Source organism: Neorhizobium sp. P1_A6 (assembly GCF_056406795.1).
The window spans coordinates 112080-220936 of the sequence record NZ_JBFTZM010000010.1; the positions used below are offsets into that span (position 1 = coordinate 112080).

Consider the following 108857-nt stretch of genomic DNA (forward strand, 5'->3'; position numbering starts at 1 on the left):
CGCTCCTCGAAATCGACGACCCGGACATGCGGATTGAGACGGGCGATCGCCTCGCGGGCGCTCCTCGTCTTCAGCTCGCCGATCGTGCCGGTATCGTGGATGACCTGCCGCTGCAGGTTGGAAAGGGAAACCAGGTCGTCGTCGATGATCCCCAGCGTACCGATGCCGGCCGCCGCCAGATATTCGAGGATCGGCGCGCCGAGCCCGCCGGCGCCGATCACCAGCACGCGGGCATTCTTCATCCTCTGCTGCCCCGTGCCGCCGATTTCCGGCAGCAGGATATGGCGGCGGTACCGCTCGATCTCGTCTTGGCTCAATTTTTCCGGGGTCAGGCTCTCCATCACGCAATCATATCACCGGCTGCCAAGTCGCGTAAGGTGGATTTCAAACGCTGATGCCGCCATGGGCGACGGTAAAGAACTGTGCCCGGTCGGCCAGCGCGGAAAACATTGCCCGATCGGTGCCGGTCATGAACGACTGGCCGCCGAGACCATGGACGAGATCGAAAAGAGCCGCCCGCCGGCCTTCGTCGAGATGGGCGGCGATCTCGTCGAGCAGCAGGATCGGCGCGTAACCGGTCATGTCGGCCGTCAGCCGCGCGTGGGCAAGCACGAGGCCGATCAGCAGCGCCTTCTGTTCGCCGGTCGAACAGCGTGCGGCCTCCATGTCCTTTTCGCGGTGGCGCACCAGCAGATCGGAACGGTGCGGCCCGTCGAGCGTGCGGCCGGCGGCGGCATCGCGGCCGCGGCCGTTGCGCAGCATGTCGAGATAGTCTTCCTCGAGATCGGCTGCCGGGCGGTCCATCGCACCGTCCATGAAGCCTTCGAGTGTCAGAACGGGGGTGGGGAACGGCGTCTCGCCGGAATTGCCGGATAGGGCCCTCAAAAGCCCGAGCATCTCCTGCCTGGCGGCGGCCATGGCGATGCCGAGGCCGGCCATCTGCGCCTCGATGGCCGACAGCCAGGAAGGGTCGAAGCGGCCTTCCGACAGCAGCCTATTGCGGCTCCTCATGGCGCGCTCGAAATCGCTCGCCCGCCGGCCATGGGCGGGATCGAGCGACAGGACGAGGCGATCGAGGAAACGGCGGCGGTCTGAGGAGGCGCCGGTGAAGAGGCCGTCCATCGCCGGAGTCAGCCAGAGGACGCTGAGGTGGTCGGTAAGCTCCTCGGTCGATTTGGCCGGAGTGCCGTTAATCCTGAGCTTGCGGGTAACGCTTTCGCCTTCGCCCGGCTCGATACCGGTGCCGATCGAGACCTCGCCGTCCATGCCGTCGACATCCGCAAAGATGGTGAACCCGGCGGCAGCGCCGACGCGTGTCACGTCGGACAGCACGGCGCGGCGCAGCCCGCGGCCGGGCGACAGGAAGGAGACGGCTTCCAGGAGATTGGTCTTGCCCGCGCCGTTCTCGCCGGTCAGCACCACATGCCGCCCGTCGAGCGACAGCGCCGCTTCCGCATAATTGCGGAAATCGGTGAGCTTCAGCCGGGAGAGGGAAGTTTTCTGCGCCATCGGGAATCTTAAGGTTTCGTGAAACAGGAGCTAAGGGCTCAAGGCCCGGATGGCAAGCGCTTGCTTCGCTGAGGCTTTGCAACTGGCCTTGTGCTGGGCGCCGCCGCTCAGCCTTGCAACCCTTCCGGTTGCTCATAATCGAAGGATCGCATTGATTGAAAAGGCGAATCCCGATCCGTGCCACCCCTGCTAAAAGGTTGTCCCGACGAGAATTTCGCGCCTTGCCGTCGACACCGAAACCTCTCCAATGCAACACCAATTTATGATTACCCAAAAACTAGGGGGTATGGCTAACAGCCCGTTAAAGCTTGGCTCCTAGAGATGCCTGAGCACGCATACGCATCTTATGTCCGGATGGCCGCGTGGATCCTTTTAACTCCGGAGACCTCCCATGAAAGACCAGAACCACAAAGCCGATCTCGCCGAGCGCCTTGACTTCATCGGCCTTGGCCAAGAGCAGCGCCGGTCTCTGGCCGAGATCCGGCCGGCCATCAAGGAAGCGATCGGCGGTGCGCTGGATGCCTTCTACCGCAAGGTCAAGGGCAATCCGCAGACGGCGAAATTCTTCTCCAGCGACAGCCATATCGCCCAGGCCAAGAGCCGCCAGGCCACCCATTGGGATGCCATCGCATCCGGCAAATACGACGACAATTATGTGGACGCGGTTTCCACGATCGGACGCACCCATGCCCGGCTTGGTCTCGAACCGCGCTGGTATATCGGCGGCTACGCGCTGATCCTCGACGGTGTCATTCGCGCCGTTGTGAGCCGGGAGCTGTCTGGCTTCTTCCAGGAGAAGAAGGCGAAGATGCTGTCCGAACATCTCTCCTCGGTCGTCAAAGCGGCCATGCTGGACATGGATTACGCCATCTCGGTCTATCTCGAGGTGCTGGGTGACGAGCGCAGAGAGGTCGAAGCCAAACAGGAAAAAGCCAAGGTCGAGCAGGATGCAGCCCTTGCGGCGCTCGAAGCGGCACTGACAAGCCTTTCCGGCGGCGACCTGACATCCGAACTCTGGCAGGAACTGGCGCCGAGCTTCGCCAAGCTGCAGCAGAACTACAATTCCTCGATTTCCGAGCTTGACGCGGCGATGCGCGGGATCAGCAGCTCGGTCGAACAGGTGCGCGCCGAAGCCGGCGGCATTTCGGCGGCTTCCGAAAATATGGCCAGGCGTAGCGAGCAGCAGGCTTCGGCGATCGAGCAGACGGCGGCGGCACTCGAAGAGATCACCACGATTTCTGGCCAGGCGGCGCAGCGGACCCGCGAAGTGCAGGAGATCGTGCGCGAATCCGCTTCTGAGACGGTTCGGTCCGGCAAGGTGGTCGAGGAGGCGATTGCCGCGATGGGCGACATCGAGCAGTCCTCGCAGAAGATGACCCAGATCATCGGCGCCATCGACGAGATTGCCTTCCAGACCAATCTTCTGGCGCTGAATGCAGGCGTGGAAGCGGCCCGCGCTGGGGAGCAAGGCAAGGGTTTCGCCGTCGTCGCCCAGGAAGTCCGCGAACTGGCGCAGCGCTCTGCCGCTGCCGCCAAGGAAATCAAGGAACTGATCGACCAGTCTTCGACGGACGTCCATCGTGGCGTCGAGCTCGTCAACAAGACCGGCCAGGCTCTGGTCGGCATCGGCGGGCGCGTGAAATCGATCGACGAACATATCTCGTCGATCGCCCGCTCGGCTCAGGAACAGGCTTCCGGCATCGAGGAGATCAATTCCGCGATCCGCAGCATGGACCAGATCACCCAGCAGAACGCGGCGCTGATGGAAGAGACCAATGCCTCGACCCAGAGCCTGGTCGGTATCAGCAGCCGGCTGGCGTCGCTGCTCGGCCGCTTCAAGACAAGGGCTGTCCGCGAAACCCGCACCGAGCGCCCGCGCCTGCGCGCCTGATCCTCGGCTTGAAACATGGACCGGGCGGTTCCGGTCGGCTAGTGTAGCTCCGCTTTCAGAGGAGCAGCACATGACCGACCAGGACCGCCCTTCCTGCATTACCCACTGGAGCGAGGTAGAAAAGCCCCAGGAGAAACACTATCGCGGTGATGACGAGCTGATGGGCTTCGGCGCCGCGCTCGCCCGGCAGTTCGGCCTCACGCGGCTCGGCATTCACCATCATCGCCTGCCACCCGGCCGCCGCACCTCCTTTCCGCATGCGGAGGAACTCGAGGAAGAATTCATCTACGTGATCGAAGGCAATCCGGAGGTCTGGCTGGATGGCGAGGTCTATCCGCTGAAACCGGGCGACTCGGTCGGTTTCCCGGCCGGCACGGGGATTGCTCATACCTTCATCAACAACACGGATGCGGAAGTGCGCCTTTTGGTGATCGGAGAGGCCAACAAGGACGACAACCGGCTGTTCTATCCGAAGAATCTCGAACTGAAGGCGATCCGTTCGGATTGGTGGGACGACGCCCCTCGGCGCCCGCTCGGGGACCATGACGGCATGCCGGACAAGGTGCGGGTCTGGAAAGCCGGTCAGAAAGCAGCAAAGGACACGACAGGTGAGTGACGAGGAAAGACTGGTCAAGCTCGAGGAGCTTGCCGCCCATCAGGCCAAGGTGATCGAGGAATTGTCCGACCAGCTCGCCGAGCAGTGGAAGGTGATGGAACAGACGCGCGCCAAGCTCGACCGGCTGACCGAGCGGTTCCTCTCGCTGGAGGAATCCTCGCTGGACGCGCCGGCCATCACCAGACCGCCGCATTATTGACCGCCCGGTTGCCGCTCAGGCGGCGCGGGGCTTGCGTCGCCTGAGCGCGACATATTTCCTCGGCCGATTGGACACGGGCGGGCGGATGTTCCGGAGACCTACTGTGCCTTTAAGCCGTGCACGAGGTGCCGAACCACCAGGCGCAGCTGTTCAGGTGCAATCTCCAGCCGGTCGGTGAGCAGCCGTTTCCACACGAAACTCGTTATGATCTCCATGGCAAGCTCGGGTACGACCCAATCGGCCACTTCGTTTCGGGCCTTTGCCCGGCGGAATATCTCGCCGCCCTGCTGGTATCGCTCGGCCATGTAGGCCGCGAGTGCCTTGCTGGCCGCCGGGTCGGTCTGGGCCTCGGCGATGACGGAGCGGAAAACCGCGCCTCCATGGCCGGTATTCCAGAACTCGAGCAAGTCGCTCAGGAGTTGGAAGATATCCGTCTCGATCGCCCCGGTATCGGGTGCGATATCGACGAATTTCTGGCGATGGTAGACGTCCAGAAGCAGGATCGTACGCGTCGGCCACCACCGATAAATCGTCGGTTTGCCCGCATGGGCTCGCCGGGCGACGGCCTCGATCGAAAACGATCCGAGCCCGCCCTCGACAAGGATTTCCTCCGCAGCCTGGAGAATGGCGTCCTGGCTGGCGGGATTGCGCTGGGCGCCGATCGAGGTGCGGCGGGCGTCCGCAGCCYTTTTCCCAGTCATGCGGACCCCCCAAGCAAAATTTTATTCGACATCACAAGAGTCCTACTTGAACGAAACGGATCGTTTCGTTATATGAGCTCCATGGAAACGGACCGTTTCTATGGAGCTCATAGTGACCACAGCAACTTTAACCCTCAGTTCCGATAGCAGAAATCAAGCCATGGAGGCGCAATTGCAGACCGTACCCGCTCGCGTCAACCCTTCGAAGGGGCGTCTCGCCCTCGTAATGATCCTCGCCATCTATCCGTTGATCACCGTACTTCTCTATATCCTCGCGCCACTCACCGAAGGTTGGGCCGTGTGGCATCGAACGATCCTGATCGCGCCGATCATGGTGCTGTCGATCGTATTTGTCGTCTCGCCGGCAATCCAGAGATATTTCGGCTGGTTCGTGGCCCGCATGCCTTCGCCGACAAAATAAGCTGGAAGGGCGTCAGTTGCTGGTCCGAAATAGGAGACCCTCGGAACCACGTCGACGAAGGTCCAGCCGTTTCGGATGTGGTTGTTGCTGAACGATCCACGCAGCGGCGGCCGCGACACGTTCTAGGTGCTGAACGAAAAAGCCGCCCGCAACGGCCTGTTGCGAGCGGCTTCAAAGGGGAGTTCTAAAAACTCAGTTCTCGAAGAACTCCTTCATCCGGGCGAAGAAGCCCGTCGATTCCGGATTGTTCTCCTTCGAGGACAGTTCCTCGAATTCCTGCAGCAGTTCGCGCTGCCGCTTGGTGAGCTTCTGCGGCGTCTCGATCTGGATCTGGATGTAGAGATCGCCCGTCTGACTGGATCGCAGCACCGGCATGCCCTTGCCCTTTAGGCGGAACTGTTTGCCCGGCTGGGTGCCTTCCGGCACCGTCACGCGGGATTTGGTTCCGTCGAGAGTGGCGACGTCGAACGTGCCGCCGAGGGCGGCCGTCGTCATCGAGATCGGCACGGCGCAATAAAGGTCGGCGCCGTCGCGCTGGAAGAACTGGTGCGGTTTCACTGACAGGAAGATGTAGAGGTCTCCCGCAGGCCCGCCGCGCGTACCGGCTTCGCCTTCGCCCTGCAGGCGGATGCGGGTGCCGTCTTCGATGCCGGCCGGGATGTTGACCGACAGCGACCGCTCTTCGGTGACGCGGCCCTGACCGTGGCACTTGGAGCAGGGATCGGTGATCGTCTGGCCGCGGCCGTGGCAGGTCGGGCAGGTACGCTCGACCGAGAAGAAGCCCTGGCTTGCGCGCACGCGGCCGGAACCCTGGCAGGTACCGCAGGTCTTCGGCTGCGTGCCGGGCTTGGCGCCGGAGCCGGAACAGACGTCGCAGGTGATCGAGGTCGGAACCCGGATCTGCGCCGTCTTGCCGGCAAACGCTTCTTCCAGCGTGATTTCCATATTGTAGCGAAGATCGGCGCCGCGTTCACGACCGCCAGAGGACCGGCGGGCGCGTCCGCCGCCCATCATTTCGCCAAAAATGTCTTCGAAGATATCGGAGAAGCCGCCGGCGCCCGCGCCCGAGAAGCCACCGCCACCGCCGCCCATTCCGCCGTGTTCGAAGGCGGCATGGCCGAAGCGGTCGTAGGCCGCACGCTTCTGGGGATCCTTCAAGGTCTCGTAGGCCTCGCCGAGTTCCTTGAACTTCTTTTCGGCTTCTGCGTCGCCCGGATTCTTGTCGGGATGATATTTCATCGCGAGCTTGCGGAAGGCGCTTTTGAGCTCCTTCTCGTCGGCGGTCTTGCCGACACCCAGCGTTTCGTAAAAGTCTGCTTTTGCCATGGAGGTAACCGGCTCCGGAAAGGATTCCGGCTGCACGAAGGCAGCCGGATACTCTAGTCAACTATGGTCGAGGTCTGGCCATCAGGCAACCGGCGGATCAAGCGGACTTCTTGTCGTCCTTGACTTCCTCGTAGTCGGCATCGACGATATCGTCCTTGCCGCCCGCGGAGCCTTCACCGCCTTCTGCTTGCTGGGCCTCATAGATGGCCTGACCAAGCTTCATGGATACTTCCATCAGGACCTGCGTCTTCGCCTGGATGTCATCGGCATCCGGTTCCGGAGCTTCGACGGCAGCCTTCAGCGAAGCGATCGCATCCTCGATCGCCTTGCGGTCGGTTTCGGAAACCTTGTCGCCATATTCCTTCAGCGACTTTTCGCTGGAATGGACGAGGCTTTCGGCCTGGTTCTTGGCTTCGACGCCGGCACGGCGCTTCTTGTCGGCTTCGGCATTGGCCTCGGCGTCCTTGACCATCTTTTCGATCTCGGCGTCGGAGAGACCGCCGGAAGCCTGGATGCGGATCTGCTGTTCCTTGCCGGTGCCCTTGTCTTTGGCCGAAACCTGGACGATGCCGTTGGCGTCGATGTCGAACGTGACTTCGATCTGCGGCATGCCGCGCGGTGACGGCGGCAGGCCGACAAGGTCGAACTGGCCGAGCAGCTTGTTGTCCTGGGCCATTTCGCGTTCGCCCTGCGATACGCGGATAGTCACGGCCTGCTGGTTGTCTTCGGCGGTCGAGAAGGTCTGGCTCTTCTTGGTCGGGATCGTCGTGTTGCGGTCGATCAGGCGGGTGAAGACGCCACCGAGCGTTTCGATGCCAAGCGACAGCGGGGTCACGTCGAGCAGCAGAACGTCCTTGACGTCGCCCTGCAGAACGCCGGCCTGGATGGCGGCACCGAGAGCGACGACTTCATCCGGGTTGACGCCCTTGTGCGGCTCCTTGCCGAACAGCTGCTTGACGACTTCCTGAACCTTCGGCATGCGGCTCATGCCGCCGACGAGAACCACTTCATCGATTTCGGCTGCGGTGACGCCGGCATCCTTGAGGGCTGCCTTGCACGGCGCGATGGTGCGCTGGACCAGATCGTCGACCAGGCTTTCGAACTTGGCACGGGTCAGCTTCAGCGTCAGGTGCTTCGGACCGGAAGCGTCGGCGGTGATGAACGGCAGGTTGATTTCGGTCTGCTGCGACGACGAGAGTTCGATCTTGGCCTTTTCGGCAGCTTCCTTGAGGCGCTGCAGGGCGAGCTTGTCGTTCTTCAGGTCGATGCCCTGGTCCTTCTTGAACTCGTTGGCAAGATATTCGACGAGACGCATGTCGAAGTCTTCACCGCCGAGGAAGGTGTCGCCGTTGGTCGACTTCACTTCGAAGACGCCATCGCCGATTTCGAGGACCGAGATGTCGAACGTGCCGCCGCCAAGATCGTAGACGGCGATCGTCTTGCCGTCCTTCTTGTCGAGGCCATAGGCGAGAGCGGCTGCCGTCGGCTCGTTGATGATGCGCAGCACTTCGAGACCTGCAATGCGGCCGGCATCCTTGGTTGCCTGGCGCTGCGCGTCGTTGAAGTAGGCCGGTACAGTGATGACGGCCTTTTCGACCTTTTCACCGAGGTAGGATTCAGCGGTTTCCTTCATCTTCTGAAGGATCATCGCGGAAACCTGTGCGGGGGAATAGTTCTTGCCCTGGGCCTTGACCCAGGCGTCGCCATTGTCGCCCTTGACGATATCGAAGGGGACGAGGCCCTTGTCTTTTTCAACCGTCGGATCTTCGTAGCGGCGGCCGATAAGGCGCTTCACGGCGAAGAGGGTATTGGTGGGGTTGGTCACTGCCTGGCGCTTGGCCGGCTGCCCGACGAGGCGTTCGCCGTCATCGGAAAATGCGACCATGGAGGGCGTGGTACGCGCGCCTTCGGCGTTCTCGATCACCTTCGCATCTTTGCCGTCCATGATGGCGACGCAGGAGTTGGTGGTACCGAGGTCGATGCCAATTACTTTTGCCATTTTCTTCTCTCTCCTTTAAGCGAACCATCGGAACCCCTCAAAGGCATTCCACTGACAGTTCCTCGACTGGGATGGTACGCAGCATCGGCTGCGGTCATGCGGCGTATATAAGGACGGGTTTTTAGGACTGCAAGGCGAGAAATCGCCCGGATCCTAGCAAAAAGAACAGTTTGCCGAGCAATACTGTGAATACGCTTCACTGCCCCATGATCAGGTCGAAAAGCGTGGTCTGCCGGGGCTGCCCTCTGGAGCCCGCAACGCCCACGTCGCCGGGCGGAACGGGGCCGCCGCCGATCGCTCCCGGGGGCACCGGAGTGGGCGAATCATAAGGGCCGCGATACTGGCGATAGTCACGGGCCGGAACGTCGCCAGGCGGTATCACGTCGCTATGACGACCGCGGTCGCCATAGACCGGCCGATTGTCGTAGATCTGTCTGTTGTCCCTGTTGTCATACCCCTGATTGTCGCCATAGACCGGCCGCACGCGGGCCGGTTCCCGTTCGATCGAGGCGGAATCCTGGGCGGGAGGGCGCGGCGCCGGCGGATAGTCGGCGGGGAGTTCGTCTTGGGTTCGGCGCCCGCCGGGCAGGATGCCGGAAATGATATCGCCGATCGTCGTCGACGGCGAATCCGGCTGGACTGCGGCAGGGGGCAGATCGAGGCCGCGGCCGGTGCCGAACAGCGGCGTCGGCGTATAACCCTTCATCGCCGACGTCATATATTCCTTCCAGGCTTTTGCGGGCAGCCCGCCGCCGGTCACCTTCTTCATGAAGGCGCCGTCGTCGTTGCCGAACCAGATGCCGGTCGTCATGATGCTGGTATAACCGACGAACAGTGCGTCGCGGAACGACTGGGTGGTGCCCGACTTGCCGGCTGCCTGCCAGCCGTCGATCCTGGCGGCCTTGCCGGTGCCCTCGTTGATGACGCGGTTCATCATGCCGTTCATCGTCGCAGCCACCGGCTCGCTGAGCACGCGCGGCGGGTTGGCATAATCGGCCTCGTAAAGCACCTTGCCGTCCGGATCGGTGATGCGCTTGACGATATGCGGCGTCGCCTTGTAACCGCCGTTCATGAAGGACGCGTAGGCAGATGTCAGCTCGACCAGCGAGACTTCCGAGGTGCCGAGCGCGATCGAAGCATTTGCCTGGATGTCGGAATCGATGCCGAGCCGGTGGGCGAGGCTCACCACCTTGTCGGGGCCGACCTGCATGACGAGCTGCGCGGCGACCGTATTGAGCGACTGCGCGAAGGCCGAGGCGAGCGTTACTGGACCGCGGTATTTCTCGTCGAAATTCTCCGGCGACCAGTTGCCGATCTTGACCGGCGTATCGTTGACCATCGAATCCGGCCGGGCGCCGGCTTCGAGTGCCGCTGCATAGACGAAGGGTTTGAAAGCCGAACCCGGCTGGCGTTTCGCCTTGACGGCGCGGTTGAACTGGCTTGTCGCATAATCGCGGCCGCCGACCAGCGCCCGGATCGCGCCGGTCGCATCGACCGAAACGAGGGCCGCTTGCGAGGCGTTGAGCTTGCCGCCTTCCTTCTTCAGAACATCGTTCAGCGATTTTTCGGCGGCGGCTTCGAGGCGCATGTCGAGCGTCGTTTCGATGGTCACGTCGACCTTCGGCTCGCCGATCAGGCTCTTCACCTCGTCGACGACCATATCGGCGGCATAATGCTGGGCGCCGGTCCAGTAGCTCTTCGCTTTGGCTGGCGGTTGCGACATGGCGGTCTTGAGGTCGCTGTCGGTGACATAGCCCTCTTCGCGCATCGTGCCGAGCACGACCTGGGCGCGGGTTTCCGCAGCCTTCGGGTCCCGGGCCGGCGACAGGCGGGACGGAGCCTTGAGCAGGCCGGCAAGCGTTGCCGCTTCGCCGAGGTTCACGTCGCGGGCGGACTTGTTGAAATACCGCCGCGAGGCGGCCTCCACGCCATAGGCGTTCGAACCGAAGAACACCCGGTTCAGGTACATGGCGAGGATCTGGTCCTTGGTGAACTTGTGCTCCAGCCAGAAGGACAGGAGCACCTCCTGGATCTTGCGTTCGAACGTGCGGTCCGGCGACAGGAACAGGTTCTTGGCGAGCTGCTGGGTAATCGTTGAGCCACCCTGGATCGGCTGGCCGGTCAGGTTGTTGACGAAGGCGCGGGCCAGGCCGAGCGGATCGACGCCGAAATGCGAATAGAAGCGCCGGTCCTCGATGGCGATCACCGCCTGCGGCAGGTAGGGCGACATTTCCTCCAGCGCCAGGGCCTCGCCGCCGGTCGAGCCGCGATTGGCGACGACCGAGCCGTCGACGGCGGTGATCTTCATGTTCGGCGGCCGATCCGGGATAGCCCAGGTGCTGGCGGCCGGCATTCTGGCACCGTAATAGAGCACCAGCCCGCCGACGGCGATGCCGGCCCAGATGCCGAGTACGAAGCACCAGTAGACGAGCCTCCTGAGCGGCGCGAAGAACCCGCCGCCTTCGCGACGCGGTGGAACCTTCCTGTTGCGGGAGGAACGGACACGTTCCGGGCGCTCGGAACGCTCGTCGCGATCTTCGCTTTCGGCTTTCGATGGACGTCTGCCAGGCCGGCCGTTGCCCACGATCCGCTCGTCCGCGTCGAGACGTAAATCGCCGCTCGGCCGCGAACCTTCGAAGGATGGTTCAACGCGTTTGTCTGATTTGCCTCTGGCTGCCATGGTGAGCTGGCATACCCCCGTTACACGCCTGTCAAAACAGGCTGTTACTCGATGTCTGATCGCCCAAGCCTTGGCTGGACTTTAAATGCGGCGATTTAAGGAGGGGTAAAGGGCGTGTTATCCGGGTGATCTTGAACCGCTTGACTTCCATCGCTATTTATGAGAACAAACAGAGAACATGTGGAGGTACTGATGAGCAGAACCGAACAGGTGATCGAACGCGCAATGGCTGCAGTCGCGGCCTCTAGGGCTCTGCGCGAGGCTGAAGCGCAACGCCGGCGCGAGACATTCCAGAAGATACAGATCGCCAACCAGCGACGTCCGAATATTCCCAAGGGCATCCAGCTGCCGCTGGACCTTCATTGAAAAGCCGCAACGCCCTGGATGGCCGGGCGTTGGCCTATGTTACAAAAGCCCCCCAATACCGCATCCAACCTTAAAAAAATCCGATTCCTGATGGAACAAGGAGGCAAGATCCGCGTTACGACGGATTCCACCTTGGAGGAGGGGAGGATATGCAGAAAGTCGTCGAGGCAGTCGTCCGGAATGGCGACCAGCGTGTCCCGGTCGGGCTGGTCACCGTCAAGCAGGCGCTTGAAATGCCTGAAAGGGGAATGGTGGAGTTCAGCCACCCCGCTTATGAAGCCGGAAAGACTGATATTTTCGTCAATCGCGAAACCCTTTCGAAGCTGATGTAATCGCGGCGGACGGCGAAAAGCCGGCAGTTTGAGACGACCCGAAACGCGAATTCGTGATTTCGGGTTTATGACTCTGCGGGTTATTTTACGCCCGCCACCACAGCGAAAGGAGAATGGCATGAAGACAATTCTCGTCATCGCCGCCGTGCTCGGCCTGTCGTCGACCGCAGCTCTTGCGGAATGCGCCGGCCACAACGTCACGGCTTCCACCAAGGTGGATAAGGAAGTCACCACGGCAAGCATTGCGGCTCCGAAAATGGATCCGCGCGAAGAAGCCGTCGTGCTGAAGCAGTCCGAAGGACAGGCTAAAGCCACCGAATAATCGTGTGCCCGCGTCGGTTCCCGCCGGTGCGGGTTTCGTTTCCGGTGGGTAGCGCCTCCCCTCGGATAGGTCTGGCAACGGAACCTCCCGTTCCGTTCGTGTGTTGTTTCCGAAAAGGAGACTCCCATGGCCAAAAAAACTCTCGCTGCCGGCTTTACCGGTGATGTCGCCGAAGAGACCGGCGTCAGCGCTCGTGCAAAATCTGCTGTCCATCAAGTCAAGGACGAGGCGGGTATGGTCGGCGCTCATGCCGTCGATCATCCGGCGGCTACCGGTTCGGCAATTGCCGTCGTCGGCCTGCTCGGCTTGGCGGTCGGCTACATGCTCGGCATGTCGTCCGCGTCCCGCGACCGGCGCTGGTATCGCCAGAGGTGAGTGAGGTTTTCCTCAGAATCCTATCCGCTCCTGGAACAGTGGCGGGCCTCAGTCGTTGGTTTCCTGACAAGAAAGGAGACCATCATGCCCAATCGAGACCCTATCCCGACTCCGAGCCCTCAGCCGCGCGGGCCGACGCCGGCGGGCGGAGTTCCCGATCGCACCCAGGAAAAGCCGCCATTGACGCCGGCGCAGGATCCCGGCGACAGCAAGAACCCGCAGGATCCGACGCTTGATCCCGCACTCCTGCCGACCGGCGATCCGGCCGGCATGGCATAACCGGGCCAAACCCTCTGCCCAGCCCGCGGACGCTCGCGACGGACCCGTATAGGTAGTAACCCGTACGGGTCCACCCTTATATTACACCCCTCTATTATTGTTATTGTCAATTTATTAGCCAAGGCTCAAAATCCCCTCTCCTGTGGCTTGCAGACCTTTTTCCCCGGGCGCTGACAAGGCCGGCGCAAGACTGTCGCAATAAAAGGCCGCTGGTAATTTTCTCCGGCCGCCATTGCTGAATGGGGCGAGGGGAGTGGTCCGCCGGTCGGGCACCGTATGATCGGGAGGGTTATATGCCTACACAGATGGTTCGAAATCCGGTCAATCCCGAGCAGCTCAGCCTGCTGCAGCAGGTCTTTGACCAGGCTTGTGCCGAACACCAGATCGACAAGGCGAGCCCCGATGCGGAGGCGCTCGCACTGATCCTCGTGAACTCGCTTCAAAAAGGCTCGGATGACAAGCAAAAGCTCTCGGCGCTCGCCGAGGCGCTGGCGAAAAGCCGATAGCTCCTCGCCTAAACGAGGAACCTATCACTCCTTCAACAGTTGACCGGTCTCTCGAACAACTCAAGGAGGCCGGTAATGGCAGAGTCCGCCAGAAACCTGAATACACCCGCGAGGCCGGATACGCCCTCTTTCGACTACGAGCCCAGCGAAGACGTCAGGACCGAGATTGCGACGCTTCGTTCCGAGATCGCCAATCTGCGCGAGATGCTCGCCGAAAAGACCGGCGCTGCCTATGGCAGGGTCGCCGAGCGTGCCGGCAATGCTGCGCACTACGTCCAGAATGAAGCAAGCTCGGTTGCCGGCACCATCCGCGAACACCCTGCCGCCACCACGACACTGTTCACCCTGATCGGTGCCATCGGTTTTGCGATCGGCTATGTGGTGGCCACCGCTTCCGCCGACAGCAAACATGCCTGGTATGACCGCTATCTGAGCGGCCGCCTTTAGGCGACGCCGCCATCTGGTACCGGATCCTGACCGACATCGACCCAGGTCGCTGCGGTCAGGTCCGCCATCCGGTCGGGGCTGATACGCACCGCGGCATTGACGGCGCCGGCAGCAGGCACGACTTCCGGAAATTTTAAAAGCGATACGTCGCAGTAGATCGGCATCGGCGAAAGCAGGCCGAACGGGCATACGCCACCGACCGGATGCCCGGTGATCGCCACGACCTCGTCGCCGCCGAGCATGCGCGGCTTTGCGCCGAACCGATCCCGGAACTTGCGATTGTCCAGACGGCTGGTTCCCGACATGACCACCAGCGCGGTAGTTTCGCCGGCGCGCACGCAGATCGTCTTGGCGATCTGTTCGGGTGCCACGCCGTGGGCGGCAGCTGCAAGCGGTACGGTCGCCGAGCTTTCCTCGGTAATGATGACGTGGATGTCGGGGGCGTTGGCGGCGAAGAAGGCGCGGACGGATTCGAGGCTCATGGCTGCGAAATTGGCGCAGGATTACGCCGGCCGCAAGAGAACAATAAAGCTATGCGAGAATTGCAATGCTGCACTGCGATATCGTGACTGTTTTTTGAGCTCCGATCCTGTATATTCAAATCATCGAACGGCGCACTCCTCCTCCCAGCGCCTTCGATGGGACCAGCAACACCTCCTCCTCCCAGTTGTTGGTCAGTTTCAGAAACCCGGCGCACCTCCTCCCGCGCCGGGTTTTCTGTTTTATATGCCTTGAAATCGCTGGCGATTTCGCTTTTTAAGGCAAGCCTGAATTTTCCCGATCTTGACCTTTTTGCGCGAAGACCCTATTTGGTTCGCCATCGATATTTGTTTGATAGCCAGCACTATGCGCCTCACGGCGTTTGCGACGATCTCTCTTCAAATACGAAACTTCAACGTTCCAAGCGCTCGAGCGTGGAATAGTCGGTCATATTTGCAAGGGAAAGGCATCGTTATGGCTACCGGTACTGTAAAGTGGTTCAACGCAACCAAGGGCTACGGCTTCATTCAGCCTGACGACGGTTCGCAGGACGTATTCGTTCACATCTCTGCCGTTGAGCGCGCCGGCCTCGGCCAACTCAAGGATGGTCAGAAGATCTCCTACGAACTCGTCAGCGACAAGCGTTCGGGCAAGGTTTCCGCAGACCGCCTCCAGGGCGCATGATCTGCTGAAGACTTCAGGTCTTTAAGATTGCGAAAGGCCGGCTCGTCCGGCCTTTCTGCTTTTGGGAAGCTAGGTTTTATTATCTAGAATAATTCTAAATTGAAGCCCCTTGTAAACGGAAATCCAGCTCCCATTTAGGGTACAATAGCGTTTCCGACGCACCCACATGGTCGGGCTCCAAAGAGCTTCAGCGACCATGTGTGTTACGGCAAATACGGGCGACCGTGCCGTCTTGAGGCAGTTTCCATATCCGCGTTAACGGAATGTTTACCTCACCGAGAGACGATGACCGCTAGAGCCGTGGTGATCTGAAAAGGTCGAAAGCGGCCGCGTCGGAAATGCTTGTCCCATTTAGAGTGACCACGGATGTACTGGCACCGGTGAATGGGAGTGGAAAGGTCGGGCTTGTCCCGGCCTTTTTGTTTTTTAGGGCTCGACGCGAAGACGCGTCGGGCCTTTTCAGTTTTAAGCATCAAGTTCAGCCAGCCAGCGCCGCGATGATGCGTGCCCAGGAGCGGATGCCCTTGTGGAAGGAGCGCAGGTCGTATTTCTCGTTCGGCGAGTGGATACGGTCGTCGCTGAGGCCGAAGCCGACCAGCAGCGATTCCATGCCGAGCGTCTTCTGGAAATCGCCGACGATCGGGATAGAGCCGCCGACCCCGACGAGCAGTGCCGGCTTAGGCCACTCTTCGGAAAGCGCGGTCTTCGCCTTGGTGAGCACCGGCGAGTCGTAGCCGAGCTGGATCGCCGGCGAGCCGCCATGCTTCAGGAATTCCACCGAGCAATCGGCAGGGATTTTCGAGCGCACATAGGCGCGAAAACTTTCGCGGATCTTCTCCGGGTCCTGGCCGCCGACGAGACGGCAGGAGACCTTGGCCGATGCCTTCGAGGCGATGACGGTCTTGAAGCCCTGGCCCTCGTAACCGCCGCTGATGCCGTTGAATTCGCAGGTCGGCCGTGCCCAGATGAGTTCGAGCAGCGATCGGCCCCTCTCGCCGGCCAGTTCCGACAGCCCCACCTCGCCGAGGAAATCGTCGCGTCCGGCGACAAGGCTTTCCCAGGCCGCCTTGATGTTGGACGGGGTCTCCTCGATGCCGTCATAAAAGCCTTCGAGCGTCACGCGGCCGGTATCGTCATGCAGTCCGGCGAGGATCTTCGACAGAATCTGGATCGGGTTTGCGGCTGCACCTCCATACATGCCGGAATGCAGGTCGCGATTGGCGGCGGTGACGATGATTTCCTCGCCCACCAGGCCGCGCAACGACGCGGTAATCGCCGGCGTATCAGCGTCCCACATGCCGGTATCACAGACCAGCGCATAATCAGCCTTCAACTCGGCAGCATTGGCATCAAGGAAGGGTTTGAGCGACGGCGAGCCGGATTCTTCCTCGCCTTCGAAGAGAATGGTGACGCGCACCGGCAGCGAGCCATGCACATCCTTATAGGCGCGGCAGGCTTCGACGAAGGTCATCAACTGGCCCTTGTCGTCGGCAACGCCGCGGCCCGTCACCACTTTGCGGCCGGGACCGAGTTCCTTGAGCTTGGGATCGAAGGGATCATCCTCCCAGAGCTCGATCGGATCGATCGGCTGGACGTCGTAATGGCCGTAGAACAGCACATGCGGCGCGTCGGCGCTGGCGGCCGGATGATGGCCGACAACCATCGGATGGCCGGTCGTATCGCGAACCGATGCCTCGAAACCGAGGTCCTTGAGTTCGGCCACCAGCCATTCTGCGGCCTTGCGGCAATCCGGCTTGAAGGCGGGATCGGTGGAAATCGACTTGATGCGGACGAGGCCGAACAGGCGCTCGAGGCTTTCGGGAAGATTGCGGTCGGCGCGGTCGAGGACGGAGGAAAGATCGGTCATGGGGAATCCTGTCTTTGAAGTGCGAGACCCTTGAGCCCAGGAGGCGAGAAGCGGCCCATCGTTTCGGATGCTCGACCTTGTTAGCAAGTCCGGGGTGGAAGAGACAATGGCAAAGAMGTCCATGGCACGCGGGATGGGCGTCCTAGCCGAAGCGCGTTCCGTTCCGGACGAGCCCATCGATGGCGCGGAAGGCGAGGACGGCAAGAGCGCCAAGCGCCGCCGTGATCGAAAGCGACCAGATAAAACCCAGCCGCTGCATGGAAAGCGCCAGGACGAAGGGCGCAATCGCCGAGACGATCAACCGGGCCGACATCATCTTGCCCTGCAGTTTGCCGTAGCCGTCACTGCCGAACAGCGTCAGCGGAAGGGTACCCGTCACGATGCTCAAAAGTCCGTTACCCATGCCGAAGATGACCGCAAACAGCATCGCTCCGGGTACCGATGGCGCCGTGAGGACAAGAACGACAACGCCGGCCGGCAGCAGCGCCGCCGCAATCAGCGCGAGGCGAAGGGGCTGCAGGTTTTGGCCGAACGTCATGTTGATGAGCCGGCTAAGAACTTGGGAAGGGCCGAACAATGTGCCGACCAGCGCAGCACTCGTGCCGAGACCAAGGCCGGAGAGCAGCGGCACCATATGGACGAGCACGGCGGAGCTCACCAGCGACTGCAGCGAGAACCCGGCGACCATCAGCGTAAAGCCGATGAACCGCAGGTCGGGCGTCAAAATGCCCTCGGTCCGGGTGGGGAGGGCGGAAGATGCCGCCTTTCGTCGTGCGGCTCCATGAGACAGCCAGGCATGCAGCGGCAGGCAGACCAGCAGATTGAGCGCCGCAAAGACGAGATAGACGTGCTGCCAGGAGAGATAGGCATGCAGCGCGGCGGTGATCGGCCAGAAGATCGTCGAGGCGAATCCGGCGATCAGGGTGAGATAGGTAATGCTGCGTTGCGCGACCTGCGGCCGAAGCTGCACCAGAAGGGCGAAGGCGGCGCCATATTGTACGAGATTGGCAGCCACCTCGATCGCGATCAGCGCCGCGACGAAGGTGGCCTTGCCGGGCGCCAGAGCGCAGGCGACCAATGCGGCCGCGGCAGCGGCAGAACCGATGGTCATGACGCGGCCGGCGCCGATCCGGTCGAACAGCGCGCCGAGCCATGGAGCGCTGAGCCCGCCGATCAGAAGCGCGGCAGAAAGCGCCCCGAAGATCCATTCGCTGGACCACGAGAAATGCGCCGCCATATCCGGTGCAAGGATGCTGAAACTGTAATAGAGGGTGCCATACCCGATGATCTGCGTGACGCCGAGTGCGACGACGGCGGCAACGGGCATGCGTTCAGACAATGCGCTTGCCCTCGGCGTCCAACACCTGTTCGCCGTCTTCCTTGGCGAACGGACCCTGGTGAGTATCCGGCAGGATATCGAGCACGGCCTCCGACGGTCGCGCCAGGCGCGTGCCCAAGGGCGTGATGACGAATGGGCGGTTGATCAGGATCGGATCCTTCAGCATCGCGTCCAGCAACCGATCGTCGGAAAGGGCGGGATCGTCGAGGCCGAACTCCGCATAAGGCGTGCCCTTCTCGCGGATCGCCTGCCGCACGGTGAGGCCTGCATCCGCGATCATCCGGACGAGTTCGTCGCGCGTCGGCGGTGTTTTCAGATATTCGATCACCGTCGGTTCGATGCCGGCATTGCGGATCATGGCCAGCGTGTTGCGCGAGGTGCCGCAATCCGGATTGTGATAGATGGTGACGTTCATGGTCATTCTGCGCCCTTCATGTGTCCGAGCGGTTGGGGGAGGGGTTTTGTCTCCGCCAGCAGCCAGCCGGCCAGCAGCAGGGCCACGAGGGCGCCGACGATCTCGGCCAGGATGAAGCCGGCAAGATCATCCGGCCGGATTCCGGCAAAGGTATCGGTAAGCGATCGCGCCAGGGCGACGGCCGGATTGGCAAAGGAAGTCGAGGCGGTGAACCAGTAGGCGGCGGTGATATAGAGGCCGACCAGCCACGGGATAGCCTCGGAACGGAACCGGATTCCGGCGAGGATCGTGAGGATGAGGCCGAACGTGGCGACCACCTCGGCGAGCCATTGGCCCGGTCCTGTCCGGACCGTGGCGGACACCTGCAGCAGCGGCAGATCGAACATCGCATGCGCCAGGATAGTTCCCGCGACGCCGCCAGCGAACTGCGCGGCGAGATAGAAGAACGCCGAGCGGACCTCGATCTCGCGTCTCAGGGCAAACACCATTGTCACTGCCGGATTGAGATGCGCTCCGGAAATCGGCCCCAGCAGGGTGATCAGGACAACGAGAATTGCGCCGGTCGGAAGAGTATTGCCGAGCAGCGAAACCCCCATATCCACTGAGAGCCGGTCGGCCATGATGCCGGAACCGACCACGGTGGCGACCAGCAGGGCGGTGCCGAGGGCTTCGGCCGTCAGTCTGCGGGGCAGGTCGAACATGGCCGTCAGCCCTCCAACGCGGCAGGTGCAGGGGTACAGCAGGCGGCCACCTCGGCGGCTGGCGCGCAGATTTCCGGATGCCCGGCGCAGCAGTCTTCCATCAGGAAGCGGACGAGGCCGCCGAGCGCTTCGTAATTGGCGGAATAGATAATCGAGCGGGATTCCCGCTGCTGCGAGATCAGCCCGGCCCGGTCCAGCTCCTTGAGATGGAAGGAGACGTTCGATGGCGATACATCCAATTGCTCGGCGATCGTGCCGGCCGCCATGCCGGAGGGTCCGGCAACAACCAGCATCCGGACAATCTGCAGGCGGGTATCCTGCGAGAGTGCTCCGAATGACGCGAGGGCTTGACGTTCATCCATATTTCAACAATCCTTGAACAGTTGAAATATGGAGTAGCCGAAATGAACGCGATAGACAAGCCGGTTCCGCGGGACGACGTCAGCCTGGGCTTCCTGCTCGACACATTGGCGGGTGCCAGCGACCAGCCGCTGGTGTTTCACTACGATGGCCGGCCGGTAAAGCCGGGCTACCACGTCACAGAGGTCAAGGCAGGACAGTTCTCGGCGCTCGACTGTGGTGCCAACCCGGAGGCCTGGTCGGAAATTTTCGTGCAGCTCTGGGATATCGAGGAAGGCGACCACACCCATATGACGGCGGACAAGTTTTCGGCGATCATCCGTAAGTTCTCCGAACACGTGAAGATCGAGGGCACCGCCAAATTGACGTTCGAAGTCAGCGACGGGATCCGGCCGATGCAGCTCTATTGCGCTTCGACGCCGGTCCTAGAGGGCGGGGCATTGCATGTGGAATTGGTTGCGCGTCCGGCGAGTTGCAAACCGCGCGATCGCTGGCTGGCGGAAGAAACCCGCAAGACGGCTCCCTGCTGCGCACCGTCAGCCGGAACCAGTGCCTGTTGCCCCTAACGGCGAGGTCTGACGAAGGAAGCTACATCAGTCAAACCTTGCGGGCGTTCTCGACGATCATCCGCATATATTCGATCATCAATTCGCGCTCGAAGCGGCGGAAGCCTGAAAAAAGCGCTGCATCCGCCTCGGAAGCGGCTTCGACGGCCTGGATTTCCAGCTCGCGGCCGAGCGGGGTGAGGGTGATGATCTGCGCTCGCCGGTCGTTCGGATGAGGGGTGCGCTGGATCAGCCCATCGCGCTCCATGCGGGCGAGCGTATTGGCGAGTGTTGCCTGTTCGACTTCCAGCTTGTCGAGGAGCTGCTTCTGTGTGAGCCCGTCTTCCTGCCAGAGTTCGAGCAGGACAGGAAACTGCCCGGGAGAAAAGCCAAGCACCATGGCCCGCTTCTGCAAGGAGCGCGCAAAGCCTTTGGCGAGTTGGCCCGCCAGGTATGTCGCCGAATGCGAGCGGTCGAATCCCATGGCTGGTCTTCATCCCTCCCTGAACGAGCCCGTTTGCGAGCGTTATCTACCAGATATATCGCACGCCATGCTTTCGCCAAGCCTGTGCGAAGATGGGCAAAATGACAAGTCTTTCCTGCAAAAGGGCAATAAAAAACCGCCACGGCAGGGAGGGGACAGCCGTGGCGGTTCTGATGGAGGGACAAAGGCCCGGAGAGGGGGATAGGCCTTTGTCCGGTCTGGGTGCGGCGGGGGACAGGCCGGCTGCCAGACTGCGGCGTGATCAATCGCCGGTAACAAGGAAATGTGGAACCGCGACGGGCTTTTCAAGAGAAAGCATATTACAAATCGGTAACGTTCCGGTGAGGGCGGGAGGCTTCGCGGCAGCGAAGTTTTCGTGGACGGATCAAATGCCCCACGCTATTCCTTGCGCCATGAAAAAAGGCGATCATCTTTTCCTTATCGACGGTTCCGGCTTCATTTTCCGCGCCTTCCACGCGTTGCCGCCGCTCACCCGCAAATCCGACGGCCTGCCGGTCGGCGCCGTCTCCGGCTTCTGCAACATGTTGTGGAAGCTGCTGACCGACGCGCGCGACACCTCGGTCGGCGTGACGCCCAGCCATTTCGCCGTCATTTTCGACTATTCCGCCAGAACCTTCCGCAAGGACCTATACGACGCCTACAAGGCGAACCGTTCGGCGCCGCCGGAAGAGCTGATCCCGCAATTCGGCCTGATCCGCCAGGCGACACGCGCATTCAATCTGCCCTGCATCGAGACCGAAGGTTTCGAGGCGGACGACATCATCGCCACCTACGCTCGCCAGGCGGAGGCCACCGGCGCCGATGTGACGATCGTCTCGTCCGACAAGGACCTGATGCAGCTGGTGACGCCGAACGTCCATATGTATGACAGCATGAAGGACAAGCAGATCGGCGTTCCGGACGTCATCGAGAAATGGGGCGTCCCGCCGGAGAAGATGATCGACCTGCAGGCGATGGTCGGCGATTCGGTTGACAACGTGCCGGGCATTCCGGGCATCGGCCCGAAGACGGCAGCCCAGCTTCTCGAAGAGTTCGGCGATCTCGACACGCTGCTTGCCCGGGCCGGCGAAATCAAGCAGGTGAAGCGCCGCGAAAACATCGTCGCCAATGCCGATCTCGCCCGCCTTTCGCGCCGGCTCGTCTCGCTTCGGCTCGACGTGCCCTTGGACCTGGATCTCGACGCGCTGGTGCTGGAGCCGCAGGACGGCCCGAAACTGGTAGGCTTCCTGAAAACCATGGAATTCGGCACGCTGACGCGCCGCGTCGCCGCTGCTTGCAATTGCGATGCCGATGCCATCGAACCCGCCGTCGTGAACGTCGAATGGGGCCAGGCCGCTCGTGGCCCGGATCTCGATGCCGGCGGTGCGGCAGCGGTCGACACCGGCGAGGCAGCGGCCGAAGCGCCGCCTCATCCGGCCAAGGCGCCGGTCGCCAAGGGCATGGAGGCGGCAACGCCGACCGCATTCGCAGAGGCCCGCATCGAAGCCTTTGCCAAGGCCAAGCTCGATCCGAGCTGCTACGTGACCATCCGGGACCTGACGGTGCTGGACGACTGGATCCGCGCGGCGCAGGAAACCGGCCTTGTCGCCTTCGATACGGAAACCACGTCGCTTGATCCGATGCAGGCGGAACTGGTTGGTTTTTCGCTGGCGCTTGCCGATAATATCGCCAACCCGTCCGGCCTAGAAGTCCGCGCGGCCTATGTGCCGCTGATCCACAAGACCGGCGTCGGCGATCTGCTCGGCGGCGGGCTTGCCGAAAACCAGATCTCGACCAGGGAAGCGCTGGCGCGTCTGAAGCCGCTGCTGGAGGACCCGTCGGTCCTCAAAGTGGCGCAGAACCTGAAATTCGATTACCTATTGATGAGGCGCCACGGCATCACCGTCGAGGGTTATGACGATACGATGCTGATGTCCTATGTGCTGGAAGCCGGCAAGGCGAACCACGGCATGGACGCCCTGTCAGAGCGCTGGCTGAACCACAAGCCGATCACCTTCAAGGAAGTTGCCGGCAGCGGCAAGGCGGGCGTCACCTTCGATTTCGTCGATATCGACAAGGCGACCGCCTATGCCGCGGAAGATGCGGACGTGACGCTGCGCCTGTGGATGGTGCTGAAACCGCAGCTGGCGGCTGCGGGCTTGACCCGCATCTATGAACGGCTTGAGCGGCCGCTGGTCTCGGTGCTCGCCCGCATGGAAGAGCGYGGCATCACCATCGACCGGCAGATCCTGTCCAGGCTTTCGGGAGAGCTTGCCCAGCGGGCGGCCGCATTCGAGGACGAGATTTACCAATTGGCGGGAGAAAAATTCACCATAGGCTCCCCCAAACAGCTCGGCGACATCCTGTTCGGCAAGATGGGCCTGCCGGGCGGCGCCAAGACCAAGACCGGCCAATGGTCGACCTCGGCCAGCGTGCTGGAAGACTTGGCTGCCGAAGGTCATCCCCTGCCGCGCAAGATCGTCGACTGGCGCCAGTTGACAAAGCTGAAATCCACCTACACGGACGCGTTGCCGGGTTATGTCCACCCGGAGACGAAGCGGGTCCACACCTGCTACTCACTTGCCTCCACTACAACAGGCCGCCTTTCCTCTTCGGAACCGAACCTGCAGAACATCCCGGTGCGTACCGCGGAAGGCCGCAAGATCCGCACAGCCTTCATCTCGACGCCCGGCCACAAGCTGGTTTCCGCCGACTACAGCCAGATCGAGCTGCGCGTGCTCGCGCACGTCGCGGACATTCCGCAGCTGCGTCAGGCCTTTGCCGATGGGATCGACATTCACGCGATGACGGCCTCGGAAATGTTCGGCGTGCCGGTGGAAGGCATGCCCAGCGAAGTGCGCCGCCGCGCCAAGGCGATCAACTTCGGCATCATCTACGGCATTTCCGCCTTCGGACTGGCCAACCAGCTGTCAATCGAACGCTCGGAAGCGGGCGACTACATCAAGAAGTATTTCGAGCGCTTCCCGGGCATCCGCGATTACATGGAAAGCACCAAGACCTTCGCCCGCGAGAACGGTTACGTCGAGACGATCTTCGGCCGCCGGGCGCATTATCCCGAGATCAAGTCCTCCAACCCTTCGGTGCGCGCCTTCAACGAACGTGCGTCGATCAATGCGCCGATCCAGGGTTCGGCCGCAGATATCATCCGCAGGGCGATGGCGAAGATGGAATCGGCGCTCCAAACGGCCGGACTGAACGGAAAGGCCCGCATGCTGCTGCAGGTGCACGACGAACTGATCTTCGAAGTCGAGGACGAAGAGATCGACCAGACCTTGCCGGTGATCATCTCGACCATGGAGCACGCGGCCATGCCCGCGATCTCGATGCGGGTGCCGCTGAAGGTCGATGCTCGCGCCGCCAGCAATTGGGACGAGGCGCATTGAGCTTGAGGCTCAGTGTTCCTGCGGGTAGAGGGACATAAGCGCGGTCGAAAGCAGCTCGTCGGCATAGGTGCAGGCGGTGAGCCGCGCATCCTCCGGCATGTTCATCTCGTGACAGCGCTGGTGCACGGCTTCGAGAACGAGGTTGCTGATCCCACGGGCGTGTTCGACATCCGCATTTTCGGACGTGTCCATGGCGAGCGCCAAAGCCGTCATGGAGACGATTTCGAGAACAACGACTCGCGCTTCCAGATCGATGGCTGTTGCCCCATCGGAATGGTGCCTGTCGCGCGGTTTGTTCTGCCCCATGGTTTTTTCCTTTCATAATATAAGGAAAGGCACATAGAGCCGGATCAGGGACTTTAAAGAACGATCGAACGTTTTTCGCTAACCAGTCGGGTGGCTCGCAAAGCAACCGTTGAGAGCGTCGACCAGGGCCTTGCCGGCATCTTCGAGCGATCCGCTATTGTCGATCGTCACCACCTGGTAGTCGCCGGTCACGGCAAGCGAACTGCGTTCGAGACGCCGAAGTATCTCCTCGCGCGTTTCCCGTCCGCGCGCTTCGAGCCGGGCGGCGAGCACGTTCAGGCTGGCGGTGATGTTGATGACCACGAGCGACGGATAGGTATCTTTGAACCGGGCAAGCGCGGAACGCGAGCCGTTGGCGACGACCAGCTGGCCTCTTGCCATGGCCTCTTTCGTCTCGGCGGGAATGCCGTATCGCAGGCCGTGGGCACCCCAGGAGACCGCAAAACGGCCGGCCTTTTCCAGAGCTTCGAATTCCGCTTCGGAAACGCCGTCGTGATCCTCGCCGCCGGCGGCGGCATTGCGGGTGATAATCCGCCGCACGAAGACGACGTCATCGCGGCCCTCGAAGAACCGGGCGGCATAGGCCATCAGCGTGTCCTTGCCGGCCCCGCTCGGGCCGACGACGGCGACCATGCAGCCGCGTCGCTCCGGTTCCGTTGTTGTCGGCCTGGCGTCCATCAGGCGACCCGCCGGCCTTCCCGCCAGACGGCGCGGGAGACGGGAACGCCCTCTTCGTGATGGACGCGGACGATATCGGCGCGCAGGCCCGTCGCGATCCGGCCGCGATCGTCGAGGCTGACGGTGCGGGCTGGGGTCGAGGTGACCATGGCGAGCGCCTTCGGCAGCGAGATGCTTTCAACCTCCGCAGCAAGCACGAAGGGCGCATGCAGCAGGCTGAGCGGCACGTAATCGGAGGAGAGCACGTCGAGCACGCCGCGTTCGGCAAGATCACGGGCGGCGATATTGCCGGAATGCGACTTGCCGCGAACGATGTTCGGCGCCCCCATCAACACGCTCATGCCCGCTTCGTGCGAAGCCTTTGCCRCATCGAAACTGGTCGGGAATTCCGCCAGCCGAACGCCGTTGTCGATCGCTTCGCCCACATGGGAAAGCGTCGCGTCGTCATGGCTTGCGACAGTGATGCCACGCTCGGCGCAGACCTTCGAGATCGCAGCGCGGTGCGGTGTCGCGTTGCGTGCCGATTCTTCCTGGCGTTTGGCCACGAAGGCGGCGAATGCCTCGTCGCTGAGGCCGCGCTTCTTCTGGTAATACAGGGTGTACTGATCCATCGTCTGGAACTGCCGCTGGCCCGGCGCGTGATCCATCAGCGAGACGAGCCGGACATGCGGATCGTTCTCGAAGTCGACGAAATGCTCCATGCAATTGTCGGCGGAGACTTCGCAGCGCAGATGCAGGAAGTGTTCGGAACGCAGGCGACCATAGGCGGCGGCGGCGGCAATCGCGTCCGCCATGTCCCGCATTTCGCCATGGGCAAAGCCGCCGTCCTCGTCGGCGCCCATGCGCAGGCAGTCGAAGACGGTGGTGATGCCGGAGGTAGCGATCTGTGCGTCATGGGCCTGGATCGCCGCCGTGGTGTTCCAGCGCACGCCCGGACGCGGCGAATAATGCTGTTCCAGATGGTCGGTATGAAGTTCGACCAGGCCCGGGATCAGATAATCGCCCTCGAAATCCTCGCCAGTATGGACATTGCCTTCCGAGATATCGGTGATCTTGCCGTTCCGGATCTGGACTGAACCGGAGATCACGCTGTCCTCGAGCACGATGCGGGCATTGGTGAGCACGAGTTCGGCGGTCATGATGCGGTCTTTCTGTTTTCGAAGGCGGACGCCAGCGGAAGCCAGCGATGGGCGATGAAGGGGGCGCCGCGCTCGGGCTCGGCGAAGATGGCAAGCCCATCGACGGTCAGCGGTGCGTTGGCGAAATCGGCGAAGCGCCGATCGAGCTCGCGGCGCATGGCAGGTGCCTCCTCGGCCGGGACTTGGCCCGTCAGCGTCATGTGGAAGCGGAACTCGTCCATGACATAAGGATAACCCCAGCGATCAAGATTGGCGCGCTGGGCAGAGCTTAACATATCAGGTTTCCGCCGTGCGATATCGTCCTCCGACAGCGGCGCGCGAAAATGTTCGAACTCTTCGACGACGCGTCCGGCAAAATGCTGGAGCTCCGGGTAGATCGTGTCGGGCACCAGCGCGAAGAACCGCCCCAGCTGGCCGACGATGACGTTCGGGATATCGAAGACCGGCGTCTCTGCGGCAAAGCGTTCGGCGGCCTTGATGAGCTCGGCTTCCGTCCGGTCGGGGTGCAGTTCGAACGGCGCCTTGAGCGTCGCGTGAAAGGCATAGCGGCGCGGATCGGCGGTCAGTTCATGGACGGTGTCGCGGGGCAGGCCGTCGACATCGGGCGTCGGAAACGTCTCGCCGGTAAAGGCGTCACGGCCGAGCCAACGCGCTGCCGCCTTCGTCAGCGGATGGTTTTCGGCGGGCGAAAAATAGAGAGCGTAGCGCAAAACGGGATTCCGGAATCAGGAGAAGGCCGGCTGACCTTAGCTGTCTACCGGCCGGCGAAACAGGACCTTCGGCTAAAAGATTTCCGTGACAGAATGATGATAATCCGGCCGGTCAGTGACCCTTTTTGCCCATGACCCGCGAACGCAGTGCATTCGAGAGGTTATCGAAGACGAAGACCACCAGAAGGATCAGCAGGACCATGTAGGCGACCTTGTCCCAGTCGGCATTGGTCTTCATGGATTCGAGCAGCTTGAGACCGATACCGCCGGCTCCGACAGCGCCGATCACGGTCGCCGAACGGGTGTTGGACTCCCAGAAATACAGCGATTGTGAGATGAAGATCGGCAGGACCTGCGGCACGACGCCGTAGCGCTGCACGATGACCGGCGCGGCTCCCACCGACTTGACGCCCTCGCGCTGCTTGTCGTCGACATTCTCCAGCGCTTCCGAATAGACCTTGCCGAGCGCGCCGGTGTCCGTGAAGAAGATGGCGGCGATCCCCGGCAACGGCCCCGGGCCGAAGGCGCGGGTGAAGAACAAGGCCCAGATCAGCATGTCGATGGAGCGCAGAAAGTCGAAGAAGCGCTTCATCCCCCAGTTCATCGGCCGGCTTGTGGTGATATTGCGCGCCGCGACGAAGGCGAGCGGGAAGGCGACGAGGGTGGCAAACAGCGTGCCGACAAAGGCCATGACCAGCGTCTGCATTAGCTTGGAGAGAATATCGCCGTGCTGCCAGCTGCCATTGTTCAGGAAGTTGTCGAGAGCCAGCGAGGCATTGGATTGGGCCGGATCGAGCCGTTCGCCGAAGAGCATAAGCCCGGCGACGCCGGTGAAGCTGCGGCCCCAGAATGGCGAGTGGGTGTCGAAGAAGAAATTCGCCCAGCCGAGGAAGCGCCGCTGGATATAGACCTGGTTGCTGCGGATTTCCGCCTGGCCCGCAAAACCGAACCGGACATTGACCTTGTTGTCGTCCTGCTCCATCCGCGCCGGCGCACCTGCCGGCAGAGACGCGCGGTCGCCGTTGATCGCAACGGGATAAAATTTGCCGTCGATATAGATGTCGATCTGGCTCGGGGTCACTTCCAAGCGGTTCTCGCCGCCGAAAAGGACCGTGTAGCCGCCGTTCGAGGTCGGCTTCAGCCAGTCGATCGCTGCACCCTCGGGATATTGGCGGCGGCTCGTCCATTGCGGCACGACCTGGCCGTTCTGGAAGCGTAGGCGCGGCTGGGCCCGCCAGGAATACCAGTCCTGGATGTAGATCGCCGCGCGGTCCCAGTTGCCGTTCACGAAGGTCGGGATGACGTTGAAGAAGGAAAAGCAGAAGGCGAGGTAGACGAAGACCGCAACGGCGGCGATCGCCAGGCCCCAGCGCTGCATGAAGCTGCGGTGAAAGACTTCCGGATAGGCGGTGAGCAGGCGTTCGCGATCGGCGGCATTGACGGCGAGATTGGACATCAGGCAGCTCCCCGGCCGAATTCGAACGATTGCCTGCCGATCAGCCGGCGGCGCAGCCAGGCCGAGAACTGGTCGACGCAGATGACGGTGACCAGGAGAAGGATGATGATCGCATAGGTCTTGGCGGCGTGGTCTCGACCGATCGACAGGCTGAACACCTCACCGATGCCGCCGCCGCCGACGGCGCCGATAATGGTCGAGGCGCGGACATTGATCTCGGTGCGCAGCAGCGTGTAGGACACGAAATTCGGCAGGACCTGCGGCAGGATCGCGAAACGGACGCGCTCCAGCCAGCTGGCGCCCGAGGCCCGCAGGCCCTCGTCCGGCCTCATGTCGGCATTCTCGACCACTTCGAAGAACAGCTTTCCGAGCGCGCCGATGGTGTGGAAGGAGACCGCGATGATCGCCGCGATCGGACCGATCGACAGGATGGCGGCGAGAAGGCCGGCGATGACGATCTCCGGGAAGGCGCGCATGATTTCCATGATCCGCCGCACCCCCCAGCGCACCGCCCGCGAGCCGACGAGGTTGGAGGAGGCGAAGAAGCAGAGCAGGAAGGCGCCGGTCGAACCGAGAATGGTCGAGACGATCGCGATATTGAGGGTGATGGCGAGCTGGTAGAAGAAGTTCGGAATGTAGAAGCTGTCGGTGATCCAGACGCGATCGCTCGTATAGTCGAACTTGATCGAGCCGTCCGCATAGGGCGACGGCAGGTCGAACATGGCGCGGAAGATCTCCAGCGGGCTGTTGGGCACGAAGCTCTTGATGAAGTCGAAGAAATACGGAAGGCGTTCGAAGAACTTGCCGGAATTGGCTTCGTTGGCGAAATCGAGCGACGCAGCGAGCACGATCAGGAAAACCACAATGGAGACGACGGTATAGATCCGCCGGGTCCGCACCTGTTGCTGGTAATGGTCGAGGATGGTGCGGGAGCTTTCCTGCAGCCCGCTGAGTTGAGCGGGTTCGGCCACGTGCGCCATTCTGGGCATCCTTGTTGAACGAGCGGCGGCATCGTCATGATGCCGCCGCCAAGATATTGATCAGACGTTGGATCAGCCGCCGATGACGGCCTTACGAGCGTCGATGATGGTCTGGTAGAACTTCTGGTCGACCGGCGACCAATCGACGTAACCGCCGCCCGTGAAGCTCTCGAAGCAGGCCTTGTCCTTCTTCGGCAGCTCGGCGAAGTAGGCGGTCACCTTCTTCTTCATGTCGTCCGAAAGCTTGTTGGAAACCATCAGCGGGCCGTTCGGGATGAGCGGCGACTTCCAGACCTGGACGATGTCGTCCATGTCGAGCAGGCCCTTGGTGACCATGATGTGCAGGTTGCCGGACGAGTAGCCCTGCGCCCAGTCGCCGACAGCCGAACCGAAGGTGGTGCCGACGTCAAACTTCTTGTCGAGAATGCCGAGAACGAGGTTCTCGTGGCCGCCGCCGAAACCGGTTTCGGAGAAGTACTGCTTGACCGGCATGCCGATGTCCTTCGGCAGGGAGACGTTAGGTACGAGGTAACCGGAGGTCGAGTCCGGATCGGCAAAGCCGATCTTCTTGCCCTTGGCATCGGCGAGCGTCTTGATGCCCGAATCTTTGCGGGCAACCATGATCGAGTAGTAGCCGGTCGAACCGTCGGCCTGTTTGGTTGTCAGGACCGGGGTAACGGCGTTCGGGTCCTTGATGTAGATCGAAGCGTAGGAGGATGCACCCATGACGGCGAGGTCGATCGTGCCGCCGAGCAGACCCTGGATGACGCCGTTATAGTTCGGCGACGGGAAAAGCTTGACGTCCGAAGCGCCGGTCGCGGCGATCAGGCCCGGCTTGACGCATTCGGTGCGGCGAACCTGGTCGGCTTCGTTTTCGCCGCCATCGAGGCCGATGCGCAGAACGGGTGCGCTCTGGGCGTGGGCCTGGCCGGCGACGGCAGCGATGGCGATCGTCGCCATCAGGATCTTGCGGAATGCAGACATGGAAGTCTCCTTTGGTGATTGGGGTGGTCAACCCGGAAAGGGCGTCAGTCTTCCGGCCGCGGGTCGGCAGCCGGAAACAGGTCAGCGCATGGCGGCGGCTTCGGCCATCATGCCGGATGTGTCGATCGCGACCGGAGCCTCGCCGCGACGGGTGGAGGCGAGGCTGGTCGACGTCATCGTCTCGTCGATCCCGGCGCCATCCCTGTCGGAGCCGTAGATCTCGCGCACCGCATTGGCATTGAGCTCCTGCGGCGGTCCGTCGAAGACGACGCGGCCGCCCGCCATGCCGATGATCCGTTCGCAATAGCTGCGGGCTGTGTCGAGCGTGTGCAGATTGGTGATGACAGTGATGCCTTCGCGCTCGTTGATGTCGCGCAACGCGTCCATGACGATCTTGGCATTGAGCGGATCGAGCGAGGCGATCGGCTCGTCGGCGAGCATCATTTTTGGCGCCTGCACCAGCGCACGGGCAATCGCCACCCGCTGTTGCTGTCCGCCGGACAATGTTCCGGCGGCCTGCAACGCCGTCTGTTCGATGCCGAGCCGCTCGAGCGCCGCCATCGCCATGACGCGCTCGTCACGGCTGAAGATTTTCAAGAGGCTCATGGTCGTCGAACGGTGATTGAGACGGCCGAGCAGCACATTGGTCATCACGTCGAGGCGCGGCACCAGGTTGAACTGCTGGAAGATCATCGCGCAGTCGCGCTGCCAGTTGCGCAGTGCCCGGCCCTTGAGGGAGGAGACCTCGGCGCCGTTGAAGTAGATGGAGCCGGAACTCGGCTCCTGCAGACGGTTGATCATCCGCAGCAGGGTCGATTTGCCGGCGCCGGAGCGGCCGATGATGCCGACCATTTGGCCTTGGGGAATCTCGACGTTCACGGCATTCACCGCGATACGATCGCCGAAACGGCGGGTGATGTCCCTCAACTCGAACTTCATGCTCTCTCGCCAATTCAGCCTTTTTCTGAGAGCTCGATAGCGATGGTTGATGAAGTCTGAATGTCGGTTTTATGTCGGTTTTATTATATTCCGAAAGTGCCCGTCACGCTTCCGTTACGTGGCATGACGGGACACGAATTCCTCTGCCGAAAGTGCCCGGAAATCATCGAGCGCAGCTCTCAGTTTCAGGTGATCCCAGTCCCACCAGGCAAGCCGGTCCATCGCCTCGCCGACCGCTTTTGTGAAACGCTCGCGGATGAGTTTCGCCGGCACGCCGCCGACGATCGTATAGGGCGCGACGTCCTTCGAGACGACCGCCCCGGCTCCGATCACAGCGCCGTTGCCGACAGTGACGCCCGGTAGCACGGTGGCGCCGTGGCCGATCCACACGTCATGGCCGATGGTGACGCGATGGTCGCGCCGCCATTCGAAGAAGCTCTTTTCGTCTTCCGCGTCGTCCCAGTAGCTGGCGGCGCGATAGGTGAAGTGGTGCAGCGTCGCCCGCCAGGTCGGGTGGTTGGTGGCGTTGATGCGCACCGAGGCCGCCATGTTGACGAACTTGCCGATCGTCGCACACCAGATCGAGCCGTCCTGCATGATATAGGAATAGGCGCCGATCTCGGCCTCGCTGATGCGGCAGCGCTCGGAAACTTCCGTATACGGGCCGAGCGTGGAATTGCTGACATTTGCCGTTTCGTGGATTGCGGGCTCGAGCCCCACCTTGACGCTCATGCGGCGACTGCCTTTCGCGGAGAAAATTGGGAGACGTCGAGAACGCGGTCTGCCACCGCCTCGCGCACTTCCTCGTCGTGGAAGATGCCGAGAAGGGCGACGCCCTCGCGTTTCTTGTCCGCGATCATGTCCATGACGACGCGCCGGTTGACAGCGTCGAGCGAAGCGGTCGGCTCGTCGAGGAGCAGGATGCGGTGGCTGGTGATGAAACCGCGGGCAATGTTGACCCGCTGCTGTTCGCCGCCTGAAAACGTGGCGGGCGGCAGGGTCCAGAGCTCCTGCGGCAGGTTGAGCTTGGCCAGCAGCTCAGCCGCCTTGCCGCGCGCTTCCGGGGCTGCAATACCGCGGGCGACCAGCGGTTCGGCGACCACGTCGAGCGCGGAGACCCGCGGCACGGTGCGCAGGAATTGGCTGACATACCCGAGCGTATGGCGGCGCACGTCGAGCACGGTGCGCGGATCGGCGCGGGCGATATCGACGAGCCGCTCCTTGTGATCGACGAGGATCTGCCCGGCATCGACGGCGTAGTTGCCATAGAGCATCTTCAGGATCGAGCTCTTGCCGATGCCCGACGGGCCGCCAAGCACGACACATTCGCCGCTCGCAACCGAAAAATTCACATCGTTGACGACCGGCAGCTTGATGCCGTCGCGCAGATGCATGGTGAAGCTCTTGAAGACCTCGGAAACGACGAGGGGAGTTGCCATGATCGTTTTTCCTCAGACCTGAAGAATGGAAGAGACGAGAAGCTGGGTATAAGGCTCGCGCGGATCGTCGAGCACCCGGTCGGTCAGCCCGTGTTCAATCACATGGCCGTCCTTCATCACCATCATCCGGTGGGACAGGAGGCGGGCGACCGCAAGATCGTGGGTGACGACGATCGCCGACAGGCCGAGATCGTTGACGAGGCCGCGCACGAGATCGAGCAGGCGAGCCTGGACCGAGACGTCGAGGCCGCCGGTCGGCTCGTCCATGAAGACCAGCCGCGGGCCGGTGACGAGGTTGCGGGCGATCTGCAGGCGCTGGCGCATCCCGCCGGAAAAGGCGCGCGGCTGGTCGTCGATGCGGTCGGTGCCGATTTCGACGCGGGTCAGCCAGTCGCTCGCCGTCTCGCGGATCTTGCCGTAATGCCGGTCGCCGACGGCCATCAGCCGTTCGCCGACATTGGCGCCGGCCGAAACCGTCATCCGCAGGCCGTCGGCCGGGTTCTGGTGCACGAAGCCCCAGTCGGTGCGCATCAGGAAGCGTCGCTCGGCCTCGCTCATATGGTAGAGGTCGCGGAAATTGCCGTCGCGCATCCGGTATTCGACACTGCCGGCCGTCGGCATCAGCCGGGTCGACAGGCAGTTGAGCAGCGTCGTCTTGCCGGAGCCGGATTCACCGACGATGGCAAGCACTTCGCCCGGCCACAGATCGAAGGAAACATCCTTGCAGCCGATCCGGCTGCCATAGAATTTCGAGACGCCGCTGACTTTGAGAAGAGGGGTGTCGGTCATGGCGTTTTGTCCTTGAATGTCGGCGCGTGGGGTTCACCCCCCTCTGTCCTGCCGGACATCTCCCCCTCAAGGGGGGAGATCGGCAAGCGGGTAAGCCTCAGCCCCAAATGGGATCGGGCAGTTCGATAAGCGGTGTCTTCAAGAGGGATCGAGCGGGTGTGTCTATCCAATCTCCCCCCTTGAGGGGGAGATGTCCGGCAGGACAGAGGGGGGTAAGCCACAACCAGTGTCATTCCGCTGCCTCCTTGGCAGGCGCCAGCAGAGCGCCGGCATGGCCGTGTTCGCGGCGGTCCTCGCAATTGTCGGTGTCGGAGCAGACGAACATGCGGCCGCCCTTGTCGTCGAGTACCACTTCGTCGAGATAGACATTCTCGGCGCCGCAGAGCGCGCAGGGTTTGTCGAAGGTCTGGATTTCGAACGGATGATCCTCGAAGTCGAGGCTCACGACGTCCGTATAGGGCGGCACCGCGTAGATGCGCTTTTCGCGGCCGGCGCCGAACAGCTGCAGCGCCTCCGAGCGGTGCATTTTCGGATTGTCGAATTTTGGCGTCGGCGACGGGTCCATGACGTAGCGACCGGCGACCTTCACCGGATAAGCATAGGTCTTCGAAATGCGGCCGTTATGGGCGATGTCCTCGTAGAGCTTCACATGCATGAGCCCGTATTCTTCGAGCGCATGCATCTTGCGGGTCTCGGTCTCGCGCGGCTCGAGGAAGCGCAGGGGTTCCGGGATCGGCACCTGGTAGACGAGGACTTGGCCCTCGGCGAGCTTGTGCTCGGGAATGCGGTGGCGGGTCTGGATGATCGTCGCGTCCTTGGTATGGGTGGTGACGGCGACATTGGCGACCTTCTGGAAGAAGGCTCGGATCGAGACCGCATTGGTCGTATCGTCGGCGCCCTGGTCGATCACTTTCAGCACGTCTTCCGGGCCGATAATCGCGGCGGTCACCTGCACGCCGCCGGTGCCCCAGCCGTAGGGCATCGGCATCTCGCGGGAGGCGAAAGGCACCTGGTAACCGGGGATGGCGATCGCTTTCAGGATCGCGCGGCGGATCATCCGCTTCGTCTGCTCGTCGAGATAGGCGAAGTTGTAGGTGGCGAGGTCCGTCATCTTGGAGTATCCTGTGACTGCATGAACCAACTAGAAGGAAAGGCTGTCATGGACGCCATCACTTCGAACGGATTGCTGGGCGTGGCCGTCTTCGCGGCCTTTGTCGCCTGCGGGATCATCATTCCCTTTTATGTCATCAAACCCCCGAAAGACGCCGGGATTGCCAATGCGGGCATCGACGGCGGCTGGGCCGGAGGTTCCGTAAGCAGCTGCGACAGCGGCAGCGCGGGCGGCGCCTGCGATGGCGGCGGTGGTGGTGACGGGGGAGGCGGCGGAGGCGATTGAGCCGCCCCTGAATTGCGGCCGGACCGGCATCACGGTCATTCGGCGGCCTCCTGCAGGCCGCCCTTAACGCCATTGCCGCCATTGCGCGCCGCCTCGATGTCCGAGCGCATCCTGCGCACCAGCGCAAGCTCGGCCTGGAAGTCGACGTAATGCGGCAGTTTCAGATGCTCGACGAAACCGGTCGCCTGGACGTTGTCCGAATGCGAGATCACAAATTCCTCGTCCTGCGCCGGCGCGGTAATGTCCTCGCCGAGCTCTTCGGCGCGCAGCGCCCGGTCGACCAGCGACATCGACATCGCCTTGCGCTCGCTCTGGCCGAACACCAGGCCGTAACCGCGGGTGAACTGCGGCGGCGCCTTGGACGAACCCTTGAACTGATTGACCATCTGGCATTCGGTGACCTGGATGCGGCCGAGCGAAACGGCAAAGTCGAGCTCCGCGACTTCGATCTCGATTTCCACTTCGCCAATGCGGATTTCGCCGACGAACGGGTGGTTGCGGCCGTAACCGCGCTGGGTGGAATAACCGAGCGCCAAGAGGAAACCTTCGTCACCACGGGCGAGCGCCTGCAGGCGCAGATCGCGGCTCATCGGGAATTCCATCGGCTCGCGGGTGATGTCGCCGGCCTGATGGTCCTCGGAAAACTCGCCGTCCGGTTCGATCAGGCCTTCATGGGCGAGAATGTCCGAAACCCGCATGATGTGCTCTTCCGGCGTATCGCGGCGCTCCGGCTCATCGACCGGTTCGTCGGTGAGCAGCGAAGGGTCAAGCAGCCTGTGGGTATAGTCGAATGTCGGGCCGAGAAGCTGGCCGCCCGGCAGGTCCTTGTAGGTCGCCGACACGCGCCGCTCGACCTTCATGGCGGCCGTATCGACCGGAACGGAGGAACCGAAGCGCGGCAGCGTGGTGCGATAGGCGCGCAGCAGGAAGATCGCCTCGATCATGTCGCCGCGCGACTGGCGGACGGCAAGCGCCGCGAGCGCCCTGTCGTAGAGCGAAGCCTCGGCCATCACTCGGTCGACGGCGAGGCCCAGCTGCTCGACGATCTGCTCGATGGTGACGGAAGGAAGCGAGCGATCGCCCCGACGCCGGTCGGCCAGCAGCCGGTGAGCGTTGTTGATGGCGGCCTCGCCACCCTTGACGGCAACATACATGGTTCATTCTCCTGGCCATCACCGGCATCCATGGAAGACGCGGGAAGGGTTTGGTCGTTCGGCCCCCATCGGCTGCCCCGAGCAGGCGGCCCCAAGGCTAAAAAGTCAGGCATCCGTTCACTGCGTTGCGATCCTTACCGTCCGCGGCAGGCACAGCAGGCTTTTGCCGGCCGTCAGGATGACATCGACGCCGCGCGGGAAGAGCGCCCGGTTGTCGGCCCAAAGCCGCGGAAACACTTCCGGCAGACCCTTCACCATGACGGTCGTTGCATGCGGAATGCCGGGACCTGTCAGCGTCAGCGGTAGGCCTTCGCCAAGTGCTGCGACTTCGATGACCAGCGTCGTCGAACGGTCCGGATATTCCTGGGTGCCGGCCGAAAACAGGCCGAACGAGGCAAGCGTCGCGCCGGCTTCAACGAAGGCGAAGCGGGCCTCGGCCTTTTCGCGGGTGATAGGCGCTCCGGTGTGGAAACCGATCCATTCGCCGGTGGCCGATTTGGCAAGGCCGGCGCTCAGCCAGACGGGCGTTTCATGGTCGCAGAGCGTCACGGCGATCGCCCCGGCTGCTCCTCCAAGCGGCTCGGGCTGACCGACATCCGGTCCGACGGTGCGGATCGTTCCCGGACGGGCCATGCCGTCCATCAGCATACGGAACACGCCTTGGGATTCGAATACCGGCTCTCCGAACCCACCGGAAAGCGCTTGCGTCTTGATGTTCATCAGTCGTCCCCCCGTACCATGGTGAAGAAGTCGACGCGGGTCGCTGCCGTCTCCTCCGCCTTTTGTTTGTCTTCCGCCGCGATGCGGACCTCGATGGGGCCGAGCAACGTGGTCTCCACGAAATCGCGCGTGCCGGCCTCCTGCCAGAGCGCATCGAAAATGGCTGCAAGCCGGACATTGTCCTTAGACGTGCCGAGGGCCTGCCCATGGCCGGCAGTGCCGGATGCGAGCAGCACGGTCGCCCGCGTCACCGTCGCCTCGCCGAGATTGAAGGGCGCCCCGCCGCCGCCGATGCGGCCGCGGACCATCACCAGCCCGGTCTCCGGCCCGCGCACGGGCTTGACCTCTGGTTTGGCGGGAAGCTTGTCCCAGGCGGCACGCAATTCGTCTGTCATCGCCCGCGCAAGCAGGCCAACCGCACGGCGGCGTCCGTTGGTTTCTGCGTTCGGCGCGATTTGTTTCGCCAGGTCCATTGCCAAGCTCCAAAATGTCTATTAATATAGACAACCATACAAGTTACCTATACTACTAACTTCCTCATATAACAAGCGTGTGACATGGATACGGGGCAGGCAAACGTTCACCGGCAAAACGGCGTGGCGCTCTGGCGGCAGATCGCCGATCGCATTCGCGCCTCGATCGCCAGCGGCGATTACGACGCGACCGGCAAGGTGCCGCCGGAATTCACGCTGGCTGCGCAATTCGGCGTCAATCGCCATACGGTGAGAAGCGCGCTCGCCGCCCTTGCCCAGGAAGGCATCGTCCGCTCGGTGCAGGGGCGTGGGACGTTGATCCAGCGCAAGGAACGGCTGAATTTTCCGATCACGCGGCGCACAAGGTTCAGCGAGGGCATCGGCGACCAGGCGCGGGAAAAGGAAGGCCTGCTGCTTCATTCGGCACAGGAACCGGCCTCGACCGATCTGTCGGCCAGGCTGCGCATTCCCGAGGGTACGCCGGTGATCCGGCTGGAAACGCTGAGGAAGGCGGATCACCGCCCGGTCTCCCGCTCGACGACCTGGTTTCCGGCCGAGCGTTTCAGCGGCATCGAGGAGGCTTACAGCAAAAGCGGCTCGATCACGGTCGCATTCCGGATGCTCGGCCTTTCGGATTATCTGCGTGTGTCGACGGAAGTGACCGCGACCCATGCGGACGGGGCGGATCTCGCCGACCTGCAGCTATCGCCGGGAGCCATCATCCTCGTCGCCCGCGCGCTCAATACCGATACCGAAGGCGTGCCGGTCCAATACGCCGTCAGCCGCTTTCCGGCCGATATGGTGCAGTTCACGATCGAGAGTTGAGTATCGAGATTTGCTTGTGTAGTTGCATAATTATAATTATATTTTTGTAATGAACCTGATGCGTTTCGAATGGGATCGCGCAAAGGCGGCGACGAACGTCAAGAAGCACGGCATCAGCTTCGAGACCGCGGCGCGTGTTTTCGCCGACCCTTTCGTCCTGATCGAGCAGGATCGTATCGAAGGTGGAGAGCAGCGTTGGCAGGCACTGGGTTCTGTTGATGGTCTCGCCATCCTACTCGTTGCTCACACCGTCTACGAGGACGAGGAGGATGACGGCCAGGCCTACGAGGTGATCCGCATCATTTCGGCCCGAAAAGCCGATCCGAGAGAAAGACGACGTTATGAAGAAGAGCTCTGAGATCGTCAGGTACGAGGTCGATAGGGATAGTCTGCCGCCTCTGACCGAAAAGCAGAGGGCTGAGCTTGCAGCCCTGTCGAAGCTTCCTGACGAGCAGATAGATTACAGCGACATTCCAGGCTTGACCGACGAACAACTCCAGAATGCCGGGCGGGGACGATTTTATCGCCCCCTGAAACAGCAGATCACGGCCCGGGTTGATGCCGATGTTGTGGACTGGCTCAAGTCGCAGGGCAAAGGTTATCAGGCCCGCATGAATGCAATCCTTCGCCGGGAAATGCTGGCGTCGCTGAAATCCCAGAAGCGGAACTGATTGCTTCCGACGCGCTCAGTGCGCGCCGGACATGTCGCCGAGAACGTCCTTTGAAGCGACGGTCGAGTCGGCCTTGAGCGTGTAGACCATCGGCACGCCGGTCGCGAGGTTGAGCTTGAGGATTTCTTCCTTGCTGAGCCGGTCGAGCACCATCACCAGCGAGCGAAGCGAATTGCCATGAGCGGCGACGAGGACCTTTTCGCCGCGCAGCACGCGCGGCAGGATTTCCGTCATGTAATAGGGCCAGACGCGGGCGCCGGTATCGCGCAGGCTTTCGCCGCCCGGCGGCGGGATGTCGTAGGAGCGGCGCCAGATACGCACCTGCTCCTCACCCCACTTGGCGCGGGCATCGTCCTTGTTGAGGCCGGAAAGATCGCCGTAGTCGCGCTCGTTGAGCGCCTGGTCGCGGATCGTCTCGAGATTCGGCTGACCGACCTTGTCGAGGACGATCTTCAACGTGTCCTGGGCGCGCTTCAGCACCGAGGTGAAGGCGATGTCGAACTTGATACCCGTTGCTGCCAGCGCTTCGCCGCCGGCCTCGGCTTCCTGGATGCCGAGCGGCGTCAGATCCGGATCGCGCCAGCCTGTGAAAAGGTTCTTGAGATTCCAGTCGCTCTGGCCGTGGCGCACAAGGACGAGAGTTCCGCTCATGGGATGAATTCCTCCGGGAAGATTTTCAGGAAAGCCCGAGCACGTCGAGCATGGAATAGTGGCCGGGCTTCTTGTCGCGCGCCCAGAGCGCTGCGGCAACCGCGCCGCGCGCGAAGATCGAGCGGTCGCGCGCGCTGTGCGAGAGCGTCACCAGTTCGCCTTCGCCGGCAAGCACGACCGAATGGTCGCCGACGACCGAGCCGCCGCGCAGCGTCGCAAACCCGATCGTGCCGGTCGGGCGGGCGCCCGTATGGCCGTCACGCACCCTGACGGACTGGCTTGCGAGATCGATGCCGCGGCCTTGTGCCGCCGCTTCGCCGAGCAGCAGTGCCGTTCCAGATGGCGCGTCGACCTTGTGCTTGTGATGCATTTCGAGGATTTCGATATCCCAGCCGGCGGCGGGCAAAGCCTTCGCCGCCTGCGCAACGAGCACGCCGAGCAGGTTGACGCCGAGGCTCATATTGCCGGATTTGACTACGCGCGCGTGACGGCCCGCCGCCTTGAACTTTTCCTCGTCCTCGATCGAGCACCCGGTCGTGCCGATCACATGGACGATCCGTGCCTGCGCGGCAAGGACCGAGAAGGCGACGCTGGTCGCGGGTGTGGTGAAATCGAGCACGCCCTCGGCATCCAGAAAAGCCTGAAGCGGATCGGCGGTCACGGGGACCCCAAGCGTTCCGACACCCGCGAGCTCGCCTGCATCCTTGCCGATGAACGGCGAACCTTCGCGCTGGACCGCTGCATGCAATGCCACGCCGTCGGTTTCATGAATGACCCGGATCAGTGCCTGGCCCATCCGACCCGCTGCGCCGACCACTACGAGTTTCATGTCATTTGCGGTCATGTGCGGCGTAGTCCCTGCTTTTGTCGGTCGGTCTTTTCGAGCGGTTACAGCTTGTTGGGGCGAGCGTAAAGGCCGCTTCCACGCTGCGCAAGCATCTCTTGCAGGCCGTCTTCAGGAAAACCGGCCTCGCCCGCGGCGATGATCTCAGTCCGGTCCTAGCGCTGCCAGCGGCGGCCATCCATGGAAAGGCCGTAGGCGGAGGGCGTGCGGGCAAAGCTTGCAAGGCCGGCGAGCGCCGCCTGCGGATGGGTCACCACGAAGGTCGGGATCGTGCCCATCAGCTCTGTATGCGGCGCTTTATCCTCGAACGCGGCCCGGAACTCCGGATCCTTCAGCGCAGGAATGATCTTTTGCGAGATGCCGCCTGCGAGATAGACGCCGCCGCGCGCCATGAAGATCAGCGCCATGTCGCCGGCGACGCGGCCGAGATAAGTGGCAAACAGCGAAAGCGTTTCGACGGCCTGGGAATTCGAACGGTTCAGACCGTGAGCCGTGATATCCGCCGGATCGGAAAACGCGGGCTGCAGGCCGTCGGCCGCACAGACGGCCTGGTAGATGTTGACGACGCCGCGCCCGCTCAGGACCTCTTCCGCAGAAACACGGCCCTCGATGCGCTTGAGATGCGGAAAGATCTCGAAATCCCTCTCAGAGCGAGGGCCGACATCCACATGTCCGCCTTCGCCGGGAACCGGAAACCACATGTGCCGCGCATAGACGAGGCCGGCAACGCCGAGGCCGGTACCCGGGCCGAGCACGACGCGCGATGCCATATGCGGCTCGCTGTTGGGCCCGAGCGTCTCGCGGTATTCGTCGGGCATGGCCGCGACGGCAAGCGCCTGGGCTTCGAAATCGTTGACGACCAGCACATCCTCGAAGCCGAGTTGGGCGATCATGTCTTTCGGCCGCACCACCCAATCGCAATTGGTCAGATCGATCTCGTCGCCGTCGATCGGTCCCGCGATGGCAAGGATCGCCGAGCGCGGCTGAACGGAACTCGAATCGAGCACGATTTTCTGGATCGCATCGTCGATCGTCGCATAGTCAGCAGTACGCACGTTCGGAAACGGCTTCGGTTCCGCATAGGCGTCAAGGAGGATGGAGAAGCGGGCATTGGTGCCGCCGATATCGCCGATCAGGATCGGAAAGGGCAGTTTGTCGGTCTTCATGGTATCGGCCATCGGGAAGCTTAGTCCTTCTGAAAGTCGATGAGTTTTTCGGCGGTGGCGCGGTTGAGTGCCATCGGAATGTCGTAGACGGTCGCCAGCCGCGTCAGCGCCTTGACGTCGACGTCATGGGGAAGCGCGCTCAGTGGGTCGATGAAGAACACCAGCATGTCGACCTCGCCGGTGGCGATCATCGCGCCGATCTGCTGGTCGCCGCCGAGCGGGCCGCTTTTCAGCCGCGTCACTTCAAGACCGGGGCAGGCATCTTGAACCCGGCCGCCGGTCGTGCCGGTGGCGACGATGTTGAATCGGGAAAGTGCTGCCTGGTGATGGCGGGCGAAATCCGCCATGTCATTCTTCTTCTGGTCGTGTGCGATCAACGCGATGCAGGGCTTGGCCGACATGATTGGGTGTCCTCGCCAGAACGATTTTCAATCGATTTGTGATGCGTTCTAGCGTGCCGCTTCGGTCTTGGGAAGGTCGCGAAGGGGCCGGCGTTTCGATTGCCGGCCTTGTCGGGAAACTATTGCAGCGGACGCGGCGTCGGGACCGGCATATCACTGGAAGCGGACGGCGGGTCATTGACGATCGCTTCGACAGTCCTTGCCGATGCCGACGCGGCAGGCTGAGCCGTGTAGGCCACGGCGCTGCCGCCGAATGTCGCGTCGTCTTCGGAACGCGAGGGGGCCGCAAGCACGGCCGCACAGGCCTTCGGCAGGTCCGAGAGCATGACCTGACGCGGTTTTACCGGTTTCTTGTTCGGGTCCGGTTTGGGCGGCGGCGCCCAAGGCTCCTTGGTGAACCACCAGGCAAATCCCTTGCTGCTGCAGTCGTCGCCCTTCGGTACTGCGGCCTGCTTCTGGCAGGTGGTGGAGCCCGGCGGGCAGGAGATGCGGATATGGAAGTGTTCATCATGGCCGTAGATCGGCCGCACCTTGCCAAGCAGGTCGCGGTCGCCGGTCCAGGTCTCGCAGAGTTTCTTCTTGATGGCAGGATTGACGAAGACGCGCTCCACTTGCGGATAGCTCGCGGCCTGCATGATCAGCTTGGCATGGGTGCTGGTCCAGCGGTTGGAATCGACGGTCAGGAACTTGCTCTTGTCGAGCATGGAGGTGAAGGGATAGCTTTCGCGCTGCGGCACGGTCAGCGGCTGGGTGGGCTTCGGCGTGAACCAGACGTCGACATCAAGGCCGATCTGATGCGACGAATGGCCGTTGATCATCGGGCCGCCGCGCGGCTGCGAAATGTCGCCGACGAGAATGCCGGAACCCCAGCCGAGCCTTGCTGCGTCGCCGGAGAAGCGTTCGAGCAGTGCGATCAGTTCGGGATTGCCCCAGCGACGGTTGCGCGAAAGGCGCATCGCCTGCCAGGTCGGCCCGTCGGTCGGCAGCGCCACCGCGCCCGACATGCAGCCCTTGGCATAGAAACCAAGCGGTTCCGCCTCCGCCTTGCTCGGAAGCTTGACGCCGGCGAAAAGTTGTTTCGCCGGTGTGCCCTCCTGCGCTGCCACCGATCCCGCGAACGTGCCGCAAAGGAAAGCAGCCGTCGTCAGCCGCATAATTGTACTCGAAATCGATCTCATGCCATCCGCCGCAAATCACCTGATCGCTTCCAAACTACCGTGAAACAGGATTTTGGTGAAATGGAGATGGCGAACGCCTTGCCGATTTTCAGGAACATAATGCCGGATAAAACGGATGTGAGTTTGGAACTCCTGTTTTTCGCCGCCTTTTGCCCTATGCTTCACCGCAACAAAGAAACTCACAAGGGGTAACGCATGCTCTTGGCCCGCCTGAAGATAGCTTTCGTGATCGCTCTCGCAGCAATGTCTCTTTGGACATCGGCGGCGACCGCCCAGGAGCCGAAATGGCGGCATGGCATGGCTGTCGTCGGTGACCTGAAGCTGCCGGCAGACTTCAAGCAGCTCCCCTATGTCGATGTGAACGCGCCGAAGGCCGGCGAGCTGCGCCTCGGCGACGAAGGCACATTCGACAACCTCAACCTCGTGATCGACCGGGGTACCGCGGCTTCGGGTGTCAGCCTGATCTACGACACGCTCATGAAACGGTCGGAGGATGAGGTTTTCGGCACCTACGGCCTTTTGGCCGAGGCCGTGTCCCATCCGGACGATGTGTCTTCGGTGACCTTCCGGTTGAGGCAGGAGGCGAAATGGGCGGACGGCCAGCCGGTCACTCCGGAGGACGTGATCTTCAGCTTGGAGAAGCTGAAGGAGCATAGCGCACTCTATTCCGGCTACTATCGGCACGTCACGGGTGCTGAAAAGACCGGCGACCGCGAAGTGACCTTCCGCTTCGACGAAAAGAACAATCGCGAACTACCCTCGATCGTCGGCGATTTTCCGGTCCTGCCGAAGCACTGGTGGGAAGGCAAGGATGCACAGGGCAACCAGCGCGACATTTCCCGCACCACCCTGGAGCCGCCGATGGGGTCCGGCCCCTACAAGATCGGCGCCGTTCAGCCGGGCTCCACCATTCGTTACGAACTGCGCGACGACTACTGGGGCAAGAACCTGCCGATCAATCTCGGCCAATATAACTTCCGGACGATCAACTATACCTATTTTTCCGATGCCGACGTGGAATTCGAGGCCTTCCGGGCCGGCAACATCGATTACCGCCAGGAAAACAGTTCGAGCCGCTGGGTCACGCGGTACGATTTCGATGCGGTGAAGGATGGGCGGGTCATCAAGGAAGCCCTGACCAACCCGTTCAAGGCCGTCGGCGTCATGCAGGCTTTCGTGCCGAACATGCGGCGCGACATGTTCAAGGATGCGCGGGTTCGCGAGGCGCTGAACTACGCCTACGATTTCGAGGATCTCAACAAGAACCTTGCCTATGGCGGCCTGAAGCGGGTCGATAGCTTCTTCTGGGGCACCGAGCTTGCTTCGTCCGGCCTGCCGCAGGGAAAGGAACTGGAGATCCTCAACGGCTTGAAGGACAAGGTTCCGGCGAGAGTGTTCACAACCCCGTACACCAACCCCGTCGGCGGCGACCCGAACAAGGTGCGTGATAACCTGCGCACCGCCATCAGTGTGCTGAAGGAGGCAGGCTGGGAGCTGAAGGGCAACCGGATGCTCAATGCCAAGACCGGACAGCCCCTGAGCTTCGAAATTCTCCTGAACAGCCAGTCGCAGGAGCGTACCGTGATGCCCTATGTGACAAGTCTCAAGAAAATCGGCATCGACGCTCGGCTCCGGATCGTCGACGCATCGCAATATATCAATCGAGTCCGCAGCTTCGACTACGACATGATGTACGGTGTCTGGGCCCAGACCATGAACCCCGGCAACGAACAGGCGGACTACTGGGGATCGGCGTCCGTCAGCCGGCCGGGATCACGCAACTATGCAGGCATCGCCGATCCGGCGGTGGATCAGCTTATCAGCATGATCACCGCTGCCCAGAACCGGGAGGATCAGGTGGCGGCCGTCAAGGCGATGGACCGGGTGCTGCTCGCCAACCACTATGTCGTTCCGATGTTCTATTCCGGAGAAGCGAGGATCGCCTACTGGAACCGCATCACGCATCCGCAGAGACTGCCGGAATACAGCATCGGTTTCCCCGAGACCTGGTCGGCCAAAAACCCAGCGAAATGACGCAATAAGCGCGGACTTGCGCCGCCGACCGGCACCTGTTCCAAATGAGCCCGTATGATTCGCACCGGAAAAGAGGAAAGAGCCATTTTGATCGGCATTGGGATATGTGGTGAAACAAGCCCCGTGACGACAGGCAGGGAGCTCTGATGGGCGCCTATATTCTTCGCCGTCTCCTGCTGATGATACCCACGATCGTTGGCATCATGGCGATTTCCTTCCTCGTCGTGCAGTTCGCGCCGGGCGGGCCTGTTGAACAGGTGATCGCCCAGATCCAGGGTCAGGACAGCGGTGATCGGCTTTCCGGCGGTGGCGGCGACATGCTGCAGCAACAGGGCGGAGGCGAGGAAAGCCGTTACCGTGGCGCACAGGGCCTCGATCCGGAATTCATCAAGAAGCTCGAAAAGCAGTTTGGTTTCGACAAGCCGCCGGCGACGCGCTTCCTCGAAATGATGTGGAACTACATTCGCTTCGATTTCGGCGAGAGCTTCTTCCGCAATACTTCGGTCCTCGACCTGATCATCGACAAGATGCCGGTGTCGATCTCGCTCGGTTTCTGGATCCTGATCGTTTCCTACCTGATCTCGATTCCACTGGGCATCCGCAAGGCCGTCAAGGACGGTTCGACCTTCGATGTCTGGACCTCCGGCGCGATCATCATCGGTTACGCGGTGCCGAGCTTCCTGTTCGGCATTCTGCTGATCGTACTCTTCGCGGGCGGTTCGTTTTTCGACTGGTTCCCGCTGCGGGGTCTCGTTTCGGATAATTTTGCCGAACTCTCCTGGTGGGAAAAGATCATCGACTATTTCTGGCATCTGACATTGCCGTTGATCGCCATGTCGCTTTCGGCTTTCGCCACAACCACTCTGCTGACCAAGAACTCGTTCATCGACGAGATCAAGAAACAGTATGTGACGACGGCGCGCGCCAAGGGCCTCAACGAGCGGCAGGTGCTCTACGGCCACGTGTTTCGAAACGCCATGCTGATCGTCATAGCGGGCTTTCCCGGCGCCTTCATCTCCGCCTTCTTCACCGGCTCGCTGCTGATCGAGAACATCTTCTCGCTGGATGGGCTGGGGCGCCTCGGTTATCTCGCGATCGTCAACCGCGATTACCCGATCGTTTTCGGCACGCTCTACATCTTCTCGCTGATGGGCCTGTTCGTCAGCCTCATTTCCGACCTGATCTATACCTGGATCGATCCGCGCATCGATTTCGAGCGGAGGGATGTCTGATGGAGGCAACCGCCGCAAAGACCGCCGTGCAGACGCCGCAGAAGCGGCCCTGGATCACGCCGACCAACCGCCGGCGGCTCGCCAATTTCCGCGCCAACAAACGCGGTTATTGGTCCTTCTGGCTGTTCATGGTCCTTTTCGTGCTCAGCCTGTTTGCGGAATTCATCGCCAACGACCGGCCGATCGTCGCCTCCTACAAGGGCGAAATCCTCTACCCGGTCCTCGTCGACTATCCGGAAGAAAAATTCGGCGGCTTCCTGGCAACAACCGATTATCGCTCCGACTATATCCAGCAGGAAATCCAGGCGAACGGCTGGATGGTCTGGCCGCCGATCCGCTATTCCTACCAGACGGTCAACTCCAACATTCCCCATTCGGCGCCGACCGAACCCTTCTGGCTGATGGAGAAAGCGGATCGCTGCGCCGCCTATCCGCAGAAGGACCAGGACCCGAATTGCATCTTCGGGAACCTGAACTGGCTCGGCACCGACGACCAGGCGCGCGACGTGACCGCCCGCATGATCTACGGCTTCCGCATCTCCGTCCTGTTCGGCCTGGTGCTGACGGTCTTTTCGGCGATGATCGGGGTGACGGCGGGCGCTGTGCAGGGGTATTTTGGCGGATGGACCGATCTTCTGATGCAGCGGTTCATCGAGATCTGGTCGTCCATGCCGGTTCTCTACATCCTGCTGATCATTGCCTCAATCCTGCCCCCAGGCTTCTTCGTCCTGCTCGGCATCCTCCTGCTTTTCTCCTGGGTCGGCTTCGTCGGCGTGGTGCGCGCCGAGTTCCTGCGGGCGCGCAATTTCGAATATGTCCGCGCCGCCCGCGCGCTCGGCGTCGGCAACTGGACGATCATGTCCCGCCACCTGCTGCCGAACGCCATGGTCGCGACGCTGACCTTCCTGCCCTTCATCCTGTCGGGCTCGATCGCGACGCTGACCTCGCTCGATTTCCTCGGGTTCGGCCTGCCGGCAGGTTCTCCTTCTCTCGGTGAGATGATTTCGCAGGGAAAGAACAACCTTCAGGCGCCATGGCTCGGCTTCACCGCCTTCTTCACCATGTCCCTCATGCTGTCGCTGCTGATCTTCATCGGCGAGGCAGTGCGCGATGCCTTCGATCCCAGAAAGACGTTCGGGTGATGGCGGGTCGTAATTGCATGATGGATACGCTAGATTATCGGGTATATCAGCGAGCGTGACGCCATGAACAAGATCGTCAGAGAGCATTACCCGGTCGCCAACCTTCCCGAGGATCTGCGGGAGGGATTGGAGACGGACGCGACCGTCAGGATCATTGTTGAGGTGGAAGATGTCTCGATACGGAACGACGTAGAGAGATATCCCGGTTTCAAAGATTTCCCGATGGTTGAGCGAAAGCCGATGAGCCTCGCAGATACACTGGAAGCCATCAGGACATACAAGGCCGAGGGCAGACCGTCTGTCAGCGTGGAAGAAGCCGTCTCTCGCATACGCGAATTACGCGATGAATGGGATGATTGATGCTGGGGCTCGGAAAAATCTACCTGGATACAAACATCTTCATTCTGGCATTTGAGAACGACAGCAAAATCAGCACCGCATTGGCCAACCTCCTTTCGATAGGCGACCACACCCGACGGTTCGCTACCAGCGAACTGACATTGTCCGAGTTATTGGTTAAACCGTACCGGGATGGAAACGACAGCGCTATCGACAGATATGAGGGGCTGATTCAAACAAATGAATGGCTCGAAGTGCTCCCGGTTGCTAGGCAGATGTTATGGTATGCTGCGGTCCTAAGGTCTCAAAATTTGGGGCTGAAACTCCCGGACTCGATCCATATCTCTACCGCGCTCGGTGCCGGTTGCACGCACATGCTGACCGCCGACATGGGACTGAAGGACATTTATGAAATTACGCATTTCCGCTACGGTCTCACCAAGAGTAGCTCGCCTTTAACCGTCCTTCGCCCAGACGAAACGACGCTTAACTCACTCATCGAAAGCCTTGGCCGATGACAGAGCCGCTCCTTTCCGTCCGCGATCTCTCCGTCGCCTTCCACCAGGGCAGAGATACCTCGATTGCCGTCGACAGGGTCTCGTTCGACATCATGCCCGGCGAAGTGATGGCACTGGTTGGGGAATCCGGCTCCGGCAAGTCGGTGACGGCCAATTCAATCCTCAAGCTGCTGCCCTATCCGTCCGCCAGCCACCCGTCTGGGGAGATCCTGTTCGACGGAAAGGACATGTTGAAAGCGTCAGAGCCGGAACTCCGGCGGGTGCGCGGCAACGATGTCACGATGATCTTCCAGGAGCCGATGACCTCGCTCAATCCGCTTCATTCGATCGAAAGGCAGATCGGCGAGATCCTTGAGCTTCACCACGGAATCAACGGCCAGGCGGTGCGTATCCGCACGCTCGAACTCCTGAACCAGGTCGGCATTCGCGAGCCGGAAAAGCGCCTGAAGGCCTATCCGCACGAACTGTCCGGCGGCCAGCGCCAGCGCGTGATGATCGCCATGGCGCTCGCCAACCGCCCGAAACTGCTGATAGCAGACGAGCCGACCACGGCGCTCGACGTCACCGTGCAGGCGCAGATCCTCGATCTTCTGCGCGGGCTGAAGGGCGAGCACGGCATGTCCATGCTGTTCATCACCCACGACCTCGGCATCGTCCGCAAGTTCGCCGATCGAGTCTGCGTCATGACCAAGGGCAAGATCGTCGAGACCGGCACGGTGGAGGAGGTCTTCACCAATCCGCAGCACGCCTATACGCGCCATCTGCTCGCCTCCGAACCGCGCGGCGAGCCGCCGCCGACCGATCCCTCGAAGCCAGTGGTGATGGAAGGCAAGGACATCCGTGTCTGGTTTCCGATCAAGGCGGGTTTCCTGCGCAAGGTGGTCGATCATGTGAAGGCAGTCGATGGCGTCGATCTCGAGTTGCGGGCCGGCGAGACGCTCGGCGTCGTCGGCGAATCCGGCTCCGGCAAGACGACGCTCGGTCTGGCGCTGGCAAGGCTCATCTCCTCCAAGGGCCGCATCGCCTTCATCGGTACGGACATCGACAAGTTCTCCTTCAAGGAAATGCGTCCCTTCCGCGACCGTCTTCAGGTCGTCTTCCAGGATCCGTATGGGTCGCTTAGCCCCCGCATGTCGGTCGGCGATATCGTCGCCGAGGGGCTGAAGGTGCATGAGCGGTCGCTTTCCCCCGATGGCCGCGACGAGCGCGTCGCCTGGGCTTTGACCGAGGTTGGCCTCGACCCCGCAACGCGCTGGCGTTATCCGCACGAGTTTTCCGGTGGCCAGCGGCAGCGCATCGCGATCGCCCGCGCCATGGTGCTGAAACCGCGGTTCGTGATGCTAGACGAGCCGACCTCGGCGCTCGACATGACCGTTCAGGCGCAGGTCGTCGATCTCCTGCGCGACCTGCAGAAGAAGCACGATCTTGCCTATCTCTTCATCAGTCACGATCTCAAGGTCGTGAAGGCTCTCGCCAACCACGTCATCGTCATGCGGCTCGGTAAGGTGGTGGAAGAAGGTCCCGCCGACCAGATTTTCCAGGCGCCGAAGCAGGATTATACCCGCGCGCTGATGGCCGCCGCCTTCCATCTCGAAGCGGTCGAGACCGAAGCCATCAATCAATAGTCACAGCAATCAAGGTCATTCCGTCCATGCCCGCCAGACATCCGGTCGTCGTCGATCTCAAGTTCGAACGCCGCGAGATCGATTTAGCACTCGCCAACGCCTTTGCCGGTCGCACCGTGCTGCACGCCTCCAATCCCGGCGTGGATATTTCCGAGGCGCGCTATGCGGTGATCTGGAAGCCGGACCCGGACCTGTTCCAGCGGGCACCGAAGCTGGAGGTGCTGTTTTCCGGCGGCGCCGGGGTTGACTATATCCTCACCATGCCCGGCCTGCCCGACGTCCCGATCGTCCGTTTCGTCGACGAGAGCCTGACGACCCGGATGAGCGAATGGGTCGTGCTGCAGGCCTTGAGCCACCTCCGGCAGGTGCCGGCCTATCTCAGGCAGCAGCGCGAACGCCAGTGGCGCGAACTCTCGCAGCCGGAGGCGAAGGACCTGACCGTCGGCGTCATGGGCCTTGGCGTGCTCGGCCTGGATTCGGTCCGAAAGCTGAAGATCATGGGCTTCGATGTCGTTGGCTGGTCGCGCAGCAAAAAGACGATCGAGGGCGTCGAGACCTTTGACGGCGGCGAACTCGATGCTTTCCTTGCCCGCACCGATATTCTGGTCGGTCTTCTGCCGCTGACGCCGGAGACGCGCGGCATCTTCAATGCTTCGCTGTTTACAAAGCTTCGCCAGGGCGGCGCCTTGGGCAAACCGGTCTTCATCAATGCCGGACGCGGCGGCAGTCAGGTGGAGAGCGATCTTGTTGCCGCGCTCGATAGCGGCATTCTCGGCGGCGCGTCGCTGGATGTGTTCGAGAAAGAACCGCTCGGTGCAGATAGCCGGCTCTGGGCGATGGACAATGTCATCATCACGCCGCACGCGGCTTCCGCGTCCGATGTACGGGCGCTGTTCCGCAATGCGGAGACCCAGATGAAACGCTATGAGGCTGGTGAACCTTTGCGGCACGTGGTGGACCGCCGGGCGGGCTACTGAGCCGTTCCCGTCCGGAACATTCGTAGCTGCTGGCTGTTTCTTGTGCATGTGCCGGGCATCCCGGCCGAACAAGGAGCGAAATCATGAACACCCGTTTCGATCCCCAGGAAGCCGATACCCGTCGTCCGGATCGGGCCGGTTCGCCGCCGGTGGTGGAAACCGCGACGGAAGCGCGTCAGGGAAGCTGGGGTGCGCCGGTGCTGAAGATGCTGATTGCCGGCCTTATTCTGGCAATGGTCGCCTGGGCCGGCGCCGAATGGTGGGGCGAAAGCACCGCGCCGCCGGCCGACCGGACGGCCACCCCGCCGGCTGGCAGCACGACGCCGGCTAATCCGAATGCGCCGCCGACCGCCAATCCTTCCACTCCGCCAGCTGCCACGCCGCCGGCATCGCAGTCCGGCAACTGACGGGGCATCATCCTTGATTTTTTTGGCCGCGATCCCTCGCGGCCGAATTGCGTCTGGACTTACTCTGCATTTTTTTCGATAAAAATGCCCGGAGGTTGATCAGCCGTTGCCTCCATATGCATCGAAATCGGCGGAGCCGGCCCGGAACGGCCGGGGCAGGGGCAGGCATGACCAAGACCGATATCGCGAGCAGGGTTTATAACCACACCTGGAAACTCGACCCGATCATCCGCAGTCTGATCGACACGGATTTCTACAAGCTCCTGATGCTGCAGATGATCTGGAAGCTCTATCCGGATGTGGATGCCACCTTTTCGCTGATCAACCGTACGACCAGCGTCAAGCTGGCGCAGGAGATCGACGAAGGCGCGCTGCGCGAACAACTCGACCATGCCCGCACGGTGGGTCTGTCGAAGAAGGAGATGATCTGGCTCGCGGGTAACACGTTTTATGGCCGCAAGCAGATCTTCGAGCCGGAATTTTTGAACTGGCTGTCGACCTATAAGCTGCCGGAATACGAACTTTCGAAGCGTGACGGCCAGTACGAACTGACTTTCCACGGCAAATGGATGGAAACGACGCTCTGGGAAATCCCGGCACTCGCGATCATCAACGAGTTGCGCTCCCGTTCCGCGATGCGCTCGCTGGGCTTCTTCACGCTCGATGTGCTTTATGCGCGGGCCAAGGCCAAGATGTGGGAAAAGGTCGAGCGGCTGCAGGCATTGCCGGGCCTGCGCATCTCCGATTTCGGTACGCGCCGTCGTCACAGTTTCCTCTGGCAGCGCTGGTGTGTCGAAGCGCTCAAGGAAGGTATCGGCCCGGCGTTTACCGGCACCAGCAACGTCTTGCTGGCGATGGACTCCGATCTCGAAGCGGTGGGGACCAATGCGCACGAGCTGCCGATGGTGGCTGCGGCACTCGCCGAGACTGACGAGCAGCTGCGCGCCTCCCCTTACCAGGTCCTGAAGGACTGGAACCGGCTCTATGGCGGCAACCTGCTGATCGTGTTGCCGGATTCCTTCGGCACGGCGGCGTTCCTGCGCGATGCGCCGGATTGGGTGGCCGACTGGACCGGGTTCCGCCCCGACAGCGCTCCGCCGATCGAGGGCGGGGAAAAGATCATTGCCTGGTGGAAGAAGATGGGCCGCAACCCCAGGGAAAAGCTGCTGATCTTCTCCGACGGGCTGGACGTTGATGCGATCATCGACACCTACCGGCATTTCGAAGGCCGCGTGCGCATGAGTTTCGGCTGGGGCACCAACCTGACCAACGATTTCGCCGGCTGCGCACCCCATGAGATTGCCGGCCTGATGCCGATCTCCATCGTCTGCAAGGTAAGCGAGGCGAATGGCCGTCCGGCGGTGAAACTTTCCGACAATCCGCGCAAGGCGACCGGAGACCCGGCCGAGGTGGAGCGTTACCTGAAATTCTTCGGTCAGGAAGACCGCGTCGATCAGGTCGTCCTCGTCTGATTGAAACGCTGAAATGACAACAGGCCCCGCTGGAAGTCGACGGAGCCTGCGTTTGTTGGTTGGCTGAAGCCGCTGATGCCTGGCTTATCGGAGGACCTGAACCACGGTATGGGTCTGCGGATCGACGATTACGCGCTGGTTGTTGACTACCGTATAGGCATATCGTGGATTGCTGGGCACCGGGGTCACAACGACGCTCTGCGGGATCGGCTTGCCGACAACGATCGGCTGTTCGACCGTCACGGATGCGGTCGGAGCAGGCTGTTCCTCGACATAGGTAACGACTTCGCGCGGCGGCGGATCGAGCGCGGTACCGGCCACGGCGCCGACGACACCGCCAACCGCTGCGCCAACAGGGCCACCGACGATTGCGCCGGTGACAGCTCCGCCGGCTGCACCGTTGACGGTGCCTTGCTGTGCGCCGGCCTGGGTTGCGAAGGAAGCGGCAAGAATAGCGCAGGACGCCAGAATGATCTTCTTCATGGGTCTTCTCCTTTTCATTGGACTTCCGAAGGGCTAACCCACCAGTTTTTGAGTGGTTCCTGTCTACCGGTCACCTTTCGTAAGTGTCTGAAATCTTGAGCGAGGAGGTGTTCGAGAGATGCAGCCATGTTCCGCTTGCCGAACCTGAGCCGGCAACGCGGCCCTCACCACCTCTGTGCCGGCAAATCAATCACCAAGCGCCCCGTTCTGCGGCTTGACGCCAGGGGGAGCTAGATCAAAAAATCGATATCGGGCCCTGCTCCTATTGCCAAGCGGCGTTCGGAGTCTATTTGCGTCCTTCAGTCTGGGAGGATCTGCCCTTGGAATATCGTTTCCTGATCGTCGAAGACAGTCTGCTGGTCGCGATGGATATCGAGGACGCCATTCATCGAAGCGGCCATGACGTCGTCGGAATAGCCCCCGACATGACCGTGGCGCTGAATTATACCCGTGACACGGATATCGCCTTCGTGGACGTGCGGCTTGCCGATGGCGAGACCGGCCCGGAGATCGCCAAGACACTGGCGGAATGCGGCATTGTGGTGATCATGATCACCGGCAATCCGGGGCTGGTGGCGGCGGGTGTCTCCGGGGTCCTTGGCGTAATGGCAAAACCGCTGACCGACCAGGCCTCGATGGACCTCATCCAGTTCGCCGTCGATCGCAAGAATGGCCGGCCGGGCGTGCCGCCGGCGCGGCTGCGGCTCTTTCACTGAGGCCAACGCGATCCCGCCGATGAAATAACTTCCCGCCGCTCGGATGACAGGGCGGGATATCCGCGCTATGGGATCGGCCGCAGAGCGACAGCGGGTCATACATGCGTTATTTCATCACCGGAACGGCAGGCTTCATTGGTTTCCACTTGGCGCGACGCCTTTTGGAGGATGGCCACGAGGTTCTCGGCTTCGACGGAATGACGCCCTATTACAGCCTGCGCCTCAAGGAAGCCCGCAATGCCGGGCTCGCTCAATTCCCTGCCTTCCGCCCGGTGATCGGCATGCTGGAAGACAAGTCGCTGCTCGACAAATCCGTCGAGGATTTCAAGCCGGATGTCCTCATCCACCTCGCCGCCCAGGCCGGCGTGCGTTACAGCCTCGAAAACCCCAAGGCTTACCTCGATTCCAATCTCGTCGGTTCCTGGAACATCCTGGAGATCGCCCGCAATTACGGCGTCGGTCATCTGATGCTCGCCTCGACATCGTCGGTCTACGGCGCCAACCCGGATATTCCTTTCCGGGAAACCGATCGGGCCGACGAACCCCTGACCTTCTATGCGGCGACCAAGAAGGCCACGGAGCTGATGGCGCACAGCTACGCGCATCTCTACAAGCTGCCGATCACCGGCTTCCGCTTCTTCACGGTCTACGGCCCCTGGGGCCGGCCGGACATGGCGCTCTTCAAGTTCGTCAAGGCGATGATCGAGGATCGCGAGATCGAGATCTACGGCGAAGGCAAGATGAGCCGCGATTTCACCTATATCGATGACCTGGTGAACTCGATCATCGACCTGTCCAAGGTCTATCCGGGCGAGGATAATCGCGTTGCCGGCATCGATACGCTTTCCCATCAGGCACCGTTCCGCGTCGTCAATATCGGCGGCGGCCAGCCCTCGGGCCTCATCGACTTCGTCGAAACCATCGAACGGATCATGGGAAAACCGGCCAAGCGCAAGATGCTGCCGATGCAGAAGGGCGATGTGCCGAGAACCTTTGCCAGCCCCGATCTCCTCGTGGCGCTCACCGGCCGCAAGCCGGAGATCGGTCTGGAGGAAGGCGTCAAGGCCTTCGTGCAATGGTACCTCGACCATCGCCACGAGATCGACTGAGCCGATATTCGCCCAGGCGCCTCAGCCGCGTCCGAACTCGTCGACGATGCGGATGATGTCGTCCTCGCCGAGATAAGATCCGGTCTGCACCTCGATCATCTCGAGCATGATCTTGCCGGGATTGGCCAGACGATGCACTTCGCCCTGCGGGATATAGACCGACTCGTTTTCCCTGACAGTCCGGGTTTCCTCGCCGATTGTCACTTCCGCAGTACCCTTGACGCAGATCCAGTGTTCAGAGCGGTGGTGATGTTTCTGCAGCGAGAGCTTCTTGCCGGGCGTCACGAACAGCCGCTTCACCTGGAAACGATCGCCGTTGAGAACCGACGTATAGCCGCCCCAGGGCCGATAGGAGGTCGGATGGGTTTCGGTCAGCGCCGAGGTCGCCTTGGTTGCGGCGAGTTGCTTGACGATCTTGCCGACGTCCTGGCTGTCTTCCAGCCGGCCAATGTAGACCGCGTCCTCGCTGGCGATGACGGCGACGCCATCCAGGCCCTGAACGGCGAGATGGCTGGTGCGCGACATCACCAGCGAGTTCCTGGTGTTGATCAGCGTCGTCTTGCCGGAGGTGACGTTGCCGGCCTCGTCGCGGGCGCCGAGCTTCCAGACGGCGTCCCAGCTTCCGAGATCGGACCAGGTGAATGACGAGGGCACGACCGCCGCGTTGGAGGTCTTCTCCATCAGGGCGTAGTCGACGGAGATATCCGGGCTCGCGGCAAATTCCTGCGCGTCGAGGCGGGTGAAGTCGAGGTCGCTCGAAGCCTTGGCAAGTGCGGCGCGCGCGGCCGCCTCGACCTCGGGCGCGAAGGTGGAAAGTTCGCTCAGCACCTGACCGGCCTTGAACATGAAGATACCAGAGTTCCAGACAAAGCCACCGGTCGATAGCATCTTCTCGGCCTCGGCCAGCACCGGCTTCTCGACGAAACGCTTGACCTTGCAGGCGCCGGCAGGCAGCGCCTCGCCGATCTCGATGTAACCATACCCGGTGGCGGGTTCCGTCGGAGCAATGCCGAAGGTGACGAGCTTGCCGGAAAGGGCCGTCTGTTTGGCGATGCGGATCGCATCGAAGTAACCGGCATCAGCGGTGATCTCGTGGTCCGACGCAAGCACCTGCAGGATGGCATCCTCGCCGAAGCGGCCTTCGACGAAGGTGGCAGCGGCGGCCACGGCCGGGGCCGTATTGCGGGCCACGGGTTCGAGCAGGATGCCGGAGAGCTTGATGCCGAGCTCGCGGGCCTGTTCGGCCACCAGGAACCGGAAATCCTCGTTGGTGATGACGACCGGAGCCTCATAAAGCTTCGGGTCCGAAACGCGCGACAGCGTCGCCTGGAACAGCGTCTTGTCGCCGATGAACTGGATGAACTGTTTTGGCGCGCTTGCGCGAGACAGCGGCCAGAGCCGCGTTCCCTTGCCGCCGGCCATGATGACGGGGATAATCTTGCTATTCATTCCAATATCTCCGGCAGTTCTCGTCCAATTATCGTTCAAGCTTTGCGGCCCAGGCCCGGATGAGGATCAGCCCCTCATGCAACAGGGCCTTCGCCTCGTCTTCCGTCCCGGCCTCGACGTAACAGCGCATTTCCGGTGCGTTGCCCGATGGCCGGAAATGCACGATCCGCCGATCCTCAAGCGTCACCCGCAGGCCATCGATATCGCTTTTGGCGACGACTGTCGAAATCGGCGCGAGAAAGGCTGCAAGATTGTCGTCGGATTGCCTGAGATAGGACATCAGCGCGGCGCTGGTCTCCACGGGAAAATTCTCCAGCCGATCGGCCGCCGCAAACGGCAAGCGGAAACCGGCGGCGATTTGCGACAGGGGCTTCTTCTCGTACGCAGCCAGCACAAGCGTCGCCAGCACCGGCAGGAAACTGTCGCGGGTGGGAAGTGGCGAGAGCGTGCCCGTGCCGGTTTCGAAAGGCGAGGCGGTCAGAAGTCCGCCATTCGCCTCGAAACCCATGACGCCCGTCTTGCCGGCTTCGACTGCCGCGAGCATGCCGGCGATCACGAAAGGCGATCCGACCTTGGTGCGGACCACTTCGAAATCCCCGGCGGCCTCGATGCCCGAATTGGAGGTGACCGGCGTTACGACGACCTGCGCTTTCAGGAACTTTGCCGCGATCAGGCCCAAAAGGTCGCCGCGCAATGGCTCCCCCGTTTCGTCGGAAACCAGCGGCCGGTCGCCGTCGCCATCGGCGGAGGCGATTGCATCGAGCCTATGTTCGCGCGCCCAGCCCTTGAGGAGGGCGATCGTCTCGGCCGAGACTGCTTCCGTGTCGACCGGAATGAAATCTTCCGAACGGCCGAGCGGCACCACGTGTGCGCCATAACCTTCAAGAACCCGGACCATGAGATCGCGGGCAACCGTCGAATGCTGATAGACGCCGACCTTGAGGCCGGCGAGCGCGCCTTGCGGCAACATTGCCGCATTGCGGGCAAGGAACAACGTCTCGGCTTGCACGGAATGATCAGGCGCTTCGCTACGCGTCGCGTCGATCTCGCTCCTGTCCAGTTCGGCGGCGATCGCCGTGATCCGCATTTCGTCCTGTTTGTCGATCTCGCCGTCGGGCCGGTAGAACTTGATGCCGTTGCGGTCCGCGGGGATGTGCGAGCCGGTGATCATCAGCGATGCGGCCTTGAGATGAAGTCCGTAGAGCGCCAGCGCCGGCGTCGGGATGGCGCCGCAGTCTATGGGCGAAAGGCCGGCTTGGCTGAGTGCGGCGATGCAGGTGGCGGCAATGTCGGGGCTCGACGGACGAAAATCGCGGCCGACTAGAACTGCGTCACCGGGCCGGGCAGCGCCCGTTTCCAGGAGATGCCGGGCAAAGGCCTGGGTGTAGAGGGATGAAGCTCGGCCCTCCAGATCACTCACGAGGCCCCGAAGGCCGCTTGTTCCGAATTTCATGCGCTATCCATCAAGGAGACTCCAAGCCTGATCGTCCTAGTTCATTTCCTATGAAAATAAAGTTGAAATTGGCAATACCCCAAATCGGCGGTGTAGCGCCATAAGCCCTTTCCGCAAAGCTTGGCGGGCCAGCCGAATTGATGCTATCATTTGCAGCAGGATCAGGCCTTGTTCCAGATGGTAAGGCACTGTTCTTGGGTTCGGCTGCTTCGGGTTCGAAGCTTGGGAGAGCCGTCATGGGAGCGAATATCGTAAAGAGCGTCGCCTTCGTCGTGCCAATCGCCGGCCTGGCACTTCTTATGGCCATGGGCGAGCCGACCGAAGACGAAACCTGCCCGGGAAGCCTCGCATTCGAGAAGTCCCGCCAACTCGTTGAAGAACGTCCGGATGTGGTCGATGTCGCCTGGAGCGATTTCCGCTGGATCGCCGATTGCCGGTTCTCGATTGCCGGTTATGCCGATATCAACACCGACAAAGGCCTGGACCGCAAGGATTTCGAACTCGTGGTCGCTTTCGATCCGAAGCTGCATCGTTGGCAGCAAGTCAGTTTTTCGACCTCGCAATAATGCGAAGCGCGTGCCGCGGCCCAAACGACCCCGTCAGCCATGTCGGGGCCTGGTCGTCGAAATCGATTTACCGGCAGACGCGTGTGGTCCTGGTGACCCAACGCCCGTGATGGCGGTACTGGACGCTCCGGACCCTGCAGTAAGGCCGGTAATGGTGCCTGGAATACTGGCGGTAGTAGGGGCGGTGGTAGCGATGGTAACCCGGCCGATAATAGTGTCCGGACGGCCGGTAGCCCCGATCGCCAATCGTTATGCTGAAACTATCAGCGAGGGTGGGGGCCGCAGTCGTGGTGAGGCATCCAAGCCCGATGATGCAGGCGGCAATGAACTTTTTCATCTTCTCCTCCTTCAGATTGGCCGCTGGATTGGCGGTTTCTATGAAGGTAGACTGCCGAAAATGAACAAACGCTGACAGCTGCGTTCATGTCCCGCAATGCCCGTCTCGCCCGCAACAAACGCTTCAAGCAGCCTGATTGGATCTGGCGCGGGGTTGCCCTCGCTTGTCGATGCGGAACAGATTGACGATCTCGGCCAGTGCCTCCATTTCCCGGCTTGTCCTCTCGGTGGAGGCCGAAAGATCGCCGACCAGCCGGTTGCTATGGGCATTGAGCTCATCGAGATCTTTCATGGCGCTCGACAACTGCCGAAGGTTGGCACTTTGATTGTTGCTCTCGCTGGTGATCTGGCTGGAAAGCGAAGAGACAAATGCGATGGATGAGACGATCTGGGAAAATTGCTCGCTCGCCTTGCGGACCAGTTCAGCACCTGCCTTCACCTCCGCCTGGCTTTTCTGAATGAGCGCCTTCACCTCGTTCGAAGCATTGGCCGTCGACTGGGCGAGAGAGCGCACCTCGGTTGCGACGACCGCAAACCCTCGGCCACTTTCGCCTGCACGTGCGGCTTCCACCCCTGCATTGAGCGCCAGCAGATTCGTCTGGAAAGCGACATCCTCAATGACGCCGATGATCTCGGAAATCTTGCCGGAGGAGACGGTGATCTGCGCCATGGCGTTTTCCGCGCCGCTCATGACCTGGCTGCCGTTTTCAGCCATCTGGCTGGTATCCGAAATCACGCTGGTGGCCTCGCCCGCCCGCTTCGAGTTCTGGCCGACGGTTTCGGCAACGGCGTTTGTCGTGACGGCCGTGTTCTGAAGCATCGACGACTGACGCGTAGACCGCCCGTTCAGTTCGGTCGTCCCGCGCAGAATTTCGTCGCTGGATGCCGAAACGGAGGCGCAAGCAGCAGCCAGTCGCGACACGACCTCCGAAAGGCGGGTCGTCACGGTGTTCGCATTGTTCTGCAGTTCGGCAAATGCGCCTTTGTGGACACCTTCGAACCGGATCGTCAGATCGGCATTCGCAAGTGCATCCAGAACGCGGCTGGTTTCGTTGAGCCCGCCTTCGAAGCTCGATATGACCGTATTGAGGCTCTGGGCAAGCTCGTGATGTTCAGGACGCTCGAACGGTCCGCTGACACGACCGGAAAAATCACCCTCGGCGGCCTTGTTGACAACTCCGCGCACCTGGCTCTGCAGCAGCCGGGCTTCCGCCGAGACATGGGCGAGGCTGGCGGTCTGAGTTCGCGCTTCCTGCTCCAATGTATCGCGCATGCGCGCATTTTCACGGAACACGGCCAGGGCATCGATCATGGCGCGAATTTCCTTGGCGCCCCGGCGCTTCGGTACGACGACCTCGATGTCGCCGCCTGCAAGCAACTTCATCGACGCGGTGATCCGCACGATCGGGCCGGCAATTCGCTGGGCGACAAACAGCAGAATGATGACGCCCACGAGGGCGAGTGCAGCAGCGGTCGTCAATTCATTGCGAATTTCGGTCTCAAGCGCCTTCCCCGCGGACGCAACCGAGTCGGATGCCGTCTTGTCCACGAGCGTATTGATGTCGAGGATCTTCGTCAGAATGGCCGTGCGCGAGCGCATAAGCTGCTCGGCTGTCGGAATTGCAGTTGCAGGATCGAGCCCGAGCAGAATACGTACATTGCCGCGCCACACAGCATGCAGATCACCGAGGTTCTTGACGTTCCCGGAGACTGCGGGTGACAGCGAGTTGCGGCCAAACTCGGCAAGCGTCGTCTCCAGGGCGCCATTTGTCGCGTCAAACCGTTTCTTGACCTCTTCGACCGAAACGAATGTCGTCATCGCCAGGAGGTTTGTGACCACGCCCGACACATTCTCGAATTGTGTTCCGGTCCTCGCAGCCAGCGTCTTGGCGGCAATCGCGTCCTGCACGACGCGCTCGATATGCGCCTGGCCATCGATCGCCTGGGAACCAACGAGAGCGGCAGCGCCGAGGCCCGCGAGGATGGAGACGACGAGGGGTAGAAGGATTTGGAATCGGACTGACAGTGCCATGGCGTGCTACTCAGTTGGGTAATGTCGGCAGGAGCAAATCCTGCTGTTCAGGGGTCAGGGTCTTCAGGAAAGCGATCAACTCTTCCCGCTCGCGATCGGTGATGAAAAATGGGGAAATGCTATCCGAGCGCGACGCGCTTTTGACCCCGCCGCTCTCATAGTGAGCAATCACCTCCTCCATGGTCGCCAGACTGCCGTCGTGCATATAGGGACCGCGATAGAGAGTGTTGCGCAGGCTCGGCGTCTTGAAGGCATATAAGGCTTTGGGATTATTCGGCTCGAATTTGGCGCGCCCTATGTCGTCTGTCGGCAGGCCCGTATCGTGAAACTTATTGTCGGTGAAATTCCAGCCGGTGTGACAAACGGCGCAGTTTGCTTTGCCGGTAAACAGTTCGAAGCCCCGCTTGGCGCTGTCTGAGACCGCGGTTTCGTCACCGTCCACCCAGCGGTCAAACGGCGACCAGGCGGAAACAACGGTGCGTTCATACGTTGCGATCGCCGTCAGCAGCGTCTCGTTCGTGGCGCCTTTGTCCGGGAATATCTGTTTGAACCAACTGTTGTAGTCGGGAATGGCTCGCAGATCGGCGACGATCTGGTCGAGCTTGCCATTCATCTCCGCCGGTGCCGTGATCGGTCCTGCGGCTTGCGCTTCCAGCGTTGGCGCGCGGCCGTCCCAGAACAAAGGGGTGGTCCACGCCACGTTGAGAATAGTTGGCGACTGGCGGGCCAGATGCGTATTGGCTGCACCCACCGGCGTCTTCACCGGCACTTCGAACCCGAAGGAGGGATTGTGACAGCTGGCGCAGTTCATGTTCTTCGCGCCCGACAGGCGCGGATCGAAAAACAACATCTTCCCCAGTGTCGCCAACTGCAACGAATATGGCGTCACCTTGTCGAAGGGAATTGCGAGAGGTCGCTTGAAATCGGCGAGATTGCCAGCAGCCGCGCCTTGAAATGACACGACTGAGAAGAGGGTTATGCAGAGAAGCGAACGGCGCATGATTGGATTATCCAGAAGCTGATTTAGCGCTCGAAGACCGGATGAATTCGCAGCCGAAATCATCTGGTTGTCGTCTGGACCAAACGTAACCAAAAAGAGTAAAATCTTTGTATAACGAATTTCTAACTCAACTTATTATTGAAAAATTGACAAATGAGAAGAGTAAGGCCAATCCGGCGGCCGCTTTGGCTGATCCTATCATCCATTTGAAAGGGCTTGATATTTGTCAATTTCATAGCGCCGCCATACTCTTCTTCAGAGACTGGCGGCTTTATCTCCCGGGCGGAAAATGCGGCTGCGAACATACAACCGATGCCGGCCGGAACGAAACCGCTTCTCGGTTATGCCGCAGGAGCGCGGAGCCGCAGCCAACCGCGTCGTTGATCAGACCCATGCCGGAAATCGCCGGGCGTTGCAGCGAACGACGGCGATGGCCGCAAAACACGATACTTCGCCGCAGCGTGCCGATCGAGGCGTCACCTCGCGGCCGACAAAACATGAAACAGCTTAAAAAAGCCAATGGCGGACAAGGTGGGATTCGAACCCACGGTACGCTTTCACGCACACACGCGTTCCAGGCGTGCGCCTTAAACCACTCGGCCACCTGTCCTTGGTTGCTTTGCGTCGTCTGAGAAGCAAAACGTTGGAACGGCCGCGATATATACCGATCAATTCCCCGGGATCAACCCGAATCTGAACGTTTTTTGACAGTGGGCGGGAAAACTCCGTCGACCGCGTTGCCAAGCCTTGGGCCCCGGACTATTTCTTCTGCCATAAACGCCGTCGCGCGGCAGGCGGCGCGGCCGTGATCAACGATGCGGGCTTGTTCGCCATGGCAGTCATACGGTTCGTTTTCCATCTGCTCAGCGGGCTTGCTCTGGTTGCCGCGATCGTGGCCGGCACGCTGGATGCGATCCAGTCCGTGTCCGCCTCCTCGGTGGTGCTGACCAGCCTTGGCAATGCCTGGCTCAATCTCGATCCGGAAAGCCTGGCGCTCACCGAGATCACCGCGACCACCTATCTCGGCCAGGACATCTGGCGGCCTTTCGTGGCCCCGGTGCTGGCGCAGCCGGCATTCGCGGTGTTCCTGGGGATTGCGTTGATCTTTTGGATGGCCGGATACAGCCGGCCACAGTTTGCCGGGCGGTTTTCCGCCTGAAGCCCAAGCTGATCCTGCCGGCTCCCAAGAACTGCTGGGGGTAGTGTTGTAAGCGGAGTTGGATGCCGTCATGGGTTGCATGATGCAGATGCCTCCGGCCTCGCTCGACGAATGGGCAGAACTAAGTCTCGAAGCCTTCCGTTTGAGCAGTTTTCGACAACATTGTGGAAGTTTTCAGCAGCTTCGCTGTTTTTTACCAGTTGAAAAAAATCTCGTGAATTTTTCCGAAACCCGTGCAAGAGTGACCGAAGCCAGACCCTTGAAGAAAAAGGGCAGGTGGCCGCAGACATCACCGGGGAACGGGGATTGCGGGAGGACCTAACAGCTAAAAAACAGGGCTGCACGATGAAGAAAACCCTTTTAAGCCTCATTGCCATGGCGGCCATGTCGGCAACCGCGCTCGCCGCGGATATCAAGCCGGCGCTGGTCTACGGCACGGGCGGCAAGTTCGACAAATCCTTCAACGAAGCCGCTTCCGTCGGCGCCGAAAGGTTCAAGAAGGAAACGGGGATCGACTTCCGGGATTTCGAACCGACCAGCGACACCCAGGGCGAGCAGGCCATCCGCAACTTCGCCAGCCGCGGCTTCAATCCGGTGGTCGCCGTATCGTTCGCCTGGACCTCGGCCATGGAGAAGGTCGCGGCCGAATTCCCGGACACCAAGTTCGCGATCGTCGACTCCGTCGTCAACCTGAAGAACGTCCGCTCTATCCTCTATAAGGAGGAAGAAGGTTCCTACCTCGTCGGCCTTCTCGCCGGCATGGCGTCGAAGACCGGCAAGGTCGGCTTCGTCGGCGGCATGGATATCCCGCTGATCCGCAAGTTCGGCTGCGGTTATGTCCAGGGCGTCAAGGCGGCCAAGCCCGATGCGCAGGTCTTCCAGAACATGACCGGCACGACCGGTGCTGCTTGGAACGATCCGGTTCGTGGCGGTGAACTCACCAAGAACCAGATCGACCAGGGCGCCGACGTCGTTTACGCGGCTGCCGGTGCGACCGGTCTCGGTGTGCTGCAGACTGCTGCCGACAACAAGAAGCTTTCGATCGGCGTCGACTCCAACCAGAACCACCTGCATCCGGGTTCGGTTCTGACTTCGATGGTCAAGCGCGTCGATCTCGCCGTCTACAATGCCTTCAAGGACACCAAGGAAGACAAGTTCACGGCCGGCATCCAGGCTCTCGGCGTCAAGGAAGACGGCGTTGCCTACGCGCTTGACGACAACAACAAGGCGCTGATTACGCCCGAAATGAAGGCCGCCGTCGAAAAGGCCAAGGCCGACATCATCGCCGGCACCATCAAGGTGCACGACTACATGTCGGATAAGGCCTGCAACAAGTAAGGCCGGTTTTGAGGGGCGCAGGGCGACGATAATCGCCATGCGCCCTTTTTGCATATCAGGCGGAAGGGCGGACCATTGAGCTTCGATTCTCCGAAGGAGCCCGCGATCGAGCTTGTCGGCATCGACAAGAAGTTCGGTACGGTACACGCGAACAAGAACATCAATCTGACAGTTGCCAAAGGCTCGATCCACGGCATCATCGGGGAAAACGGCGCCGGCAAGTCGACCCTGATGTCCATCCTCTACGGCTTCTACCAGGCCGACCACGGCGAGATCCGCATTTCGGGAAAGCCGATGACGATCCGGGACAGCCAGGCGGCGATCGCTGCGGGCATCGGCATGGTGCATCAGCACTTCATGCTGGTCGAGAATTTCACGGTGCTTGAAAACGTCATGCTCGGCGCCGAAGGCGGCCAGCTTCTCGCCAAGGGCGTTGCGAGCGCCCGCAAGGAGCTGAAGCGGCTGGAGGACGATTACGGCCTCGAGGTCGATCCGGATGCGGTCATCGAGGAACTGCCGGTCGGCAGCCAGCAGCGCGTCGAAATTTTGAAGGCGCTCTATCGCGGCGCTGACATCCTCATCCTCGATGAGCCAACCGGGGTGCTGACCCCGCCGGAGGCCGATCATCTGTTCAAGGTCCTGCGGGTGCTGCGCGATCAGGGCAAGACGATCATCCTCATCACGCACAAGCTGCGCGAGATCATGGCGATCACCGATACGGTGTCTGTCATGCGCCGCGGAGAAATGGTCGCGACCCGCAAGACCGCGGAAACGACCGTCGAAGAACTTGCCGAACTGATGGTCGGCCGCCGCGTCCTGCTGCGTGTCGAAAAGGGAGCGGCCCATCCGGGAGGGGTCCTGATGTCGGTCAGGAACCTGACGGTCAAGGACAGTCGTGGCGTCACCATGGTCGATGACGTCTCCTTCGACGTGCGCGCGGGCGAGATTGTCGGCATAGCGGGCGTCGCCGGCAACGGCCAGTCGGAACTGCTCGAAGCCATCGCCGGCATCCGCAAGCCGTCGTCCGGCGAGATCTTCATCGATGGCAAGCCCGTCGCCGGTGTCGATCCGGCAGGCCTGCGCGATCTCGGCCTCGCGCATATCCCGGAAGACCGCCACCATATGGGCCTGGTCCTGAAATTCGAGGAATACGAAAACTCGATCCTCGGTTATCACCGCGACCCCAGATACGGCCGCGGTCCGTTCCTGGATCTCGATGCGATGCGGAAAGATGCCGAGGAGAAGATCGGCAAATACGACATCCGCCCGCCGAACCCGCGGCTGCGGACCGCCAATTTTTCCGGCGGCAACCAGCAGAAGATCGTCGTGGCGCGCGAAATCGAGCGCGATCCGAAAATGCTGCTCATCGGTCAGCCGACCCGCGGCGTTGATATCGGCGCCATCGAATTCATCCACAAGCGGATCATCGAAATGCGCGACGCCGGCAAGGCGGTGCTGCTGGTCTCGGTGGAGCTGGACGAGATCCGTTCGCTCTCCGACCGCATCCTGGTGATGTTCGCGGGCAGGATCGTCGGCGAAAAGTCGGGCGAGGCGGGCGAACAGACGCTGGGCCTGATGATGGCCGGGATCGCCGCATGACGCTTTCAGCAATGACCCATTCGGAGCATGGAATGATCGGACTTTCGGCGGCAGCACGGCGGACGAGGGCAGGGGCATGACCACCGCATCCGTTCCGCTTCCCGCCTGGATCAATTACGGCCTCATCCCGCTGCTCAACCTCATCCTGGCTTTCTTCTTTTCCGGTCTGGTCGTCTGGGCGATCGGCGAAAGCCCGTTCGAGGCGCTGCAATTGCTGTTGATCGGCGCGCTCGGCCGCGGCGAAGGCATCGGTTTCACCCTGTTTTATGCAACGAGCTTCATCTTCACCGGCCTGTCCGTGGCAGTCGCGATCCATGCCGGCCTGTTCAATATCGGCTCGGAGGGTCAGGCCTATCTCGGCGGCCTGGGTGCGGCGCTCGTGGCGCTGGCCATGGACCATTACGTGCCCTGGTATGTAACGATGCCGTTTGCAGTGATCGGCGCCGCCCTGTTCGGTGCAGCCTGCGCCGCCATTCCTGCCTGGCTGCAGGCCAAGCGTGGTAGCCACATCGTCATCACCACCATCATGTTCAACTTCATCGTCTCGTCGCTGATGAACTACATGCTGGTGCGCGTGCTGATCGTTCCCGGCAAGATGGCGCCCGAAACTCGCACCTTCTTGCCCGGCGGCCAACTCCCCAAGCTCGACTGGCTGATCGCCATGTTCGGCGGCAAGCTCGGCGCGGCACCGCTCAACTTCTCTTTCCTGATCGCGTTGATCATGTGCTTCCTGGTCTGGGTGCTGATCTGGCGCACCAAGCTCGGTTACGAGATGCGTACGCTCGGTATCAGTCCGACGGCTGCGAGTTATGCGGGCATCCGCTATTCGAAGATCGTCATGATCACCATGCTGATCTCCGGCGGCCTTGCCGGCATGATGGCACTCAATCCGGTCATGGGCGCTTCCGCCCGCCTGCAGATCGAATTCGTCGGCGGTGCCGGCTTTGTCGGCATCGCTGTGTCGCTGATGGGTCGCAACCATCCGGCCGGCATCATCCTGGCGGCATTGCTGTTCGGCATCCTCTATCAGGGCGGCGCCGAACTCTCCTTCGATATGCCGAGCATCACCCGTGACATGATCGTCGTCATCCAGGGCATGGTCATCCTGTTTGCCGGAGCCTTGGAATATATGCTCCGCCCGGCCATCGTCCGGTTCTACCAGCAGCTCACCGGGAAATAGGCTCATGGATTATTTCGATATTTTCATCAGCATTCTCGGTTCGGCGATCCGCCTTTCGATCCCGCTTCTGTTCACGGCACTTGCCGGACTGTTTTCGGAGCGCGCCGGCATTTTCGATATCGGGCTGGAAGGCAAGATGCTGGCCTCCGCCTTCGCAGCCGCCTGCGTCGCCTATTGGACCGGCAATGCCTGGTTCGGCCTGCTCGGCGGCATCGGTGTGTCGATCGTATTTTCCTTTGTGCACGGCTTTGCCTCGATCACCAATCGCGGCAACCAGATCGTCTCCGGCGTGGCGCTGAATTTCGTCGCCGCCGGTCTGACAATCGTGCTCGGCCAGGCCTGGTTCAGGCAGGGCGGACGCACGGGGCAGGTGCCCCCCGAGGGCCGTTTCTCGTCCATCGTCCTGCCGGGCGCCGACATGATGCGCGACGTGCCGATCATCGGCCCGCTTTATGCACACGTGATCTCCGGCAACAACATCCTCACCTACATCGCTTTCCTGATGGTGCCGATTTCCTGGTGGGTTCTCTACCGCACCCGTTTCGGCCTGCGCCTGCGCGCTGTCGGCGAAAATCCGGGCGCGGTCGATACCGCCGGCATTTCGGTTGCCTGGATGCGCTATCGGTCTCTGATCGTCGCCGGGTTCCTCTGCGGTTTCGCAGGCACCTACCTGTCGATCGCCCAGTCGGCCGCCTTCATCAACAACATGTCGGCGGGCAAGGGTTATATCGCGCTTGCAGCACTGATCTTCGCCAAATGGAAACCGGTGCCGGTCATGCTCGCCTGCCTGCTCTTCGGTTTCCTCGATGCGTTCGCCAATTTCATGCAGGGCAAGTCACTGCCGCTGATCGGCGAAGTGCCGGTACAGATCTTCCAGGCGCTGCCCTATATCCTCACCTGCGTATTGCTCGCCGGGTTCATCGGCACCGCCCGTCCGCCCAAGGCCGGCGGCGTGCCCTATACCAAGGAGCGTTGATAGATGTCTCACGACCTTTTCGAAGCTGCCCGCGGTGCGATGGCCAAGGCTCACGCCCCTTATTCGAAGTTTCCGGTGGGCGTGGCGCTCCGTGCCGATGACGGCAAAGTCTATCTCGGCGCCAACATCGAGAACATCTCCTTTCCCCAGGGCTGGTGCGCCGAGCCGACGGCGATTGGCGCGATGATCATGGGCGGGGGTAAGAAGATCGTCGAACTGGCAGTGCTTGCCGAAAAGCTGGCGCTCTGCTCGCCCTGCGGCGGCTGCCGACAGAAGATCGCGGAATTTGCCTCCGCCGATACGCGCATTTATCTCTGCGACGATCTCGGCGTCCAGAAGACCGTCACCATGGCGGAACTCTTGCCTTTTGCTTTCGAAACCGACGTGATCGGCTGAGGCGATGGAGATGAGGAAAGTCATCGATCTGCTCGTCGACCGCCTGAACGGCCTGGTGCCGCGCCACGCGATCGTACTCGGCTCCGGCCTCGGTTCGCTGGTGAACCAGGTGACGGAGGCTGTCCGTGTGCCTTATGGCGCGCTGGAGGGCTTCCCGGTGAGCGGCGTGACCGGCCATGCAGGCGAGATCGTCGCGGGTTATCTCGGAGTCGAGCCGGTCATCATGCTTTCCGGGCGAGCGCATTATTACGAGCATGGCGACGCTAAGGTGATGCGCTTTCCGATCGAGGTGATGAAAGGCCTCGGCGTCCAGTCGCTGATCCTCACGAACTCGGCTGGCTCTCTGAGGGAAGATATGCCGCCGGGCTCGGTGATGCAGATTTCCGACCACATCAACTATTCCGGCATGAACCCGCTGATCGGCGAAGAAGGCGACGGGCGATTTGTCGGCATGACCACCGCCTATGATCCTGACCTCACGCTCGACATGCGCAATGCGGCGATCCGTTGCGGCATACCGCTGTTTTCCGGCGTCTACATGTGGTTCTCCGGACCGAGCTTTGAGACGCCGGCGGAAATCCGCATGGCGCGTACGCTTGGCGCCGATGCGGTCGGTATGTCGACGGTGCCGGAAGTCATCCTCGCGCGCTATTTCGGGCTCAAGGTTGCGGCCGCGTCGGTCATTACGAATTTCGGCGCAGGCATGACCGGTGCGGAGCTCAGCCACGCGGAAACCAAGGACATGGCGCCCGTCGGCGGGCAGCGTCTGGCGGCCATTCTGAAAGAAATGTTGGCCTGATTACACGATGTATTTCAAGCGGATAAGTCCCGTGTGGGCGCGTGCCCCTCTGGTGTGGCTTGCATCTAATCGTTTGAACGATAAATATGGGCGAGCCGCATGACCCAGAAATCGAGCAGATTTTGACCGGACTTGCGTCGCCTTTGAATTTACTGCGTCACTATCGGACCGATAGGCGCGCGGCGCAGTAAACAAGCCGGGGAGGCACTCGACATGGAACTCCTGAGCCCGCGTGAGGCGGCAGCCTTTGCGCTATCGCTTCTCGACCTGACGAACCTGCGCGACGATTGCGATTACGCCGCGATCGAGAAACTGTGCCAGCGCGCCCAGACGTCTTATGGCAACACGGCCGCGATTTGCATATGGCCGCGTTTCGTCGCCCATGCGCGGCAGATCCTGGGCCCCGAACATCCGGTCCGCATCGCTACGGTCGTGAATTTCCCTTCCGGCGAACTGGATGTCGCGACCGTCGTCGGGGAGACGCGCAAAGCGATCGAAGACGGCGCCGACGAGATCGATATGGTCATTCCCTATCGCAAGCTGCTCGCCGGCGATGAGGCGGCGGTGACCGAAATGGTCGAGGCCGTCCACGCCGCCTGCCCGAATGCCTGCCTGAAGGTGATCCTCGAGACGGGCGAGCTGAAGGATAGCGCTCTGATCCGCCGCGCTTCCGACCTGGCGATCGCTGCCGGCGCCGATTTCATCAAGACGTCGACTGGCAAGGTCGCCGTCAACGCGACGCTCGAAGCAGCCGACATCATGCTGCAGGCGATCCGGGATTCGAAGAAGCGCGTCGGCTTCAAGCCTGCCGGCGGGATCTCGACGGTTGCGGACGCCGATCTCTACTTCCGGCTTGCCGAAACGATCATGGCCCCCAACTGGATCATGCCCTCCACCTTCCGTTTCGGCGCATCGAGCTTGCTCGATGATATTCTCGGCGTGTTGAGCGGCAGCACCACCGTCCGCGCGTCGAGCGGCTACTGACACGATGATCCCGCAAGAAATCATCCGTCGCAAACGCGACGGAAAGGTTCTCACCGGCGATGAGATCGCAGCCTTCATTGCTGCCCTGACAAAAGAGGAAATCTCCGAAGGCCAGGCAGCTGCCTTTGCCATGGCTGTCTTCTTTCGGGGCATGTCCCGCAATGAGACGGTGGCGCTGACGCTTGCCATGCGTGATTCCGGGACTGTCCTGAACTGGGACGCTCTTGACCTGCCGGTGGCGGACAAGCACTCGACCGGCGGCGTCGGCGACAATGTCTCGCTGATGCTCGCGCCGATCATGGCGGCCTGCGGCCTTGCAGTCCCGATGATTTCCGGCCGTGGCCTCGGTCACACCGGCGGTACGCTCGACAAGCTGCAATCCATCCCCGGTTACACCGTCATGCCGGACGAGGTTCTGTTCCGCAAGGTCGTCGGCGAGGTGGGGTGTGCCATTATCGGACAGACGAGCGACCTCGCGCCCGCCGACCGCCGGCTCTACGGTATCCGCGACGTGACGGCCACTGTCGAATCCGTGCCGCTGATTACCGCCTCCATCCTCTCCAAGAAACTCGCGGCCGGTCTCGGCAGCCTCGTGCTCGACGTCAAGGTCGGCAACGGCGCCTTTATGGAAAGCCCGGAGGAAGCAGAAGCGTTGGCCCGCTCGCTGGTCGAAGTGGCGAATGGGGCGGGCGTCAAGACCGCAGCACTTCTGACCGATATGAACCAGCCGCTGGCAGACGCGGCGGGCAATGCGCTCGAAATCGTCAACTGTCTCGATTTCTTGGCGGGCCTAAAGGCCGGTACCCGGCTCGAGGCCGTCGTTTTGGCTGAGGCCGCGGAAATGCTGGTCCAGGCAGGCGTGGCCAGCAATCTGGCCGAGGCCGAGGAGAATGCGCGGCTGGCCCTGAACTCCGGCGAAGCGATGGAGCGGTTTGCCCGCATGGTCCATGCACTCGGCGGTCCCGCGGATTTCTGCGAGCGTCCGGATTCCTATCTTGAACGTGCGCCGGTGCGGCTGCGCGTGCCGGCGCCGCGCGATGGGTATCTCGCAGCCTGCGAGACCCGGGCCATCGGCCTGGCCGTCGTCGAACTCGGTGGAGGCCGCAAGCGGGCCGCGGATCCGATCGATCATCGCGTTGGCATCAATGAGCTTCTGCCGCTCGGTCGCCAGGTCTCGGAAGGTGAGCCGATCGCCATGGTGCATGCCAGGACAAAAGAGGATGCTGAGCGGATCGCTGAGGGTATTGCGGGCTTCTATACGATCTCAGACGCTCCGGTCGCAGCCGCGTCGGTCATCTTGAAGCGTATCGGCTGATCACTGGATCAGCTTCAGATTGCCGCCTTCCACCTGGAAGGATTTCAGTTTCTTCAGAAAGCTCATGCCGATCAGCGTGCCGGCTAGCGCCTTGTCGCGCAGCACGAAGGTATCGACGTCCTTGACGCGCACGCCGCCGATCTCGATGCGGTCGAGGACCACATGCGCCGCCTCGGTTCCGCCATTGGCGGTGTTGACCGTGTAGCGGAAATCCAGGCCGTTGGCGCTATAGCCCAGCTTGCGCGCCGTGCTTTCGTTGATCGCCACCAGCGACGCACCGGTATCGACGAGGCCGTCGACGGATTTGCCGTTCATCCGGAACGTGCCGTTAAAGTGACCTCGGCCATCCGCTTCCAGGGTCACACTGCCGGATGTCACCGAAACGGGCGTGACCTTAGCCGGCGCTCCGACCGCAGCCATTGCCTCCGGCGGATGATCGGCACGCTGGATCAGCGCCGGGATCTGTGTCGCCAGCAGCGCCGTAACGGCTGCAAAAATGACGGTGCGCAGGAGCATGAACAACCCTCTCGGCATGAACCGGATATCCGCTTCCTGCATAACCGACAATTCATAAGAAAACGGTCCGCGAAATCCCCGCAGGCCGTTCATTTAAAAGCTTGGTAAGCGAATTCTAAATTACTTACTTGGTGCCATACATCCGGTCGCCGGCGTCGCCCAGACCGGGCACGATATAGCCCTTCTCATTGAGATGGCTGTCGATCGAGGCCGTGTAGATCTTCACGTCCGGATGCGCCGCGCGGAAGTTGGCGATGCCCTCGGGGGCTGCGAGCAGGCAAAGGAAGCGGATATTATGCGCGCCACGTTCCTTGAGCTTGTCCACGGCGGCGATCGAGGAATTGCCGGTCGCCAGCATCGGATCGACGACGATGATCAGCCGCTCCGCAATGTCTTCCGGTGCCTTGAAGTAATATTCGACCGGCTGCAACGTCTCGTGGTCGCGGTAGACGCCGATATGCGCGACGCGGGCCGAAGGCACCAGTTCGAGCATGCCTTCGAGAAGCCCGTTGCCGGCGCGCAAGATCGAGGCAAAAACCAGCTTCTTGCCTTCGACGATCGGCGCCTGCATTTCGACGAGCGGGGTCTCGATCGTTTCCATGGTCAGTTCGAGGTCGCGGGTCACCTCGTAGCAGAGCAGCATCGAGATTTCCCGGAGCAGCCGTCGGAAGCCCGCCGTCGAGGTTTCCTTCTTGCGCATGATCGTCAGCTTGTGCTGCACCAGCGGATGATCGATGACAGTGACGCCGTCCATGAGCTTCCCCTTCTTGTTTGCCTGTCTCTTCTTTCAGGAAAAAGGCCGGTTCCGCAACCCATCAGGCGCGTATGGCCGCCTCATCCCCAGCCTCTGACCCGCTCTGGGCGTCGAACCGGGCGATCAGCTTTGCCCTTGTCGCGTCGTCCACGAAGGCAGCCTCGATCGCCGTGCGCGTCATCTCATCGATCTCGCCGTCCGAGATCCCCATCACCCCCGACGCGATCTCGTATTCGCGGGCGAGCGAGGTGTGGAAGAACGGCGGGTCGTCGGAATTGATGCAGACCCGCACCCCGGCGGCCTTGAGGCGCTTCAGCGGGTGGCTGTCGAAATCCGGAAACACCTTCAGTGCGATGTTCGAGCCGGGGCAGACTTCCAGCACGGTGCCGAGCTCGACAAGCCGTTCCACCAGCGCCGGATCCTCGATTGCGCGCACGCCATGGCCAATCCGCGAGGGCTTTACCAGATCGAGCGCATCGGCGACGCTGAAGGCACCGCAGACCTCACCGGCATGGATGGTCAGACCCAATCCGGCATCGCGGGCGATATCGAAGGCACGAGCATAGTCGGCGACGCGGCCCATACGTTCCTCGCCGGCCATGTTGAAACCGGTCACCAGTGGGTTTTTCGCGCGCGCCGCGTATTCGGCGGCTGAGATCACCCGGTCCGGGCCGAAATGCCGCTCGCCCGTGACGATGATCCGCGCCTCGATGCCGATCTTTTCGCGGGCTGCGTGGATGCCGTCGCAGATGCCGGCGAGATAGGCATCCGCTCCGAGCCCGATCCGGTCTCCGTGATCGGGCGAGACGATGATCTCGCTGTAGATCGTGCTGGTGGCGGCAAGTTCCAGAAGATAGGTCTCGGTCAGCAGCGCATAGTCGTCGGCGGTTTTGAAGAGCGCGGCGACAGCATCGTAGCAGACGAGGAATTCTGAGAAATCCGACCAGACATAAGCGCCGTCGCGCAGCACCTTGCTGGCATCGACGCCGTATTTCCTGGCCTGGGCTGCAGCCAGTGCCGGGGGCGTGGCGCCCTCGATATGGCAGTGGATCTCGGCCTTGAGGAGGTGTCTGGTCAAAGGAAGCTCCATCCGTTGGGCCCAGGCGGGATCGATAGATGGGCAGCGATTGTTTCGGCAATATCCGCGTAGGTTGATCTGATCCCGATCGAGCGGGAGCGGATACCCGGCCCGAACGCCATGACCGGCACCCGCTCGCGGGTATGGTCGGTGCCGCGCCAGGTCGGATCGCAGCCGTGGTCTGCGGTGAGGATGACGAGATCCCCCGGTTTCAGCCGCCGGTGGACATCCGGCAGGGCGCGGTCGAAGGCTTCGAGTGCCGCGGCATAACCCGGCACGTCACGGCGATGACCGTAGAGCATGTCGAAATCGACGAAATTGGTGAAGACCAGATCGCCGACGGTCGCCTCGTCCATCGCGGCAAGCGTCGCCTCCATCAGCGCCGCATTGCCGTCCGCCTTGATGACGCGCGACACGCCCTGGTGCGCAAAGATGTCGCCGATCTTGCCGATGGCATGTACCGATCGGCCGCCCCGGATCAGCCGGTCGAGCAATGTCGGCTCGGGTGGCGGCACGGAGAAGTCGCGGCGATTGCCGGTGCGCTGGAACGTGGCCGCCGTTTCGCCGACAAAAGGCCGGGCGATCACCCGGCCGATATTCATCGGATCGAGCAGCACCCGTACGGTTTCGCAGAGCCTGAGCAGTYGGTCGAGGCCGAAATGGGTTTCGTGGGCGGCAATCTGGAAGACGGAGTCGGTCGAGGTGTAGCAGATAGGCCTTCCGGTGTGGATATGCTCTTCCCCAAGCCGGGCGATGATTTCGGTGCCGGATGCGTGGCAATTGCCGAGAATGCCCGAAATGCCGCCTTCACGGCAGATGGCGTCCACCAGTTCGGGAGAGAAGGCCTCGCCTTCGGTCGGGAAATAACCCCAATCGAACATAACCGGCGTGCCGGCGATTTCCCAATGGCCGGATGGCGTATCCTTGCCACGGGAAATTTCGTTGGCTGCGCCGTACAGACCGAAGATCCGCTCCGGCATCGGCATGCCGACGGGATAGTCGCCGCCGGCGAGCTTTGCGATTTCCAGAAGACCGAGCGATGACATGTTCGGCAGATGCAGCGGGCCTTCCCTCAGACCCGCGCGGTCGCCGACGCCTGCGGCGCAGAACTGCGCGATATGCCCGAGCGTATTGGAGCCGAGATCGCCATACTCGTCCGCATCGGGGGCACCGCCCACGCCGAAGGAATCAAGAACGAACAGGAACGCACGCGCCATCGGTCACCCGGAAGTTTGAATATCGCCCGGCCGACGGTCTGGCTGCCGGCTCGAATCGGGATTCATATAGCCGTGCGGATGTATTAGCAAAGGGCATGACGTCCGATGCGCGTCAGCAATTGGTGCAGGCGACGTTGTTCCCAAGGCGCTGGCGGTAGAAATACTCCCGCGCGATGGTGATGTTCTGAACCTCGCTTGGCAAAAGGCCGGGCATGAACATCAACAGTTCGTGGTGGACCGAAACTTCCGCCCGGACGAGGAAGGAATTGGCTATATGCATGTCGGGCGGCACCGGGACCGCAGAACCGACCACATAGGGCCTGCCGTTATCCTGGTTCCACGACCAGGCAACGGTCGGATTGCCATTGGCATCGAGCGTCACGCCCGTGACCTTGATGCTGAGCGTGTTGGGCGTATAGGGGGCGAAAAGACTGGCGGTGACGTCTTTCATCGTCGCAAGCATCGTCTTGTCGACACTCGTTTCCCGGGTCACGAGATCGGCGATGGTACTGGCGCTGCGCGTCACCCGCTTGGAGACGCTGAGGCCGATGGTGATCTCGAAGGACGTGATGTAGAGGCTGAGAAGCAGCGGCGCGATCAGCGCGAACTCGACTGCGCCAACGCCGCGCCTGTCGGTCATGAACTGCCTGAGGCGGGTCAACAGGCCCGGATGTCGCGACTGCGGCTGCGGCTTTTGCTCTTCCATCACGGATAGTCCTCGGCTCGGAAGGCGGATGTCTCGACGATCAGGAAATAGTTCGGCCGTCCGCCGTTCGCAGGCCTGACATTGGTGATGTAAGGCCGGATCAGATCGGTGACGACATCCCAGCGGTAATAGGCACGCAGCATGTTGATGCTTTTGGCGGGGCCCGGCGCATAGGCGAAGGAAGATGTATCGAGCTCACCGAAATCGCCACCGGACGTCGAACGCGGGATTGTCTTCGGTATCAATGCGAAGCTCGCGAACGAGCGGACGTCGAGCAGAAGTTTGTCCGGCGTCGTAATTTCAGCATCGCTGCACGTGATCAGGATCGATATTTCGGCGCAGAAAGCGCGGCGGAATTCCGTTTGGTTCTTGTCTGTGCCGCGATTGAGCCCGTAGGTAATATTGCCGGTCCTGAGCTTGCGCGCCATCGTGTCGACGGCATTGGCGACAAGCTGTTCTCCCGTATAGGCGATGAAGGTTTCGACGATCGCAAAGACAATCAGGAAATAGGGGATTGCCAGCAGCGCGAATTCGATCGCCGCTGCTCCGTCTTTCGAGCGGATGATCCGCCGCCACGCCCCGCGTTTACCCTTTACAGGTACAGGCGCACCGCTTCTGGTATCGTCATGATCCTGGCACATGGTTCCCGCCCGACAGCCCGGTTTGAGCACGCCGATCCTAGGGTTCGATTATTGAGATTCCGTTGCAACGATCGTCTGCAGTTTAACCACCTGTCCCCGATCAGGGCGAAGCGGTGTTCTTGAACTCGGCGTGCTGCTCGCAATTGGGTGTGCAGGAGAGGATGGAACGTTCCGTTTGCCGGAAGACGCGCACCGTGTTGCCTTCGTCGATGGAAACGAGGATGCGTTCATCGGCAATCGCATTGCCCTGGGCGTCGAGCAGCACCAGATTGGTCGTGCCGAAACTGCGGCCGGTGAGAACGATCGTAGTGGAGTCCGCGACGGTGGCATCGGCGACGTTGGAATTGCCAACGATGACCTTGCTGACCGGACGGTCGAGTTTCAGCACGCGCGCATGATTCATGAATACGCGCAGAAGATCCCCTTGATCCTGCGCAGCAACATGTCCCGCGCCAGCGAACACGCCACCGCAAATGGCGAGGAGTCGGACCATGACGCTACGGAACAGCATTGGGGGCAGCCTTTAGGGTGCAGTTGTTATCGGCCAAGGATGGATGTGATTGGTGAATGAAAGGTTAAGCGGCACAGGCGGCCGGGTTTGATCTCATCTTAACCATTGCCGAATGGCGGAGATCACAGCCCATGGAGCGAGTATCAGCCTTCTAGCATGTAAATTAAAGCTCTGTAAAAAAATGTACATTAGTCAATTATGAGCGGGAGTGAACACATGGTCGAATGCGAGCTTTTTTCTTTCCCCTTCGTTTACCACGCAACCGGCAATCCTCCATTAACGGGTTGGTAATGATGTTCCTTAAGTCGATGGCAATCGTCCGTCTGTAGATTGCAGTCATCCGAACAACGGAAACAGTTGTCGGGACGTGCTGAACAACAAATGTGGAGTAGGAGAGTTCCATGACCAAGATTTTCGCCCGTTTTATGAAAGATGAGTCTGGTGCGACCGCCATCGAGTATGGTCTTATCGCAGCACTCATCTCCGTTGCTCTGATCGCTGGTGCGACCACCCTCGGCACCTCGCTGAACACCCAGTTCACCAACATCTCGAAGAAGCTTAACTGCGGCACCGGCACCACCGCTTGCTGATTGCAGGCGTGACAAATTCCAGAAGCCGGCTCGATCACAATCGGGGCGGCTTCGTCTTATTTCGTAGTTCAGCAGGGATTGGGGATCGTGCATTCCGCGCGTGCAAATCCTGACTGATGTCGGCGGATTCAGCAATGATCGTGATCACTCTGGCCATTCTCACAATCCTGCCGCTTTGCCTGGCGCTTGCCGCCATCTTCGATCTCGTCAGCATGACGATCCCGAACCGGGTATCTGCGGTTATTCTGGTGTCCTTTCTAGTCCTAGCCCCGCTCGCGGGGCTGTCCTGGCCAGAAATCGGCATGAATCTGGTCGCCGGCCTTGCCGTGTTCGGCGCGTGTTTCGCGCTGTTTGCCTTCAATGTCATGGGTGGCGGCGATGCGAAGCTCCTGACCGCGACCGCCGTCTGGTTCGGCTTCAATCATTCGCTTCTCGTTTTCCTCGTCACCGTCGGTTATGTCGGCGGCGCGGTGACGCTTGCTTTCCTGCTCCTGCGCTCGCAGGCGGAGTCGGTCATGGCCATGGGCATCCCGCTCCCCTCATCCCTCGTCAACGCCAAGAAGATTCCTTACGGTATCGCCATTGCCATCGCCGGCTTCCTGACCCTCGAGCTTGCCCCGATCCATCTCCTGGCCGTGAAGGCGTTTCAATAAAGGTTTCCGCGATGGAAAGATCGCGTTAACCAGAATTGTAAGCGTCTCATTAACTATAATTACACCATTGGAGACCATTCTCCGGGGGAATTAGTGTTCCCTCAAGGAATGGCCATGAAGCCCACCCGTATCATTATTCTCGCGGTTGCCGTGGTGGCGGCGGGTCTCGCCGGCATGCTCGCCATGCGCCTTTCCGGCACCAAGGCACCCGAACTGGTGGAAACCGTCATCCAGAAGGAGCCGACGGTCAAGGTGCTCGTCTCGGCTGAGAACCTGCCCATCGGCAGCCGGCTGAACGATAAGTCGATGCAGTGGGCGTCCTGGCCCTCAAGCGGCGTCGTCGACGGCTTCATCACCGATTCCACGCGGCCCAACGCGATGACCGAGCTTCAGGGCGTCGTGGTCCGCATGCCGATGTTCAAGGGCGAGCCGATGCGCGCCGAGAAGATTGCTGATTCATCCAGCCGCATCATGTCCTCGTTGCTTCCGTCGGGAAAACGGGCCGTCGCAACCGAGATTTCGGTGGCGACAGGCGCCGGCGGCTTCGTGCTGCCGAATGATCGCGTCGACATCATCATGGTGCGCGAGAACAAGGAAAGCGGCAACTACATTACCGAAACCATCCTGAGCAACGTCCGCGTCCTCGCGATCGACCAGCAGGTCCAGGAAAGTGAAGACGGCAAGAAATCGGTGGTCGGCACGACGGCGACGCTGGAACTGACGCCGGATCAGGCAAAGGTCATCGCCGTCGCCCAGCAGATGGCCCAGCGGCTGACGCTCGCGCTGCGCTCGGTCGCGGACTCGCAGGAGGCCGACACGGTCGCCCCGGGCTATTTGCTGCATGGCGGTGATGGCAAGGCGGATATCCAGGTCATCAAATCGGGTGCGATCGTCAAGAGCACGGCGACGGCGGTGCAGGCGAAATGAACGGAGCGCTCAAGTGAACAGTCTGAAACACAAGATTCGTAGCTCGGCAGCGGCAGGCTTGGCTTTTTGCCTCGCCTTTTCCGGCATTTCGCTGAATATCGCCCCGATCAGCCTTGAACCTGCGCAAGCCCTGGCGGCCGAAAACAGCGTCGTCCGCATCACCGAAGGTGGCCCTGGCATCCGTAAACGGCTGCAGCTCGGCCTCAACAAGGCCCTGGTCGTCGACCTGCCTTCCGACGCCCACGACATTCTGGTCGCCGACCCGAGCATGGCAGACGCAGTGACGCGCACCTCCCGCCGCATCTATCTGTTCGGCAAGACCGTTGGCCAGACCAATATCTTCGTCTTCGGGCCCAACGGCGAGGAAATCGTCAGCCTGGACGTGGCAATCGAACGTGATATTTCCGGTCTCGAGCAGAACCTTCGCCGGTTCCTGCCGGAATCGAACATCAAGGTCGAGATCATCTCGGACAACATCGTGTTGTCGGGAAGCGTGCGCACGCCGCAGGACTCGGCGCAGGCGGAAAAGCTCACTACCGCCTTCCTCAAGGGCGGCGAGGCGACTACCCGGAATATCACGGCTCAGGGCAATAACGGCGACGCGGACATCTTCGCCGAAAACCGACAGAAATCTCAGATCGTCAACCTCCTGACGATCGAGGGCGAGGACCAGGTGACGCTCAAGGTGACGGTTGCGGAAGTCAGCCGGCAGGTGTTGAAGCAGCTTGGTTTCAATGGCTCGGTGGCCGGTCCCAAGGGCTCGATTTCCTTTGCCAATCCCGCCAATCTGGGAAATGCCGTCGGCTTGGCTGCTCAAGGCGTCCTGTCCGGGAACATCGGCAATGTCGCTCTTTCGACTTACATGAACGCCATGGAACAGGCGGGCGTCATGCGCACGCTTGCCGAACCCAGCCTGACCGCCATTTCGGGCCAGCAGGCAAAATTCTACGTCGGCGGCGAATTCCGCCTGCCTGCCCAGCAGGAGGTCGATGGCCAGAAGGGGACCGTCACGCAGACGGTCAACACCGTCGACTATGGCATCGAACTGAACTTCAAGCCCGTCGTTCTGTCGCCGGGACGCATCAGCCTGGTGATCGAAACCAACGTGTCGGAGCCGACCTATGAAGGTTCTGCCGCGACGGGTAACGGTGCTTCACTGCGGATCCCCGGCAATACCTACATGTCGATCCGCAAGCGCGAGGCTTCGACCACCGTCGAGTTGCCCTCCGGCGGCTCCATCGTGATTGCCGGCCTGGTGCAGGACAACGTCCGACAGGCGATGTCCGGCCTGCCGGGCATTTCCAAGGTGCCGGTGTTCGGCACGCTCTTCCGCAGCAAGGATTTCGTCCGCAACGAAACCGAACTCGTGATCATCGCGACGCCGTATCTGGTCCGTCCCGTTGCGCGCAGCGAGATCGCCCGGCCGGACGACAATTTCAATCCGGAAAACGATGCAGCGACCTTCTTCCTGAACCGCGTCAACAAGATCTACGGCCGCAAGGAGCCCGTCGCGACGGGCCAATATCACGGCGCCGTCGGCTTTATCTACAAGTGAGCGGTCATGGACATTGAAACGCAGAAAATCTCCGCCGAAGGACAGGATGCCATGACCAAGGTTACAACCAGGTCCCGTCGCCGCCAGATTGCCGCAGCTTTAACGCTCGCGGCATCCGGCATGCTCCTGTCGGCCTGCGGCAACAGCCAGCTCACCACCGGCGCCATCCCCGACGACTATCGCACCCGCCATCCGATCGTCCTGGCGGAAGGTCAGTCGACGCTTGATATTCCGATCGCCTCGGGCGATGTCCGCCTGACCACCGGGATGCGCGATACGGTCAAGGGATTTGCGCAGAACTTCATGGCGTCGCCAGCCGGCGCAATGCAGATCCAGGTGCCTTACGGCTCGTATAATTCCGGTGCCGCGCAACATCTGGCTGGCGATATTCGCCGTGAACTGACGCGTTCAGGCATCAAGCCGCAGCGGATACTGATGAGCAGCTATGCAGCCTCGCCGAATGGCGATGCAGCGCCGATCCGGCTTTCCTACGTGACGACCAAGGCGATGACCGGCCAGTGCGGCGAATGGCCGGCGGATCTGTCGGACAACACGTTCGGCAACAAGAACTGGTACAATTTCGGCTGCGCCAGCCAGAACAATCTTGCAGCCCAGGTCGCCAACCCCACGGACCTCATCGCCCCGCGCGCTATCACGCCGATCGACGCGGCGCAGCGCGCCAAGGTCATCAGCGATTATCGCGGGGAATCCAGTGGCACAACGACGCCGTAAGCCAGGGAACCGGAGAAAACAATGAGCGCGATCAACTATGAAATCCGCACTCCCGGCCAGGGTGAAGGGTCTGCCGAGGACGCCGATCGTCCCGGCGATTTCGACGCGCTGCGCCCGTTGCCGCGCATCTCCATTCATTCCTTCTGCGAAAGCGAAGCGATGCAGCGCACGATGGACCGCATGGCCCGTGATCGCCGCATGGCCAAGGTCAACCTGCGCGTGACCATCGGTGGCACCAGTGCCGCCGCCAACATGTTTTCGTCCACGCCGACCCCGAACCTCATCATTCTGGAAACCGACGCCGAGCCGAAGAACCTGCTGCATGAGCTCACGCCGCTTGCGGAAGTGTGCGATCCCTCGACACGGGTCATCGTCGTTGGCCGTTACAACGATATTTCGCTCTATCGCGAGCTGATCCGCAACGGCATTTCTGAATATCTCGTCGGCCCGGTGCAGATGCCGGACATGCTGGCTTCGATCTCGGCGATTTTCGTAGATCCCGAAGCGGAGCCGCTCGGCAAATCGATCGCCTTCATTGGTGCCAAGGGCGGCGTCGGTGCCTCGACCATTGCGCACAACTGCGCCTTCGGTATCTCGAACCTGTTCTCGACCGAGACCATCCTTGCCGATCTCGATCTTCCCTTCGGCACGGCCAATATCGATTTCGACCAGGATCCGGCCCAGGGCATCGCTGAAGCGGTCTTTGCGCCGGAACGCCTGGACGAGGTCTTCCTCGATCGCCTTCTGACCAAGTGTTCCGAACATCTCTCGCTGCTGGCGGCTCCCTCGCTGCTGGATCGCGCCTATGATTTCGATCGCAATGCGTTCACGCCGATCATCGAACTCCTACAGCGCAGCGCACCGATGGCCGTTCTCGACGTTCCGCATGGCTGGACGGAATGGACGCGGGCGGTTCTGTCGGAGGTCGACGAGGTGGTGATCTGCGCGGTGCCGGATCTCGCCAACCTGCGCAACACGAAGAATATGATCGATGCCTTGAAGAAGCTTCGGCCGAACGACCGTGCGCCGCATCTGATCCTCAACCAGGTCGGCATGCCGAAGCGTCCGGAGATCGCTCCGAACGATTTCATCGAGCCGCTGGAGATGGAGCCGATCGCCATCCTGCCGTTCGACGTGCAGCTGTTCGGCAATGCCGCCAATAGCGGCCGCATGATTTCCGAAATCGACGCAAAATCGCCAGCCGCCGAAACCTTCTCGCAGATCGCCCACATCGTCACGGGTCGGGTCGCCATGAAGAAGGTGAAGAAGGGTGGGCTTGGCAAGATGCTCGGCATGCTCGGGCGCAAGAAGGCATAACACCAGGAAACCGGTATGTTTGGAAAACGCGGAAACGAGGGATTTGGGAAGAGCGGCAGCGTCGCGCCGCCGCCGGCTGCGCCAGCGCCTGCCACGGCGCGGTCCGCCGCTCCTGAAGTCCTTGCCGAGCCGGTGCGCGATCCCGTGACCCAGCGGCAGCAGATCTCCTCGCCGCCGCCGCTCGCGCCGCAATCGACAGCCCGAAAGCGCCCGGCGCGCACGGAGCTCTATTACGATACCAAGAGCCAGGTCTTCTCGGCCCTGATCGATACGATCGATCTTTCCCAGCTCGCCAAGCTCGACGCCGAAAGCGCGCGCGAGGAAATCCGCGATATCGTCAACGATATCATCACCATCAAGAATTTCGCGATGTCGATCTCCGAGCAGGAGGAACTGCTCGAGGACATCTGCAACGACGTTCTGGGTTATGGCCCGCTGGAGCCGTTGCTCGCCCGAGACGACATCTCCGACATCATGGTCAACGGTGCCGGACAGACCTTCATCGAAGTCGCCGGCAAGACGATCGAATCCGACATCCGCTTCCGCGACAATTCCCAGCTCCTGTCGATCTGCCAGCGTATCGTCAGCCAGGTCGGCCGCCGCGTCGACGAATCCTCGCCGATCTGCGATGCGCGCCTGCCGGACGGATCCCGCGTCAACGTCATCGCCCCGCCGCTCGCCATCGACGGGCCGGCGCTCACCATTCGTAAGTTCAAGAAGGACAAGCTCAACCTCGACCAGCTCGTCAGGTTCGGTGCGATCACCCCGGAAGGGGCAACGCTCCTGCAGATTATCGGCCGCGTCCGCTGCAACATCGTCATCTCCGGCGGCACCGGTTCCGGCAAGACGACGCTGCTGAACTGCCTGACCAACTATATCGACAGGGAAGAGCGGGTCATCACCTGCGAGGATACCGCCGAACTGCAGCTCCAGCAGCCGCATGTGGTCCGTCTCGAAACCCGCCCGCCGAACATCGAGGGCGAGGGCGAGATCACCATGCGCGATCTCGTCAAGAACTGCCTGCGCATGCGCCCCGAACGCATCATCGTCGGCGAAGTGCGCGGACCGGAAGTTTTCGACCTGCTGCAGGCGATGAACACCGGCCACGACGGCTCGATGGGTACGATTCACGCCAACACGCCGCGCGAATGCCTGAGCCGTATGGAATCGATGATTGCCATGGGCGGTTATTCGCTGCCGGCCAAGACCGTGCGCGAGATCATCAGCGGTTCGGTCGACGTCATCATCCAGGCGGCCCGCCTGCGCGACGGTTCGCGCCGCATCACCCAGATTACAGAGGTGATGGGCATGGAAGGCGACGTGATCATCACCCAGGACCTGATGCGCTACGAGATCGACGGCGAGGACGCCAATGGCCGCCTGATTGGCAGGCATATGGCAACCGGCATCATGAAGCCGCATTTCTGGGATCGCGCCCGTTATTACAACGAGGAAAAGCGTCTTTCCGCCGCGCTCGACGCGATGGAAAAAACCAAGGACTAAGGAGCGGAATTCCATGTTCGGGCTGGATATCAATGTCGTGGCGATCATCGCCCTCGTGGCGGTCGCCGCGGCGGCGGTCTGTTACGGGCTGTTGTTCTCCCGCATGGAAGTGGAAAAGAAGGCCGACAGCCGGCTCAACCGGGTAAAATCGGCGGAAACCGATCTCAACAAGGTCAAGGACGCGCGAGACCGGGTGCAGGAGCTCTCCAAGCGCCGCAAATCGATGCAGGATTCGATCAAGGAACTGGAGAAGAAGCAGGAAGAGAAGAACAGGAAGATGGGCGACGGCAGCTTGAAATCCAAGCTCGCCCAGACCGGCCTGTCCCTGACGATGGCGCGCTTCTACATGTTCAGTGTCCTTTTCGGCGTCTTCGTCTTCCTCGTCACCCTGATTGCCGGCCTGCCTTTGCTTGCCGCCCTCGGTGCCGCCTTCGTCAGCGCGGTTGGCCTGCCGCGCTGGATCGTCGGTTTCCTGGTCAAGCGTCGCCAGAAGAAGTTTCTGGAGGAATTTCCGAACGCGCTCGACGTCATGGTGCGATCGATCAAATCCGGCCTGCCGCTTAACGATTCAATGCGACTGATCGCATCCGACGGCCAGGAGCCGGTGAAGACCGAATTCCGCCGCGTCATCGAATCCCAGCAGGTGGGCCTGAGCATTCCCGAAGCCTGCACCCGCATGATGTTGACCATGCCGCTGCCGGAAGTGAATTTCTTTGCGATCGTCATCACCATTCAGGGCCAGGCCGGCGGCAATCTTTCCGAAGCGATCGGCAACCTTTCCAAGGTGCTGCGCGAGCGCAAGAAGATGAAGGCCAAGGTGCAGGCGTTGTCGATGGAAGCCAAGGCCTCGGCGGTGATCATCGGCGCTTTGCCCTTCATCGTATCGCTGCTCGTCTATCTCACCTCGCCTCAGTACATCTCGATCATCTTTACCGATCCGCGCGGGCACCTGATCCTTTTGGCTTCCGGCGTCTGGATGTCGATCGGCATCTTCGTCATGCGCAACATGATCAACTTCGACATCTGAGGGGACGGTGCGATGGGACTGGCAACGACGCTTACCGATCCGATCACGTTGCTCGCCATTCTGGTGGCCGTGGCGGTTTTCGCGACCCTCTACACGCTGGCGAGCCCTTTCCTCGAAAAAGGAGATCTCGACAAGCGCATGAAGGCCGTCTCCACCGAGCGCGAACAGATCCGCGCCCGCGAACGCGCCCGCATGAATTCCGAACAGTCGAAGACGTCGCTGCGCGCCCAGAACAACCAGTCGGTCCGGCAGATCGTCGAGCGCTTCAATCTGCGCAAGGCGCTGGTGGACGACAACACCGTCAACAGGCTTCGTGCCGCCGGTCTGAGGTCGCAGAACGCCCTCAACATGTTCCTGTTGGCCCGTTTCCTGCTGCCCTTCGTTTTCCTTGCGGCCGCTATCGTGTGGATTTTCGTGCTCGGCAACCTCGCCACCCGGCCGTTCCCGATCCGCATGCTGGCGGCGATCGTTATCGCCTATATCGGCTTCTATGCACCGAATATCTACATTTCCAACCGGGTGAAGAAACGCCAGCATTCCATCAAGCGGGCCTGGCCCGACGCACTCGACCTGATGTTGATCTGCGTCGAATCGGGGATTTCCATGGAAGCGGCGATGCGCCGCGTGGCCGAGGAGATGGCGCAGGCGTCGCCGCCGCTGGCCGAGGAAATGGTGCTGACGACGGCCGAGCTCTCCTTCCTGCAGGACCGCCGCACCGCGCTCGAAAATCTCGGCATCCGCACCCAGCTCGATATCGTCAGGGCCGTTACCCAGGCGCTGATCCAGGCGGAACGTTATGGCACGCCGATCGCCTCGGCACTGCGCGTACTTGCCCAGGAAGGTCGCGACGAGCGGATGAACGAAGCGGAAAAGAAGGCGGCCGCCCTGCCGCCGAAGCTCACCGTCCCGATGATCCTGTTCTTCCTGCCGGTCCTGATCGCCGTCATCCTTGGTCCGGCCGGCATCCAGGTCGCCGACAAGTTCCACTGAACGCGGTTTTCTAGCATTCGGCGTTCGACCCGCACCGGCCGCGCGTGCCCATTGTTGAACGTGATATGAACTCCCGTTTCAGACGGCGTTCAGCGGGATCGGTCCAATATCCTCTCCATCAGCTTGAGACGGCCGGCTCTTCCAGCTCCGCCGGTTCGGGAGCGAAACATATTCGGAGGATACCAAGATGCTGACACGACTTTGCGTGAACCTCGTCCTGATCGGCGGAATCATCACCGTGATCTCGCGCCTTATTTAAGGCGCTCCGACAGGACCATTCCCGAAAACGAGAAAACCGGCGCAAGGCCGGTTTTTGTTGGAATGGCGGAAGAAGCCCCATCAGTTCGTGTTGGGCTTTCCCTTGCCATCCTTGTCGGCGAGCTTCGTCCAGGCGTTTTGCTGGGATAACATCGAGCGCAGATAGGTGACGTTGGCATCGGCCTGCTGCTGCGAGAGTTCGCGGCGGGCGATCTGTTCTGCTTCCGAAAAACGACCCTGCAGGCCGACCACCAGCGCCAGGTTCTGGCGGACGCGGCTGTCGGCGGCAGGCTGGCCGGCGGCATTACGCATGTAGGTTTCCGCCGTCTTCAGGTCGCCGGAAAGCACATAGGACATTCCGAGATTGGACATCACACTTGGCTCGTTCGGCTGGGTATCAAGCGCCATGCGGTATTTCTGGCGGGCCTCCGCCGAGCGCCCGAGCTGGTCGAGCACGGCCCCTTCGGCGGAATAGAGCCGCCAGTCCGGATGATCGGGGGTTTGCGCGCGGTTGATGGTCGCGAGCGCCTGTTCGAGCTGGCCGGCACCGGCCTGCGCCTTGCCATAGGCTGCCAGCACCTCGCGGTCGGCCGGGTGGGCAATCGCCACCTGCTGCATCACCGCAAGCGCCTGCGCGCTCTTGCCCGTCATGCCGAGCACCGTCGCGTAGCGCAGCCCGATTTCCTTGTTCTTCGGATCCCGGGCATAATTTTCGCCGATCGACTTCTCTGTGCCTGCAAGCGCGTCCGCATTCATGCCGTCCATGGAGGCGGCCGAGGCCCTCGGGATCGAGCCCGTCGTCGCCACGTCCCGGTTCGTCGCACAACCGGTGACCGAAAGAGCGGTGAGAAGGGCGAAGGCGGCGGTCTGGGCGAGGCGGGTCTTGCGAAGCGTCACGGCTGCGGAAGCGGTCATGGGGTGCGGTCTCGTTCGGTCCGGTGCCACGTCTTCCGAATAGGGAGCGGGCAGATAGCGCATTTCCACTCCAGCAATAAACTGTTAACCCTAACAGATCGTTAAGACGAGCGATTCCAGCAGCTTCCGAAGGCCCGCCCATGACTCCCTATCAGTATATCGAACGTCCCTCTCCCTTCAGCGCGAAAGGGGCGACGTCAAGGCCGGTCCATGCCGTGACGCCCTCCGACCTGGAGGCTGGGAAGCTCGATGCGGCGGCGCTCGCCTGGGCGAAGGCGTCGGGCTTCAAGGCGGAAGCCGGTGCTCTGCTTGTGGTACCTGCGGGCAATGAAGTGGGCAGCGCCCTGTTCGGCCTTGGCAGCGATCCCGCCGAGGCACCGTTCATTACGGGAAAACTCTCCAAGCTCTTGCCGGCGGGTGACTGGCATGTCGAGACCTCGGCGCTTGGCGGCGTGCATCTTGCTCTCGGCTACGGCCTCGGTACCTACGGTTTCAGCCGCTACAAATCCGAAAAACCGAAGGACGTCCGGCTTGCGATCCCGGTCACGGCCGATGCCGCCGATGTCGAGCGCCAGCTTGCCGGCGTTTTCCTGGCCCGTGACCTCATCAATATTCCCACCAACGAGATGGGGCCGATCGAGCTGGAAGCTGCCTTCCGGGCGCTTGGCGAACACTACGGCGCAACCGTCACCTCGATTGTCGGCGAGGACCTGCTCGCCCAGAATTTCCCGCTCGTCCACACCGTCGGGCGCGCCAGCGTCTCAGCGCCGCGGCTGCTCGAAATGCGCTGGGGAGAGAAGGGCCATCCGCGTGTCACCCTGGTCGGCAAGGGGGTGTGCTTCGATACTGGCGGTCTCGACATCAAGGGTGCCGCCAACATGGCGCTGATGAAGAAAGACATGGGCGGCGCGGCGAACGTCATGGGCCTTGCCCTGATGATCATGGATGCCGGCCTCAAGGTCGACCTGCAGGTTCTGGTGCCGGCGGTCGAAAACTCTATTTCCGGCAATGCCTTCCGCCCTGGCGATATCTACAGGAGCCGCAAGGGCGTCACCGTCCAGATCGACAATACCGATGCGGAAGGCCGGCTGGTCCTCGCCGACGCGCTTGCCTATGCGGACGAAAATCCGCCCGACTTGATGGTCGACATGTCGACGTTGACGGGGGCTGCCCGCGTCGCGCTCGGCACCGAGCTTGCGCCCTATTTCACCGACGACGAAGCGCTTGTCGGCAAGCTGATGGACGCGGGACGCACCGAAGCCGATCCGATGTGGCGCCTGCCGCTGTGGATGGGCTACGACAAGGATATCCGCTCCCGCGCCGCCGATATCACCAATTCGCCCTCGGGCGGCATGGCCGGCGCGATCACCGCAGCACTTTTCCTCAAGCGTTTCGTCACCACGACCAGGAGCTGGGTGCATTTCGACATCTATGGCTGGGTGGCGGCCGAAAAGCCGCATGCACCGGTCGGCGGCGAGGCGTTTGCGATCCGCGCACTCTATCGCACGATCCGCGACATGGCCGCGAAATAAACCGGCTCCGAAACAGACCGGTAAGAAGTTCGGCCTAAAATTCGTCGGATTGTGAACCGAGGCCGAATTTGGAACCGAGGTGGTGATGCCGGTTGAACTGACCGCCACGGAAGCGCTGGGCCTCTGGCACCGGGTATCGCTGGAGCAGGTGCGCCACGACGGCCGCGATCTGACATTGCGCCAGATGTCCATTCTGCTGCATATTTACCTCGTGCCGCCGCCGCACACGGTGCGCGGGCTGGCGGCGACGCTTGGCGTCACCAAGCCGGTCATCACCCGCGCGCTCGACACGATGGGCGAGATGGGTCTGGTGGATCGCCAACGCGACGAGCGGGACCGCCGCAATGTGGTGATCAAGCGCACGGTGGCGGGTGCGCTCTATCTGGAAAAGCTGGGCGACCTGATCATCAAGGAAGGCCGCAAGTGACGGGTTTTGCATAAGGCGCCCGAAGGGAATTTGAAATGACCAAGTTGCTCGACAGACGCCTGCACGCCTTCCGCCCCGACCTTGCAGACGAGACGCTGAAGGGTAGCGTCGAGGCAGGCCAGTTCGTCCGCGGCGAACCGGCACGCATCGCCGTGCCGGTGGCCCAACTCCGCCCGGCACCGGACCTTGCCCGCGGCATCGATACCGAACTTTTGTGGGGCGAAACCGTCCGGGTTTTCGACCGCGCCGATGGTTTTGCCTGGGTGCAGGCCGATCAGGACGGTTATGTCGGCTACCTGCCGGAGGCGATGCTCGGAAGCCCGGACGAACCCACCCACCGCATCGCCGTGCCGCGCACCTTCCTGTATCCGGAACCGGAGCTCCGCAAGCCGCCGGTTGGCGCCCTGTCCATGGGCAGCCGCGTCACCGTCGTCGGCGAGGCGGAAACCCGCGGTACCCGTTATTTCGTCCTGGCGAGCGGCGAGGCGGTGATCGCCCGCCATTGCCTCCCGATCGCCGAGACCTTGGGTGAGGACTACGTCGCGGTCGCGGAAAAATTCATCGAGACGCCCTATCTCTGGGGTGGCCGTTCCGGTTTCGGTCTTGATTGCTCGTCGCTCGTGCAGCTTGCCCTGATGATGACCGGTCAATTTGCCCCGCGCGACTCCGATATGCAGGCCTCGATCGGCAAAGAGATCGGCCAAGGGGAACTTCGCCGCGGCGACCTCGTTTTATGGAAGGGTCATGTCGGTATCATGGAGAATGCCGAGACGCTTCTCCACGCCAACGGCCACACGATGAGCGTCGCCCGCGAGAATTTCGAGGCGGCCGTTCAGCGGATCGGATGGCTCTACCAGCAGCCCACCGGCTATCGCCGCCTGGATAACCGCCGATGATCACGCAAACGTGGTCCCCGGCCCATGGATCGGGCCTCCTGCCGTCCATATCTTTGAATCGTCCGCAGTTTTCGTGGATGAGGAGTCGATTGATGCTCAAAGGTGCATGGATACTGCCGGCCGTGATGCTCGTGGCGCTGCTTGTCGCCGCGCTGGTTCCGGCCGAGGTATTCGCAGCCGAGCCCCTGGCCTTCCCCAAGGACACCCAGACCTATTTCCGCAACCTGCCCGGCGTCGTGCCCGAGGAGGAGCGCGTGAAGAAACAGGCCTACGACTGCACCAGCGATATCGAGAACGTCTATCGCAGTCGTGGCGGTTTCGACATTCTCTATGGCGATGTCATGCCGACCCGGATCTACCGCTGCAAGTCGCCGAGCGGCGTGACCTATACCGGCACACGGATGCCGAACAATGAATGGGCTCCCGGCATTCACCCCTATCATCTGCCCGAATAGGGCAATCTTCGTTCAATGGGGGCCAACCGGAAGACCGTATCTTGCGATGTCGCGTCGGAGCACCGCCCAGCCATTGACGACCTGCCGCCGCTGCCCCACTACTTTCTGACATACTGAACTTGGTACACCGGGAGGATGCAGGGTGTTCCACGCAAGCATGAATTTTGCGCTCGGCGAGGAGGTCGACGCTGTTCGTGAAACGGTCCACCGTTTCGCGCAGGAAAAACTGAAGCCTCGCGCCGACGAAATCGACCGCAGCAACGAATTTGCCCGAGATCTCTGGCCTGAACTGGGTTCGCTCGGCCTGCTCGGCCTCACCGCCGACCCGGAATTCGGCGGCACGGGCCTCGGTTATCTCGCTCATGTGGTCGCCGTCGAGGAACTGGCTCGTGCCTCGGCCTCCACGTCGCTCAGCTACGGCGCCCATTCCAACCTCTGCGTCAACCAGATCAACCGCAACGGCAATGCCGACCAGAAGGCGCGTTACCTGCCGAAACTCTGCTCGGGAGAGCATGTCGGCGCGCTCGCCATGTCCGAGCCCGGCGCCGGTTCCGACGTCGTGTCGATGAAACTCCGCGCCGAAAAGCGCGGCGATCGCTACGTGCTCAACGGAACTAAAATGTGGATCACCAACGGCCCGGATGCCGATGTTCTGGTGGTCTATGCCAAGACCGATCCGGCCGCCGCCTCCAAAGGCATCACCGCCTTCCTGGTCGAAAAAGGTTTCAAAGGGTTTACGACCGCCCAGAAGCTCGACAAACTCGGCATGCGCGGCTCCAACACCTGCGAACTGGTGTTCGAGGATTGCGAAGTGCCGGCCGAAAACGTCATGGGCGCCGAAGGTGGCGGCGTGCGCGTGCTGATGTCGGGGCTCGACTACGAGCGCGTCGTGCTTTCGGCGATTGGCATCGGCATCATGCATGCCTGCCTCGACGTGGTCATGCCCTATGTCCACGAGCGAAAGCAGTTCGGCCAGCCGATCGGCGAGTTCCAGCTGATCCAGGCCAAGGTCGCCGACATGTACACGGCGATGAATTCCGCCCGTGCCTATGTCTATGCGGTGGCCGCCGCCTGCGATCGCGGCGCCGTAACGCGCCAGGATGCCGCCGCCTGCTGCCTCTACGCCTCCGAACAGGCGACCCAGCAGGCGCTGCAGGCCATCCAGATCCTCGGCGGCAACGGTTATATCAACGACAATCCGACTGGCCGGTTGCTGCGCGACGCCAAGCTGATGGAGATCGGCGCCGGTACGTCTGAAATCCGCCGCATGCTGATCGGCCGCGAACTCTTCAAGGAAACCGCCTGATGGCTGTCATCCGGTCTGCGGTCAACCTGAGGAGCGAAGCTGCCGAAGCGAACCGCGCCGCGATGCAGGCAAAGCTTGCCGAGGTCGAGGCGGCGGTAGCGCTCGCCGAAGCCGGCGGTGGCGAGGAAACGCGGGCGCGGCATGTGAAGCGCGGCAAACTGCTTCCGCGCGAGCGGATCGCTCGGCTGCTGGATCACGGTTCGCCCTTTCTCGAAATCGGCGCCACCGCCGCGCATGGGCTTTACGGCGGGGCGAGCCCGTCGGCCGGCATCGTCACCGGTATCGGCCGGGTCGAGGGCCGCGAGGTGATGATCGTCGCCAACGACGCCACCGTCAAAGGCGGCACCTATTACCCGATGACGGTCAAGAAACACCTGCGCGCCCAGGAGATCGCCGAGGAGAACCGGCTGCCTTGCGTCTATCTGGTCGATTCCGGCGGCGCCAACCTGCCGAACCAGGACGAGGTGTTTCCCGACCGCGATCACTTCGGCCGCATCTTCTTCAATCAGGCCCGCATGTCGGCGAAGGGCATCGCCCAGATCGCCGCGGTGATGGGCTCCTGCACCGCAGGCGGCGCCTATGTGCCGGCGATGTCCGACGAGGCGATCATCGTCAAGGACCAGGGAACGATCTTCCTCGCCGGTCCACCGCTGGTAAAGGCTGCGACGGGTGAGGAAGTCTCGGCCGAGGATCTCGGCGGCGGCGATGTGCACACCCGCCTCTCCGGCGTGGCGGATCATCTCGCCCGCGACGACGCCCATGCGCTCGCGCTGGTCCGCCGCGCCGTTGCCGGGCTCAACACCCGCAAGCCGGATACCGTGATGCTGGCGACGTCCGAAGAGCCGCTTTACGATCCGGAAGAAATTGCCGCGATCGTCCCGTCGTCGCTGAGCACTCCCTACGATATCCGCGAAGTGATCGCGCGGGTGGTGGATGGCTCGCGGTTCGACGAGTTCAAGGCTCGCTTTGGCATGACTCTGGTCTGCGGCTTCGCGCATGTCTTCGGGGTCCCGGTCGGCATCGTCGCCAACAATGGCGTGCTGTTTTCCGAAAGCGCCCAGAAGGGCGCTCATTTCATCGAGCTCTGCTCGCAGCGAAAGATCCCGCTGGTCTTCCTGCAGAACATCACCGGCTTCATGGTCGGTCGCAGATACGAGGCGGAGGGCATCGCCAAGCACGGCGCCAAGCTGGTGACGGCGGTTGCGACCACGTCCGTGCCGAAGGTCACGATCCTGCTTGGCGGTTCCTTCGGCGCCGGCAATTACGGCATGGCCGGTCGCGCCTATTCCCCGCGTTTCCTCTGGACCTGGCCGAACAGCCGGATTTCGGTCATGGGCGGCCCGCAAGCCGCCGGCGTGCTGGCGACTGTCCGGCGCGAGGCCATCGAACGCAGCGGCAAGACGTGGGGCGCGGACGAGGAAGCAGCCTTCAAACAGCCGGTGCTCGACCAGTTCGAGGAACAGAGCCATCCGCTTTATGCCTCCGCCCGCCTCTGGGACGACGGCATCATCCACCCGGCCAAGACCCGTCAGGTCCTGGGCCTGAGCCTCTCCGCCGCCCTCAATGCTCCGATCGAGGATACACGCTTCGGCGTGTTCCGGATGTGAGGTTGGTTTGATGCAGCAGAGCACATCCAAAGACCCCTTCTGGCCTGCCGGCCATCTCCCCCACAAGGGGGGAGAAGACTCGCGGCAAGGCCTCGCTTCAAATCCACGGCCGGTGCGGCGGGGTAAGCCCCTCCCCCTTGTGGGGAGGGGTTGGGGAGGGGTCTACTCGTCCTGGTATCTCGGTGCTGCCTCATGCTGAGAAAAGTCCTCATAGCCAATCGCGGCGAGATCGCCTGCCGCATCATCCGCACCTGCCACCGGCTGGGTGTCGCAACCGTCGCCGTCTATTCCGACACCGACCGGGACGCGCTGCATGTGACGCTTGCCGGCGAGGCCGTGCATATCGGCCCGTCCCCCGCCGGCGAAAGCTACCTGCGCGGCGAGACGATCATCCAGGCGGCGCTGCGCACCGCCGCCGATGCAATCCATCCCGGCTATGGGTTCCTCTCGGAGAACCCCGATTTCGCCGACGCGGTAACATCCGCCGGCATCCGCTTCATCGGCCCGTCATCCGATGCCATCCGCGCCATGGGCCTGAAGGACGCCGCCAAGGCGCTGATGGAAAAGGCAGGCGTGCCCGTCGTGCCGGGCTATCATGGCGCCGAGCAGGATCCGGGCTTACTCTTGGGTGAGGCCGACCGCATTGGTTTCCCGGTCTTGATCAAGGCGCGCGCTGGCGGCGGCGGCAAGGGCATGCGCCGGGTCGAGACCGCAGGAACCTTCAAGGAGGCGCTGGCCTCTGCTCAGCGCGAGGCGTTGGCGAGTTTCGGCGATCCCGCCTGCCTGATCGAGAAATACATCGCCCATCCGCGCCATATCGAGATCCAGGTCTTTGGCGACGATCACGGCAATGTTGTGCACCTGTTCGAGCGCGACTGCTCGCTGCAGCGCCGCCACCAGAAAGTCATCGAGGAAGCGCCGGCTCCCGGCATGCCGGAGGACATGCGCCTTGCCATGGGCGAGGCGGCGGTCAAGGCGGCGATGGCGATTTCCTATTCCGGTGCCGGCACGATCGAGTTCATCGCCGATGCCTCCGATGGGCTGAAGGCCGACCGTTTCTGGTTCATGGAAATGAACACCCGCCTGCAGGTGGAGCATCCGGTGACCGAGGCGATCACCGGCGTCGATCTCGTCGAATGGCAGCTTCGCGTCGCGTCCGGCGAGCCTCTGCCGCGCAGCCAAGACGAACTTTTCATCAGCGGCTGGGCCTTCGAGGCGCGGCTTTATGCGGAGGATGCCGAGCGGGGTTTTCTGCCCGCCACCGGCAGGCTTGCGCATCTGGACCTGCCGGAGGAACTGGCGCGGGTGGACAGCGGCGTGCGCGCCGGCGACCGCATCTCGCCCTTCTACGATCCGATGATCGCCAAGATCATCACCCGAGGCCCGGATCGCCAGACAGCGCTGTCGCTGCTGTCCGCCGCCCTTGCCGAGGTTCGCGCCACCGGCGTCACCACCAATGCTGCCTTTATTCGCCGGCTAACGATCCTGCCTGATTTCGCCGAAGGCCGGCCGGAGACAGGTCTCATCGACCGGCATCTGGCCGAATTGACGATCGGTCAGGCCCCGGCTCGCGAGACAATGGCGCTGGCCGCCTTGAAGCTTTCCGGCGCACTCGAGCCGAAGACCGTCAGCGATCCCTGGGGCCGCTTGTCCGGATTCCGGTTATGGTCGGAAGCATCCGACTTCGTCGAACTGGATTACCGCGGCCAGCACGTGCCGATCTCGTTCGGATCGACCGGAGAGGGCGTCTATGCGGCCGCGGTCGACGGCAGACAGGTCGATTTCGGCCTTTCTCGTCTGGGCGAAGATACCTATCTCTTGGAGGTCGACGGCCGTAAGCGCCGGTTCCATCTCGTGCCTGGCCATCGTGACCTGACGATCTTCGGCGATGGCGAAAGCTGGCACTTCGGCCTTATCGATCCCCTTGCCGGCGAGGATGAGGTTGCCGGCGGTGGCGATCGCATCGTCGCCCCCATGCCGGGCCTCGTCAAACTCCTTCGTGCCATGCCGGGAGCCTCTGTCGCAAAGGGCGAGGCCCTTGTCGTGATGGAAGCCATGAAGATGGAATTGACGCTTGCCGCGCCGCGCGACGGGACGATTGCCGACGTCCTCGTGTCGCAGGGCGAGCAGGTGATCGAAGGCGCCGTGCTGCTCTCCCTTGAGCAGGAGCAGGAAGCCGGGGAGCCGCAGGATGGCTGAATTCGTCCGCATCCACGAGATGGGGCCGCGGGACGGCCTGCAGAACGAGAAGCGCCTCATTTCCACTGCCGACAAGATCCGGCTGGTTGACCTGCTTTCGGCCTGCGGTTTCGAAAAAATCGAGGTGACGAGCTTCGTGCGTGCCGACTGGGTGCCGCAGATGGCCGACGGCGCCGAGGTCATGGCTGGCATTACCCGCCGTCCGGGGACGCTGTACACAGTGCTGACGCCGAACGTGCGGGGATATGCGGCGGCCGTCTCGGCCAAAGCGGATGAGGTTGCCGTCTTCGCCTCGGCGTCCGAAGGCTTCAGCCACCGCAACATCAATTGCAGCATCGCCGAGAGTTTTCAGCGGTTCGCCCCGCTGATCGATAGCGCCCGCCGCGATGGGATACCCGTCCGCGCTTACGTCTCCTGCGCCGTCGACTGTCCCTTCGATGGTCCGACGCCGCCGGCCCAGGTGGCGCGGGTGGCAACGGAGCTTCATGCGCTGGGTTGCAGCGAGGTGGCGCTGGCCGATACGATCGGCACAGGCACCCCGGATCGGGTCGCAGCCATGCTCGATGCGGTCTTGAAGCACCTGCCAGCGGCACATCTCGCCGGGCATTTTCACGATACGAACGGCAGGGCGCTCGACAACATCGCCGTTTCGCTCGAAAAAGGCCTGCGCGTTTTCGATGCCGCCGCCGGCGGCCTTGGCGGCTGCCCTTATGCGCCGGGAGCGGAGGGCAATGTCGCGACTGGCAAGACGGTCGATCATCTGCATGCGCTGGGGTTCGAAACCCGCATCGACCGCGACCGGCTGACCGAGGCAGAGGCTTTTGCCCGCAGCCTGAGGGGAGCACGCTGATGGGCGCTTACGACACGCTAACGCTGGAACGGGATCTCCGCGGGGTGGTGACACTGACGCTCGCCCGGCCCGAAAAGCACAATGCCATGAACGCACGGATGATCGCCGATCTGGCCGACGCGGCCGGCAAGCTCGCAGCCGACGATGCGGTGCGCGTCGTGGTTCTCGCATCCGCCGGCATCACATTCTGCGCCGGCGGCGATCTGCAATGGATGCGCGATCAGGCGGCGAGGGATCGTGCCGGCAAGATCGAGGGGGCGACGGAACTTGCTCTTATGCTGAAGGCACTCGACGACCTGCCGAAACCGCTGATCGGCCGGGTGCAGGGCAATGCCTTCGGCGGCGGTATCGGCCTGATGGCCGTCTGCGACATCGTGGTCGCGGCCGACAGCACCTGGTTTGCGCTCACTGAAACACGGCTCGGCCTGATCCCCGCCACCATCGGACCCTACGTCGTGCGCCGGATCGGTGAGGGGCATGCCCGTCGCCTGTTCCTCAACGCCCGCCGCTTCGATGCGGCCACGGCCCGCGAGATCGGTCTCGTTTCAGCCGTTCGCACAGCCGACGAACTCGATGCTGCGGTGGAAGAGGAGGTCTCGGCTTTCCTCGATTGCGCTCCCGGCGCTGTCGCCAGCGCCAAGAGCCTTGTGCAAAATCTCGCCCGCCAGGCGATCGAAGATCCGGTCGGCTACAGCACCGGCTTGCTTGCCGACCGTTGGGAAAGCGCCGAAGGCCGCGCCGGCATCGAGGCCTTCCTCAATCGCCGGCCGATGCCCTGGGCGGCTCCCAAGGCAGGTGGGGATTAGCCCCGGATCGGCTCCGGACCAGTCGAGCGTTATTGTTTCGGAATACCCGCCTTCTGGATCACGTCCGACCATTTCTGGATGTCGGCCTTCAGGCGGTTGCCGATCTCCTCCGGCGTGCTGGATCGGGCTTCGACGCCGAGATCCGCGAACCGCTTCTTGAGGGCAGGGTCGGCGAGCACTTCGACCAGCGTGGTGTTCAGCTTCTTCACCGCTTCCGGCGGCGTGCCCTTCGGCGCGAAGATGGCGTTCCAGGAGGTCACGTCGAAGCCCTTGACACCTTCTTCCGCGGCGGTCGGGACGTTCGGCGAGAGGCTGGAGCGCGACGGGCCGGATGAGGCGATAGCGGTCGCCTGGTTCTGCTGCAGGGCAGCCTTCAGCGCCGTCTGGCTGTCGACGATCAAGTCGAGCTCGCCGCCCAGCAGGGCGACCTGAAGATCGGGCGTGGCTTTGTAAGGGACGATGGTGAAATCGATCCCGGAAGCCGACTTGAAGAGCTCAGCTGCAAGATTCTGGCTGCTGCCGACGTTGATCGTCCCGACATTGAGCGCGCCGGGCTTGGCTTTTGCGGCTTCCAGCACATCCTTGAGGGTTTTGAACTTGCCGCCCGATTTGGTGACGAACACGAAATCGAAATAGGCAAGGCTCGATACCGGCACGAAATCGGCGACCGGATCGAATTGCAGGTTCTTGAAGAGCGGAACGCTGATCGCGGTGCCGTTCGAAAGCAGGGCGAGCGTGTAGCCGTCTGCCGGCGCGTTCAGCGCCGCCCGTGCCGCAACGGAGCCGCCCGCACCCGGCTGGTTCATGATGACGATCTGTTTGCCGAGCTTCTTGCCGAGCGACTCGGCAACCAGGCGTGCCGTAATGTCGGCAATCCCGCCGGGGCCGAAGGGCAGAACCAGCGTGATGTCCCTCGACGGATAGGCGTCCTGCGCCATGGCCCCGGCCGGCAGCATCAGGGTCACGGCGATGGCCAGAGATTTCATCCATCGCGCCGGCTGTCGGAACCGGCCCGCCGATCTCCCCGTAATTTTGTAATCCATTCTCTCCTCCTCCTCCTCTAAGGCCGCTCAGGCGGCGAAACCGTATAAACGTGCGGGATTGTCGACGAGCAGCCGCCGCCGATCCTCTTCCGTCAGCGCAAACCTCGGCACGAGATCCACGAGGTCGGCCTCGTCGACGGGTTCCTTGAGGTTCGGATGCGGGAAGTCCGTGCCCCACAGGCTCCGGTCGGGGCTTGCCGCCAGGAGCGCCTTGGCAAAAGGCACCGCCGTATCGAACGGAAAGCGGGAGATCCGCTCCGACCCGCAGACCTTGATCCAGCAGTTTTCCTGCCGCACCAGTTCCAGCAGCGTCTGAAACGCCGGCTGGTCGGTGCCGAGGCTGGTGTCGACGCGCCCCATGTGATCGATGACGAAGGGGACCGGCAGTCGGGCGATCATGTCGGAAAGCGGAACGATGTCGGCGGCATCGAGATGCAGGACGACATGCCAGTCGCGGCCCTTGATGCGGTCGATCACCCGGTTGAAGACGTCCAGGTCCGGTGCCCCGCCGAGATGGCGGACGAAGTTGAACCGCACGCCGCGCACGCCGCCGTCGTCGAGCGTCTGGTAGGCGCGGTCGTCAAAACTGTCATCTACGATCGCAACGCCGCGGTAACGATCCGGGCGCCAGGCGATCGCGTCGAGCATGGCGCGGTTGTCGGTCCCGTGGCAGCTCGCCTGGACGATGACGGCGCGGTCGATGCCAAGCCGCTCGTGGAGCCTCGCCAGCGCCTCTTTCGGTGCGTCGTCCGGCGTATAACTGCGGCTGGGGGCATAGGGGAACACGGCGCCCGGGCCGAACACATGACAATGCGCGTCGCAGCTATTTACAGGCAGTATGAAGTTCGGTTTCCGCCGCGTCCCGTGACCGCTCTCCTGGCGATGTTCGTTCATTTCTCCTCCCATGCGTATTTCAGATTGCTGCGGATTGCCTGGTTCCGACGCTGAGGCTTCGAAAGCTCGCATAACTTGCTTCGACGAGTTGATCGACGGCGGCTTCCCGGTCGTTTCCGTCGACCGTGCCGCCCGAAAGGCGGGTGACGCGGTCGGGATTGATGAGGGCGTAATAGAGGGAGCCGAGCAGGAACTGGCTGCGCCAGACGAGCCCCTCCAATGGCGCGCCCGGCACGCAGTCGGCGAGAGCCTTGATGAAGGCGCGGCTGGTCTCGTCGAACGCGTCCGCGATGATCGCCTGCGCGTCGGGATTTCCCTCTGCCGACAGGACCGCCCGCATGCGGGTGAATTCGGCACCGCCGCCATCGCCCTCCGAGGAGGAGACGAAGGCCGGCACGACATAGGCGCGCAGGATCGCCATCAGCCGCTGATCCGCATCGCTGATCCGCAGCGCTTCGCCCAGCAGTTCGCGGCGGCGGGCGTTCATCGGCACCGTGTGGCGCTCGTAGACCTCCCGCAGCAATTTTGCCTTCGAGCCGAAATGATAGGTCAGGCTGCCGACATTGGCTCCGGACGCCTTGGCGATGTCTCGCAGCGAGACGGCATTGTAGCCGCTGCGGGAAAACAGGGTGACGGCGTTTCTGAGCAAGGCTTCCCTCAGGTTCGGTCGCATCGAACATCCATTATCAACTGTACGCCCAATTTGTACAGTTGTACAAATTGGGCGTCAATCGAAATCGCGCGCCGAGACGGCCGAGACCATTTTGCGGCGGCGCCGGCTCCGGGAACCGATCCTTCCGAGGAAACGAGCTAGCGTTGTGGAAGCATGAAGCCGGCGAAAAAAGCGGCGAGCTCCGCGTGGGCATCAAGCGGCAGGACATGCGCGACATACTGGTCCGGCCGCACCACCACCATGCAGCCCTGTTCCCGGTCGATGCCGCGCATATCGAAAATGTCATGGCCGCTCTTGAGGTCGGGGCAGAACATCTTCTCGTAGTCGCGGAGCCCGTAACGGCCCTTCCGGGGCAGCAGGAAAGCCGGCATGGTTTCGACCGCAAGCGTGCGGTGGGCCTGCTGAAAGACGGCGCGGAAATCGATCACCGCGTCGATGTCGGCACCGGAAGGTGTATGTCTCTTCACCGGCGAAGAGGGGGAGTCCGCCAGGAAATCGCAAAGTGCCCGCAGGCGCGAGGAGGGTGCCGCACGATCCTCCGCCCCGGCAAAGGCATAGATGCGCCAGCGACCGTCGGCTTTCGCGGCATGACCGAGCTGCATCGGCTTGGCATCGACCAGCCGGATCACCGGCGCCGAATGGAACCGCGTGCCGATCGTCAACCCGCTGGCGAGATGCTGGTGGGTCGATTGGCCGGTCAGCACCGACGGCCTGTATCGGGTCGCCGTGCCTGCCGTATAACGCCCCGATCGAACGAAATATTTTTGCACTTCCGCCGGCTCGACGCCGTCGCCATCCGGATCATTGGGGGATTTCAGCGGTGCGCTCAGCATGGCCGACCATTCGCGGTCGAAGTCGATCAGTTCCTTGGCGATGGTCTGGCGCTCGGCGGAATAGCTGTGCAGCAGTTCGGGCCTGCTGCGCCCCTGCAGGACGGCCGCCAGCTTCCAGCCGAGGTTGAAACCGTCCTGCATCGAGACGTTCATGCCCTGGCCGGCCTTCGGACTATGCGTGTGGCAGGCATCGCCGGCGATGAACACATGCGGCAGGCGCCCCCCGGGAGCGTCCTCCGGCACGTCGTCGAACTTGTCGGTCAGCCGTTGCCCGATCTCGTAGACCGACCACCAGGCGACTTCCTTCACCTCGAATGTGTAGGGATGCAGGATGCGCTGCACAGCCGCGATCAGCTTGTCGACGGTGATGTTCCGGCTCGCGACCCGTTCATTTTCGTTAAGCTTGTCCATCTCCACATAGATGCGGACCATGTAGCCGCCTTCGCGCGGGATCAGCACGATGCTGCCTTCGCCCGCGGACTGGATGAGCGTCTTCAGGCGGATGTCGGGAAAATCGGTAACGGCCAGCACGTCCATGACGCCCCAGGCGTGATTGGCGGAATCGCCGTGCAGCGCCCGCCCGATCGATTTGCGCACCGTGCTGCGCGCCCCGTCGCAGCCGACGACGTAGCGGCCCCCGATGGTCTCGATCTCACCTTCGTGGGAGGGGTCGAGACGTTCCAACCTCGCGGTCACCGGATAATCCGAAGCCGCAGGATCGGTTTCGACGTCGATCAGGCGCCGCGAATAATGCGGCTCGAGCCTGGCCGGCGATTTGCGCATGACGTCGAGGAAAAAATCCTGCACGCGGGCCTGGTTGAGGATGACATGCGGGAATTCGGAAAGCCCGTCCTCCGTGTCGTCGATCCTGCCGCTGCGCACGATGTTTTCCCGCTTTGCATCGTCGGGTTTCCAGAACGAGGTCTCGTTGACCCAGTAGGATTCCCTCATCACCCTCTCCGCGAAACCGAAGGCGTGGAACATTTCCATGGTGCGGCAGGCGATACCGTCCGCCTGGCCGCGCAGCAAGGGCCCCGATCTCTGGTCGACGATGCAGGTCCTGATATCGGGAAAGGCAGACAGTTGCGCCGCGAGCGTAAGGCCTGCCGGACCGCAGCCGACGATCAGGACATCGACTTCGGAGGGAAGCGGTCCTTTGTCGACTGGCGTGCTCTGTCGATCCTCCGGGTGAAAGATTTCCGGGTCGCCGGGTTCGAACCCATTCAGATGGAATTGCATGGAACCAGTTTCCTCCGCATGTTTCTTGATGGGCGTCCGCTGAAATGGATTCGACGGATCCAATATTGATCAGTATGCTGATTATCAGTATACGTGTCAAGCTTGCGATGGTTTTGGAGAGTTTGGTGAAAGACAACGATGACATGCCGGGGCATCTCGCCCGCCGGTTTCAGCAGATCGCCGTGGCGGTCTTCCATGCCGAGGTCGAGCAAGCCGGCTACGACCTGACACCCGTCCAATACGCGGCGCTTGCGGCGATCAGCACCAATCCCGGGATCGATCAGGTAACGCTTGCGGGGCTGATCGCCTACGACCGGACGACGATTACCGGGGTCATCGACCGGCTGGTGCAGAAGGGCCTGCTGGTGCGCAATGCCAGCACCAAGGACAGGCGCGCCCGCGAATTGCAGATCACCGACGAGGGTCGCAAGACCTTGAGCGGCGTCGCGCCGGTGGTCGAGGCGGCGCAGGAACTCATGCTGCGCGGGCTGTCGGCAGATGAGGGCGACGAACTGCTGCGGCTTTTGCGCAAGGCGATCGCCGCCGGCAACGAGTTGAGCCGCGCACCGTTGCGCGAGGTTTCGGACACCGCCAAGACCAAGCCGGTCACCTGACGTGCTTCGGGCAAGGCGTGGCCCGGTTCCCGGAGCAAACTCCGTATCCGATCCCGCTCCGTTAACCATTTGTTGACCATATTGGCCGAGCCTCCTCTCCAGGCGCACCAGCCGTAACCCGGATACAGCAGGGAGAAGAGCATGACGCTCGTGACGTTGCCCAACAAGATCGTGCGAAACAGCCACCACACCGTTCTGGTGATGCGCGACGGTGGCACATGCCAGGCCGTCTGCGTGGTCAACGACGGCAGGATCGGCGACGTCTGCTCAAAGCTCGGCCTTATCGAAAGCATCGCCAGCAGCAAGCTCGATCACGGCGAAGTGGCGTTCGACGGCCGCGTTTGGATCACCCATTCCGACATGCCGCGTCCACTGCATGTGGGGCGCCACTAGGTCTTATCCCGCAGGCGAACGAAACATCCGGCCCTCGAGCATGCTCGAGGGCCGGATATCGGGGAGGTATCAGCGGAAGAGGTCGAGAATGCGTTTCGACTGTTCGTTGACGATGCTGAGGCCGATCGTCTGAAGTTGCTGCTGCACCTTCGTGGCGGCGAGCTTTACGGCGCTCTCTTCCATGTTGGCATCGACGAGGCGCCCGACGCCGCGGTCGATCGCATCATGCAGCTTGGAGAGGAACTCCGTATTGGCACCGATGCGGCTCGAGGTGGAGCCGAGCTTGGCGCCGGCGGAGGTGAGGCTCGAAAGCATGCTGTCGGTGGCCGAGATCATCCCGTCCAACTCGTCTTCGGTGGTCGAATTCGAGATCTTGATTTCGTTGGCGGTTGCCGACCCCTGCGATCCCGTATCAAGGAGATAATATTCGTAGGCGGTGCCGTTGTCGGTGGTGCCCGAATAGGCCTTGGTCAGAAGCCCGTCGGCGGCGTCACCGCTGCCGACCAGCGTCGTCGAGGCGGTATCGAAATCGATCGTGTTGAGGGCCGTGGTGCCGTCTTGGTTCGTCGATGGGGATGCCAGCAGCGACTTGACGCTCGGCGTCCCGGCGGAACTCAGCCAGTTCTCGCCGCTGAAGGATGACGACTCGGCGACCATGCCCAACTGATCCTTGAGTTGGCCGATCTCCGCATTGATGGCGTCGCGGTCCACGCCCGGCGAGCGCGCCAGGATAAGTTTTGCCTTGATCTCGGAAACGAGACCGGTCGCAGCCTCCATGCCGAGCGACGCCGTATCCGTCACCGCGGCTGCAAGGCCCGATGCGTCCTCGACTGCCGAAAGCGACATGCCCGTCGAACGCATCGAGGTGGCGATCGACCAATAGGCGGCGTTATCGGAGGCCGTATTGACGTTGCGGCCGGTTGCCACCTGGATCGTGTTACGCTCCAGCGCCTTGGCGGAGCCGGTCAGCAATAACAGCGCAGAAGCCGCCGACTGATTGTAAGAAATGCTGCTCATGAAGCGTCTCGCAGGTGGGAAGGACACGTTACGGGCTCAGGCAGTGAAGATTGGCGTCATGCCCTTGAGCTGTCGCCGCGTTGGCGCACGAACCCATCACCTGCAATCACCTTGCACGAGCGAGATTTCAAAGCATTTGCAGGATTTATTAAGGTTTTAATGATTGGCGGGTTTGTTGGCGGGAATGTGTTCAGATGCGGTAGACCTAAGAAATCACCGCTGCGTACTCTGAACTCAGAAGCCCTGAAATAAAAAGTCCGTCGCGGCGAGAATCTCGTCGCGATACGCGGAAAGGTCAGCAACCAGTTCGCCGAGATCCTGGGCCGGCACGGCGGCCATTCTTTGCGTCGCCATCACGTGCAGTTCGCCACGGATTGCAAAACGCGGGTTAAGACGTGGCATCGACCACGAAAGCTCCGCGACCGGATATAGCGGGACTATGACGCGAGTCTTGAGATCATCCAAAAGGTCCGCCTGAAGGTCGAGCACCAGCAGTTTGCTGGATGCCATTTTGTAAGCACGAAAACGCGCCATCAGAACTGGCGATACTTGGCGAGTGGCAAACCGTGTTTCTCGATATATTCATTTTCAAGCCGGATTGCCTCGGCATTCTCCAGCCGCCAAAGGCGTTCGCGCTCGGCCTTGATCGCCTTTGTTATGCCTTCTTCGGCCGCCCGCGATACGTTTATCTTCAGCTCGCGGGCTTCGGACACAAGGTTGCTGTCCAGCGAAAGATTGGCTGCTTTTCGGGCGGACTGGGACATTCCGATCTCCAAGTTTATGCGCAAACTATATGCGCATAAACGGTCATTGGAAAGCTCAGTCGTCCTTCATCTTCAAGGCCGCAATGAAGGCTTCCTGCGGGATGTCGACCTTGCCGAACTGTCGCATGCGCTTCTTGCCTTCCTTCTGCTTGTCGAGCAGCTTGCGCTTGCGGGTGGCGTCGCCGCCGTAGCATTTTGCGGTCACGTCCTTGCGCATCGCCGAGATCGTTTCGCGGGCGATCACGTTGCCGCCGATCGCCGCCTGGATCGGGATCTTGAACATGTGCCGCGGGATCAGGTCCTTGAGCTTCTCGCACATGTCGCGGCCGCGCTTTTCGGCAGCGGAGCGGTGGACGAGCATGGAGAGCGCGTCGACTGGCTCGCCGTTGACCATGATCGACATCTTCACGAGGTTTCCCTCGCGATAGCCGTGCAGATGGTAGTCGAACGAGGCATAACCCTTGGAGATCGACTTCAGGCGGTCGTAGAAATCGAACACCACTTCGTTGAGCGGCAGCTCGTAGGTGAGCATGGCGCGCTTGCCGACATAGGTGAGTTCGGTCTGGATGCCGCGGCGGTCCTGGCAGAGTTTTAGGATGCCGCCGAGATAGTCGTCGGGGGTGAGGATCGTCGCCTTGATCCACGGTTCCTGGATTTCCGAGATCTTGACCACGTCCGGCATGTCGGCCGGATTGTGCAGCTCGCGCTCGGAACCATCGGTCATCGTCAGCTTGTAGACGACCGAGGGTGCGGTGGCGATGAGGTCGAGGTCGAACTCGCGTTCCAGGCGTTCCTGGATGATTTCCAGATGCAGCAGGCCGAGGAAGCCGCAGCGGAAACCGAAACCGAGTGCTGCCGAACTTTCCATTTCGAAGGAGAACGACGCGTCGTTGAGGCGCAGCTTGCCCATCGCGGCGCGCAGGTCCTCGAAATCGGCGGCATCGACCGGGAAGAGGCCGCAGAACACCACCGGCTGGGCCGGCTTGAAGCCCGGCAGCGCCTTGGCGGTCGGGCGCTTGTCCTCGGTGATCGTATCGCCGACGCGGGTATCGGCCACTTCCTTGATCGAGCCGGTGAAGAAACCGATCTCGCCGGGGCCGAGGCTGTCGACGGCCAGCATTTTCGGGGTCAGGACGCCGACGCGCTCCACTTGGTATTTGGCATCGGTGCCCATCATGCGGATGGTCTGGCCCTTGGTCAGCACGCCGTCGAGAATGCGCACCAGAACCATGACGCCGAGATAGGTGTCGTACCAGCTGTCGACCAGCAGCGCCTTCAGCGGGCCTTTTTCGCCGAGTTCGCTCTTCGGCGGCGGCAGCTGGTGGACGATCGCTTCCAGCACGTCCGGAATGCCGAGGCCCGTCTTTGCCGAGATCAGCACGGCGTGCGACGCGTCGATGCCGATCACTTCCTCGATCTGTTCGCGGATGCGGTCGGGTTCGGCCGCCGGCAGGTCGATCTTGTTGAGGACGGTGACGATCTCGTGGTTGTTGTCGATCGCCTGATAGACGTTGGCGAGCGTCTGCGCCTCGACGCCCTGGGATGCGTCGACGACCAGAAGCGAACCTTCGCAGGCCGACAGCGAACGCGAGACTTCATAGGCGAAGTCGACGTGGCCGGGCGTGTCGATGAGGTTCAGGATATAGGTTTCGCCGTTATTCGCCTTGTAATGCAGGCGCACGGTCTGGGCCTTGATGGTGATGCCGCGTTCGCGCTCGATATCCATCGAGTCCAGCACCTGTTCCGACATGTCGCGCTCGGCAAGGCCACCGGTCGTCTGGATCAGCCGGTCGGCGAGCGTCGACTTGCCGTGGTCGATATGTGCCACGATCGAGAAGTTGCGGATATGGTCAAGCGGAGTGCGGGTGGAATTGGTGCTCATGGTCGCGCATATAGCAGCGCGAATCCCTGCCGCAAAGCGGAAAGATAACCTTTCGTTGAGGATAAAGCCCAGCGGCGTGGGCTATTTGGCGGGCTTTTCGGTCTCCGGACCGGTCATCACGGAGGCGTTCGGAAGCTGGGCGCTTCTGAGCCCGACATTCTCCCGTTCGTCGGCGGGCACGCCCACACGTTCCTTGAGGCGCCAGATCACGTAAGTCCCATAGGCGATCGCCACCAGGATCACGGCGTAGATGAAGGTGTGCTGGCCGAAAGCCGGGGTGAGCAGCGTCACCCCGAGCGGCACGATGGTCGCAGCCGTCGACCAGGCGACCAAGAGCGTCGAAGAGAGCGGCACGAAATCGCCGGGATCGGCCCGGTCGTTGGCATGCGCGTTGGCGACTGAATAGACGGTCTCGACCGCGCCGCCGAAGACGAGGAAGACGAGCATCAGGACGATCATCATCGAGAAGGACACGAACAACGCCGCGGTGCCCGCCGCGACAATCAGCGCGCAGGTGATCAACAGCACGAAACGGCGGTCGATGCGGTCCGACAGCATGCCGAGCGGATATTGCACGAACAGCAGGCCGGTCTGCATCACCAGCATCAGCAGCGCGACGTCCGCCTGCGCCACGTGGCTGGTGGTGGCGTAGATCGGCACGAAGCCCTGGATCACCATCGAGAGCCCGCCGGACGCGAGCACGCCGATCAGCCCGACCGGCGAGATACGCCAGGCCATCTTGATGTCGACATTGACATTGGCCGGCGCCGGCGGGTTCGGCAGGCGGGTGAGCCCGATCGGCAGGATGGCGAGCGCGGTGACGAAGACGACGGCAAGCGGCGCCAGATTGCCGTCCGTCGGAATGCGGCCGAACAGCCAGGCGCCGGCGCCGAGCCCCAGCACGAAGGCCATGTAGAAGAATGACATCGCCCGGCCCCGCCATTCGTTGGAGGCGGCGTGGTTGAGCCAGCTCTGGGCGATGATGAAATTGACGTTGGACGCTGCCCCGTAGACGCCGCGCGCCAAAACCCACCAGATCGGCGGCGGGTTGGTGGCGATCAGCACGGCGGCGATGATCACCATCGCCATCGAGCAGGAGAAGAGGCGAGCATGGCCTACCCGGCGGATCAGAGGTCCGCCGACGATGCAGCCGATCAGCCCGCCGAAGGCAAGCGTCGGAACCGCGGCGCTGGCGGCCCAGGAAGAGCCGGTCTCCGTCAGCACGAAGGGGACATAGGCGGACATGATGCCGCTGCCGACGGCGGCGATCGTCATCGAGACGACGATGCTGGCGATCGACAGGGGCGACGCCGTCTCGGATGTCTGGCCGTTCATCTCGTCCCCCGCAAGCGCGGGCGTTGGCGATTTCCGCCGATTTAAAGCCCGATACTGCTCCATAGCCGATGGACCATGACAGGAGCTATCGCGGAAGCGCCATCGCTTGTAAAATTCGCCAACTCTATCATTTGCGCACTTGATTCCACGATAAGAGAATGCAATTCTCAAATCATGGAAGCCACGGATCATGACATTGAAAACGCTATCAGCGAGCGGCTGAAGAGCCTGCGGGCCCGCGCCGGTCTGACGCTGGACGAGCTGGCGAACCGCTCCGGCGTCAGCCGTGCGATGATTTCGCGGATCGAGCGGGCCGAGGCGAGCCCGACGGCGGCGCTGCTGGCAAGGCTGTCGGAGGCCCTCGGGCTCTCCCTCTCGGCCTTTTTCGCCGATGACGAGCCGCAGAACTCGCCGCTCAG

At 62.0% G+C, this 108857-nt stretch carries 116 protein-coding genes and 1 tRNA gene (2 of these 117 cut by a window edge); 60 read left to right on the forward strand and 57 right to left on the reverse strand.

What is annotated here, in order from left to right:
• Positions 1–341, reverse strand: the 5' end (the start) of a protein-coding gene (locus AC1D3C_RS20210; protein WP_247037488.1) for a molybdopterin-synthase adenylyltransferase MoeB. Its footprint begins 445 nt before the window's first position; the window shows 341 of its 786 coding nt (coding positions 1–341); it begins with the start codon at positions 339–341; its stop codon lies off the left edge, out of view.
• A 43-nt stretch (positions 342–384) separates the two neighbouring features.
• A complete protein-coding gene (gene recF / locus AC1D3C_RS20215; protein ID WP_477484103.1) occupies positions 385–1509 on the reverse strand; it encodes a DNA replication/repair protein RecF in 1125 nt (374 codons plus the stop codon).
• Between the two features lie 391 nt (positions 1510–1900).
• Between recF and AC1D3C_RS20220 the strand changes: the two genes are divergently transcribed.
• From AC1D3C_RS20220 to AC1D3C_RS20230, 3 genes are all read left to right on the forward strand, one after another.
• The gene (locus tag AC1D3C_RS20220) at positions 1901–3400 is read left to right on the forward strand and encodes a globin-coupled sensor protein (RefSeq protein ID WP_477484104.1); all 1500 of its coding nucleotides are present in this window, start codon (positions 1901–1903) and stop codon (positions 3398–3400) included.
• Positions 3401–3470: 70 nt separating this feature from the next.
• Entirely contained in the window at positions 3471–4016 is a 546-nt protein-coding gene (locus AC1D3C_RS20225; protein WP_477484105.1) for a cupin domain-containing protein, read from the forward strand.
• Entirely contained in the window at positions 4009–4215 is a 207-nt protein-coding gene (locus AC1D3C_RS20230) for a SlyX family protein (protein WP_477484106.1), read from the forward strand. Before AC1D3C_RS20225 ends, AC1D3C_RS20230 begins: the two co-directional genes overlap by 8 nt.
• Positions 4216–4313: 98 nt before the next feature.
• Here the strand turns inward: AC1D3C_RS20230 and AC1D3C_RS20235 are convergent, their stop codons facing one another.
• Positions 4314–4916 (reverse strand): TetR/AcrR family transcriptional regulator, encoded by a 603-nt coding sequence (locus AC1D3C_RS20235; protein WP_477484107.1) that lies wholly within the window; start codon positions 4914–4916, stop codon positions 4314–4316.
• Positions 4917–5088: 172 nt separating this feature from the next.
• Here AC1D3C_RS20235 and AC1D3C_RS20240 point away from each other — a divergent pair, with 172 nt between their 5' ends.
• Complete coding sequence (locus AC1D3C_RS20240) at positions 5089–5337, forward strand: putative antibiotic biosynthesis monooxygenase (protein ID WP_051900231.1); 249 nt, start codon at positions 5089–5091, stop codon at positions 5335–5337.
• A gap of 192 nt (positions 5338–5529) precedes the next feature.
• Here the strand turns inward: AC1D3C_RS20240 and dnaJ are convergent, their stop codons facing one another.
• The 3 genes from dnaJ to AC1D3C_RS20255 form a co-directional block, all read right to left on the reverse strand.
• Positions 5530–6663 (reverse strand): molecular chaperone DnaJ, encoded by a 1134-nt coding sequence (gene dnaJ, locus AC1D3C_RS20245; protein ID WP_038547976.1) that lies wholly within the window; start codon positions 6661–6663, stop codon positions 5530–5532.
• A gap of 97 nt (positions 6664–6760) precedes the next feature.
• Positions 6761–8662, reverse strand: coding sequence for a molecular chaperone DnaK (gene dnaK / locus AC1D3C_RS20250; protein WP_477484108.1), 1902 nt, complete (start codon positions 8660–8662; stop codon positions 6761–6763).
• Between the two features lie 196 nt (positions 8663–8858).
• On the reverse strand, positions 8859–11342 hold the full coding sequence (locus AC1D3C_RS20255; protein WP_477484109.1) for a transglycosylase domain-containing protein: 2484 nt from the start codon (positions 11340–11342) through the stop codon (positions 8859–8861).
• Positions 11343–11534: 192 nt separating this feature from the next.
• Between AC1D3C_RS20255 and AC1D3C_RS20260 the strand changes: the two genes are divergently transcribed.
• From AC1D3C_RS20260 to AC1D3C_RS20290, 7 genes are all read left to right on the forward strand, one after another.
• The gene (locus AC1D3C_RS20260; RefSeq protein WP_173426763.1) at positions 11535–11708 is read left to right on the forward strand and encodes a hypothetical protein; all 174 of its coding nucleotides are present in this window, start codon (positions 11535–11537) and stop codon (positions 11706–11708) included.
• Positions 11709–11857: 149 nt separating this feature from the next.
• Positions 11858–12040: a hypothetical protein gene (locus AC1D3C_RS20265; RefSeq protein ID WP_038547982.1), complete on the forward strand. Its 183-nt coding sequence runs from the start codon at positions 11858–11860 to the stop codon at positions 12038–12040.
• Positions 12041–12158: 118 nt separating this feature from the next.
• Positions 12159–12362, forward strand: a complete 204-nt coding sequence (locus AC1D3C_RS20270) for a hypothetical protein (RefSeq protein WP_477484110.1) — start codon at positions 12159–12161, stop codon at positions 12360–12362.
• Positions 12363–12488: 126 nt separating this feature from the next.
• Entirely contained in the window at positions 12489–12737 is a 249-nt protein-coding gene (locus AC1D3C_RS20275) for a hypothetical protein (protein WP_477484111.1), read from the forward strand.
• Positions 12738–12821: 84 nt separating this feature from the next.
• Complete coding sequence (locus AC1D3C_RS20280) at positions 12822–13016, forward strand: hypothetical protein (protein ID WP_038549933.1); 195 nt, start codon at positions 12822–12824, stop codon at positions 13014–13016.
• Between the two features lie 293 nt (positions 13017–13309).
• Complete coding sequence (locus AC1D3C_RS20285; RefSeq protein WP_151045704.1) at positions 13310–13522, forward strand: hypothetical protein; 213 nt, start codon at positions 13310–13312, stop codon at positions 13520–13522.
• Between the two features lie 75 nt (positions 13523–13597).
• Positions 13598–13969 carry a hypothetical protein gene (locus AC1D3C_RS20290; protein ID WP_038547989.1) on the forward strand — a complete coding sequence of 124 codons (372 nt, stop codon included), beginning with the start codon at positions 13598–13600 and terminating at the stop codon, positions 13967–13969.
• Here the strand turns inward: AC1D3C_RS20290 and AC1D3C_RS20295 are convergent.
• Positions 13966–14451 carry a YbaK/EbsC family protein gene (locus AC1D3C_RS20295; protein ID WP_477484112.1) on the reverse strand — a complete coding sequence of 162 codons (486 nt, stop codon included), beginning with the start codon at positions 14449–14451 and terminating at the stop codon, positions 13966–13968. The two genes, AC1D3C_RS20290 and AC1D3C_RS20295, sit on opposite strands and share 4 nt — an antisense overlap.
• Positions 14452–14923: 472 nt before the next feature.
• On the opposite strand from AC1D3C_RS20295, the gene AC1D3C_RS20300 reads away from it, so the two are divergent.
• Positions 14924–15133 (forward strand): cold-shock protein, encoded by a 210-nt coding sequence (locus tag AC1D3C_RS20300; protein WP_007754264.1) that lies wholly within the window; start codon positions 14924–14926, stop codon positions 15131–15133.
• 478 nt (positions 15134–15611) lie between these two features.
• On the opposite strand, the gene AC1D3C_RS20305 is transcribed toward AC1D3C_RS20300, so the two are convergent.
• The 5 genes from AC1D3C_RS20305 to AC1D3C_RS20325 form a co-directional block, all read right to left on the reverse strand.
• Positions 15612–17000, reverse strand: a complete 1389-nt coding sequence (locus AC1D3C_RS20305) for a M20/M25/M40 family metallo-hydrolase (protein ID WP_477484113.1) — start codon at positions 16998–17000, stop codon at positions 15612–15614.
• A 142-nt stretch (positions 17001–17142) separates the two neighbouring features.
• On the reverse strand, positions 17143–18327 hold the full coding sequence (gene arsK / locus AC1D3C_RS20310; RefSeq protein WP_477484191.1) for an arsenite efflux MFS transporter ArsK: 1185 nt from the start codon (positions 18325–18327) through the stop codon (positions 17143–17145).
• 4 nt (positions 18328–18331) lie between these two features.
• The gene (gene arsC / locus AC1D3C_RS20315) at positions 18332–18754 is read right to left on the reverse strand and encodes an arsenate reductase (glutaredoxin) (protein ID WP_477484192.1); all 423 of its coding nucleotides are present in this window, start codon (positions 18752–18754) and stop codon (positions 18332–18334) included.
• A 2-nt stretch (positions 18755–18756) separates the two neighbouring features.
• Positions 18757–19455 (reverse strand): aquaporin, encoded by a 699-nt coding sequence (locus AC1D3C_RS20320; protein WP_477484114.1) that lies wholly within the window; start codon positions 19453–19455, stop codon positions 18757–18759.
• Between the two features lie 5 nt (positions 19456–19460).
• Positions 19461–19817 (reverse strand): ArsR/SmtB family transcription factor, encoded by a 357-nt coding sequence (locus AC1D3C_RS20325; RefSeq protein WP_038548005.1) that lies wholly within the window; start codon positions 19815–19817, stop codon positions 19461–19463.
• A 42-nt stretch (positions 19818–19859) separates the two neighbouring features.
• On the opposite strand from AC1D3C_RS20325, the gene AC1D3C_RS20330 reads away from it, so the two are divergent.
• On the forward strand, positions 19860–20381 hold the full coding sequence (locus AC1D3C_RS20330; protein WP_477484115.1) for a DUF6428 family protein: 522 nt from the start codon (positions 19860–19862) through the stop codon (positions 20379–20381).
• 31 nt (positions 20382–20412) lie between these two features.
• On the opposite strand, the gene AC1D3C_RS20335 is transcribed toward AC1D3C_RS20330, so the two are convergent.
• On the reverse strand, positions 20413–20844 hold the full coding sequence (locus AC1D3C_RS20335) for a MarR family winged helix-turn-helix transcriptional regulator (protein ID WP_038548012.1): 432 nt from the start codon (positions 20842–20844) through the stop codon (positions 20413–20415).
• Positions 20845–21233: 389 nt separating this feature from the next.
• Between AC1D3C_RS20335 and polA the strand changes: the two genes are divergently transcribed.
• On the forward strand, positions 21234–24248 hold the full coding sequence (gene polA / locus AC1D3C_RS20340; RefSeq protein WP_477484116.1) for a DNA polymerase I: 3015 nt from the start codon (positions 21234–21236) through the stop codon (positions 24246–24248).
• Positions 24249–24257: 9 nt separating this feature from the next.
• Here polA and AC1D3C_RS20345 read toward each other — a convergent pair whose 3' ends face one another.
• The 12 genes from AC1D3C_RS20345 to AC1D3C_RS20400 all read right to left on the reverse strand — a co-directional run bounded on the left by AC1D3C_RS20345 (position 24258) and on the right by AC1D3C_RS20400 (position 34779).
• Positions 24258–24554 (reverse strand): hypothetical protein, encoded by a 297-nt coding sequence (locus AC1D3C_RS20345; protein ID WP_038548018.1) that lies wholly within the window; start codon positions 24552–24554, stop codon positions 24258–24260.
• 78 nt (positions 24555–24632) lie between these two features.
• Positions 24633–25232, reverse strand: a complete 600-nt coding sequence (gene phnN / locus AC1D3C_RS20350; protein ID WP_477484117.1) for a phosphonate metabolism protein/1,5-bisphosphokinase (PRPP-forming) PhnN — start codon at positions 25230–25232, stop codon at positions 24633–24635.
• Positions 25232–26371 (reverse strand): alpha-D-ribose 1-methylphosphonate 5-triphosphate diphosphatase, encoded by a 1140-nt coding sequence (locus AC1D3C_RS20355; protein WP_477484118.1) that lies wholly within the window; start codon positions 26369–26371, stop codon positions 25232–25234. The genes phnN and AC1D3C_RS20355 overlap by 1 nt, the downstream gene beginning before the upstream one ends.
• A complete protein-coding gene (locus tag AC1D3C_RS20360) occupies positions 26368–27081 on the reverse strand; it encodes a DUF1045 domain-containing protein (RefSeq protein WP_477484119.1) in 714 nt (237 codons plus the stop codon). Before AC1D3C_RS20360 ends, AC1D3C_RS20355 begins: the two co-directional genes overlap by 4 nt.
• Before the next feature lie 112 nt (positions 27082–27193).
• Positions 27194–28537, reverse strand: coding sequence for a phosphonate ABC transporter, permease protein PhnE (gene phnE, locus AC1D3C_RS20365; protein WP_477484120.1), 1344 nt, complete (start codon positions 28535–28537; stop codon positions 27194–27196).
• Positions 28537–29517 carry a phosphonate ABC transporter, permease protein PhnE gene (phnE, locus tag AC1D3C_RS20370; RefSeq protein WP_038548031.1) on the reverse strand — a complete coding sequence of 327 codons (981 nt, stop codon included), beginning with the start codon at positions 29515–29517 and terminating at the stop codon, positions 28537–28539. Before phnE (AC1D3C_RS20370) ends, phnE (AC1D3C_RS20365) begins: the two co-directional genes overlap by 1 nt.
• A gap of 72 nt (positions 29518–29589) precedes the next feature.
• Positions 29590–30501 (reverse strand): phosphonate ABC transporter substrate-binding protein, encoded by a 912-nt coding sequence (gene phnD / locus AC1D3C_RS20375; RefSeq protein WP_038548034.1) that lies wholly within the window; start codon positions 30499–30501, stop codon positions 29590–29592.
• Between the two features lie 81 nt (positions 30502–30582).
• The gene (phnC, locus tag AC1D3C_RS20380; RefSeq protein ID WP_038592215.1) at positions 30583–31440 is read right to left on the reverse strand and encodes a phosphonate ABC transporter ATP-binding protein; all 858 of its coding nucleotides are present in this window, start codon (positions 31438–31440) and stop codon (positions 30583–30585) included.
• A 114-nt stretch (positions 31441–31554) separates the two neighbouring features.
• Positions 31555–32172: a DapH/DapD/GlmU-related protein gene (locus tag AC1D3C_RS20385; RefSeq protein ID WP_477484121.1), complete on the reverse strand. Its 618-nt coding sequence runs from the start codon at positions 32170–32172 to the stop codon at positions 31555–31557.
• Positions 32169–32879: a phosphonate C-P lyase system protein PhnL gene (gene phnL, locus AC1D3C_RS20390; protein ID WP_477484122.1), complete on the reverse strand. Its 711-nt coding sequence runs from the start codon at positions 32877–32879 to the stop codon at positions 32169–32171. The genes AC1D3C_RS20385 and phnL overlap by 4 nt, the downstream gene beginning before the upstream one ends.
• A 12-nt stretch (positions 32880–32891) precedes the next feature.
• A complete protein-coding gene (gene phnK, locus AC1D3C_RS20395) occupies positions 32892–33668 on the reverse strand; it encodes a phosphonate C-P lyase system protein PhnK (RefSeq protein ID WP_037079905.1) in 777 nt (258 codons plus the stop codon).
• Between the two features lie 229 nt (positions 33669–33897).
• Entirely contained in the window at positions 33898–34779 is an 882-nt protein-coding gene (locus tag AC1D3C_RS20400) for an alpha-D-ribose 1-methylphosphonate 5-phosphate C-P-lyase PhnJ (protein WP_247038926.1), read from the reverse strand.
• A 48-nt stretch (positions 34780–34827) separates the two neighbouring features.
• Here AC1D3C_RS20400 and AC1D3C_RS20405 point away from each other — a divergent pair, with 48 nt between their 5' ends.
• Positions 34828–35064, forward strand: a complete 237-nt coding sequence (locus AC1D3C_RS20405) for a hypothetical protein (RefSeq protein ID WP_477484123.1) — start codon at positions 34828–34830, stop codon at positions 35062–35064.
• Between the two features lie 35 nt (positions 35065–35099).
• On the opposite strand, the gene AC1D3C_RS20410 is transcribed toward AC1D3C_RS20405, so the two are convergent.
• The 3 genes from AC1D3C_RS20410 to phnG all read right to left on the reverse strand — a co-directional run bounded on the left by AC1D3C_RS20410 (position 35100) and on the right by phnG (position 37411).
• Positions 35100–36218, reverse strand: coding sequence for a carbon-phosphorus lyase complex subunit (locus AC1D3C_RS20410; RefSeq protein WP_477484124.1), 1119 nt, complete (start codon positions 36216–36218; stop codon positions 35100–35102).
• 117 nt (positions 36219–36335) lie between these two features.
• Positions 36336–36938 carry a phosphonate C-P lyase system protein PhnH gene (gene phnH / locus AC1D3C_RS20415; RefSeq protein ID WP_038548054.1) on the reverse strand — a complete coding sequence of 201 codons (603 nt, stop codon included), beginning with the start codon at positions 36936–36938 and terminating at the stop codon, positions 36336–36338.
• Entirely contained in the window at positions 36938–37411 is a 474-nt protein-coding gene (gene phnG, locus AC1D3C_RS20420) for a phosphonate C-P lyase system protein PhnG (protein ID WP_477484125.1), read from the reverse strand. The genes phnH and phnG overlap by 1 nt, the downstream gene beginning before the upstream one ends.
• Positions 37412–37495: 84 nt before the next feature.
• On the opposite strand from phnG, the gene phnF reads away from it, so the two are divergent.
• Genes phnF through AC1D3C_RS20435 form a run of 3 tightly spaced genes read left to right on the forward strand, consistent with a single transcriptional unit; the run spans position 37496 to position 38907 of the window.
• Positions 37496–38236: a phosphonate metabolism transcriptional regulator PhnF gene (gene phnF / locus AC1D3C_RS20425; RefSeq protein ID WP_477484126.1), complete on the forward strand. Its 741-nt coding sequence runs from the start codon at positions 37496–37498 to the stop codon at positions 38234–38236.
• A 58-nt stretch (positions 38237–38294) separates the two neighbouring features.
• Positions 38295–38594, forward strand: coding sequence for a BrnT family toxin (locus AC1D3C_RS20430; protein ID WP_244447456.1), 300 nt, complete (start codon positions 38295–38297; stop codon positions 38592–38594).
• Positions 38578–38907, forward strand: coding sequence for a BrnA antitoxin family protein (locus AC1D3C_RS20435; RefSeq protein WP_038548062.1), 330 nt, complete (start codon positions 38578–38580; stop codon positions 38905–38907). Before AC1D3C_RS20430 ends, AC1D3C_RS20435 begins: the two co-directional genes overlap by 17 nt.
• Positions 38908–38922: 15 nt before the next feature.
• Here the strand turns inward: AC1D3C_RS20435 and AC1D3C_RS20440 are convergent, their stop codons facing one another.
• From AC1D3C_RS20440 to mepA, 5 genes are all read right to left on the reverse strand, one after another.
• Positions 38923–39558, reverse strand: a complete 636-nt coding sequence (locus AC1D3C_RS20440) for a 2,3-bisphosphoglycerate-dependent phosphoglycerate mutase (RefSeq protein ID WP_477484127.1) — start codon at positions 39556–39558, stop codon at positions 38923–38925.
• Between the two features lie 25 nt (positions 39559–39583).
• A complete protein-coding gene (gene dapB / locus AC1D3C_RS20445; RefSeq protein ID WP_477484128.1) occupies positions 39584–40402 on the reverse strand; it encodes a 4-hydroxy-tetrahydrodipicolinate reductase in 819 nt (272 codons plus the stop codon).
• Positions 40403–40557: 155 nt separating this feature from the next.
• Positions 40558–41580, reverse strand: a complete 1023-nt coding sequence (locus tag AC1D3C_RS20450; RefSeq protein WP_038548072.1) for a glucokinase — start codon at positions 41578–41580, stop codon at positions 40558–40560.
• An 8-nt stretch (positions 41581–41588) separates the two neighbouring features.
• The gene (locus AC1D3C_RS20455; RefSeq protein ID WP_038548075.1) at positions 41589–41969 is read right to left on the reverse strand and encodes a methylglyoxal synthase; all 381 of its coding nucleotides are present in this window, start codon (positions 41967–41969) and stop codon (positions 41589–41591) included.
• Between the two features lie 119 nt (positions 41970–42088).
• Positions 42089–43123, reverse strand: a complete 1035-nt coding sequence (gene mepA, locus AC1D3C_RS20460) for a penicillin-insensitive murein endopeptidase (RefSeq protein WP_477484129.1) — start codon at positions 43121–43123, stop codon at positions 42089–42091.
• Positions 43124–43342: 219 nt separating this feature from the next.
• On the opposite strand from mepA, the gene AC1D3C_RS20465 reads away from it, so the two are divergent.
• The 9 genes from AC1D3C_RS20465 (at position 43343) to pncB (ending at position 52893) form a co-directional block, all read left to right on the forward strand.
• Entirely contained in the window at positions 43343–45181 is a 1839-nt protein-coding gene (locus AC1D3C_RS20465) for an extracellular solute-binding protein (protein ID WP_477484130.1), read from the forward strand.
• Between the two features lie 146 nt (positions 45182–45327).
• Positions 45328–46413 carry a microcin C ABC transporter permease YejB gene (locus tag AC1D3C_RS20470; protein ID WP_247036453.1) on the forward strand — a complete coding sequence of 362 codons (1086 nt, stop codon included), beginning with the start codon at positions 45328–45330 and terminating at the stop codon, positions 46411–46413.
• Positions 46413–47555: an ABC transporter permease gene (locus AC1D3C_RS20475; RefSeq protein ID WP_477484131.1), complete on the forward strand. Its 1143-nt coding sequence runs from the start codon at positions 46413–46415 to the stop codon at positions 47553–47555. Before AC1D3C_RS20470 ends, AC1D3C_RS20475 begins: the two co-directional genes overlap by 1 nt.
• 63 nt (positions 47556–47618) lie before the next feature.
• A complete protein-coding gene (locus AC1D3C_RS20480; protein WP_038548091.1) occupies positions 47619–47915 on the forward strand; it encodes a hypothetical protein in 297 nt (98 codons plus the stop codon).
• Entirely contained in the window at positions 47915–48412 is a 498-nt protein-coding gene (locus tag AC1D3C_RS20485; protein WP_038548093.1) for a type II toxin-antitoxin system VapC family toxin, read from the forward strand. Before AC1D3C_RS20480 ends, AC1D3C_RS20485 begins: the two co-directional genes overlap by 1 nt.
• Positions 48409–50037, forward strand: coding sequence for an ABC transporter ATP-binding protein (locus tag AC1D3C_RS20490; protein ID WP_477484132.1), 1629 nt, complete (start codon positions 48409–48411; stop codon positions 50035–50037). The genes AC1D3C_RS20485 and AC1D3C_RS20490 overlap by 4 nt, the downstream gene beginning before the upstream one ends.
• A 26-nt stretch (positions 50038–50063) precedes the next feature.
• Positions 50064–51014, forward strand: coding sequence for a 2-hydroxyacid dehydrogenase (locus tag AC1D3C_RS20495; RefSeq protein WP_477484133.1), 951 nt, complete (start codon positions 50064–50066; stop codon positions 51012–51014).
• A gap of 83 nt (positions 51015–51097) precedes the next feature.
• Positions 51098–51421 carry a hypothetical protein gene (locus AC1D3C_RS20500; RefSeq protein WP_051899984.1) on the forward strand — a complete coding sequence of 108 codons (324 nt, stop codon included), beginning with the start codon at positions 51098–51100 and terminating at the stop codon, positions 51419–51421.
• Positions 51422–51588: 167 nt separating this feature from the next.
• Complete coding sequence (gene pncB, locus AC1D3C_RS20505) at positions 51589–52893, forward strand: nicotinate phosphoribosyltransferase (protein WP_038548101.1); 1305 nt, start codon at positions 51589–51591, stop codon at positions 52891–52893.
• An 84-nt stretch (positions 52894–52977) separates the two neighbouring features.
• Here the strand turns inward: pncB and AC1D3C_RS20510 are convergent, their stop codons facing one another.
• Positions 52978–53376, reverse strand: coding sequence for a DUF1236 domain-containing protein (locus AC1D3C_RS20510; RefSeq protein ID WP_038548104.1), 399 nt, complete (start codon positions 53374–53376; stop codon positions 52978–52980).
• A 320-nt stretch (positions 53377–53696) separates the two neighbouring features.
• Here AC1D3C_RS20510 and AC1D3C_RS20515 point away from each other — a divergent pair, with 320 nt between their 5' ends.
• Positions 53697–54092 (forward strand): response regulator, encoded by a 396-nt coding sequence (locus AC1D3C_RS20515; RefSeq protein WP_038592299.1) that lies wholly within the window; start codon positions 53697–53699, stop codon positions 54090–54092.
• 101 nt (positions 54093–54193) lie between these two features.
• Entirely contained in the window at positions 54194–55201 is a 1008-nt protein-coding gene (locus AC1D3C_RS20520) for an NAD-dependent epimerase/dehydratase family protein (RefSeq protein WP_477484134.1), read from the forward strand.
• A 21-nt stretch (positions 55202–55222) separates the two neighbouring features.
• Here AC1D3C_RS20520 and AC1D3C_RS20525 read toward each other — a convergent pair whose 3' ends face one another.
• Together AC1D3C_RS20525 and AC1D3C_RS20530 are read right to left on the reverse strand one after the other, a co-directional pair.
• The gene (locus AC1D3C_RS20525) at positions 55223–56650 is read right to left on the reverse strand and encodes a mannose-1-phosphate guanylyltransferase/mannose-6-phosphate isomerase (protein ID WP_477484135.1); all 1428 of its coding nucleotides are present in this window, start codon (positions 56648–56650) and stop codon (positions 55223–55225) included.
• Positions 56651–56678: 28 nt separating this feature from the next.
• On the reverse strand, positions 56679–58103 hold the full coding sequence (locus tag AC1D3C_RS20530; RefSeq protein WP_477484136.1) for a phosphomannomutase: 1425 nt from the start codon (positions 58101–58103) through the stop codon (positions 56679–56681).
• A gap of 236 nt (positions 58104–58339) precedes the next feature.
• On the opposite strand from AC1D3C_RS20530, the gene AC1D3C_RS20535 reads away from it, so the two are divergent.
• Positions 58340–58669, forward strand: a complete 330-nt coding sequence (locus AC1D3C_RS20535) for a hypothetical protein (protein ID WP_477484137.1) — start codon at positions 58340–58342, stop codon at positions 58667–58669.
• A 67-nt stretch (positions 58670–58736) separates the two neighbouring features.
• On the opposite strand, the gene AC1D3C_RS20540 is transcribed toward AC1D3C_RS20535, so the two are convergent.
• From AC1D3C_RS20540 to AC1D3C_RS20555, 4 genes are all read right to left on the reverse strand, one after another.
• On the reverse strand, positions 58737–59006 hold the full coding sequence (locus tag AC1D3C_RS20540) for a hypothetical protein (protein ID WP_151045787.1): 270 nt from the start codon (positions 59004–59006) through the stop codon (positions 58737–58739).
• A 123-nt stretch (positions 59007–59129) separates the two neighbouring features.
• Complete coding sequence (locus AC1D3C_RS20545; protein ID WP_477484138.1) at positions 59130–61037, reverse strand: methyl-accepting chemotaxis protein; 1908 nt, start codon at positions 61035–61037, stop codon at positions 59130–59132.
• 10 nt (positions 61038–61047) lie between these two features.
• Positions 61048–62037 (reverse strand): cytochrome-c peroxidase, encoded by a 990-nt coding sequence (locus AC1D3C_RS20550; RefSeq protein WP_477484139.1) that lies wholly within the window; start codon positions 62035–62037, stop codon positions 61048–61050.
• A gap of 520 nt (positions 62038–62557) precedes the next feature.
• A tRNA-Ser gene (locus AC1D3C_RS20555) sits at positions 62558–62647 on the reverse strand.
• A 222-nt stretch (positions 62648–62869) separates the two neighbouring features.
• Between AC1D3C_RS20555 and AC1D3C_RS20560 the strand changes: the two genes are divergently transcribed.
• From AC1D3C_RS20560 to deoA, 9 genes are all read left to right on the forward strand, one after another.
• A complete protein-coding gene (locus AC1D3C_RS20560; protein WP_051900233.1) occupies positions 62870–63196 on the forward strand; it encodes a hypothetical protein in 327 nt (108 codons plus the stop codon).
• A 345-nt stretch (positions 63197–63541) separates the two neighbouring features.
• Complete coding sequence (locus AC1D3C_RS20565; protein ID WP_038592324.1) at positions 63542–64534, forward strand: BMP family lipoprotein; 993 nt, start codon at positions 63542–63544, stop codon at positions 64532–64534.
• A gap of 75 nt (positions 64535–64609) precedes the next feature.
• Positions 64610–66133: an ABC transporter ATP-binding protein gene (locus AC1D3C_RS20570; protein ID WP_038548135.1), complete on the forward strand. Its 1524-nt coding sequence runs from the start codon at positions 64610–64612 to the stop codon at positions 66131–66133.
• A 76-nt stretch (positions 66134–66209) separates the two neighbouring features.
• Positions 66210–67313 (forward strand): ABC transporter permease, encoded by a 1104-nt coding sequence (locus tag AC1D3C_RS20575; RefSeq protein WP_477484140.1) that lies wholly within the window; start codon positions 66210–66212, stop codon positions 67311–67313.
• Positions 67314–67317: 4 nt separating this feature from the next.
• Positions 67318–68289: an ABC transporter permease gene (locus tag AC1D3C_RS20580; protein WP_477484141.1), complete on the forward strand. Its 972-nt coding sequence runs from the start codon at positions 67318–67320 to the stop codon at positions 68287–68289.
• A gap of 3 nt (positions 68290–68292) precedes the next feature.
• Positions 68293–68685 carry a cytidine deaminase gene (locus AC1D3C_RS20585; protein ID WP_247036474.1) on the forward strand — a complete coding sequence of 131 codons (393 nt, stop codon included), beginning with the start codon at positions 68293–68295 and terminating at the stop codon, positions 68683–68685.
• 10 nt (positions 68686–68695) lie between these two features.
• The gene (locus AC1D3C_RS20590) at positions 68696–69484 is read left to right on the forward strand and encodes a purine-nucleoside phosphorylase (RefSeq protein WP_477484142.1); all 789 of its coding nucleotides are present in this window, start codon (positions 68696–68698) and stop codon (positions 69482–69484) included.
• 213 nt (positions 69485–69697) lie between these two features.
• Positions 69698–70468 carry a deoxyribose-phosphate aldolase gene (gene deoC / locus AC1D3C_RS20595; RefSeq protein ID WP_477484143.1) on the forward strand — a complete coding sequence of 257 codons (771 nt, stop codon included), beginning with the start codon at positions 69698–69700 and terminating at the stop codon, positions 70466–70468.
• 4 nt (positions 70469–70472) lie between these two features.
• A complete protein-coding gene (gene deoA / locus AC1D3C_RS20600) occupies positions 70473–71783 on the forward strand; it encodes a thymidine phosphorylase (RefSeq protein WP_477484144.1) in 1311 nt (436 codons plus the stop codon).
• On the opposite strand, the gene AC1D3C_RS20605 is transcribed toward deoA, so the two are convergent.
• The 7 genes from AC1D3C_RS20605 to AC1D3C_RS20635 form a co-directional block, all read right to left on the reverse strand.
• Entirely contained in the window at positions 71784–72317 is a 534-nt protein-coding gene (locus tag AC1D3C_RS20605) for a TIGR02281 family clan AA aspartic protease (RefSeq protein WP_477484145.1), read from the reverse strand.
• Between the two features lie 106 nt (positions 72318–72423).
• Positions 72424–73053 (reverse strand): uracil phosphoribosyltransferase, encoded by a 630-nt coding sequence (gene upp, locus AC1D3C_RS20610; RefSeq protein WP_038592343.1) that lies wholly within the window; start codon positions 73051–73053, stop codon positions 72424–72426.
• Between the two features lie 61 nt (positions 73054–73114).
• Complete coding sequence (locus AC1D3C_RS20615) at positions 73115–74131, reverse strand: adenosine deaminase (protein WP_038548159.1); 1017 nt, start codon at positions 74129–74131, stop codon at positions 73115–73117.
• Entirely contained in the window at positions 74128–75348 is a 1221-nt protein-coding gene (locus tag AC1D3C_RS20620; RefSeq protein WP_477484146.1) for a phosphopentomutase, read from the reverse strand. The genes AC1D3C_RS20615 and AC1D3C_RS20620 overlap by 4 nt, the downstream gene beginning before the upstream one ends.
• Before the next feature lie 112 nt (positions 75349–75460).
• Positions 75461–76054, reverse strand: coding sequence for a TadE/TadG family type IV pilus assembly protein (locus tag AC1D3C_RS20625; RefSeq protein ID WP_408962425.1), 594 nt, complete (start codon positions 76052–76054; stop codon positions 75461–75463).
• Positions 76054–76695, reverse strand: a complete 642-nt coding sequence (locus tag AC1D3C_RS20630; protein ID WP_038548168.1) for a TadE/TadG family type IV pilus assembly protein — start codon at positions 76693–76695, stop codon at positions 76054–76056. Before AC1D3C_RS20630 ends, AC1D3C_RS20625 begins: the two co-directional genes overlap by 1 nt.
• A gap of 100 nt (positions 76696–76795) precedes the next feature.
• A complete protein-coding gene (locus AC1D3C_RS20635; RefSeq protein WP_038549945.1) occupies positions 76796–77188 on the reverse strand; it encodes a pilus assembly protein N-terminal domain-containing protein in 393 nt (130 codons plus the stop codon).
• Between the two features lie 419 nt (positions 77189–77607).
• Here AC1D3C_RS20635 and AC1D3C_RS20640 point away from each other — a divergent pair, with 419 nt between their 5' ends.
• The 9 genes from AC1D3C_RS20640 to AC1D3C_RS20680 all read left to right on the forward strand — a co-directional run bounded on the left by AC1D3C_RS20640 (position 77608) and on the right by AC1D3C_RS20680 (position 86500).
• On the forward strand, positions 77608–77796 hold the full coding sequence (locus tag AC1D3C_RS20640; protein ID WP_038548170.1) for a Flp family type IVb pilin: 189 nt from the start codon (positions 77608–77610) through the stop codon (positions 77794–77796).
• Between the two features lie 140 nt (positions 77797–77936).
• Positions 77937–78449 carry an A24 family peptidase gene (locus tag AC1D3C_RS20645; protein ID WP_038549947.1) on the forward strand — a complete coding sequence of 171 codons (513 nt, stop codon included), beginning with the start codon at positions 77937–77939 and terminating at the stop codon, positions 78447–78449.
• A 114-nt stretch (positions 78450–78563) separates the two neighbouring features.
• Positions 78564–79376 carry a Flp pilus assembly protein CpaB gene (gene cpaB / locus AC1D3C_RS20650; protein ID WP_477484147.1) on the forward strand — a complete coding sequence of 271 codons (813 nt, stop codon included), beginning with the start codon at positions 78564–78566 and terminating at the stop codon, positions 79374–79376.
• Between the two features lie 13 nt (positions 79377–79389).
• Positions 79390–80931, forward strand: coding sequence for a type II and III secretion system protein family protein (locus AC1D3C_RS20655; RefSeq protein ID WP_038548173.1), 1542 nt, complete (start codon positions 79390–79392; stop codon positions 80929–80931).
• A 51-nt stretch (positions 80932–80982) separates the two neighbouring features.
• A complete protein-coding gene (locus AC1D3C_RS20660) occupies positions 80983–81663 on the forward strand; it encodes a CpaD family pilus assembly protein (RefSeq protein ID WP_477484148.1) in 681 nt (226 codons plus the stop codon).
• 21 nt (positions 81664–81684) lie between these two features.
• The gene (locus AC1D3C_RS20665; protein WP_038548176.1) at positions 81685–82980 is read left to right on the forward strand and encodes a CpaE/TadZ family protein; all 1296 of its coding nucleotides are present in this window, start codon (positions 81685–81687) and stop codon (positions 82978–82980) included.
• A gap of 15 nt (positions 82981–82995) precedes the next feature.
• Positions 82996–84483: a CpaF family protein gene (locus tag AC1D3C_RS20670; protein WP_477484149.1), complete on the forward strand. Its 1488-nt coding sequence runs from the start codon at positions 82996–82998 to the stop codon at positions 84481–84483.
• 13 nt (positions 84484–84496) lie between these two features.
• A complete protein-coding gene (locus AC1D3C_RS20675; protein ID WP_477484150.1) occupies positions 84497–85510 on the forward strand; it encodes a type II secretion system F family protein in 1014 nt (337 codons plus the stop codon).
• Positions 85511–85522: 12 nt separating this feature from the next.
• Complete coding sequence (locus tag AC1D3C_RS20680) at positions 85523–86500, forward strand: type II secretion system F family protein (RefSeq protein ID WP_038592363.1); 978 nt, start codon at positions 85523–85525, stop codon at positions 86498–86500.
• 339 nt (positions 86501–86839) lie between these two features.
• Here the strand turns inward: AC1D3C_RS20680 and AC1D3C_RS20685 are convergent, their stop codons facing one another.
• Complete coding sequence (locus AC1D3C_RS20685) at positions 86840–87673, reverse strand: tetratricopeptide repeat protein (protein ID WP_477484151.1); 834 nt, start codon at positions 87671–87673, stop codon at positions 86840–86842.
• Between the two features lie 140 nt (positions 87674–87813).
• Between AC1D3C_RS20685 and AC1D3C_RS20690 the strand changes: the two genes are divergently transcribed.
• The 9 genes from AC1D3C_RS20690 (at position 87814) to AC1D3C_RS20730 (ending at position 97751) form a co-directional block, all read left to right on the forward strand.
• Positions 87814–89205, forward strand: a complete 1392-nt coding sequence (locus AC1D3C_RS20690; protein ID WP_477484152.1) for a leucyl aminopeptidase family protein — start codon at positions 87814–87816, stop codon at positions 89203–89205.
• An 85-nt stretch (positions 89206–89290) separates the two neighbouring features.
• Positions 89291–89632, forward strand: a complete 342-nt coding sequence (locus AC1D3C_RS20695; RefSeq protein ID WP_247138613.1) for a MarR family transcriptional regulator — start codon at positions 89291–89293, stop codon at positions 89630–89632.
• Positions 89633–89667: 35 nt separating this feature from the next.
• Positions 89668–90528: a C40 family peptidase gene (locus AC1D3C_RS20700; protein ID WP_038548194.1), complete on the forward strand. Its 861-nt coding sequence runs from the start codon at positions 89668–89670 to the stop codon at positions 90526–90528.
• Between the two features lie 92 nt (positions 90529–90620).
• Entirely contained in the window at positions 90621–90983 is a 363-nt protein-coding gene (locus AC1D3C_RS20705; RefSeq protein ID WP_038548197.1) for a hypothetical protein, read from the forward strand.
• A 142-nt stretch (positions 90984–91125) separates the two neighbouring features.
• Entirely contained in the window at positions 91126–92289 is a 1164-nt protein-coding gene (locus tag AC1D3C_RS20710) for an isovaleryl-CoA dehydrogenase (protein ID WP_477484153.1), read from the forward strand.
• The gene (locus AC1D3C_RS20715; protein ID WP_477484154.1) at positions 92289–93896 is read left to right on the forward strand and encodes a carboxyl transferase domain-containing protein; all 1608 of its coding nucleotides are present in this window, start codon (positions 92289–92291) and stop codon (positions 93894–93896) included. Before AC1D3C_RS20710 ends, AC1D3C_RS20715 begins: the two co-directional genes overlap by 1 nt.
• 192 nt (positions 93897–94088) lie before the next feature.
• Complete coding sequence (locus tag AC1D3C_RS20720) at positions 94089–96095, forward strand: acetyl/propionyl/methylcrotonyl-CoA carboxylase subunit alpha (protein WP_477484155.1); 2007 nt, start codon at positions 94089–94091, stop codon at positions 96093–96095.
• The gene (locus AC1D3C_RS20725) at positions 96088–96945 is read left to right on the forward strand and encodes a hydroxymethylglutaryl-CoA lyase (RefSeq protein ID WP_477484156.1); all 858 of its coding nucleotides are present in this window, start codon (positions 96088–96090) and stop codon (positions 96943–96945) included. The genes AC1D3C_RS20720 and AC1D3C_RS20725 overlap by 8 nt, the downstream gene beginning before the upstream one ends.
• Positions 96945–97751, forward strand: coding sequence for a crotonase/enoyl-CoA hydratase family protein (locus AC1D3C_RS20730; protein ID WP_477484157.1), 807 nt, complete (start codon positions 96945–96947; stop codon positions 97749–97751). Before AC1D3C_RS20725 ends, AC1D3C_RS20730 begins: the two co-directional genes overlap by 1 nt.
• Before the next feature lie 29 nt (positions 97752–97780).
• Here AC1D3C_RS20730 and AC1D3C_RS20735 read toward each other — a convergent pair whose 3' ends face one another.
• The 4 genes from AC1D3C_RS20735 to AC1D3C_RS20750 form a co-directional block, all read right to left on the reverse strand.
• On the reverse strand, positions 97781–98737 hold the full coding sequence (locus tag AC1D3C_RS20735) for a Bug family tripartite tricarboxylate transporter substrate binding protein (RefSeq protein ID WP_477484158.1): 957 nt from the start codon (positions 98735–98737) through the stop codon (positions 97781–97783).
• 84 nt (positions 98738–98821) lie between these two features.
• Positions 98822–99688, reverse strand: coding sequence for an amidohydrolase family protein (locus tag AC1D3C_RS20740; protein WP_477484159.1), 867 nt, complete (start codon positions 99686–99688; stop codon positions 98822–98824).
• A gap of 19 nt (positions 99689–99707) precedes the next feature.
• Positions 99708–100361: a TetR/AcrR family transcriptional regulator gene (locus tag AC1D3C_RS20745; RefSeq protein WP_105438744.1), complete on the reverse strand. Its 654-nt coding sequence runs from the start codon at positions 100359–100361 to the stop codon at positions 99708–99710.
• A 137-nt stretch (positions 100362–100498) separates the two neighbouring features.
• Positions 100499–102433 carry an FAD-binding monooxygenase gene (locus AC1D3C_RS20750; protein ID WP_477484160.1) on the reverse strand — a complete coding sequence of 645 codons (1935 nt, stop codon included), beginning with the start codon at positions 102431–102433 and terminating at the stop codon, positions 100499–100501.
• Positions 102434–102558: 125 nt separating this feature from the next.
• Between AC1D3C_RS20750 and AC1D3C_RS20755 the strand changes: the two genes are divergently transcribed.
• Together AC1D3C_RS20755 and AC1D3C_RS20760 are read left to right on the forward strand one after the other, a co-directional pair.
• Positions 102559–103047, forward strand: coding sequence for a MarR family winged helix-turn-helix transcriptional regulator (locus tag AC1D3C_RS20755; protein WP_477484161.1), 489 nt, complete (start codon positions 102559–102561; stop codon positions 103045–103047).
• Between the two features lie 141 nt (positions 103048–103188).
• Positions 103189–103440, forward strand: a complete 252-nt coding sequence (locus tag AC1D3C_RS20760) for a hypothetical protein (RefSeq protein ID WP_477484162.1) — start codon at positions 103189–103191, stop codon at positions 103438–103440.
• 69 nt (positions 103441–103509) lie between these two features.
• On the opposite strand, the gene AC1D3C_RS20765 is transcribed toward AC1D3C_RS20760, so the two are convergent.
• The 5 genes from AC1D3C_RS20765 to AC1D3C_RS20785 form a co-directional block, all read right to left on the reverse strand.
• Entirely contained in the window at positions 103510–104457 is a 948-nt protein-coding gene (locus AC1D3C_RS20765; RefSeq protein WP_477484163.1) for a flagellin N-terminal helical domain-containing protein, read from the reverse strand.
• 234 nt (positions 104458–104691) lie between these two features.
• Complete coding sequence (locus AC1D3C_RS20770; protein WP_038548227.1) at positions 104692–104991, reverse strand: CcdB family protein; 300 nt, start codon at positions 104989–104991, stop codon at positions 104692–104694.
• The gene (locus AC1D3C_RS20775) at positions 104991–105221 is read right to left on the reverse strand and encodes a type II toxin-antitoxin system CcdA family antitoxin (protein ID WP_105438741.1); all 231 of its coding nucleotides are present in this window, start codon (positions 105219–105221) and stop codon (positions 104991–104993) included. The genes AC1D3C_RS20770 and AC1D3C_RS20775 overlap by 1 nt, the downstream gene beginning before the upstream one ends.
• Positions 105222–105276: 55 nt before the next feature.
• Entirely contained in the window at positions 105277–107103 is a 1827-nt protein-coding gene (gene lepA / locus AC1D3C_RS20780; RefSeq protein WP_038548234.1) for a translation elongation factor 4, read from the reverse strand.
• 81 nt (positions 107104–107184) lie between these two features.
• A complete protein-coding gene (locus AC1D3C_RS20785; RefSeq protein ID WP_477484164.1) occupies positions 107185–108438 on the reverse strand; it encodes an MFS transporter in 1254 nt (417 codons plus the stop codon).
• Positions 108439–108612: 174 nt separating this feature from the next.
• Here AC1D3C_RS20785 and AC1D3C_RS20790 point away from each other — a divergent pair, with 174 nt between their 5' ends.
• On the forward strand, positions 108613–108857 hold the start of the coding sequence (locus AC1D3C_RS20790) for a helix-turn-helix domain-containing protein (protein ID WP_477484165.1). The gene runs 331 nt beyond the window's last position; 245 of the gene's 576 nt are visible here — the first part of the coding sequence; it begins with the start codon at positions 108613–108615; its stop codon lies off the right edge, out of view.

What these genes read in the sequence shown, in the direction of transcription:
- recF (WP_477484103.1), bottom strand. Translation starts at nt 1,509, where the DNA reads ATGGCGCAGAAAACTTCCCTCTCCCGGCTGAAGCTCACCGATTTCCGC.
- AC1D3C_RS20220 (WP_477484104.1), top strand. Translation starts at nt 1,901, where the DNA reads ATGAAAGACCAGAACCACAAAGCCGATCTCGCCGAGCGCCTTGACTTC.
- AC1D3C_RS20225 (WP_477484105.1), top strand. Translation starts at nt 3,471, where the DNA reads ATGACCGACCAGGACCGCCCTTCCTGCATTACCCACTGGAGCGAGGTA.
- dnaJ (WP_038547976.1), bottom strand. Translation starts at nt 6,663, where the DNA reads ATGGCAAAAGCAGACTTTTACGAAACGCTGGGTGTCGGCAAGACCGCC.
- dnaK (WP_477484108.1), bottom strand. Translation starts at nt 8,662, where the DNA reads ATGGCAAAAGTAATTGGCATCGACCTCGGTACCACCAACTCCTGCGTC.
- AC1D3C_RS20255 (WP_477484109.1), bottom strand. Translation starts at nt 11,342, where the DNA reads ATGGCAGCCAGAGGCAAATCAGACAAACGCGTTGAACCATCCTTCGAA.
- AC1D3C_RS20260 (WP_173426763.1), top strand. Translation starts at nt 11,535, where the DNA reads ATGAGCAGAACCGAACAGGTGATCGAACGCGCAATGGCTGCAGTCGCG.
- AC1D3C_RS20265 (WP_038547982.1), top strand. Translation starts at nt 11,858, where the DNA reads ATGCAGAAAGTCGTCGAGGCAGTCGTCCGGAATGGCGACCAGCGTGTC.
- AC1D3C_RS20270 (WP_477484110.1), top strand. Translation starts at nt 12,159, where the DNA reads ATGAAGACAATTCTCGTCATCGCCGCCGTGCTCGGCCTGTCGTCGACC.
- AC1D3C_RS20275 (WP_477484111.1), top strand. Translation starts at nt 12,489, where the DNA reads ATGGCCAAAAAAACTCTCGCTGCCGGCTTTACCGGTGATGTCGCCGAA.
- AC1D3C_RS20280 (WP_038549933.1), top strand. Translation starts at nt 12,822, where the DNA reads ATGCCCAATCGAGACCCTATCCCGACTCCGAGCCCTCAGCCGCGCGGG.
- AC1D3C_RS20285 (WP_151045704.1), top strand. Translation starts at nt 13,310, where the DNA reads ATGCCTACACAGATGGTTCGAAATCCGGTCAATCCCGAGCAGCTCAGC.
- AC1D3C_RS20290 (WP_038547989.1), top strand. Translation starts at nt 13,598, where the DNA reads ATGGCAGAGTCCGCCAGAAACCTGAATACACCCGCGAGGCCGGATACG.
- AC1D3C_RS20295 (WP_477484112.1), bottom strand. Translation starts at nt 14,451, where the DNA reads ATGAGCCTCGAATCCGTCCGCGCCTTCTTCGCCGCCAACGCCCCCGAC.
- AC1D3C_RS20300 (WP_007754264.1), top strand. Translation starts at nt 14,924, where the DNA reads ATGGCTACCGGTACTGTAAAGTGGTTCAACGCAACCAAGGGCTACGGC.
- AC1D3C_RS20305 (WP_477484113.1), bottom strand. Translation starts at nt 17,000, where the DNA reads ATGACCGATCTTTCCTCCGTCCTCGACCGCGCCGACCGCAATCTTCCC.
- arsK (WP_477484191.1), bottom strand. Translation starts at nt 18,327, where the DNA reads ATGCCCGTTGCCGCCGTCGTCGCACTCGGCGTCACGCAGATCATCGGG.
- arsC (WP_477484192.1), bottom strand. Translation starts at nt 18,754, where the DNA reads ATGAACGTCACCATCTATCACAATCCGGATTGCGGCACCTCGCGCAAC.
- AC1D3C_RS20320 (WP_477484114.1), bottom strand. Translation starts at nt 19,455, where the DNA reads ATGTTCGACCTGCCCCGCAGACTGACGGCCGAAGCCCTCGGCACCGCC.
- AC1D3C_RS20325 (WP_038548005.1), bottom strand. Translation starts at nt 19,817, where the DNA reads ATGGATGAACGTCAAGCCCTCGCGTCATTCGGAGCACTCTCGCAGGAT.
- AC1D3C_RS20330 (WP_477484115.1), top strand. Translation starts at nt 19,860, where the DNA reads ATGAACGCGATAGACAAGCCGGTTCCGCGGGACGACGTCAGCCTGGGC.
- AC1D3C_RS20335 (WP_038548012.1), bottom strand. Translation starts at nt 20,844, where the DNA reads ATGGGATTCGACCGCTCGCATTCGGCGACATACCTGGCGGGCCAACTC.
- AC1D3C_RS20345 (WP_038548018.1), bottom strand. Translation starts at nt 24,554, where the DNA reads ATGGGGCAGAACAAACCGCGCGACAGGCACCATTCCGATGGGGCAACA.
- phnN (WP_477484117.1), bottom strand. Translation starts at nt 25,232, where the DNA reads ATGGACGCCAGGCCGACAACAACGGAACCGGAGCGACGCGGCTGCATG.
- phnE (WP_477484120.1), bottom strand. Translation starts at nt 28,537, where the DNA reads ATGTCCAATCTCGCCGTCAATGCCGCCGATCGCGAACGCCTGCTCACC.
- phnE (WP_038548031.1), bottom strand. Translation starts at nt 29,517, where the DNA reads ATGGCGCACGTGGCCGAACCCGCTCAACTCAGCGGGCTGCAGGAAAGC.
- phnD (WP_038548034.1), bottom strand. Translation starts at nt 30,501, where the DNA reads ATGTCTGCATTCCGCAAGATCCTGATGGCGACGATCGCCATCGCTGCC.
- phnC (WP_038592215.1), bottom strand. Translation starts at nt 31,440, where the DNA reads ATGAAGTTCGAGTTGAGGGACATCACCCGCCGTTTCGGCGATCGTATC.
- AC1D3C_RS20385 (WP_477484121.1), bottom strand. Translation starts at nt 32,172, where the DNA reads ATGAGCGTCAAGGTGGGGCTCGAGCCCGCAATCCACGAAACGGCAAAT.
- phnL (WP_477484122.1), bottom strand. Translation starts at nt 32,879, where the DNA reads ATGGCAACTCCCCTCGTCGTTTCCGAGGTCTTCAAGAGCTTCACCATG.
- phnK (WP_037079905.1), bottom strand. Translation starts at nt 33,668, where the DNA reads ATGACCGACACCCCTCTTCTCAAAGTCAGCGGCGTCTCGAAATTCTAT.
- AC1D3C_RS20400 (WP_247038926.1), bottom strand. Translation starts at nt 34,779, where the DNA reads ATGACGGACCTCGCCACCTACAACTTCGCCTATCTCGACGAGCAGACG.
- AC1D3C_RS20405 (WP_477484123.1), top strand. Translation starts at nt 34,828, where the DNA reads ATGGACGCCATCACTTCGAACGGATTGCTGGGCGTGGCCGTCTTCGCG.
- AC1D3C_RS20410 (WP_477484124.1), bottom strand. Translation starts at nt 36,218, where the DNA reads ATGTATGTTGCCGTCAAGGGTGGCGAGGCCGCCATCAACAACGCTCAC.
- phnH (WP_038548054.1), bottom strand. Translation starts at nt 36,938, where the DNA reads ATGAACATCAAGACGCAAGCGCTTTCCGGTGGGTTCGGAGAGCCGGTA.
- phnG (WP_477484125.1), bottom strand. Translation starts at nt 37,411, where the DNA reads ATGGACCTGGCGAAACAAATCGCGCCGAACGCAGAAACCAACGGACGC.
- phnF (WP_477484126.1), top strand. Translation starts at nt 37,496, where the DNA reads ATGGATACGGGGCAGGCAAACGTTCACCGGCAAAACGGCGTGGCGCTC.
- AC1D3C_RS20430 (WP_244447456.1), top strand. Translation starts at nt 38,295, where the DNA reads ATGCGTTTCGAATGGGATCGCGCAAAGGCGGCGACGAACGTCAAGAAG.
- AC1D3C_RS20435 (WP_038548062.1), top strand. Translation starts at nt 38,578, where the DNA reads ATGAAGAAGAGCTCTGAGATCGTCAGGTACGAGGTCGATAGGGATAGT.
- AC1D3C_RS20440 (WP_477484127.1), bottom strand. Translation starts at nt 39,558, where the DNA reads ATGAGCGGAACTCTCGTCCTTGTGCGCCACGGCCAGAGCGACTGGAAT.
- dapB (WP_477484128.1), bottom strand. Translation starts at nt 40,402, where the DNA reads ATGACCGCAAATGACATGAAACTCGTAGTGGTCGGCGCAGCGGGTCGG.
- AC1D3C_RS20450 (WP_038548072.1), bottom strand. Translation starts at nt 41,580, where the DNA reads ATGGCCGATACCATGAAGACCGACAAACTGCCCTTTCCGATCCTGATC.
- AC1D3C_RS20455 (WP_038548075.1), bottom strand. Translation starts at nt 41,969, where the DNA reads ATGTCGGCCAAGCCCTGCATCGCGTTGATCGCACACGACCAGAAGAAG.
- mepA (WP_477484129.1), bottom strand. Translation starts at nt 43,123, where the DNA reads ATGCGGCTGACGACGGCTGCTTTCCTTTGCGGCACGTTCGCGGGATCG.
- AC1D3C_RS20465 (WP_477484130.1), top strand. Translation starts at nt 43,343, where the DNA reads ATGCTCTTGGCCCGCCTGAAGATAGCTTTCGTGATCGCTCTCGCAGCA.
- AC1D3C_RS20470 (WP_247036453.1), top strand. Translation starts at nt 45,328, where the DNA reads ATGGGCGCCTATATTCTTCGCCGTCTCCTGCTGATGATACCCACGATC.
- AC1D3C_RS20475 (WP_477484131.1), top strand. Translation starts at nt 46,413, where the DNA reads ATGGAGGCAACCGCCGCAAAGACCGCCGTGCAGACGCCGCAGAAGCGG.
- AC1D3C_RS20480 (WP_038548091.1), top strand. Translation starts at nt 47,619, where the DNA reads ATGAACAAGATCGTCAGAGAGCATTACCCGGTCGCCAACCTTCCCGAG.
- AC1D3C_RS20485 (WP_038548093.1), top strand. Translation starts at nt 47,915, where the DNA reads ATGCTGGGGCTCGGAAAAATCTACCTGGATACAAACATCTTCATTCTG.
- AC1D3C_RS20490 (WP_477484132.1), top strand. Translation starts at nt 48,409, where the DNA reads ATGACAGAGCCGCTCCTTTCCGTCCGCGATCTCTCCGTCGCCTTCCAC.
- AC1D3C_RS20495 (WP_477484133.1), top strand. Translation starts at nt 50,064, where the DNA reads ATGCCCGCCAGACATCCGGTCGTCGTCGATCTCAAGTTCGAACGCCGC.
- AC1D3C_RS20500 (WP_051899984.1), top strand. Translation starts at nt 51,098, where the DNA reads ATGAACACCCGTTTCGATCCCCAGGAAGCCGATACCCGTCGTCCGGAT.
- pncB (WP_038548101.1), top strand. Translation starts at nt 51,589, where the DNA reads ATGACCAAGACCGATATCGCGAGCAGGGTTTATAACCACACCTGGAAA.
- AC1D3C_RS20510 (WP_038548104.1), bottom strand. Translation starts at nt 53,376, where the DNA reads ATGAAGAAGATCATTCTGGCGTCCTGCGCTATTCTTGCCGCTTCCTTC.
- AC1D3C_RS20520 (WP_477484134.1), top strand. Translation starts at nt 54,194, where the DNA reads ATGCGTTATTTCATCACCGGAACGGCAGGCTTCATTGGTTTCCACTTG.
- AC1D3C_RS20525 (WP_477484135.1), bottom strand. Translation starts at nt 56,650, where the DNA reads ATGAATAGCAAGATTATCCCCGTCATCATGGCCGGCGGCAAGGGAACG.
- AC1D3C_RS20530 (WP_477484136.1), bottom strand. Translation starts at nt 58,103, where the DNA reads ATGAAATTCGGAACAAGCGGCCTTCGGGGCCTCGTGAGTGATCTGGAG.
- AC1D3C_RS20535 (WP_477484137.1), top strand. Translation starts at nt 58,340, where the DNA reads ATGGGAGCGAATATCGTAAAGAGCGTCGCCTTCGTCGTGCCAATCGCC.
- AC1D3C_RS20540 (WP_151045787.1), bottom strand. Translation starts at nt 59,006, where the DNA reads ATGAAAAAGTTCATTGCCGCCTGCATCATCGGGCTTGGATGCCTCACC.
- AC1D3C_RS20545 (WP_477484138.1), bottom strand. Translation starts at nt 61,037, where the DNA reads ATGGCACTGTCAGTCCGATTCCAAATCCTTCTACCCCTCGTCGTCTCC.
- AC1D3C_RS20550 (WP_477484139.1), bottom strand. Translation starts at nt 62,037, where the DNA reads ATGCGCCGTTCGCTTCTCTGCATAACCCTCTTCTCAGTCGTGTCATTT.
- AC1D3C_RS20560 (WP_051900233.1), top strand. Translation starts at nt 62,870, where the DNA reads ATGGCAGTCATACGGTTCGTTTTCCATCTGCTCAGCGGGCTTGCTCTG.
- AC1D3C_RS20565 (WP_038592324.1), top strand. Translation starts at nt 63,542, where the DNA reads ATGAAGAAAACCCTTTTAAGCCTCATTGCCATGGCGGCCATGTCGGCA.
- AC1D3C_RS20575 (WP_477484140.1), top strand. Translation starts at nt 66,210, where the DNA reads ATGACCACCGCATCCGTTCCGCTTCCCGCCTGGATCAATTACGGCCTC.
- AC1D3C_RS20580 (WP_477484141.1), top strand. Translation starts at nt 67,318, where the DNA reads ATGGATTATTTCGATATTTTCATCAGCATTCTCGGTTCGGCGATCCGC.
- AC1D3C_RS20585 (WP_247036474.1), top strand. Translation starts at nt 68,293, where the DNA reads ATGTCTCACGACCTTTTCGAAGCTGCCCGCGGTGCGATGGCCAAGGCT.
- AC1D3C_RS20590 (WP_477484142.1), top strand. Translation starts at nt 68,696, where the DNA reads ATGAGGAAAGTCATCGATCTGCTCGTCGACCGCCTGAACGGCCTGGTG.
- deoC (WP_477484143.1), top strand. Translation starts at nt 69,698, where the DNA reads ATGGAACTCCTGAGCCCGCGTGAGGCGGCAGCCTTTGCGCTATCGCTT.
- deoA (WP_477484144.1), top strand. Translation starts at nt 70,473, where the DNA reads ATGATCCCGCAAGAAATCATCCGTCGCAAACGCGACGGAAAGGTTCTC.
- AC1D3C_RS20605 (WP_477484145.1), bottom strand. Translation starts at nt 72,317, where the DNA reads ATGCCGAGAGGGTTGTTCATGCTCCTGCGCACCGTCATTTTTGCAGCC.
- upp (WP_038592343.1), bottom strand. Translation starts at nt 73,053, where the DNA reads ATGGACGGCGTCACTGTCATCGATCATCCGCTGGTGCAGCACAAGCTG.
- AC1D3C_RS20625 (WP_408962425.1), bottom strand. Translation starts at nt 76,054, where the DNA reads ATGGAAGAGCAAAAGCCGCAGCCGCAGTCGCGACATCCGGGCCTGTTG.
- AC1D3C_RS20630 (WP_038548168.1), bottom strand. Translation starts at nt 76,695, where the DNA reads ATGTGCCAGGATCATGACGATACCAGAAGCGGTGCGCCTGTACCTGTA.
- AC1D3C_RS20635 (WP_038549945.1), bottom strand. Translation starts at nt 77,188, where the DNA reads ATGGTCCGACTCCTCGCCATTTGCGGTGGCGTGTTCGCTGGCGCGGGA.
- AC1D3C_RS20640 (WP_038548170.1), top strand. Translation starts at nt 77,608, where the DNA reads ATGACCAAGATTTTCGCCCGTTTTATGAAAGATGAGTCTGGTGCGACC.
- cpaB (WP_477484147.1), top strand. Translation starts at nt 78,564, where the DNA reads ATGAAGCCCACCCGTATCATTATTCTCGCGGTTGCCGTGGTGGCGGCG.
- AC1D3C_RS20660 (WP_477484148.1), top strand. Translation starts at nt 80,983, where the DNA reads ATGACCAAGGTTACAACCAGGTCCCGTCGCCGCCAGATTGCCGCAGCT.
- AC1D3C_RS20665 (WP_038548176.1), top strand. Translation starts at nt 81,685, where the DNA reads ATGAGCGCGATCAACTATGAAATCCGCACTCCCGGCCAGGGTGAAGGG.
- AC1D3C_RS20670 (WP_477484149.1), top strand. Translation starts at nt 82,996, where the DNA reads ATGTTTGGAAAACGCGGAAACGAGGGATTTGGGAAGAGCGGCAGCGTC.
- AC1D3C_RS20675 (WP_477484150.1), top strand. Translation starts at nt 84,497, where the DNA reads ATGTTCGGGCTGGATATCAATGTCGTGGCGATCATCGCCCTCGTGGCG.
- AC1D3C_RS20680 (WP_038592363.1), top strand. Translation starts at nt 85,523, where the DNA reads ATGGGACTGGCAACGACGCTTACCGATCCGATCACGTTGCTCGCCATT.
- AC1D3C_RS20685 (WP_477484151.1), bottom strand. Translation starts at nt 87,673, where the DNA reads ATGACCGCTTCCGCAGCCGTGACGCTTCGCAAGACCCGCCTCGCCCAG.
- AC1D3C_RS20690 (WP_477484152.1), top strand. Translation starts at nt 87,814, where the DNA reads ATGACTCCCTATCAGTATATCGAACGTCCCTCTCCCTTCAGCGCGAAA.
- AC1D3C_RS20695 (WP_247138613.1), top strand. Translation starts at nt 89,291, where the DNA reads ATGCCGGTTGAACTGACCGCCACGGAAGCGCTGGGCCTCTGGCACCGG.
- AC1D3C_RS20700 (WP_038548194.1), top strand. Translation starts at nt 89,668, where the DNA reads ATGACCAAGTTGCTCGACAGACGCCTGCACGCCTTCCGCCCCGACCTT.
- AC1D3C_RS20705 (WP_038548197.1), top strand. Translation starts at nt 90,621, where the DNA reads ATGCTCAAAGGTGCATGGATACTGCCGGCCGTGATGCTCGTGGCGCTG.
- AC1D3C_RS20715 (WP_477484154.1), top strand. Translation starts at nt 92,289, where the DNA reads ATGGCTGTCATCCGGTCTGCGGTCAACCTGAGGAGCGAAGCTGCCGAA.
- AC1D3C_RS20720 (WP_477484155.1), top strand. Translation starts at nt 94,089, where the DNA reads ATGCTGAGAAAAGTCCTCATAGCCAATCGCGGCGAGATCGCCTGCCGC.
- AC1D3C_RS20725 (WP_477484156.1), top strand. Translation starts at nt 96,088, where the DNA reads ATGGCTGAATTCGTCCGCATCCACGAGATGGGGCCGCGGGACGGCCTG.
- AC1D3C_RS20730 (WP_477484157.1), top strand. Translation starts at nt 96,945, where the DNA reads ATGGGCGCTTACGACACGCTAACGCTGGAACGGGATCTCCGCGGGGTG.
- AC1D3C_RS20735 (WP_477484158.1), bottom strand. Translation starts at nt 98,737, where the DNA reads ATGAAATCTCTGGCCATCGCCGTGACCCTGATGCTGCCGGCCGGGGCC.
- AC1D3C_RS20740 (WP_477484159.1), bottom strand. Translation starts at nt 99,688, where the DNA reads ATGAACGAACATCGCCAGGAGAGCGGTCACGGGACGCGGCGGAAACCG.
- AC1D3C_RS20745 (WP_105438744.1), bottom strand. Translation starts at nt 100,361, where the DNA reads ATGCGACCGAACCTGAGGGAAGCCTTGCTCAGAAACGCCGTCACCCTG.
- AC1D3C_RS20750 (WP_477484160.1), bottom strand. Translation starts at nt 102,433, where the DNA reads ATGCAATTCCATCTGAATGGGTTCGAACCCGGCGACCCGGAAATCTTT.
- AC1D3C_RS20760 (WP_477484162.1), top strand. Translation starts at nt 103,189, where the DNA reads ATGACGCTCGTGACGTTGCCCAACAAGATCGTGCGAAACAGCCACCAC.
- AC1D3C_RS20765 (WP_477484163.1), bottom strand. Translation starts at nt 104,457, where the DNA reads ATGAGCAGCATTTCTTACAATCAGTCGGCGGCTTCTGCGCTGTTATTG.
- AC1D3C_RS20770 (WP_038548227.1), bottom strand. Translation starts at nt 104,991, where the DNA reads ATGGCGCGTTTTCGTGCTTACAAAATGGCATCCAGCAAACTGCTGGTG.
- AC1D3C_RS20775 (WP_105438741.1), bottom strand. Translation starts at nt 105,221, where the DNA reads ATGTCCCAGTCCGCCCGAAAAGCAGCCAATCTTTCGCTGGACAGCAAC.
- lepA (WP_038548234.1), bottom strand. Translation starts at nt 107,103, where the DNA reads ATGAGCACCAATTCCACCCGCACTCCGCTTGACCATATCCGCAACTTC.
- AC1D3C_RS20785 (WP_477484164.1), bottom strand. Translation starts at nt 108,438, where the DNA reads ATGAACGGCCAGACATCCGAGACGGCGTCGCCCCTGTCGATCGCCAGC.